Annotated in this window: 105 protein-coding genes, 2 tRNA genes and 1 pseudogene (1 of these 108 running past the window's edge); 30 read left to right on the top strand and 78 right to left on the bottom strand. The window is 73.2% G+C overall.

Going from position 1 to position 112157, the window contains the following annotated elements:
* The 5 genes from ACSMHG_RS05925 to ACSMHG_RS05905 all read right to left on the bottom strand — a co-directional run.
* Positions 1–479 carry the beginning of a FecCD family ABC transporter permease gene (locus ACSMHG_RS05925; RefSeq protein WP_435742609.1) on the bottom strand. 652 nt of this gene lie to the left of the window's left edge, so only the first 479 of its 1131 coding nucleotides appear in the window; the start codon lies at positions 477–479; the stop codon falls past the left edge of the window.
* Complete coding sequence (locus ACSMHG_RS05920) at positions 476–1546, bottom strand: FecCD family ABC transporter permease (RefSeq protein WP_435742607.1); 1071 nt, start codon at positions 1544–1546, stop codon at positions 476–478. Before ACSMHG_RS05920 ends, ACSMHG_RS05925 begins: the two co-directional genes overlap by 4 nt.
* A gap of 95 nt (positions 1547–1641) precedes the next feature.
* Entirely contained in the window at positions 1642–2727 is a 1086-nt protein-coding gene (locus tag ACSMHG_RS05915; RefSeq protein WP_435742605.1) for a branched-chain amino acid aminotransferase, read from the bottom strand.
* A 49-nt stretch (positions 2728–2776) separates the two neighbouring features.
* Positions 2777–3886, bottom strand: coding sequence for a 3-isopropylmalate dehydrogenase (locus tag ACSMHG_RS05910; RefSeq protein ID WP_435742603.1), 1110 nt, complete (start codon positions 3884–3886; stop codon positions 2777–2779).
* 9 nt (positions 3887–3895) lie between these two features.
* Entirely contained in the window at positions 3896–4021 is a 126-nt protein-coding gene (locus ACSMHG_RS05905; protein ID WP_435742602.1) for a hypothetical protein, read from the bottom strand.
* A gap of 364 nt (positions 4022–4385) precedes the next feature.
* Here ACSMHG_RS05905 and ACSMHG_RS05900 point away from each other — a divergent pair, with 364 nt between their 5' ends.
* A complete protein-coding gene (locus tag ACSMHG_RS05900; protein ID WP_435742600.1) occupies positions 4386–4955 on the top strand; it encodes an O-methyltransferase in 570 nt (189 codons plus the stop codon).
* Here the strand turns inward: ACSMHG_RS05900 and yczE are convergent.
* Positions 4920–5666 carry a membrane protein YczE gene (gene yczE, locus ACSMHG_RS05895; RefSeq protein WP_435742598.1) on the bottom strand — a complete coding sequence of 249 codons (747 nt, stop codon included), beginning with the start codon at positions 5664–5666 and terminating at the stop codon, positions 4920–4922. The genes ACSMHG_RS05900 and yczE overlap by 36 nt on opposite strands.
* 62 nt (positions 5667–5728) lie before the next feature.
* On the opposite strand from yczE, the gene yczR reads away from it, so the two are divergent.
* Together yczR and ACSMHG_RS05885 are read left to right on the top strand one after the other, a co-directional pair.
* A complete protein-coding gene (gene yczR, locus ACSMHG_RS05890; RefSeq protein ID WP_435742596.1) occupies positions 5729–7162 on the top strand; it encodes a MocR-like transcription factor YczR in 1434 nt (477 codons plus the stop codon).
* Positions 7163–7313: 151 nt separating this feature from the next.
* Complete coding sequence (locus tag ACSMHG_RS05885; RefSeq protein ID WP_435742594.1) at positions 7314–7808, top strand: ATP-binding cassette domain-containing protein; 495 nt, start codon at positions 7314–7316, stop codon at positions 7806–7808.
* Here the strand turns inward: ACSMHG_RS05885 and ACSMHG_RS05880 are convergent.
* From ACSMHG_RS05880 to ACSMHG_RS05845, 8 genes are all read right to left on the bottom strand, one after another.
* Complete coding sequence (locus tag ACSMHG_RS05880) at positions 7690–8160, bottom strand: MSMEG_6728 family protein (RefSeq protein ID WP_435742592.1); 471 nt, start codon at positions 8158–8160, stop codon at positions 7690–7692. The two genes, ACSMHG_RS05885 and ACSMHG_RS05880, sit on opposite strands and share 119 nt — an antisense overlap.
* Positions 8161–8183: 23 nt before the next feature.
* Positions 8184–8891 (bottom strand): DsbA family oxidoreductase, encoded by a 708-nt coding sequence (locus ACSMHG_RS05875; RefSeq protein ID WP_435742590.1) that lies wholly within the window; start codon positions 8889–8891, stop codon positions 8184–8186.
* A gap of 41 nt (positions 8892–8932) precedes the next feature.
* The gene (gene ilvC, locus ACSMHG_RS05870; RefSeq protein WP_435742588.1) at positions 8933–9961 is read right to left on the bottom strand and encodes a ketol-acid reductoisomerase; all 1029 of its coding nucleotides are present in this window, start codon (positions 9959–9961) and stop codon (positions 8933–8935) included.
* A 103-nt stretch (positions 9962–10064) separates the two neighbouring features.
* Positions 10065–10604 carry an acetolactate synthase small subunit gene (ilvN, locus tag ACSMHG_RS05865; RefSeq protein WP_435742585.1) on the bottom strand — a complete coding sequence of 180 codons (540 nt, stop codon included), beginning with the start codon at positions 10602–10604 and terminating at the stop codon, positions 10065–10067.
* Positions 10601–12364, bottom strand: coding sequence for an acetolactate synthase large subunit (locus tag ACSMHG_RS05860; RefSeq protein ID WP_435742583.1), 1764 nt, complete (start codon positions 12362–12364; stop codon positions 10601–10603). The genes ilvN and ACSMHG_RS05860 overlap by 4 nt, the downstream gene beginning before the upstream one ends.
* A 242-nt stretch (positions 12365–12606) precedes the next feature.
* Entirely contained in the window at positions 12607–13404 is a 798-nt protein-coding gene (locus ACSMHG_RS05855; RefSeq protein WP_435742581.1) for a 4a-hydroxytetrahydrobiopterin dehydratase, read from the bottom strand.
* A complete protein-coding gene (locus ACSMHG_RS05850; RefSeq protein WP_435742579.1) occupies positions 13397–13819 on the bottom strand; it encodes a VOC family protein in 423 nt (140 codons plus the stop codon). The genes ACSMHG_RS05855 and ACSMHG_RS05850 overlap by 8 nt, the downstream gene beginning before the upstream one ends.
* Before the next feature lie 2 nt (positions 13820–13821).
* Positions 13822–14523, bottom strand: a complete 702-nt coding sequence (locus tag ACSMHG_RS05845) for a GNAT family N-acetyltransferase (protein WP_435742577.1) — start codon at positions 14521–14523, stop codon at positions 13822–13824.
* A gap of 109 nt (positions 14524–14632) precedes the next feature.
* Between ACSMHG_RS05845 and ACSMHG_RS05840 the strand changes: the two genes are divergently transcribed.
* Genes ACSMHG_RS05840 through ACSMHG_RS05830 form a run of 3 tightly spaced genes read left to right on the top strand, consistent with a single transcriptional unit; the run spans position 14633 to position 16794 of the window.
* Positions 14633–15595 (top strand): ABC transporter ATP-binding protein, encoded by a 963-nt coding sequence (locus ACSMHG_RS05840; RefSeq protein WP_435742575.1) that lies wholly within the window; start codon positions 14633–14635, stop codon positions 15593–15595.
* Positions 15592–16356 carry a hypothetical protein gene (locus ACSMHG_RS05835; protein WP_435742573.1) on the top strand — a complete coding sequence of 255 codons (765 nt, stop codon included), beginning with the start codon at positions 15592–15594 and terminating at the stop codon, positions 16354–16356. Before ACSMHG_RS05840 ends, ACSMHG_RS05835 begins: the two co-directional genes overlap by 4 nt.
* Before the next feature lie 42 nt (positions 16357–16398).
* The gene (locus tag ACSMHG_RS05830; protein ID WP_435742571.1) at positions 16399–16794 is read left to right on the top strand and encodes a hypothetical protein; all 396 of its coding nucleotides are present in this window, start codon (positions 16399–16401) and stop codon (positions 16792–16794) included.
* Here the strand turns inward: ACSMHG_RS05830 and ilvD are convergent.
* Together ilvD and ACSMHG_RS05820 are read right to left on the bottom strand one after the other, a co-directional pair.
* Positions 16784–18490, bottom strand: a complete 1707-nt coding sequence (ilvD, locus tag ACSMHG_RS05825; RefSeq protein WP_435742569.1) for a dihydroxy-acid dehydratase — start codon at positions 18488–18490, stop codon at positions 16784–16786. The genes ACSMHG_RS05830 and ilvD overlap by 11 nt on opposite strands.
* 80 nt (positions 18491–18570) lie before the next feature.
* Positions 18571–19659: a WD40/YVTN/BNR-like repeat-containing protein gene (locus ACSMHG_RS05820; RefSeq protein ID WP_435742567.1), complete on the bottom strand. Its 1089-nt coding sequence runs from the start codon at positions 19657–19659 to the stop codon at positions 18571–18573.
* Positions 19660–19702: 43 nt separating this feature from the next.
* Here ACSMHG_RS05820 and ACSMHG_RS05815 point away from each other — a divergent pair, with 43 nt between their 5' ends.
* The 4 genes from ACSMHG_RS05815 to ACSMHG_RS05800 all read left to right on the top strand — a co-directional run bounded on the left by ACSMHG_RS05815 (position 19703) and on the right by ACSMHG_RS05800 (position 23084).
* Positions 19703–20572, top strand: a complete 870-nt coding sequence (locus ACSMHG_RS05815; RefSeq protein ID WP_435742565.1) for an EamA family transporter — start codon at positions 19703–19705, stop codon at positions 20570–20572.
* Between the two features lie 80 nt (positions 20573–20652).
* The gene (locus ACSMHG_RS05810; protein WP_435742563.1) at positions 20653–20883 is read left to right on the top strand and encodes a hypothetical protein; all 231 of its coding nucleotides are present in this window, start codon (positions 20653–20655) and stop codon (positions 20881–20883) included.
* 58 nt (positions 20884–20941) lie between these two features.
* The gene (locus tag ACSMHG_RS05805; protein ID WP_435742561.1) at positions 20942–21871 is read left to right on the top strand and encodes an alpha/beta fold hydrolase; all 930 of its coding nucleotides are present in this window, start codon (positions 20942–20944) and stop codon (positions 21869–21871) included.
* A 1-nt stretch (position 21872) separates the two neighbouring features.
* Entirely contained in the window at positions 21873–23084 is a 1212-nt protein-coding gene (locus tag ACSMHG_RS05800; RefSeq protein WP_435742559.1) for a PQQ-dependent sugar dehydrogenase, read from the top strand.
* Positions 23085–23119: 35 nt separating this feature from the next.
* Here ACSMHG_RS05800 and ACSMHG_RS05795 read toward each other — a convergent pair whose 3' ends face one another.
* From ACSMHG_RS05795 to gatC, 5 genes are all read right to left on the bottom strand, one after another.
* The gene (locus tag ACSMHG_RS05795; RefSeq protein ID WP_435742557.1) at positions 23120–24478 is read right to left on the bottom strand and encodes a phospholipase D-like domain-containing protein; all 1359 of its coding nucleotides are present in this window, start codon (positions 24476–24478) and stop codon (positions 23120–23122) included.
* Positions 24479–24589: 111 nt separating this feature from the next.
* Positions 24590–25963 carry a phospholipase D-like domain-containing protein gene (locus ACSMHG_RS05790; RefSeq protein ID WP_435742555.1) on the bottom strand — a complete coding sequence of 458 codons (1374 nt, stop codon included), beginning with the start codon at positions 25961–25963 and terminating at the stop codon, positions 24590–24592.
* 195 nt (positions 25964–26158) lie between these two features.
* Entirely contained in the window at positions 26159–27679 is a 1521-nt protein-coding gene (gatB, locus tag ACSMHG_RS05785; protein WP_435742553.1) for an Asp-tRNA(Asn)/Glu-tRNA(Gln) amidotransferase subunit GatB, read from the bottom strand.
* A complete protein-coding gene (gene gatA, locus ACSMHG_RS05780) occupies positions 27676–29244 on the bottom strand; it encodes an Asp-tRNA(Asn)/Glu-tRNA(Gln) amidotransferase subunit GatA (protein WP_435742551.1) in 1569 nt (522 codons plus the stop codon). The genes gatB and gatA overlap by 4 nt, the downstream gene beginning before the upstream one ends.
* Positions 29241–29540, bottom strand: a complete 300-nt coding sequence (gene gatC, locus ACSMHG_RS05775) for an Asp-tRNA(Asn)/Glu-tRNA(Gln) amidotransferase subunit GatC (protein WP_435742549.1) — start codon at positions 29538–29540, stop codon at positions 29241–29243. Before gatC ends, gatA begins: the two co-directional genes overlap by 4 nt.
* A gap of 130 nt (positions 29541–29670) precedes the next feature.
* Between gatC and wrbA the strand changes: the two genes are divergently transcribed.
* A complete protein-coding gene (gene wrbA, locus ACSMHG_RS05770) occupies positions 29671–30264 on the top strand; it encodes an NAD(P)H:quinone oxidoreductase (RefSeq protein WP_435742547.1) in 594 nt (197 codons plus the stop codon).
* A 64-nt stretch (positions 30265–30328) separates the two neighbouring features.
* Here the strand turns inward: wrbA and ligA are convergent, their stop codons facing one another.
* Positions 30329–32452, bottom strand: coding sequence for an NAD-dependent DNA ligase LigA (gene ligA, locus ACSMHG_RS05765; protein ID WP_435742545.1), 2124 nt, complete (start codon positions 32450–32452; stop codon positions 30329–30331).
* Between the two features lie 159 nt (positions 32453–32611).
* Between ligA and ACSMHG_RS05760 the strand changes: the two genes are divergently transcribed.
* The 4 genes from ACSMHG_RS05760 (at position 32612) to ACSMHG_RS05745 (ending at position 35836) form a co-directional block, all read left to right on the top strand.
* Positions 32612–33211: a TetR/AcrR family transcriptional regulator gene (locus ACSMHG_RS05760; protein ID WP_435742543.1), complete on the top strand. Its 600-nt coding sequence runs from the start codon at positions 32612–32614 to the stop codon at positions 33209–33211.
* Positions 33212–33228: 17 nt separating this feature from the next.
* A complete protein-coding gene (locus ACSMHG_RS05755) occupies positions 33229–34842 on the top strand; it encodes an MFS transporter (RefSeq protein WP_435742541.1) in 1614 nt (537 codons plus the stop codon).
* 68 nt (positions 34843–34910) lie between these two features.
* Positions 34911–35330 (top strand): PadR family transcriptional regulator, encoded by a 420-nt coding sequence (locus ACSMHG_RS05750; protein ID WP_435742539.1) that lies wholly within the window; start codon positions 34911–34913, stop codon positions 35328–35330.
* The gene (locus tag ACSMHG_RS05745; protein WP_435742537.1) at positions 35327–35836 is read left to right on the top strand and encodes an HAAS signaling domain-containing protein; all 510 of its coding nucleotides are present in this window, start codon (positions 35327–35329) and stop codon (positions 35834–35836) included. Before ACSMHG_RS05750 ends, ACSMHG_RS05745 begins: the two co-directional genes overlap by 4 nt.
* A 10-nt stretch (positions 35837–35846) precedes the next feature.
* Here the strand turns inward: ACSMHG_RS05745 and ACSMHG_RS05740 are convergent, their stop codons facing one another.
* The 11 genes and pseudogenes from ACSMHG_RS05740 to ACSMHG_RS05690 all read right to left on the bottom strand — a co-directional run bounded on the left by ACSMHG_RS05740 (position 35847) and on the right by ACSMHG_RS05690 (position 49557).
* Complete coding sequence (locus ACSMHG_RS05740; protein ID WP_435742535.1) at positions 35847–36863, bottom strand: uroporphyrinogen decarboxylase/cobalamine-independent methonine synthase family protein; 1017 nt, start codon at positions 36861–36863, stop codon at positions 35847–35849.
* Positions 36860–37978 (bottom strand): tRNA 2-thiouridine(34) synthase MnmA, encoded by a 1119-nt coding sequence (gene mnmA / locus ACSMHG_RS05735; protein WP_435742533.1) that lies wholly within the window; start codon positions 37976–37978, stop codon positions 36860–36862. Before mnmA ends, ACSMHG_RS05740 begins: the two co-directional genes overlap by 4 nt.
* 37 nt (positions 37979–38015) lie before the next feature.
* Complete coding sequence (locus tag ACSMHG_RS05730; RefSeq protein WP_435742531.1) at positions 38016–39188, bottom strand: cysteine desulfurase family protein; 1173 nt, start codon at positions 39186–39188, stop codon at positions 38016–38018.
* 133 nt (positions 39189–39321) lie between these two features.
* Positions 39322–40314: an endonuclease/exonuclease/phosphatase family protein gene (locus ACSMHG_RS05725; protein ID WP_435742529.1), complete on the bottom strand. Its 993-nt coding sequence runs from the start codon at positions 40312–40314 to the stop codon at positions 39322–39324.
* A 4-nt stretch (positions 40315–40318) separates the two neighbouring features.
* On the bottom strand, positions 40319–41449 hold the full coding sequence (gene proB / locus ACSMHG_RS05720) for a glutamate 5-kinase (RefSeq protein WP_435742527.1): 1131 nt from the start codon (positions 41447–41449) through the stop codon (positions 40319–40321).
* A complete protein-coding gene (gene obgE / locus ACSMHG_RS05715) occupies positions 41442–42995 on the bottom strand; it encodes a GTPase ObgE (protein ID WP_435742525.1) in 1554 nt (517 codons plus the stop codon). Before obgE ends, proB begins: the two co-directional genes overlap by 8 nt.
* Before the next feature lie 97 nt (positions 42996–43092).
* Positions 43093–43347 (bottom strand): 50S ribosomal protein L27, encoded by a 255-nt coding sequence (gene rpmA / locus ACSMHG_RS05710; protein WP_435742523.1) that lies wholly within the window; start codon positions 43345–43347, stop codon positions 43093–43095.
* A gap of 47 nt (positions 43348–43394) precedes the next feature.
* Positions 43395–43703, bottom strand: coding sequence for a 50S ribosomal protein L21 (gene rplU, locus ACSMHG_RS05705; protein ID WP_435742521.1), 309 nt, complete (start codon positions 43701–43703; stop codon positions 43395–43397).
* Between the two features lie 976 nt (positions 43704–44679).
* Positions 44680–47364 (bottom strand): annotated as a pseudogene (locus ACSMHG_RS05700) (Rne/Rng family ribonuclease); the annotation flags it as partial.
* 303 nt (positions 47365–47667) lie between these two features.
* Positions 47668–48396 (bottom strand): TIGR03936 family radical SAM-associated protein, encoded by a 729-nt coding sequence (locus ACSMHG_RS05695; RefSeq protein WP_435742519.1) that lies wholly within the window; start codon positions 48394–48396, stop codon positions 47668–47670.
* A gap of 21 nt (positions 48397–48417) precedes the next feature.
* Positions 48418–49557, bottom strand: coding sequence for a winged helix DNA-binding domain-containing protein (locus ACSMHG_RS05690; protein ID WP_435742517.1), 1140 nt, complete (start codon positions 49555–49557; stop codon positions 48418–48420).
* 18 nt (positions 49558–49575) lie between these two features.
* Between ACSMHG_RS05690 and ACSMHG_RS05685 the strand changes: the two genes are divergently transcribed.
* The 3 genes from ACSMHG_RS05685 to ACSMHG_RS05675 all read left to right on the top strand — a co-directional run bounded on the left by ACSMHG_RS05685 (position 49576) and on the right by ACSMHG_RS05675 (position 53188).
* Positions 49576–50553 (top strand): endonuclease/exonuclease/phosphatase family protein, encoded by a 978-nt coding sequence (locus ACSMHG_RS05685; protein ID WP_435742515.1) that lies wholly within the window; start codon positions 49576–49578, stop codon positions 50551–50553.
* Positions 50550–51731, top strand: a complete 1182-nt coding sequence (locus ACSMHG_RS05680; RefSeq protein WP_435742513.1) for an MFS transporter — start codon at positions 50550–50552, stop codon at positions 51729–51731. Before ACSMHG_RS05685 ends, ACSMHG_RS05680 begins: the two co-directional genes overlap by 4 nt.
* A gap of 92 nt (positions 51732–51823) precedes the next feature.
* Positions 51824–53188 (top strand): glycoside hydrolase domain-containing protein, encoded by a 1365-nt coding sequence (locus ACSMHG_RS05675; protein WP_435742511.1) that lies wholly within the window; start codon positions 51824–51826, stop codon positions 53186–53188.
* 96 nt (positions 53189–53284) lie between these two features.
* On the opposite strand, the gene ACSMHG_RS05670 is transcribed toward ACSMHG_RS05675, so the two are convergent.
* Positions 53285–55294: a TIGR03960 family B12-binding radical SAM protein gene (locus tag ACSMHG_RS05670; RefSeq protein WP_435742509.1), complete on the bottom strand. Its 2010-nt coding sequence runs from the start codon at positions 55292–55294 to the stop codon at positions 53285–53287.
* A gap of 68 nt (positions 55295–55362) precedes the next feature.
* Here ACSMHG_RS05670 and ACSMHG_RS05665 point away from each other — a divergent pair, with 68 nt between their 5' ends.
* Positions 55363–56484: a calcium:cation antiporter gene (locus ACSMHG_RS05665; protein WP_435742507.1), complete on the top strand. Its 1122-nt coding sequence runs from the start codon at positions 55363–55365 to the stop codon at positions 56482–56484.
* Between the two features lie 52 nt (positions 56485–56536).
* Here the strand turns inward: ACSMHG_RS05665 and ACSMHG_RS05660 are convergent, their stop codons facing one another.
* The 10 genes from ACSMHG_RS05660 to ACSMHG_RS05615 form a co-directional block, all read right to left on the bottom strand.
* Positions 56537–57862, bottom strand: coding sequence for an ABC transporter permease family protein (locus tag ACSMHG_RS05660; protein WP_435742505.1), 1326 nt, complete (start codon positions 57860–57862; stop codon positions 56537–56539).
* Complete coding sequence (locus ACSMHG_RS05655; protein ID WP_435742502.1) at positions 57859–58545, bottom strand: ABC transporter ATP-binding protein; 687 nt, start codon at positions 58543–58545, stop codon at positions 57859–57861. Before ACSMHG_RS05655 ends, ACSMHG_RS05660 begins: the two co-directional genes overlap by 4 nt.
* Positions 58542–59078 (bottom strand): PadR family transcriptional regulator, encoded by a 537-nt coding sequence (locus ACSMHG_RS05650; protein WP_435742500.1) that lies wholly within the window; start codon positions 59076–59078, stop codon positions 58542–58544. Before ACSMHG_RS05650 ends, ACSMHG_RS05655 begins: the two co-directional genes overlap by 4 nt.
* A 132-nt stretch (positions 59079–59210) precedes the next feature.
* Positions 59211–60389 (bottom strand): rod shape-determining protein RodA, encoded by a 1179-nt coding sequence (rodA, locus tag ACSMHG_RS05645; RefSeq protein ID WP_435742498.1) that lies wholly within the window; start codon positions 60387–60389, stop codon positions 59211–59213.
* An 11-nt stretch (positions 60390–60400) separates the two neighbouring features.
* Positions 60401–62542 carry a penicillin-binding protein 2 gene (gene mrdA, locus ACSMHG_RS05640; protein ID WP_435742495.1) on the bottom strand — a complete coding sequence of 714 codons (2142 nt, stop codon included), beginning with the start codon at positions 62540–62542 and terminating at the stop codon, positions 60401–60403.
* Positions 62543–62552: 10 nt separating this feature from the next.
* Positions 62553–63065: a rod shape-determining protein MreD gene (mreD, locus tag ACSMHG_RS05635; protein ID WP_435742493.1), complete on the bottom strand. Its 513-nt coding sequence runs from the start codon at positions 63063–63065 to the stop codon at positions 62553–62555.
* A gap of 7 nt (positions 63066–63072) precedes the next feature.
* A complete protein-coding gene (gene mreC / locus ACSMHG_RS05630; protein ID WP_435742491.1) occupies positions 63073–64005 on the bottom strand; it encodes a rod shape-determining protein MreC in 933 nt (310 codons plus the stop codon).
* A gap of 3 nt (positions 64006–64008) precedes the next feature.
* Complete coding sequence (locus tag ACSMHG_RS05625; RefSeq protein WP_435742489.1) at positions 64009–65037, bottom strand: rod shape-determining protein; 1029 nt, start codon at positions 65035–65037, stop codon at positions 64009–64011.
* Positions 65038–65299: 262 nt separating this feature from the next.
* Positions 65300–65713 (bottom strand): nucleoside-diphosphate kinase, encoded by a 414-nt coding sequence (gene ndk, locus ACSMHG_RS05620; RefSeq protein ID WP_435742487.1) that lies wholly within the window; start codon positions 65711–65713, stop codon positions 65300–65302.
* Between the two features lie 10 nt (positions 65714–65723).
* The gene (locus ACSMHG_RS05615) at positions 65724–66419 is read right to left on the bottom strand and encodes a pyridoxamine 5'-phosphate oxidase family protein (protein WP_435742485.1); all 696 of its coding nucleotides are present in this window, start codon (positions 66417–66419) and stop codon (positions 65724–65726) included.
* Between the two features lie 65 nt (positions 66420–66484).
* Between ACSMHG_RS05615 and pdxR the strand changes: the two genes are divergently transcribed.
* Positions 66485–67822: a MocR-like pyridoxine biosynthesis transcription factor PdxR gene (gene pdxR / locus ACSMHG_RS05610; protein ID WP_435742483.1), complete on the top strand. Its 1338-nt coding sequence runs from the start codon at positions 66485–66487 to the stop codon at positions 67820–67822.
* A gap of 7 nt (positions 67823–67829) precedes the next feature.
* Here the strand turns inward: pdxR and ACSMHG_RS05605 are convergent, their stop codons facing one another.
* Both ACSMHG_RS05605 and folC read right to left on the bottom strand, forming a co-directional pair.
* Positions 67830–68210, bottom strand: coding sequence for a DUF4233 domain-containing protein (locus ACSMHG_RS05605; protein WP_435742481.1), 381 nt, complete (start codon positions 68208–68210; stop codon positions 67830–67832).
* A complete protein-coding gene (gene folC / locus ACSMHG_RS05600) occupies positions 68207–69598 on the bottom strand; it encodes a bifunctional tetrahydrofolate synthase/dihydrofolate synthase (protein ID WP_435742478.1) in 1392 nt (463 codons plus the stop codon). Before folC ends, ACSMHG_RS05605 begins: the two co-directional genes overlap by 4 nt.
* 65 nt (positions 69599–69663) lie before the next feature.
* Between folC and ACSMHG_RS05595 the strand changes: the two genes are divergently transcribed.
* Complete coding sequence (locus tag ACSMHG_RS05595; RefSeq protein ID WP_435742476.1) at positions 69664–70773, top strand: NAD(P)-dependent alcohol dehydrogenase; 1110 nt, start codon at positions 69664–69666, stop codon at positions 70771–70773.
* A gap of 24 nt (positions 70774–70797) precedes the next feature.
* Here ACSMHG_RS05595 and ACSMHG_RS05590 read toward each other — a convergent pair whose 3' ends face one another.
* A complete protein-coding gene (locus ACSMHG_RS05590; RefSeq protein ID WP_435742474.1) occupies positions 70798–71703 on the bottom strand; it encodes a GNAT family N-acetyltransferase in 906 nt (301 codons plus the stop codon).
* 81 nt (positions 71704–71784) lie between these two features.
* Between ACSMHG_RS05590 and valS the strand changes: the two genes are divergently transcribed.
* Positions 71785–74442, top strand: coding sequence for a valine--tRNA ligase (gene valS / locus ACSMHG_RS05585; protein ID WP_435742472.1), 2658 nt, complete (start codon positions 71785–71787; stop codon positions 74440–74442).
* A 142-nt stretch (positions 74443–74584) separates the two neighbouring features.
* On the opposite strand, the gene ACSMHG_RS05580 is transcribed toward valS, so the two are convergent.
* The 18 genes from ACSMHG_RS05580 to metG all read right to left on the bottom strand — a co-directional run bounded on the left by ACSMHG_RS05580 (position 74585) and on the right by metG (position 88620).
* Entirely contained in the window at positions 74585–75067 is a 483-nt protein-coding gene (locus tag ACSMHG_RS05580) for a hypothetical protein (protein WP_435742470.1), read from the bottom strand.
* A 132-nt stretch (positions 75068–75199) separates the two neighbouring features.
* Positions 75200–76483: an ATP-dependent Clp protease ATP-binding subunit ClpX gene (gene clpX, locus ACSMHG_RS05575; protein ID WP_435742468.1), complete on the bottom strand. Its 1284-nt coding sequence runs from the start codon at positions 76481–76483 to the stop codon at positions 75200–75202.
* Positions 76484–76568: 85 nt separating this feature from the next.
* Positions 76569–77183, bottom strand: a complete 615-nt coding sequence (locus ACSMHG_RS05570) for an ATP-dependent Clp protease proteolytic subunit (RefSeq protein ID WP_435742466.1) — start codon at positions 77181–77183, stop codon at positions 76569–76571.
* A 4-nt stretch (positions 77184–77187) separates the two neighbouring features.
* Positions 77188–77793 carry an ATP-dependent Clp protease proteolytic subunit gene (locus ACSMHG_RS05565; RefSeq protein WP_435742665.1) on the bottom strand — a complete coding sequence of 202 codons (606 nt, stop codon included), beginning with the start codon at positions 77791–77793 and terminating at the stop codon, positions 77188–77190.
* Between the two features lie 116 nt (positions 77794–77909).
* Entirely contained in the window at positions 77910–78410 is a 501-nt protein-coding gene (locus ACSMHG_RS05560; protein WP_435742464.1) for an SRPBCC family protein, read from the bottom strand.
* The gene (locus ACSMHG_RS05555) at positions 78407–79579 is read right to left on the bottom strand and encodes an esterase/lipase family protein (RefSeq protein WP_435742462.1); all 1173 of its coding nucleotides are present in this window, start codon (positions 79577–79579) and stop codon (positions 78407–78409) included. Before ACSMHG_RS05555 ends, ACSMHG_RS05560 begins: the two co-directional genes overlap by 4 nt.
* 62 nt (positions 79580–79641) lie before the next feature.
* Positions 79642–81036: a trigger factor gene (tig, locus tag ACSMHG_RS05550; RefSeq protein WP_435742460.1), complete on the bottom strand. Its 1395-nt coding sequence runs from the start codon at positions 81034–81036 to the stop codon at positions 79642–79644.
* Positions 81037–81093: 57 nt separating this feature from the next.
* Positions 81094–81166 (bottom strand) — tRNA-Pro (locus tag ACSMHG_RS05545).
* A 36-nt stretch (positions 81167–81202) separates the two neighbouring features.
* A tRNA-Gly gene (locus tag ACSMHG_RS05540) sits at positions 81203–81273 on the bottom strand.
* 93 nt (positions 81274–81366) lie between these two features.
* A complete protein-coding gene (locus ACSMHG_RS05535) occupies positions 81367–82455 on the bottom strand; it encodes a PP2C family protein-serine/threonine phosphatase (protein ID WP_435742459.1) in 1089 nt (362 codons plus the stop codon).
* A gap of 33 nt (positions 82456–82488) precedes the next feature.
* Complete coding sequence (locus ACSMHG_RS05530) at positions 82489–83331, bottom strand: Fpg/Nei family DNA glycosylase (protein ID WP_435742458.1); 843 nt, start codon at positions 83329–83331, stop codon at positions 82489–82491.
* Positions 83324–83824 (bottom strand): ribose-5-phosphate isomerase, encoded by a 501-nt coding sequence (locus tag ACSMHG_RS05525; RefSeq protein WP_435742456.1) that lies wholly within the window; start codon positions 83822–83824, stop codon positions 83324–83326. Before ACSMHG_RS05525 ends, ACSMHG_RS05530 begins: the two co-directional genes overlap by 8 nt.
* Positions 83825–83837: 13 nt before the next feature.
* A complete protein-coding gene (locus ACSMHG_RS05520; RefSeq protein ID WP_435742454.1) occupies positions 83838–84707 on the bottom strand; it encodes an alpha/beta hydrolase in 870 nt (289 codons plus the stop codon).
* Positions 84708–84721: 14 nt separating this feature from the next.
* A complete protein-coding gene (locus ACSMHG_RS05515) occupies positions 84722–85291 on the bottom strand; it encodes an LURP-one-related family protein (protein WP_435742451.1) in 570 nt (189 codons plus the stop codon).
* A gap of 132 nt (positions 85292–85423) precedes the next feature.
* Positions 85424–86041 carry a LysE family translocator gene (locus tag ACSMHG_RS05510; protein WP_435742449.1) on the bottom strand — a complete coding sequence of 206 codons (618 nt, stop codon included), beginning with the start codon at positions 86039–86041 and terminating at the stop codon, positions 85424–85426.
* Between the two features lie 69 nt (positions 86042–86110).
* Positions 86111–86371, bottom strand: coding sequence for a hypothetical protein (locus tag ACSMHG_RS05505; protein WP_435742447.1), 261 nt, complete (start codon positions 86369–86371; stop codon positions 86111–86113).
* Positions 86372–86417: 46 nt separating this feature from the next.
* Positions 86418–86801 carry a VOC family protein gene (locus ACSMHG_RS05500; protein ID WP_435742445.1) on the bottom strand — a complete coding sequence of 128 codons (384 nt, stop codon included), beginning with the start codon at positions 86799–86801 and terminating at the stop codon, positions 86418–86420.
* Between the two features lie 25 nt (positions 86802–86826).
* On the bottom strand, positions 86827–88620 hold the full coding sequence (gene metG, locus ACSMHG_RS05495) for a methionine--tRNA ligase (protein WP_435742442.1): 1794 nt from the start codon (positions 88618–88620) through the stop codon (positions 86827–86829).
* 63 nt (positions 88621–88683) lie between these two features.
* Here metG and ACSMHG_RS05490 point away from each other — a divergent pair, with 63 nt between their 5' ends.
* Positions 88684–89361 (top strand): GOLPH3/VPS74 family protein, encoded by a 678-nt coding sequence (locus ACSMHG_RS05490; protein WP_435742440.1) that lies wholly within the window; start codon positions 88684–88686, stop codon positions 89359–89361.
* A gap of 5 nt (positions 89362–89366) precedes the next feature.
* Positions 89367–90605 (top strand): DUF2254 domain-containing protein, encoded by a 1239-nt coding sequence (locus tag ACSMHG_RS05485; RefSeq protein WP_435742438.1) that lies wholly within the window; start codon positions 89367–89369, stop codon positions 90603–90605.
* Here ACSMHG_RS05485 and ACSMHG_RS05480 read toward each other — a convergent pair.
* Together ACSMHG_RS05480 and ACSMHG_RS05475 are read right to left on the bottom strand one after the other, a co-directional pair.
* Complete coding sequence (locus ACSMHG_RS05480) at positions 90602–91204, bottom strand: mycothiol-dependent nitroreductase Rv2466c family protein (protein ID WP_435742436.1); 603 nt, start codon at positions 91202–91204, stop codon at positions 90602–90604. The genes ACSMHG_RS05485 and ACSMHG_RS05480 overlap by 4 nt on opposite strands.
* 54 nt (positions 91205–91258) lie before the next feature.
* Positions 91259–92908: a CHAP domain-containing protein gene (locus ACSMHG_RS05475; RefSeq protein ID WP_435742434.1), complete on the bottom strand. Its 1650-nt coding sequence runs from the start codon at positions 92906–92908 to the stop codon at positions 91259–91261.
* Between the two features lie 125 nt (positions 92909–93033).
* Here ACSMHG_RS05475 and pepN point away from each other — a divergent pair, with 125 nt between their 5' ends.
* Positions 93034–95586 (top strand): aminopeptidase N, encoded by a 2553-nt coding sequence (gene pepN / locus ACSMHG_RS05470; RefSeq protein ID WP_435742432.1) that lies wholly within the window; start codon positions 93034–93036, stop codon positions 95584–95586.
* Between the two features lie 111 nt (positions 95587–95697).
* On the opposite strand, the gene ACSMHG_RS05465 is transcribed toward pepN, so the two are convergent.
* On the bottom strand, positions 95698–96087 hold the full coding sequence (locus ACSMHG_RS05465; protein ID WP_435742429.1) for a DUF5130 family protein: 390 nt from the start codon (positions 96085–96087) through the stop codon (positions 95698–95700).
* A complete protein-coding gene (locus tag ACSMHG_RS05460) occupies positions 96074–96436 on the bottom strand; it encodes a hypothetical protein (protein WP_435742427.1) in 363 nt (120 codons plus the stop codon). The genes ACSMHG_RS05465 and ACSMHG_RS05460 overlap by 14 nt, the downstream gene beginning before the upstream one ends.
* A gap of 126 nt (positions 96437–96562) precedes the next feature.
* Between ACSMHG_RS05460 and ACSMHG_RS05455 the strand changes: the two genes are divergently transcribed.
* Positions 96563–97648, top strand: a complete 1086-nt coding sequence (locus ACSMHG_RS05455) for a mechanosensitive ion channel family protein (protein WP_435742425.1) — start codon at positions 96563–96565, stop codon at positions 97646–97648.
* Positions 97649–97716: 68 nt separating this feature from the next.
* Here the strand turns inward: ACSMHG_RS05455 and ACSMHG_RS05450 are convergent, their stop codons facing one another.
* A complete protein-coding gene (locus ACSMHG_RS05450; protein ID WP_435742423.1) occupies positions 97717–98145 on the bottom strand; it encodes an OsmC family peroxiredoxin in 429 nt (142 codons plus the stop codon).
* Positions 98146–98243: 98 nt separating this feature from the next.
* Between ACSMHG_RS05450 and ACSMHG_RS05445 the strand changes: the two genes are divergently transcribed.
* A complete protein-coding gene (locus ACSMHG_RS05445; RefSeq protein WP_435742421.1) occupies positions 98244–98618 on the top strand; it encodes a globin in 375 nt (124 codons plus the stop codon).
* Between the two features lie 13 nt (positions 98619–98631).
* Here the strand turns inward: ACSMHG_RS05445 and ACSMHG_RS05440 are convergent, their stop codons facing one another.
* Both ACSMHG_RS05440 and ACSMHG_RS05435 read right to left on the bottom strand, forming a co-directional pair.
* On the bottom strand, positions 98632–99339 hold the full coding sequence (locus ACSMHG_RS05440) for an acyltransferase (RefSeq protein ID WP_435742420.1): 708 nt from the start codon (positions 99337–99339) through the stop codon (positions 98632–98634).
* Positions 99340–99349: 10 nt separating this feature from the next.
* Positions 99350–100225 (bottom strand): acyl-CoA thioesterase, encoded by an 876-nt coding sequence (locus ACSMHG_RS05435; protein WP_435742419.1) that lies wholly within the window; start codon positions 100223–100225, stop codon positions 99350–99352.
* 69 nt (positions 100226–100294) lie between these two features.
* On the opposite strand from ACSMHG_RS05435, the gene ACSMHG_RS05430 reads away from it, so the two are divergent.
* Positions 100295–101509, top strand: coding sequence for an acetyl-CoA C-acetyltransferase (locus ACSMHG_RS05430; protein ID WP_435742418.1), 1215 nt, complete (start codon positions 100295–100297; stop codon positions 101507–101509).
* 1 nt (position 101510) lies between these two features.
* Here the strand turns inward: ACSMHG_RS05430 and ACSMHG_RS05425 are convergent, their stop codons facing one another.
* Positions 101511–102614, bottom strand: coding sequence for a DNA glycosylase AlkZ-like family protein (locus ACSMHG_RS05425; protein ID WP_435742417.1), 1104 nt, complete (start codon positions 102612–102614; stop codon positions 101511–101513).
* A gap of 76 nt (positions 102615–102690) precedes the next feature.
* Between ACSMHG_RS05425 and ACSMHG_RS05420 the strand changes: the two genes are divergently transcribed.
* Complete coding sequence (locus ACSMHG_RS05420; protein WP_435742416.1) at positions 102691–103182, top strand: MarR family winged helix-turn-helix transcriptional regulator; 492 nt, start codon at positions 102691–102693, stop codon at positions 103180–103182.
* Positions 103183–103274: 92 nt separating this feature from the next.
* Here the strand turns inward: ACSMHG_RS05420 and ettA are convergent, their stop codons facing one another.
* The 5 genes from ettA to ACSMHG_RS05395 form a co-directional block, all read right to left on the bottom strand.
* Complete coding sequence (gene ettA / locus ACSMHG_RS05415; protein ID WP_435742415.1) at positions 103275–104957, bottom strand: energy-dependent translational throttle protein EttA; 1683 nt, start codon at positions 104955–104957, stop codon at positions 103275–103277.
* Between the two features lie 58 nt (positions 104958–105015).
* Positions 105016–105435: a single-stranded DNA-binding protein gene (locus ACSMHG_RS05410; RefSeq protein WP_435742414.1), complete on the bottom strand. Its 420-nt coding sequence runs from the start codon at positions 105433–105435 to the stop codon at positions 105016–105018.
* A gap of 171 nt (positions 105436–105606) precedes the next feature.
* A complete protein-coding gene (locus ACSMHG_RS05405; RefSeq protein WP_435742412.1) occupies positions 105607–107256 on the bottom strand; it encodes a GTPase in 1650 nt (549 codons plus the stop codon).
* Positions 107257–107301: 45 nt separating this feature from the next.
* Positions 107302–109065, bottom strand: a complete 1764-nt coding sequence (locus ACSMHG_RS05400; protein ID WP_435742410.1) for a dynamin family protein — start codon at positions 109063–109065, stop codon at positions 107302–107304.
* Complete coding sequence (locus ACSMHG_RS05395) at positions 109062–110183, bottom strand: PrsW family intramembrane metalloprotease (protein WP_435742409.1); 1122 nt, start codon at positions 110181–110183, stop codon at positions 109062–109064. Before ACSMHG_RS05395 ends, ACSMHG_RS05400 begins: the two co-directional genes overlap by 4 nt.
* A gap of 65 nt (positions 110184–110248) precedes the next feature.
* On the opposite strand from ACSMHG_RS05395, the gene ACSMHG_RS05390 reads away from it, so the two are divergent.
* Positions 110249–111700: an aminopeptidase P family protein gene (locus ACSMHG_RS05390; RefSeq protein ID WP_435742408.1), complete on the top strand. Its 1452-nt coding sequence runs from the start codon at positions 110249–110251 to the stop codon at positions 111698–111700.
* Positions 111701–112157 lie beyond the last annotated feature (457 nt).

Here is a 112157-nt window from a genome sequence, read left to right as displayed (position 1 = left end):
TAGCGGGCGGCGCTGGTGGCCCCACCGAGCAGCAGCGCCGCCACCGCACCGGCGCTGGCGCCCTGCGAGATGCCGATGATGTCCGGGCTTGCCAGCGGGTTGCGCAGGACCGACTGGAAGAGCGCGCCGGCGACCCCGAAGGCGACGCCGACCAGGATCCCGAGGACCAGCCGGGGCAGCCGGAGCTCCATGACGATGAAGTGGCCGGCGCCGTCCTCGTCCCCGGCCAGCGCGGCGAGGACCTCCCCGACCGAGAGCCGGTAGTCGCCCATCATCAGCGCCGCGACCGAGAGGGCGACGGCGAGGGCGAGCAGCACCAGGGTGACGAGCACCTGGCGGCGGCGCCGGGCCCGGCGGCCGGCGGCGAGCCCGCGAGCGGCCACCTCGCGGGGGGTCCCGGCCTGCGCCGGGTCGCCCGCCGGCCCGGCGGGTCGCCCGGCGGCGGTCCCGGTCAGCGGCGGGGTCAGTGACGGGGTCATGCGGCCACCGCCCGGGACCGACGGACCAGCGCGATGAGCACGGGCGCACCGATGAACGCGACGACGAGACCGGCCTCGACCTCCGCCGGCCGGGCGATCAGGCGGCCGGCGATGTCGGCGACCAGCAGCATCACCGGGCCCACCAGGGCCGAGAGCCCGACGATCCAGCGGTAGTCGGTGCCCACCAGGGCCCGGGCGACGTGCGGGACCACGAGGCCGACGAAGGCGATCGGGCCGACGAGCGAGACGGCGGAGCCACAGAGGAGGACGATCCCCATCACGACCAGCAGCCGGCCGCGGGTGACGTCCTGGCCGAGGCCGCGCGCGACGTCGTCGCCGAGGGCCAGCGCGTTGAGGACCCGCCCGGCCGCCAGGGCGAGCACCAGGCCGACGCCGGCGAACGGGGCGACGGTGGCCAGCACGTCGAGCGAGCGGCCGGAGAGGGAGCCGACCTGCCAGAAGCGGTACTCCCCCAGCGTGCGGGTGTCGGTGAGCAGCACCACCGTGATCGCCGAGGTCGCGGTCGCGGTGAACGCGGCGCCCACCAGGACCAGCTTCACCGGCGTGACGCCCTCCCACCCGAAGGAGGCGGCGCCGTAGACGACCACCGCGGCGACCGCCGCGCCGGCGAAGGCGAACCACAGGTAGCCGGCGGCCGAGCTGACGCCGAGCGCGGCGATCGCCACCACGACGGCCAGCGAGGCGCCCGCGTTGACACCCAGCAGCCCGGGGTCGGCGATGGGGTTGCGGGTGACGCCCTGCATCAGCGCGCCGGCGGCGCCGAGCGCCGCCCCGCCGACCAGGCCGATGAGGGTGCGGGGCACGCGCAGGTCGCGGACCACGAGGTGGTCGTTGTTCCCGGGCACCGGCGCGACCAGCGCCGCCCAGACGTCCGACGGCGCGATGTCGCGCGCGCCCCACATCAGGCTCGCGAGCAAGACCAGCAGCAGCACGGCGACGAGGCCACCGACCACCAGCACTCCGCGACCGAGGCCACCCCGCGCCGGCTCGACCCGACCGGAGGCGCCGCCCGAGGTGGCCGGAGGCGTCGTGAGCACCACGCCCATCCGCCTCCCTCGACCTCGGCCGCGCCCCTCACGCAGAACTTAGGTAAGGATAACCTCAAGTCACGTCAGGGGCGAGCCGATCGTCCTCGTCGGGCTCATACGATGCGGTGCAGCCAGCCGAAGGAGTCCTCGGCCCGGCCGAACTGCACGTCGACCAGCGCCTGCCGGATCCGCATGGTCAGGTCGGTCGAAGCCGGCGCGGGGACCTCCCCGCCCTCCCACCTGAGGGCCCCCACGGGGGTGACCACCGCGGCGGTGCCGCACGCGAACACCTCGCGGATGGCGCCGTTCGCCACTCCCTCGCGCCACTCGTCGATGGAGAAGCGCCGCTCCTCGACGGGGTGGCCGAGCTTGCCGGCCAGCTCGATGATCGAGGCGCGGGTGATGCCCTCGAGGATGGTTCCGGTCGCGGGGGTGACGATCCGGCCGTCGTCGTGGACGAAGTAGAGGTTCATCCCGCCGAGCTCCTCGACGTACCGGCCCTCCTGCGCGTCGAGGAAGACCACCTGGTCGCAGCCCTGGGCGATCGCCTGCTGCTGGGCCACCAGCGAGCTCGCGTAGTTGCCGCCCGTCTTGGCCGCGCCCATCCCGCCGCGCCCCGCCCGGGTGTACTCCTCGCTCAGCCACAGGGTCACCGGCTTCACGCCGCCCTTGAAGTAGGCGCCCGCCGGGCTGGCGATGACCATGAACGTGACGTGCTGGGAGGGGCGCACGCCGAGGAACGTCTCGGAGGCGAACATGAAGGGCCTCAGGTAGAGGCTCTTCTCCCCCGTGCCGGGCTCGGTGGTCTCCGGCACCCACCGCTGGTCGACCCGGACGAGCTCGTCGACGGCCTGGACGAAGTCGTCCACGTCGAGCACCGGGAGGGCGAGCCGGCGGCTGGAGCGCACCATCCGCTTGGCGTTCTCCTCCGGACGGAAGGACCAGATCGACCCGTCGGGGTGGCGGTAGGCCTTCATGCCCTCGAAGGTCTCCTGCGCGTAGTGCAGGACGGCGGTCGCCGGGTCGATGCTCAACGGCCCGTAGGGCATGATCCGCGCGTCGTGCCAGCCCGCCTCGGGCGTCCACTCGACCAGGAACATGTGGTCGGTGAAGTGGTGGCCGAAGCCGGGGTCCGCGAGGATCTCGGCGAGCCGCTCGTCGGGGACGGGCTGGTCGTTGCGGGTGGTGCGGATCTGCATGGGGCTCACGGTAGTCGACCTCCGGGGCGGCGGGACGGGCTGAGGGTGCTCAGCCCGCTACTCGCGCGGCGATCGCGTCGCCCACCTCGGAGGTACGTCGGGTCGTGCCCGGCTCGCGGGCGGCGAGGTCGGCGACCACCGCGTCCTCGATCCTGGCGGCGGCCTCGGGGTGACCGAGGTGGTCGAGGAGGAGCGAGGCGGAGAGGACGGCCGCCGTGGGGTCGGCCTTCTGCTGACCGGCGATGTCCGGAGCGGAGCCGTGCACGGGCTCGAACATCGACGGCGCGGTCCGATCCGGGTTGACGTTCCCCGAGGCCGCCAGGCCGATGCCACCGGTGATGGCGGCGGCGAGGTCGGTGATGATGTCGCCGAAGAGGTTGTCGGTGACGATCACGTCGAAGCGCGCGGGGTCGGTGGTCATGTGAATCATCGCCGCGTCGATGTGCATGTAGTCGGTGCTGACCTCCGGGTGCTCGGCCGCGACCTCCTGGAAGAGCCGCCACCAGACCGAACCGGCGTTGACGAGCACGTTGGTCTTGTGGACCAGGGTCAGCTTCTTGCGCGGGCGCCGGGCGGCGCGGGCGAAGGCGTCGCGCACGACGCGCTCCACGCCGTACGCGGTGTTGACCGAGACCTCGGTGGCGACCTCGTGCGGGGTGCCGACCCGCAGCGCCCCGCCGTTGCCGGTGTAGGGGCCCTCGGTGCCCTCCCGGACGACGACGAAGTCGACCTCGCGCCCGCCGAGGACGGACTCCGAGAGCGGCGAGACGCTGCCGGGGAAGATGCGCGAAGGACGCAGGTTCACGTAGTGGTCGAGCTCGAAGCGCAGCCGCAGGAGCAGGCCGCGCTCGAGGATGCCGGGCGGCAGGTTCGGGTCGTTCGGCTTCCCACCCACGGCACCGAGCAGGATCGCGTCGTGCGCGCGGATCTCCGCGAGCACCGAGTCCGGGAGCACCTCGCCGGTCGCGAGGTAGCGCTCGGCCCCCAGGTCGTAGCGGGTCTGCTCGAACGTCACACCGGAGGGCGAGGCGACCTCGAGGACCTTGAGGGCCTCGGCGGTCACCTCCTGGCCGATGCCGTCGCCGGGGATGACGGCGAGGCGGACGGTGCCACTGCTCGGTGCGGGGGCCTGGGTGGGGGCCTGGGTGGGGTTGGTCATGGCCGGAGGCTAGTTGTCGTCGGGGCGCTGACCGCCGTTGTCCCGCAGGTCGAGCGAGCGCTGGACGGCCTCGTGGCTGTGGGGGTTCTCCGGGTTGTGCGAGGCCGGGCCCCACTCGGGATACATGTCGTACATGGCGTCTCTCCTTCTCGTCTGGTGCTGGCGGGATAACCGAGACGCCCCGCGGCGGAGCGGGGACCCGCGGATCGCGCGGGCGAGGAGGCGACAGGGATGCGGATCGCGCACGTGCTGTGGCTGATCCGCCGCGGTGGCGTCTTCGGGATGGTGCGAGAGGTGAGGCCCGGAGCAACGCCGACCACCGCGGCGAGGGGGCCTCACGGGCAGCTACTGCTGCTGGGCCTCGCCGCGGCGCTCGATGAGTACGAAGACGCTCCGCATGATGCGGCGACGTTACGCGGCCCCCTGGCCCCGCCGCTACGGGTTTCGCGGATCCGTCCGCGATCCGAGACGCCCGTCCCGGGGTGGGAGACTCGCCGCCATGAGCGCCCCGCCCGAGCTGCCCGACGTCGTGTCCCGCGCCTTCGCGGTCTCGCGCCGGTCGGGCTACGTCTCGTTCTGCCGCAACGAGACCGGACGGCTGCTGGCCGCCCTGGCGGCGACCCGCACCGGCACCATGGCGGAGTTCGGCACCGGCTGCGGCGTGGGCACCGCCTGGCTGCGCTCCGGCGTGCGTGACTCCGAGACCCGGATCGTCACCGCCGAGCTCGACGCCCGGTTGGCCGGCGCCGCCGCGGAGATCTTCGTCGACGACCCGCAGGTCGAGGTGCTCTCCGCCGACTGGTCCACGCTGCTCGACAAGGGTCCGTTCTCGCTGCTCTTCCTCGACTCCGGCGAGCCGACCGAGGTCGGGGTGGACGCCGTCGCCGACCTCGTGGAGGACGGCGGCATCGTGGTGCTCGACGACTTCACCCCGTGTGAGATGTGGCCGCCCGTGACTGGGGGCAGGGTGGACGTCCTGCGCGAGCAGTGGCTGACCGACGACCGGTTCACCGCGGTCGAGGTCATGGTCGCCTCAGACGCCGCCACGCTCCTCGCCACCAAGCGCTGACCCGCCCGCGTTCGACGCCGGGACGTTCGCCGGCACGACGCCCGCCGGGGTGACGTCGACCGTCCACCGCGGGAGCCACCGCTGGGTGAGCGGGCCGATGGCCAGCGCGTAGAGCACCGTGCCGACGCCGAGCACCCCGCCGAGCAGGAGCCCGAGCACGACGACGCTCACCTCGATGCCGGTGCGGACCGAGCGGAGCGAGCGCCCCGTCCGGCGCGCGAGACCGGTCATCAGCCCGTCGCGCGGGCCCCGGCCGAGCTGGGAGCCGATGTACATGGCGCTGGCGAAGCCGCAGAGCGCGATGCCGCCGAGCACCAGTGCCACCCGCAGCACCAGGGCGTCCGGCCGGTCGAGCAGCGCCAGCGTGCCGTCGGCGGCCAGGCCGACGACCAGCGCGTTGCTGATCGTGCCGAGGCCCGGCTGCTCACGGAGCGGGATCCACAGGAGGAGCACCACGAAGCTCATCACCACGACGGCCTGGCCGAGGGTGATCGGGAGGTAGCCGACGAGACCGGAGTGCAGCACGTCCCACGGCGCGAGCCCGAGGTCGGAGCGGACCATGAGGCCGAGCGAGACGCCGTAGAGGACCAGACCGACGTAGAGCTGGGGAAGCCGGCGGCCGAGCCGACCGGCGCGCAGCTGCGCGAGCGGGCCGAGGTCGGCCAGGACGCGTGGGGCCGGCGCGGGCGGCGCGGGGTCGAGGGTGCTCACGCCGCCCATCCTGCGGCCGATTGGCCTTCTATCCAATAGCCAATCGTGGAAGAGTGGCCTGCATGGCTCAGTCCATCAGCGCCTCTCGCGTGGCCACGCTCGTCGACGGCTTCTCGCGCAGCCCCGCCTACGCCGGGCTCGCCGAGGCGCTCACCCTCCTCATCGGCGACGGCCGCATCTCCCTCGGCACCCGGCTGCCCAGCGAGCGGGAGCTCACCGACGCGCTCGGCGTCTCGCGCACGACCGTGACGCGGGCGTACGCCGCGCTGCGGGAGAGCGGGTACGCCGCCGCGCGCCGGGGTTCCGGCACCTACACCACCGTCCCGGGCGGTCGGACTCGGTCCCACGACCGGGCGCTCCTGCCGCGGCCGGGCGACGAGTCCGCGATCGACCTCAACTGCGCCGCGGCCAGCGCCCCGGCGGGCATCGCGGCGGCCTACGCGGAGGCGGCGGCGGACCTGCCGGCGTACCTGGGTGGCCACGGTTACTTCCCCGCGGGACTCCCCCGCCTGCAGGCGGCCATCGCCCGGGCCTACGCCGCCCGCGGGCTGCCGACCGAGCCCGAGCAGGTCATGGTGACGCCAGGCGCGCTGTCGGCCACCGGGATCGTGGCCGCGGCGCTGAGCCGGCGCGGCGACCGGGTGCTGGTGGAGTCCCCGGTCTACCCCAATGCCACCCAGGCGATCCGGCTTGCCGGCGCCCGCCTCGTCGAGGCACCGGTCGACCCCGGCGGCTGGGACCTCGACGCCGTCGCCGCCGTGGTGCAGCAGGCGCGTCCGACCCTGGCGTACCTCATCCCCGACTTCCAGAACCCGACCGGGCACCTGATGACCGACGCGCAGCGCGAGGAGTACGCCGCCCACCTGGGGCGGGCCGGCACCGTCGCGGTGGTCGACGAGGCGCACCAGGCGCTGGCGCTCGAGGGCCAGCCGATGCCGCTGCCGTTCGCGGCCCACGCGCCCGGGGCGATCACCATCGGCAGCGCGAGCAAGAGCTTCTGGGGCGGGCTCCGGCTCGGCTGGATCCGGGCCCCGCACGAGCGGATGCCGGAGCTGACCGAGGCGCGGGTCGCCATGGACCTCGGCGCGCCGGTGCTCGAGCAGCTGGCGCTGGCCCACCTGCTCGAGGCAGGCCCGGTCCTCCCCGACCAACTCTCCCGGCTGCGGGCCCAGCGCGACGCCCTCGCGGCGGCGCTGCGCGAGCAGCTGCCGGAGTGGCGCTTCCGGCTGCCGACCGGCGGGCTGGCCGTGTGGTGCGAGCTGCCACGACCGGTGGGCACCGCGGTCGTCACCGAGGCCGAGCGGCACGGGGTGATCGTGGCGCCGGGACCGGTGTTCGCGGTGTCCGGTGGGCTCGACCGGTTCGTGCGGATCCCGTGGACGCGCCCCGGCCCGGAGCTCGAGGAGGCCGTGCGCCGGCTCGCCACCGCCTGGCACGTGGTCCGGGACCGCCCGCAGCCCGCGGACCGCGCGCGCAGCCGAGTCATGGTGGCCTGACCGGGAACCGGCCGGAAACCCGTGGCGGCGGCCGCATGCCCCGGCCTACCGCGGCGTCGTCCCACTCCCGGCCGGAAGGCGTCCCGTTGCTCCTCTGAGGTCCTCGTCCCGCGTCGCGCGACGCATCCTCGACACCTCGCCCGGGAGCACCATGCCCACGACGTCACCCGTCATCGCCTTCTCCTCCGTCGACCTCGCCTGGCCCGACGGCACCCCGGCCCTCCGCGGGCTCGACCTGCAGGTCCCACCGGGCCGGTCCGGCCTCGTCGGCGTCAACGGCTCTGGGAAGTCCACCTTGCTGCGGCTCGTCGCCGGCGAGCTGCCGCCCACCCGCGGCCGGGCCGGTCGACCAGCACGACTACGACGTCATCGGCGACCACTGGGACGCCGAGGAGCGCACCGTCGCCGAGCTGGCCAACAGCCTCGACGCGGCGGCCCGGGGACGACCGCGGGGCCCTGGTGGTGGTCAGCCACGACGCGCGGTTCCTCGAGGACGTCGGCGTGGAGCGGCTCCTCGGCCTCGGCGCTCAAGCGGCCGAGGAGGTGGGGTCCGGCGGCCAGACGTAGGGCAGGTCCGCGGGGACGCCCGGGAAGAGCGGGCCGTAGAAGTCAGGGTCCTTGCGCACGAGGTTCGACCGGTGGCTGAGGTGCAGGTCCTCCTCACCCAGCCAGGGCGGCAGCGCGCCGGCCTCGGCCAGCTCCGCCTGCGTCCGCACGGAGCGGACCCCGGCGGAGGCCAGGTCGGCCCCGATCGTCGCGGCACAGGTGTCGCCGTACCCGAGCTCGACCCAGGCCTCGCAGCAGGCCAGCGAGTAGCGCCCGAGCGCCTCGAGGTGGCCGCGCCACATCTTCACCGCCGGGTGGTTGCGCCAGCCGTAGGTCGGCACGGTCAGCCCACGGACCACCTGGATGCACTCGACCCGCTGCTTGCCCAGGCGCTTCTGGTCGAGCACGCGGGCGGAGCGGTCGAAGTCGGCGTACGGGAGGAAGGTCTGCACGCCCCTCCGGTGCCCCGTGCCGGTCAGATGGTGCAGCCGTCGGGCCCGCAGGCCTCGGCGTTCCCGCCCACCGTCTGCAGGCTGGGGCGCGACTCGGCCCAGGCCTGGGCGAGGGCCCGCTCGAAGACCTCGGTCGGCTGCGCGCCGGAGATGGCGTAGCGCTGGTCGACGACGAAGAACGGCACCCCGCCGGCGCCGTAGGCGTGCGCCTGGTCGATGTCGGCGGCCACCGCGTCGGCGTACTCCCGGCCGGCCAGCACCTCGTCCACCCGGCCCGCGTCCAGCCCGGCCTCGCGGGCGGCGGCGCGCAGCACGTCGTGGTCGCCGACGTCCTCGGCACGGAGGAAGTACGCCGCGAGCAGCTGCTCCTTGAGGTCGCGCTGGAGCGCCGGCCCGCCCGCGTCGAGCGCGAGGTGAAGCAGTCGGTGGGCGTCGACGGTGTTGGTGTGCACGTTGTCGAAGAGCCGCATGTCGAGGCCCTCCTCCGCGGCGGTGTCGATGAGCGACTGCATCATCGAGCGCATCTCGGCCTCGGACCGCCCGTACTTGCGGGAGAGCTGGGTCAGCGTCGGCTCGTGGCCGTGCTGCGGGGCGGACGGGTCGAGCTCGAAGGAGCGGTAGACGACCTCGACCTCGTCACGGTGCTCGAAGCCGGCGAGGGCCTTCTCCAGACGGCGCTTGCCCACGTAGCACCACGGGCAGACGACGTCGCTCCAGATCTCGATACGCATGGAGACCAGAACGCGTCGGCTGCCCGTGGTGTTCCCGGGGGTCAGCGGCTGGCGGTGCCCTCGGTGTAGTCCGAGTCGTGGCTCTTGACCCACGCCATCAGCTTGCGCAGCTCGCGGCCGGTCTGCTCGATGGGGTGCTGCTCGCCCTGCTCGCGGAACTTCTTGAACTCCGGCGAGCCGTTCTCCTGGTCGGTGATGAACCGCTCGGCGAACGCACCGTTCTTGATGTCCTCGAGGACGCCGACCATGTTCTGCTTCACGCGCTCGTCGATGACGCGCGGGCCGGAGACGTAGTCGCCGAACTCCGCGGTGTCGGAGACCGACCAGCGCTGCTTGGCGATGCCGCCCTCGTACATCAGGTCGACGATCAGCTTCAGCTCGTGCAGGCACTCGAAGTAGGCGACCTCCGGCTGGTAGCCGGCCTCGGTCAGCACCTCGAAGCCGTACTGGACCAGCTGCGAGGCGCCACCGCACAGGACCGCCTGCTCACCGAAGAGGTCGGTCTCGGTCTCCTCGGTGAAGGTGGTCTTGATGCCGCCGGCCCGCAGGCCGCCGATGCCCTTGGCGTAGGACAGCGCGAGGTCCCAGGCCTTGCCGGAGGCGTCCTTCTCGACGGCGACGAGCACGGGCACGCCGCGGCCGTCGACGTACTCGCGGCGCACCAGGTGGCCGGGGCCCTTGGGGGCGACCATGAAGACGTCGACCCCCTCCGGCGGGGTGATGTAGCCGAAGCGGATGTTGAAGCCGTGGCCGAACACGAGGGTGTCGCCCTCGGCGAGGTGCGGCTCGATCTCCTCGGCGTAGAGCTTCCGCTGGTGCTGGTCGGGGGCGAGGATGACGATGACGTCGGCCTCCTCGGCCGCCTCCGCCGGCGTGACGACCCGCAGGCCCTCGGCCTCGGCCTTCTCGCGGCTCTTGGAGCCCGGCTGCAGGCCGACGCGCACGTCGACGCCGGAGTCGCGCAGGGAGAGCGCGTGGGCGTGGCCCTGGCTGCCGTAGCCGATGACGGCCACGTTCTTGCCCTGGATCAGGGACAGGTCGGCGTCGTCGTCGTAGAACATCTCAGCCACGAGGGGCTTCTCCTTCGGTGTCGGGTGGTGCTGGTTCGTCAGTAGGTCTTGCTGGGCTTCGTGCGGGGCTTCGTGCGGGGCTTCGTGCGTGGACGCGGCGGGCTCAGACCGCCGCGGGGCGGGCCGGGACGGCCACCGGGCGGAGGCTCCGCTCCGAGATCGACCGCGAGCCGCGACCGATCGCGACCATGCCGGACTGGACGAGCTCGCGGATCCCGAACGGCTCCAGGACCCGCAGGAAGTCGGCGATCTTGCCGGCGTTCCCCGTGATCTGGATGGTGATCGCGTCGGGCGCCACGTCGATCACCTTGGCCCGGAACAGCTGGACCGTGTCGAGGACCTGGCCGCGCGTCTCGGCGGTGGCGGCGACCTTGACGAGCACCAGCTCCCGGGTGACCGAGGCCGTCGGGTCGAGCTCGACGATCTTGATCACCTCGACCAGCTTGTTGAGCTGCTTGGTCACCTGCTCCAGCGGCGACGACTCGACGTTGACCACGATGGTCATCCGCGAGACCTCGGGGTGCTCGGTCGGGCCGACCGCCAGGGAGTCGATGTTGAAGCCGCGGCGGCTGAAGAGGCCGGCGATCCGGGTGAGCACGCCCGGCTTGTTCTCCACCAGCACCGAGAGAGTGTGCTTGCTCATGCGGGCCTGACCTCCCAGTCGTCCTCGACCCGGTCGAACTCGGGGGCGAGGTCACGTGCGTACTTGATCTCGTCGTTGCTGGTGCCGGCGGCGACCATCGGCCACACCATGGCGTCGCGGTGGACCCGGAAGTCGACGACCACGGGCGTGTCGTCGATCGACATGGCCTTCTCGATGACCGAGTCGACGTCGTCGGGGCTCTCGCAGGCGAGGCCCACGCAGCCGTAGGCATCGGCCAGCTTGACGAAGTCGGGGATGCGCTTGGAGTGCAGGTCGGTGTTGGAGTAGCGCTCGTTGTAGAAGAGCGTCTGCCACTGCCGGACCATGCCGAGCGACTCGTTGTTGATGATCGCGACCTTGATGGGGATGTCGTTGATCGCGCAGGTGGCCAGCTCCTGGTTGGTCATCTGGAAGCAGCCGTCACCGTCGATGGCCCAGACCGTCGTGTCCGGGGCGCCGACCTTGGCGCCCATCGCGGCCGGGACGGAGTAGCCCATCGTCCCGAGACCGCCGGAGTTGAGCCAGGTGTTCGGCTTCTCGTAGCCGATGAACTGCGCCGCCCACATCTGGTGCTGGCCGACACCCGAGGTGAAGATCGTGTCCGGCCCGGAGACCTTGCCGAGCCGCTCGATGACGTACTGCGGGGAGAGCGTGCCGTCGGTGGGGACCTCGTAGCCCAGCGGGTACTTCTTCTTGATCCCGGCGAGGAACTGCACCCACGCCTCGAAGTCGCCGGTGTGCCCCGCGGCCTCCTCGGCGCGCAGCGCCGCGGTGAGCTCGGCGATCACCTCGCGGCAGTCCCCGACGATCGGCACGTCGGCATGGCGGTTCTTGCCGATCTCCGCCGGGTCGATGTCGGCGTGGATGACCTTGGCGTTCGGGGCGAAGGAGTCGAGGTTGCCGGTGACGCGGTCGTCGAACCGGGCGCCGAGGCTGATGATGAGGTCGGCCTTCTGCAGGCCCGCCACCGCGGAGACGGCCCCGTGCATGCCGGGCATGCCGAGGTGCTGCGGGTGGCTGTCCGGGAAGGCGCCGCGGGCCATCAGCGTCGTCACGACGGGCATGCCGGTGAGCTCGGCCAGGGCGCGCAGCTCGGCCGAGGCCCGCGCCCGGATGGTGCCGCCGCCGACGTAGAGGACCGGCCGTCGCGACTCGAGGACGAGCTTCGCGGCCTCGCGGATCTGCTTGGAGTGCGGCTTGGTCACCGGGCGGTAGCCGGGCAGGTGCAGCTCGGTGGGCCACGCGAACGTCGTCATCGACTGCAGCGCCGACTTGGCGACGTCGACCAGCACGGGACCGGGGCGGCCGGTGGAGGCGATGTAGAAGGCCTCGGCCACGGTCCGGGGGATGTCGGCCGGGTCGGTCACCAGGAAGTTGTGCTTGGTGATCGGCATGGTGATGCCGCGGATGTCGGCCTCCTGGAAGGCGTCGGTGCCGATCATCGACGCGCCCACCTGGCCGGTCACCGCGACCATCGGCACGGAGTCCATGTGCGCGTCCGCGATCGGCGTGACCAGGTTGGTGGCGCCCGGACCCGAGGTGGCCATGCAGACGCCCACCTTGCCGGTCGCCGCGGCGTACCCCTGCGCGGCATGGCCGGCGCCCTGCTCGTGGCGGACCAGGATGTGGCGGATCGAGGAGTCCATCAGCGGGTCGTACGCCGGGAGGATGGCGCCGCCGGGGATGCCGAAGAGCTCCGTGACCCCCGCCGCCTCCAGCGACGTGATCAGGCTCTGCGCGCCGGTTATCTGCTCGCTCATTCCTGCTTCCCCGTTCGGTGGTTCATCCGTGCTTGGCCAACAAAAAACCCCTCGGCCGGCAGGCGGCGAGGGGATGACGCGCGGCTGGAGCCAGGTGGCTCAGCCCACGCGTCGCGTGCGTACAAGAAGGTCCTGGCGCATGCGACCACCGTAGCGGCTCTGGCTCCGCGCCGTCATCCGGTCACGACTGCCGTCCCAGCATACGGGACGTCGGTCCCACATGCTGATAACGGGTCGGTCGGTCAGGAGCGGCCGAGCCAGGTCGTCACGCACGCCCGGTTGCCCTGCGCGTCGGCGAGCACCCAGAAGCTGGGCGCGCGGCCGTCGCTCACCAGGGTGCCGCCGGCCTCGACCGCCGCGCGCACGCGCCGCTCGGCCACCTCCGGGGGCACCCGCACGTCGAGGTGGAACCGCTGCTCCACGTCCTGCGCCGAGCGGGCGTCGGACTCCTGGAACCACAGCGTCGGTCCGCTCCCGGACGGGTCGCGGAGCTCGTCGGACGCCGCAGCCGAGACCTCGTAGCCCAGGACGGCGGCCCAGAACGCCTTGACCTCCGCGTGGTCGGGAGTGTCGAGCGCCAGCTCGAGCACCTGCAGGCGCTCGGGCTCCGCCGTCGCGCCGAGGCGCGCCGCGGCCTCGCTGACCCGCCGCGCCAGGCGGACGTCGCGCTGGGTGACGCCGCCGACGTCGTGGCTGGACAGGCGCACCACCACGGCGCCGTAGGTCAGGTCCACGTCGGGGTGGTGGTCGGCCTCGTCGGCCAGGCCGGCGATCTTCCCGACCAGGCGGGCGCCCGTGGCGAAGTCGCCGGTGGCGAACCGTGCGTGCAGCTGGTCGAACATCACCCGCCAGTCGTCGAGGAGCTCGGCCTCGACCTGGTGGCCGGAGAGCACGGTGCGGTCGTCCACGTCCGCACCGGTGGCGTTCATGGCCTCGCTCGGGATGCCCTCGGTGGGCTCGTCCTGGGAGGGGTTGTGGGGGCGGGGCCCACCCTGGATGCCGGGCTCGGCCGGCTCGACCTGCTCGCGGGGCTCACTCACGGGGCAGCACCTTCTCTCCGATGGGTCCGGGGTTGTGGGCGACCTCCCAGCGGTACCCGTCGGGGTCGGCGAAGTAACCGGTGTACCCGCCCCAGGACCGCTGCCGCGCCGGCTGGACGGGATCGGCCCCTGCCCGGCGGGCGACCTCCAGCACGTCGTCGACCTCACGCGGCGTCGCCACGTTGTGCGCGATGGTGAACGGTGCGACCCCGTCCCCGCCGGCGATGGGTCCGACCTCGGCCTCGAAGTGCTCGCGCTGCCACAGCGAGAGCACGACGTGGGGGCCGACCTCGATCATCACGACGTCCCCCGGGACCTCGAGCGCGGCGGTCCACCCGAGCCCGTCGCAGTAGAACCGGCGTGCCGCCTCGAGGTCGGCCACCGCGAGGGTGAGGAAGCTGATCCGCTGGTCCACGCCTACCTCCGGGTGAGCTCGGAGAGCGACGTGCGCTGCCGCCCGTCGGTGTCGAAGTTGGCTGGATCCAGCCAGCGCTCGTGCGCAGCCCGCACCTCGGGCCAGTCGTCGTCGGTGAGGGAGAACCAGTCGGTGTCACGGGTGCGCCCCTTGGTCACCATGTGCTTGCGGAACCGCCCCTCGTGGACGAACCCCAGCCGGGCCGCGGCCCGCCGCGACGGCTCGTTGAGGGAGTCGCACTTCCACTCGACCCGGCGGTAGCCCCAGCCGTCGAAGGCCTGCCGGATCATCAGGTGCAGCGCCTCGGTGGCGGCGCGGGTCCGTTGCAGCCGACGGGAGAGCAGGACGCTCGAGATCTCGATGACACCGTGGTCCGGCTCGACCCGCCAGTAGGTGGCCAGGCCCTCCGCGGAGCGCCCGTCGGGGACCAGGGCCAGGGTCAGCGAGCCGGTGTGCGCGGCCATCGTGGCCACCACGTCCCTGGCCATCGCGGCCACGTCGGTGGGCGGGTCGGTCGCCCGGTAGGTCCACAGGGCGGCGTCGTCCGGGCCGCAGAGCGCGTCGAAGAGCGGCTGGGCGTGGTCGGCGGACACCGGCTCCAGCGCCACGTGCCTGCCCTCGAGCCGCACCGGCGTGGGTGGCGTCCGCGGCTCCCACCCGACCACCTCGTCGCCGACCCGCTGCCCGTGCTCGTTCACCGCCACGGGCCCATCATGGGTGCCGGCCGCCGCTCCGGGAAGGTTGGGTGACCTCCACAGGACCTCCACACCTCCTGCCCCGTCCCCACGCCGTCCCGGTCCTACGGTCGCGAGCGTGATCAGCGTGCGAGGACTCTCCAAGCAGTACGGCGGGCAGTACGGCGGCGTGCGGGCCGTCGACGACCTGACCTTCGACGTGCCGACCGGCCGGGTGACCGGCTTCCTGGGACCCAACGGCGCCGGCAAGTCCACCACCATGCGGATGGTGGTGGGCCTGGACCGACCGACCTCCGGCACGGCCACGGTGAACGGCAGGCGGTACGCCGAGCTGTCCGCACCGCTGCACGAGGTCGGCGCCCTCCTGGACGCCGCCGCCATACACCCGGGCCGCACCGGACGGGCGCACCTGCGGATCGCGGCGCAGACCCACGGGATCCCGGTCGCACGCGTCGACGAGGTGCTCGACCAGGTCGGCCTCGCGGGCGCGGCCGGCCGGCGGGTCAAGGGGTACTCGCTCGGCATGCGCCAGCGGCTGGGGATCGCTGCCGCCCTGCTCGGGAACCCGCCGGTCCTGCTCTTCGACGAGCCGGTCAACGGCCTCGACCTCGACGGCGTGCGCTGGATCCGCTCCCTGGTCCGGGGCTTCGCCGACGAGGGACGGGCAGTACTCGTCTCCAGCCACCTGATGAGCGAGATGCAGCTGATCGCCGACCGGGTGGTGGTCATCGGCCGCGGCCGGCTGATCGCGGAGGCGGACGTCGACGACGTGCTGCAGCGCGCCGGCGGCCCCCTCGTGCGCGTCGAGACACCCGACCACGAACGGCTCGGCGCGGCGCTGGCGGACCGGGCGACGGTCGAGTGCCCGGCCCCCGGCCGGCTGGAGGTCGTCGGGATGGCCGCGAGCGACGTCGGCGAGGCGGCGCACGCGCTCGGCGTCCGCCTGCACCTGCTGGCGGAGGCGGAGCATTCGCTCGAGCAGGCCTACCTCTCCCTCACCGAGGACAGCGTCGTGCACCACGGGCACCTCGCCGAGCCGGCTGCTGACGACGCCGGCACCACCGCGGGCGGTGCACGATGAGCGGCGCAGCCGTGCTGGCCCGCACGAGCCGCGCCGAGTGGTCGCGGGTGTGGTCGCTGCGCTCGAGCTGGGTCCTCGCGGCCGTCACGGTCCTCGCCATGGTGGGCCTCGGCAGCCTGATCGGCGTGGACGCCGCTCGTGACCCGTCGCTGCCGGCCGACGCCACCGGCTGGGACGGGAGCCGGCCCACGGTGATGTTCGCGCTCTTCGGGATCCTGGCGCTGGCGGTGGTGGCGGGCACGGCCGACCACGGCACCGGCGGGATCGTGACGACACTCCAGTGGACACCTCGCCGGGGGCTGCTGCTGCTGGCCCGCGTGGCCGTGGTGGCAGGCACGGCGACCGTGGTCGGGGTGGCTGCGGTGGTCGCTGCGAGCGGCGTCGTGGCGCTCTGGGCGCCGGAGGTCGGCCTGCCACTGGCTGAGGGGGTCGAGACCCTCGCCGGGGTGGCCTACGTCCACGGCGCGGGGGCCCTGCTCGCCGTCGGCCTGGGCCTGGCCCTGCGGAGCACCGCGGGCGCGCTGGTGACCGTCATCGCCCTCGTGCTGGTGCTGCCCCTCCTCCTGGTGCAGCTGCCCTACGACTGGACCACCACGCTGGCGGCCGCCATGCCCGGCGAGAGCGCCCTCTTCCTGATCTTCGGCGAGAGCCCGGTGGACGGCATGACCGAGCTCTCCGCTCGGCTCACGCTGGCCGCGTGGGCCGTCGCCGCGGTCGCCGCCGGCGGCTGGCGCCTGATCCGCACCGACGCCGACCACTGATCCAGGCCACCGACACGAGTCACCCACCACCACGGAGGAACCATGCGCACCACGACTCCCTACCGGCTCGGCCTCGCTCTCGCCGCCGGCACCGGACTCCTGCTCGTCCTGCTGTCCGGGGCGGTGGGCATCGTCGGCGCGGGCGGCGAGGCCGACCGCCCCTACCTCGCGGTCCTGGCCGTGCTCGTGCTCGGCTCCGTCGTCGCGCGCCTGCGACCGGGTGGGATGGCCTGGGCACTGGCGGCCACGGCGCTGGCCCAGGGCATCGCCACGGCCGTCGCACTGGCGACGCTGCCCGCCGGCGTCGAGCCCTCGGTGCTCGACGCCATCGGCATCACGCTGGGCTTCATGGCGCTCTTCGGCGCGGCGGCCTGGCTCTTCAGCCGGGCCGACACCGCCGGCCGCACGCAGCGGCCGGGCGGCGCCGTCAGCTGGTGACCGCGCCGTGCGCGGCCGAGCGCACGGTGGCGGCGTACTTGCCCAGCACGCCGCGGGTGTACTTCGGCGGGTTCGGCACCCAGCCCTCGCGGCGGACGTCCCAGTCGTCGATCTCGACCTCGAGCGTGCGGTTCAGCACGTCCAGGGTGATCCGGTCGCCGTCGCGGACGAAGGCGATGGGGCCGCCGTCCACCGCCTCCGGAGCGACGTGGCCGACGCACAGCCCGGTCGTGCCGCCGGAGAACCGGCCGTCGGTGAGCAGGAGGACGTCCTTGCCGAGGCCAGCGCCCTTGATGGCCCCGGTGATCGCGAGCATCTCGCGCATGCCCGGACCGCCCTTGGGGCCCTCGTAGCGGATCACGACGACGTCGCCGGCGACGATCCGCCCCTCCGACAGGGCGTCCATGGCGGCGCGCTCGCCGTCGAAGACCCGCGCCGTGCCGCTGAACACGGACTCGTCGAACCCGGCCGACTTCACGACGGCACCCTCGGGAGCCAGCGAGCCCTTGAGGATCGTGAGGCCGCCCGACTTGTGGATCGGGCGGTCGAGCCTGCGGATGACGTCGTCGTCGAGGGCCGGCGGTGCGAGCCGCTCGAGGTTCTCCGCGAGCGTCCTGCCCGTGACGGTCAGGCAGTCGCCGTGCATGAGGCCCGCGTCCAGCAGTGCCTTCATGACCACCGGGATGCCGCCGATCTTGTCGACGTCGTTCATCACGTAGCGGCCGAACGGCTTGAGGTCGCCCAGGTGCGGCACCTTGTCGCCCACCCGGTTGAAGTCGTCGATGGTCAGGTCGACCTCGGCCTCGCGCGCCATCGCCAGCAGGTGCAGCACGGCGTTCGTGGAGCCGCCGAGGGCCATGACCACGGTGATGGCGTTCTCGAACGCCTCCTTGGTCATGATCTGGCGAGCGGTGATGCCCTGGCGCAGCATGTTGACGACCGCCTCGCCGGAGCGGTGGGCGAAGCCGTCGCGACGGCGGTCCACCGCCGGCGGCGCCGCCGAGCCCGGGAGCGACATGCCGATGGCCTCGGCGACCGACGCCATCGTGTTGGCGGTGTACATCCCGCCGCACGCGCCCTCGCCCGGGCAGATCGCGCGCTCGATGCGGTCGACCTCCTCGCGGCTGATCTTGCCCGCCAGGCAGGCACCGACGGCCTCGAAGGCGTCGATGATCGTGACGTCGCGACCGTCGACCTGGCCGGGCATGATCGAGCCGGCGTAGAGGAAGACGCTGGCCAGGTCGAGCCGGGCCGCAGCCATCATCATGCCGGGCAGCGACTTGTCGCAGCCGGCGAGGAGCACCGAGCCGTCGAGCCGCTCGGCGTTCATGACGACCTCGACGGAGTCCGCGATGACCTCGCGGGAGACCAGCGAGAAGTGCATGCCCTCGTGGCCCATTGAGATGCCGTCGGAGACCGAGATGGTGGCGAACTCCAGCGGATAGCCGCCGGCCGCGTGCACGCCGTTCTTGACCGCCTTGGCCAGCCGGTCGAGCGGCAGGTTGCACGGCGTGATCTCGTTCCAGCTCGAGGCGACGCCGATCTGCGGCTTGGCGAAGTCCTCGTCCCCCATGCCCACCGCGCGGAGCATGCCCCGGGCCGCGGCACGCTCGAGGCCGTCGGTGACGTCGCGCGAGCGCGGCTTGATGTCGGGCTGGGTCTGGGCCGGGTCCTGCCGGGGGTCCTGCTCGCTCATGCGCCCCAGCCTAGTTGCGCCGCCCGACCCCGACGGGCGGGTCTCAGCCGCTGTGACGAGCGGTACGACGTGGCCGCGCCTCAGATCGCCGCCGCCCGGACCACGAGGACGTCGGGGAGGCCGTCCACGAGGCACCGCCAGGTCTCGCCGGCGTCGGCGGAGCCCCAGACCGTGCCGTTGCGCGCACCGAGGTAGAGCCCGGCTGCGTCGTGGTCGTCGGCGCACATCGCGTCGCGCAGCACCGTCACGTAGAAGCCGTCCGGCAACCCGGCGCCGAGCTCCTCCCACGTGCCGCCGGCGTCGCACGAGCGCCACACCCGGGCCCTCGCCCCCGGCGGGTACCGGCCCGCGCCGCCGCTGTTGGGGAAGACGAAGACCGTGTCCGGGTCGTGCGGGTGCACGACGACCGGGAAGCCGAAGTCGGCCGGCAGCCCGGCGCCGATGTCGGTCCAGGTCGCCGCATGGTCGTCGGAGCGGTACACGCCCCCGTGGTTCTGGAGGTAGAGGCGCTCGGGCCGGGCCGGGTGCCGCGTGATCTTGTGGACGCACTGGCCGAACTCGGGGTACTGCTGCCCCTCGGGCAGGAAGTCGGCGCGGATGCCGACGTTGCGCGGCTGCCACGACGCCCCGCCGTCGCCGGTCTGGTAGACGCCGCCGGTCGAGAGGGCGACGGTCACCGAGCTGGGGTCGGTCGGGTGCGGCAGCACGGTGTGGAAGGCCTGCCCGCCGAAGCCCTCGCTCCACTCGGGGCGGTGCGGATGCTCCCAGAGCGACCGCACCAGCTCGAAGCTCTCCCCGCCGTCGGAGGAGCGGAACACGGCGCCCGGCTCCGTCCCGGCCCACACCACACCGGCCTCGGACCCCGGCACGAGCTGCCAGACCCGCTCGACGCTCGCGTCGACGTCCTCGGGGAAGCGGACGGCGCCGCCGGGAGTGTCCTGCCAGGTGACCCCCAGGTCGTCGGAGCGCCAGACCTGCGGGCCGAGCCAGCTCGACGACGCACCGGCCAGCAGCCTCGGTCGCCCACCCCGCAGGTCGACCGCGCACGAGTAGACCTCCTCCATGTCGAAGTGCGGGCCGGTGAGCTCCCACTCCGCACGCGCCTCGTCCGAGCGCGCCAGCCACAGACCTTTGCGCGTGCCCACCACCAGGATCGTGCTGCGGGCCATGCCCCGCTCCTTCCGTCGACGACGTCTCCCCTACCGTGACCCGGTGCCGACGCCGAACTCATCGCTCCGGGTCTCCCCGGTCTGGCTGGTGCTGGCGGGTATCGCGTCGGTGCAGGGTGGCGCGGCGGTGGCCAAGAGCCTCTTCGACGAGGTGGCGCCGACCACCATCGTGTGGCTGCGCCTGGTCACCAGCGCCCTGGTCCTCGTGGCGGTGGCGCGACCGGTCCTGCGCGGCAAGTCGCGGCACGACTGGCTCGTCGTGCTCGGGTACGGCGCATCGCTCGGGACCATGAACTGGGCGATCTACCAGTCCTTCCAACGGATCCCGCTCGGCATCGCGGTCACCATCGAGTTCGTGGGGCCGCTCGCGCTGGCGGTCCTCGGCTCGCGCCGCGCCCGGGACCTGGTCTGGGTCGGCCTCGCCGGATGCGGCGTGCTGCTCCTGGGCTTCGAGCGGGCCGACCTGGACCCGGCCGGGATCGCCTTCGCCGTGCTCGCCGGCGTCGCCTGGGCGGCGTACATCCTGCTCAGCGCGGAGACCGGGGGCCGCTGGCGCGGGCTCGACGGCCTGGCGGTCGCCAGCGTCGTGGCCACACTGATGCTCAGCCCGCTGGCGCTGGGCCGGTACGGCGAGCAGCTCGTCGACCCGCGCCTGATCGCCCTCGGGGCGCTCGTCGGGCTGCTCAGCTCGGTCATCCCCTACACCTGCGAGCTCGTCGCCCTCCGATCGATCCGGCCCTCGGTCTTCGGCATCCTGATGAGCCTCGAGCCGGCCGCAGCCGCGCTGGCCGGGATCCTGGTCCTCGGCGAGCTGCTGGCACCGGTGCAGTGGCTGGCGATGGCCTTCGTCGTCGCGGCGAGCGTCGGGGCCACCCGGTCGGGCCGCACGATCGCCGACCCGGTGCCCGACTGAGCCGGCCTCCGCCGGGCCCGTTCACCGAGCCGACACACGAGCGTGACCCGGTGGTCGTGCACGGCTCGTAGCGTCGGGGCATGCCACCGCGCCAGCTCCTCCACCTCGTCCTGGACCGGGCGCGCCAGTGGCCGGTGGAGTCACAGCTGCAGGCGCGTCGCAATGCGATGGTCGCCGCCACCGCCCTGACCCAGCGACGCGCCGAGCACGACGAGGTGGAGGCGTACCTCGCGGCGCTCCACGGCCAGCACCGGGAGCGGACGGCCCCGACGTCCGCGGCCGCCGAACGGGGCCACCTGCGCCACGGCTGAGCCGCTGGCCGCGCGGCGGAGCCCCCCGCCGGTCGGCGCACTCTGGCACGCTTGACCCATGCCGAGGTCCGTGTCCGTCACCGCGCCGCCACCGACGATCGCCTTCCGCGACGTGCTCTCCGACGACGGGACGCGCCTGCGCGCCTGGACGAACGACCCCGACGGCCGCATCGACGGCCCCACCGTGGTGCTGTGCAACGGCCTCGGCACCAGCGCCTTCGCCTGGCCGGCGCTGCTGGACCCCGACTGCGGGGTGCGGGTCGTGTCCTGGAACCACCGCGGCGTCGGCGGGTCGGACCGGCCCACGGACCACGACGCCGTCGGCATCGACTCCTTCGTCGAGGACGCGCTGTCGGTGATGGACCACTTCGCCGTCGACCGGGCCGTGCTGGTCGGCTGGTCGATGGGCGTCAACACGATGTTCCAGCTGGCCTACGACCACCCCGAGCGGGTGACGGCGCTCTTCGCGGTCGCCGGCGTGCCCGGCGACACCTACGCCACCATGCTCGCCCCCCTCCGCCTGCCGCGCCTCGCGGCCCGCAGCCTCACGGTCGGCCTCGCCCGCGCGCTGAAGGCAGGCGGCAGGGTCCTCACCCCGGTGACCCAGCGGCTCCCCGTCGGCGACCGGGCCGTCGCCGTGCTCAGCCACACCGGCCTGATGTTCCCCGTCGCCGACCCGCAGCTGACCGCGGCCGCGGTGAAGGAGTTCCTCACCACGCCGATCGACTGGTACTTCCACATGGCGTCGGCGACCGCGCTGCACCAGCGGGTCTCCCTGCGCGGCATCTCCGTGCCCTGCGTCTTCGTCGCCGGGAAGTGGGACCTCCTGGCCGGCGCCCGCGACATGCGCACCGCCGCCGCCCGGGTCCAGGACGGCACCTACGTCGAGCTGAACGGCTCGCACTTCATCCAGATGGAGCACCCCGCCGAGGTGCACCGGCTTCTGCTCGACCTGCTCGCCCGCGTGGCCGACGAGCGGACGGCCTGACGTGCCCGCCCCGCAGCGCCGCCGAGCCCGCGCCGTACGCCAGGGGCTCGCGTCGCTCGCCGTCGCCCCGCTCCTCCTCGCCCTCGCCGCCTGCGGCCAGGGCGGGAACGAGGTCGACCTGGAGGTGACGGGGACCGGCTCGGCCCAGCCGACGGACGGGCCGACGAGCTCGCCCTCCGACCCGACCGGGAGCGCGTCCCCCTCCGCGACCGGTGACGCGCAGACCACCCTCGAGACCTCCGCCCGGCCGAAGGTCGTCGGCACGGTCGCCACCGGCCTGGAGGTGCCGTGGGGGCTGGCCTTCCTGCCCGACGGCGACGCGATCGTCACCGAGCGGGACAGCACCCGGGTGGTGCGGGTCAGCCCCGAAGGGGACGTCACGGAGCTCGGGACGGTCGCGATCGCCGAGCCCGGCGTCGAAGCCGGCCTGCTCGGCGTCACCCCCTCCCCCGACTTCGCGTCCGACCGGCTCCTCTACCTCTACGTCTCGACGGCCGAGGACAACCGCGTCGTCCGTGCGGACCTGGAGGGCGACCGGCTCGGGCCGGTGGAGCCGGTCCTCACCGGCATCCCACGCGGCGCCATCCACGACGGCGGTCGGCTGCTCTTCGGTCCGGACGGCTACCTCTACGTCTCCACCGGAGAGGCCGGTGAGCCGCCGCGCGCCCAGGACCGCGACGACCTCGGCGGCAAGATCCTGCGGATCACGCCCGACGGCGAGCCCGCGCCGGGCAACCCGTTCGACTCACCGGTGTGGTCGTGGGGCCACCGCAACGTCCAGGGGCTCGCCTTCGACGACCGCGGACGGCTGTGGGCCTCGGAGTTCGGCGACAGCACCTGGGACGAGCTCAACCTGATCGAGGCGGGGGCCAACTACGGGTGGCCCGCGGTCGAGGGCCGGCCGGAGGGGGGCGCGGGCGGCGACTTCGTCGACCCGCAGGTGCAGTGGAGCACCGACGAGGCCTCGCCCTCGGGCCTGGCCTTCACCGGTGACCATCTCTACCTCGCCGCGCTCCGCGGCGAGCGGCTGTGGCGAGTGCCGGTCACCGGTGACGGCGCCGGGAAGGCGAGGTCGTTCTTCGTCGGCGACCACGGCCGGATGCGGACCGTGGCGGTGGCGCCCGACGGGATGCTGTGGGTGACCACGAGCAACCGCGACGGCCGCGGCGACCCCCGGCCGGACGACGACCAGATCCTGCTCGTCCGGCCCTGACGCCGCAGCCCTGCAGGACGTCGGCTGCGAGGACGTCAGCCCCGCGGGATGAGGGCGTAGGGGTCGACCCCGTCCACGCGGCTGCCGAGCGGCAGGTGCTCGGGGAGCACGACCGGCGCCGGGGCGCTGGTGCTCGTGCGGCCGGCGACCGTGCGGCTACCCGTCCGCGGCGGCGGGTTGCGGTAGAGCCAGTCGATCCAGCGGTTGTAGCGCTGCAGCACGCCCTTGCGCTTGATCCGCATCACGACCTCGTCGCTGGCCAGCGCGGCCGGCGACCAGTTGGCCGACCCGTTGATCGTCACCCACGCGCTGCGGTCGCGCCCGTAGTGGCCCTTGACCGTCATCACCTTCATGTGGAGGTACCGGTCGTAGACACCGTCCCCGTTCGGGTCCTGGGTGATCTGGCGCATCGGCACCGGCCGGGCACCCTCGCGCCGCAGGATCCGCAGCACCTCGTTGCCGGCGACGGCGTACACGATCCGGACGTCGCAACCCCGGTTCTGCTTGCGCCGGACCGCCCAGGCGATCTTCTTGCCCCGCTCCCCGTGCCACGAGGTCATCGCGATGCGGATCTTCGTGCGGCCGCCCTTGTTGTTCCGCGCCCCGGTGCAGGAGACCTTGCCGAGCTCCCGTCGGACGGGGTCGCCCTTCGTGCCCGACCCCCGCCAGGGGTAGGTCATCACCGTGGTGTCGCCGAAGCGGCGCGCCCGATAGGGCTGGTCGACGTTGCGGTCGCGGTACATCTGGGCGAAGACGGTCTTCATCTCGCGGTAGACGGCCTTCTTGCCCCGGATGGTGTACACGTCGTTCCACTGCCCGTACGCCGCCAGGTCGGTGGCGTTCGCCGAGCCGTTCATCACCACCCAGCGGGCCTTGCCCGCCTTGCTGAAGAGGAAGAACTTCGAGTGGGCGATCCCGCCGCGGCCGCGGCAGGCGCTGACGCACTTGCGCAGCCCGCTGCGCAGGCCGGCGCGGCGGTTGTCGTTGCCCTGCTTCAGCGCCCGCTGCAGCCGGTCGATGCCGTGGTTGGGGTTCTCCGGGTTGGCGTTGAGACGGTCGATGACCACCTTCACGCCCACCCGTCGCTTCTGGTGGGCGCGGATGAGTGCGTCGACGACGTCGTCGCTGCGGATGTTCCAGCTCGCGATCTTGATCTGCCCCTTGCGCGGCACGGCGTTGATCGACCGGATCAGGTGTCCGATGACCTGCCGGCGCGCCTCGCGGTCACCGAGCGGGTTGTTCGTGCGCACCCCGGCCGGCGGCGTGTAGCGCGCCGCCTCCGCGGGGACCGCCAGCGGACCGACGAGCAGCGCGAGCGTGGTCGCCAACGCCACGAGCAGGGCGCCCGGTGTCACCACCGCCCGGGCGGGACGGACAGACAGTCGATCGGTCATCGGCCAGGCACTCCGCGGGGTTCGGTCGGTCGTCGGACGTCGGCGAGGACGGTAACAACCGGTCCAGACATCCCCCGAAACGGCGCGCCGCACTCGCCGCGACGAGTCGGGTCAGTGCGCCTCGACCGCGTCCCGCGGGTGCACGCTCGAGACCGTCCGGCGCCCCGTGACCAGCCGCAGGAACGTCGGCTCCGGCGGATTGCGGTACAGCACGTCGATCCAGCGGTTGTAGTCGCGCAGCACCGGCTTGCGGCGGATCCGGAGGACGGCCTCGTCGCTGTTGAGCACCGCCGGTGACCAGTTCGCCGACCCGTTGAGGGTGACGTACGCCGAGCGCTCGCCGTGGTAGCGCCCCTGGATGGTGAGCACCTTCATGTGCAGGTACCGGTCGTAGACGCCGTCCGCGTCGAAGTCCTGGGTGATCTGCCGGATCCGCACCGGCCGACGGCCCTCGCGCCGCAGGATGCGCAGCACCTCGTTGCCCATGACGGCGTAGACGATCTTGACGTTGCAGCCGCCGTTCTGCATCTGGCGCACCCGCCAGGCCAGGTCGGTGCCCCGGTCGCCGAACCAGCTGGTCATGGCGATCCGGACCTTGGTGCGGCCGCTGGCGGTGTTGCGGGCGCCCCGGCAGCGCACGGCGCGGAGCTCGCGCAGCGCCGGATCGACCCGGCCGGCCCGCGGCCCTGCGTAGGGGTAGAACATCGCGGTGACCGGCCCGGTCCGGTGCTGGGTGAACGCCTTGCGCACGGGCCGGTCCCGCCACATCTGCGCGAACGTCCGCCGGAACGCGGCGTACACCGGCCGCTTGCCACGGACGGTGTAGAGGTCGTTCCACTGATTGCTCGAGGCGAGGTCGGTGGCATTGAAGGAGCCGTTCATGACCACCCACCGCGCCCGTCCGGTGGCGCGGAAGAGGAAGAACTTCGCGTGCGAGATGCCCGTGGTGCCGCGGCAGGAGCTGATGCAGGACTTCAGGTGGCTGCGCCGGCCCGGCGGCCGGGACCGGTTGCCGTGGCGTGCCAGCTCCCGGGCCAGCCGCTGCACTCCGGGATTGGGGTCCTCACGGGTGCCCATGTTGCCGCGGGACATGATCACCCGCACCGAGGCGCCGCGGCGGTGGGCGCCGATGAGAGCGGCGACCAGACCGTTGTTGCGGACGTTCCAGCTGGCGATCCGGATCTCGCCGCGGCGGGGCGTGTGGTCGACCGCCAGGATGATCTGACGGATGATCCGGCGGCGCTGGTCCCGGTCGCCGAGCGGGTTGTTGAACGTCACGCCCGCACGTGGCCGCCACCCCGCGCGGCTGTCCCGCCGCGCCGACGGGGCGCTCGCGGCTACGTCGGTCGCGGCGTGCGCCGCGCTGCTCGCGGTCACCCGGGCCGGCGCCGAGGTCGCCGGCGCGGCGGCCAGCAGGGGGACGAGGACGGCGAGGACCGTGCTCGTGACGAGCACGGCCGTGGCGCGGCGGACGGCGGGCAGCACGGCACTCCTGGAGGCAGCAACGATCAGAGGCGGCCGCGTCGCGGCCGTCGCGCCAAGGCTAAGCGCCGTCACTCCCGCCACACGCGTCACACGCCGAGCGCGCGCGCCGCATGTAACGCGACGTTCGCCGCACCATCCGCACGTTGCAGCGGGCAGGAACAGCGGCAAACGTCGCGTTACATGGCCGGTGGCCGGTCAGCTGAGCTTCTCGAGCACCAGCTCCCGGACGCGCGCGGCGTCGGCCTGGCCGCGCATCTCCTTCATCACCGCGCCGATGAGCGCACCGGCGGCCGCGACCTTGCCGTCCCGGATCTTGTCGGCGACGTCGGGGTTCGCGGCGATCGCGTTGTCGACGGCGGTCGAGAGCGCGCCCTCGTCGGAGACGATCGCGAGGCCACGCTTCTCCACGACCTCGTCGGGCGTCCCCTCGCCGGCCAGCAGCCCGTCGAAGACCTGGCGGGCGAGCTTGTCGTTGATCGCACCGGAGTCGACGAGCACCTGCACCCGGGCCACGTCGACGGGCGAGACGCCGAGGGCGCTGAGCTCGGTGCCGGCCTCGTTGGCGCGGCGGGCCAGCTCGGAGAGCCACCACTTGCGAGCGGCCTGCGGCGAGGCGCCCGCGGCGATGGTCTCCTCGACCAGCCCCAGCGCCCCGGCGCCGACGGTGTCGCGCATCTCCAGGTCGGAGAAGCCCCACTCGGCCTGCAGCCGCGCCCGCTTCTGCGTCGGGTTCTCCGGCAGCGTCCCGCGCAGCTCCTCGACCCACTGCCGCGACGGCGCGACGGGGACGAGGTCGGGCTCGGGGAAGTAGCGGTAGTCCTCGGCGTCGGACTTCTCCCGGCCGCTCGTGGTGACGCCGGTGTCCTCGTGCCAGTGCCGGGTCTCCTGCAGGATGGAGCCGCCTCCGGCGAGGATCGCCCCGTGGCGCTGCATCTCGTGGCGGACGGCCCGCTCGACCGAGCGCAGCGAGTTCACGTTCTTGGTCTCGGTGCGGGTGCCGAGCGTGCCGGAGCCCTTCGGTGACAGCGAGAGGTTGACGTCGGCGCGAATCGACCCCTGGTCCATCCGCGCGTCGGAGACGCCGAGGGCGATGATCAGCTCGCGCAGCTGCGCGACGTACGCCCGGGCGATCTCCGGGGCCCGCTCCCCTGCTCCGACGATCGGCTTCGTGACGATCTCGATGAGGGGGATGCCGGCCCGGTTGTAGTCGACCAGCGAGTAGTCGGCCCCGTGGATCCGGCCGGAGGTGCCGACGTGGAGCGACTTGCCGGTGTCCTCCTCCATGTGGGCCCGCTCGATCTCCACGCGGAACGTCTCGCCCTCGCCGTCCTCGGTCGGGACGGTGACGTCCATGAAGCCCTCGAAGGCGATCGGCTCGTCGTACTGCGAGGTCTGGAAGTTCTTCGGCATGTCCGGGTAGAAGTAGTTCTTCCGCGCGAACCGGCACCACTCCGCGATCTCGCAGTTGAGGGCCAGTCCGATCCGGATCGCCGCCTCGACGGCCTTGCCGTTGACCACCGGCATCGCCCCGGGGAGGCCCAGGCAGGTCGGGCAGACCTGGGTGTTCGGCTCGGCACCGAACTCCGTGGGGCACCCGCAGAACATCTTCGAGGCGGTGCTGAGCTCGACGTGGACCTCCAGGCCCAGCGCCGGGTCGTACGACGCCAGCACGTCGTCCCAGGGCATCAGCGCCTCGCGCGCGCTCGTGGTGGTCATCGGGAGTCCTCTCGCTGGTCGAGCTTGTCGAGACCGGGTGCCTGGGCTAGCCCTTCGACGGGCTCGGGAGGGACCAGCGGGCCGCCCCACTGCTCGATCAGCGCGGCCTCGAGGGCGGCGCCGACCCGGTAGAGACGGTCGTCGGCCAGGGCGGGGGCCAGGATCTGGAACCCGGCCGGCAGGCCGTCCTCGTCGGCCAGACCGCTCGGCAGCGACATGCCGGGGATGCCGGCGAGGTTGGCCGGGATGGTGGCGAGGTCGTTGAGGTACATCGCCAGCGGGTCGTCGAGCTTCTCCCCCAGGCGGAACGCCGTGGTCGGCGCCGTGGGCGAGACCAGCACGTCGGCCCGCTCGAAGGCTGCATCGAAGTCCCGGCCGATCAGCGTGCGCACCTTCTGCGCCTGGCCGTAGTAGGCGTCGTAGTAGCCGCTGGAGAGTGCGTACGTGCCGAGGATGATCCGGCGCTTGACCTCGTCGCCGAAGCCGGCGTCGCGGGTCGCCCGCATGACCTCCTCGGCGCTCGGGTTCTCCACGCCCTCGGGTCGCACCCGCAGGCCGTAGCGCATGGCGTCGAACTTGGCGAGGTTGCTGGAGGCCTCGCACGGCATGACGAGGTAGTAGGTCGCCAGCGCGTGCACGAAGCTCGGGCAGGAGACCTCGACGACCTCGGCGCCGGCCTTGACCAGCAGGTCGACCGACTCCTGGAAGCGCGCCTGGACGCCGGCCTGGTAGCCCTCGCCCTGCAGCTCCTTGATGACCCCGACGCGGACGCCGGTCAGGTCGCCGGCCGCGCCCTGCTGCGCCGCGGCGACCAGGGCCGGGAGCGGCTGGTCGATGCTCGTGGAGTCGAGCGGGTCGTGGCCGCCGATCAGCTCGTGCAGCAGCGCGGAGTCGAGCACCGTCCGGGTGACCGGGCCGACCTGGTCCAGGGAGTTGGCCATGGCGACCAGGCCGTAGCGCGAGATGCCGCCGTACGTCGGCTTCACGCCGACCGTGCCGGTGACTGCCCCCGGCTGGCGGATGGATCCGCCGGTGTCGGTGCCGAGGGCCAGCGGCGCCTCGAACGCGGCCACCGCGGCAGCCGACCCGCCGCCGGAGCCTCCGGGGATCCGGTCGAGGTCCCACGGGTTGCGGGTGGGGCCGTACGCCGAGTGCTCCGTGGAGGAGCCCATGGCGAACTCGTCCATGTTGGTCTTGCCGAGGATCGGCAGGCCGGCCTCCTTGAGGCGCCGGACCACCGTGGCGTCGTACGGCGGCACCCAGCCCTCGAGGATCTTCGACCCACAGGTCGTGGGCATGCCGGTCGTGGTCAGCACGTCCTTCACGGCGATCGGGACGCCGTCGAGCCGCGAGGCCGGCGTGCCCGCGGCGCGGCGGGCGTCGGACTCCGCGGCCTGGGCCAGGGCCGTCTCCGCGTCGACGTGAAGGAACGCGTGCACCGCGCCGTCCACCGCCGCGATGCGGTCCAGGTGCGCCTGGGTCAGCTCGACCGAGGTGGTCTCGCCGGCGGCCAGCGCGTCGGCGAGCTGGGCGGCGGTCCGGGTCTCAGGGGTAGCGGCGGTCACTGCTCGTCCCCCAGGATCCGCGGCACGGCGAAGCGCTGCTGCTCCACCTCGGGCGCCATCGCGAGCGCCTCCTCCGGCTTCAACGAGGGCGTGACCACGTCGTCGCGGAAGACGTTGGTCAGCGGCAGCGGGTGCGACGTCGGAGGGACGTCCTCGCCGGCGACGCCGCTGATCGAGGCGACCGACTCCAGGATCACCGACAGCTGCGGGGCAAGGTGGTCGAGCTCGGCGTCGTCCAGGTCGATCCGGGCGAGGTTCGCCAGGTGCGCGACCTCGTCACGCGTTATCTCAGGCATGGGCTCAATCCTAGGAGCCGCTCCCGTTTGCCGGCGCGCCGGTGGGGCACCGGATCGATTGAAACGTCAACCGACGCGTGGACCGAGTCCCAGCTCGCCCCGCACCCTTTCTCGGACGGAGACCCACCCGATGACCAACCTGGCGATCATCTACTACTCCAGCTACGGCACCACCCACCGGATGGCCCAGCGCGTCGCGGAGGCGGCGGAGAAGCAGGGCGCCGACGTGCGCCTCCGCCACGTCGCGGAGACCGCGCCGTCGGAGGTCGTCGAGGGCCAGGAGGCCTGGGCGGCCCACCGTCGCGAGGTCGAGGACCAGCCGGTGGCCACGCCCGAGGACCTCGACTGGGCCGACGCCGTCGTCTTCGGCTCCCCCACCCGCTACGGGCACGTCACCAGCCAGCTGCAGGCCTTCATCGACACCCTCGGCCCGCTCTGGGGGCAGGGCAAGCTGGCCGACAAGGTCTACACCGCCTTCACCTCCTCCCAGACCAAGCACGGTGGCCAGGAGTCGACCCTGCTCGCGATGCACACGACGTTCTGCCACTTCGGCGGCATCATCGTCCCGCCGGGCTACACCGACCAGCTGAAGTTCAACGACGGCAACCCGTACGGCGTCGGCAAGGTCACCGGCCAGTCCACCGAGCTGAACGACGACGACTACGCGGCCCTGGACCACTTGGTCGCCCGCGCGCTCACCGTCGCGGGGAAGCTCGCGTCCTGAGCGACCCCGGGCGCGCTGGACCGCTGCTGCAGGAGTCCCCGGTTCACCGGGGACTCCTACAGCTTCAGCCGCTGACCGCCTCGGGCCCACCGTCGAGCAGGGCACGGAAGCCGTTCTCGTCGAGGATCGGCAGACCCAGCTGCTCGGCCTTGTCGGCCTTGGAGCCGGCGTTCTCCCCCACCACCACGTAGTCGGTCTTCTTCGACACCGAGCCCGAGGCCTTGCCGCCGCGGGAGAGGATCGCCTCCTTGGCCTCGTCGCGGCTGTAGCCCTCCAGCGAGCCGGTCACGACGACGGTCAGTCCCTCCAGCGTCCGCGGCGTCGACTCGTCGCGCTCGTCGGCCATCGTGACGCCCGCGGCGGCCCACTTCTCGACGATCTCCACGTGCCAGTCGACCGTGAACCACTCGATGACGGCCGCAGCGATGGTCGGGCCGACACCCTCGGCCGCCGCGAGCTCGGCCTCGGTCGCGGACCGGATCCGCTCGACCGAGCCGAACTCCTGTGCCAGCGCCCGGGCGGCCGTCGGGCCGACGTGGCGGATGGAGAGCGCGACGAGGACCCGCCACAGCGGCACGTCCTTGCGCTCGGCGAGGTGGTCGAGCAGCCGCCGGCCGTTGGCGTTGAGCTCCCTGGTCCCCGGTTCTCGAGGAGGCGCGCCAGCGCCGTCTCGAAGGGCCTCCTTCTTCGGGGCGCGGGTGAACAGCGGCACCCGGACCAGCTTCTCCTCGTCGAGGTCGAAGACGTCGCCCTCGTTGGCGATGACCCCGGCGTCCAGGAGGGCGGTCGCCGCCTCGTAGCCGAGACCCTCGATGTCGAAGGCCCCCCGGCCGGCGACGTGGTAGACCCGCTCACGCGCCTGCGCCGGGCAGCGCTGGTGGTTCGGGCAGCGCAGGTCCCGGTCGCCCTCCTTCTGCTGGTACAGCGGCGTGCCGCAGGCCGGGCAGTCGGTCGGCATCTCCCACTCCGCCAGCCCCTCGGGTCGGAGGGCGAGCACCGGGCCGACGATCTCGGGGATCACGTCGCCGGCCTTGCGGAGGATCACGGTGTCCCCTGGCCGCACGTCCTTGCGGCGCACCTCGTGGGCGTTGTGCAGCGTGGCCTTCTCGACGGTGGAGCCGGCCACCCGCGTGGGCTCCATCCGGCCGAACGGCGAGACCCGGCCGGTGCGACCGACCTGCACCTCGATCGCCAGCAGCCGGGCGTTGACCTCCTCGGGCGGGTACTTGAAGGCGATCGCCCACCGGGGGGCGCGGCTGGTCGACCCGAGCCGGCGCTGGAGCGCCACGTCGTCGACCTTGAGCACCACGCCGTCGATCTCGTGGTCGACGTCGTGGCGGTGCTCGCCGTAGTGCTCGATGTACTCCTGCGCCTCGGCGAGCGACTCGACCACGCGCACCCGGTCGGAGGTCGGGAGGCCCCACGCCCGCAGCGCGTCGTACGCCTGGGACTGCGCGCGCGGCTCGAAGCCCTCCCGCTTGCCCAGCCCGTGGCAGACCATGCCCAGCGCCCGGCTCGCGGTGACGCGTGGGTCCTTCTGGCGCAGTGAGCCCGCCGCGGCGTTGCGCGGGTTGGCGAACAGCGGCTTGCCGGCCTCGCCCATCGCCTCGTTGAGCCGCTCGAAGGCCGCCACGGGGAGGAAGACCTCCCCGCGGACCTCGACCAGCCGTGGCACCGGGTGCTCGTCGGAGCCGGTGAGCCGATGGGGCACGCCGTCGATGGTGCGGACGTTCGGCGTCACGTCCTCGCCGGTGCGCCCGTCGCCGCGGGTGAGGGCCCGGACCAGCCGACCGTCCTCGTAGAGCAGGTTGATCGCCAGGCCGTCCACCTTGAGCTCGCACAGGAGGGCCGCGGTCTCGGCACCGTCGCGGGCGAGCCGGGCATACCACGCCTCCAGCTCCTCGACGGAGAAGGCGTTGTCGAGGCTCTCCATCCGCTGGAGGTGGTCGACCGCGGTGAACTCGGTCGACACCGCACCGCCGACCTTCTGGGTCGGCGAGTCCGGCGTGCGCAGCTCGGGGAACTGCTCCTCGAGCTCCTCGAGGCGGCGCATCCGCTGGTCGAAGTCGGCGTCGGAGAGCGCGGGGTCGTCGAGCACGTAGTAGCGCCAGCGCGCCTCGTCGACCTCCTCGGCCAGCCGCCGGTGCTCCTCGCGTGCGTCCTCGGTGGCCGGGGTCGGATCGGTCATGGGCACATCTTGCCCGCCGCCGCGGACGTCCCCCGGGGAGCCCTGCGAGCCGCCCGGTCCAGACCGGTGGAATACCCGGCCCGGCCGCCGGGTTGGACGGTCGATGGAACGAAACGGTTCCGTTTCATCCAGGTGAACGCCAGGTGAAGGGAAGGCCGCATGACCGAGCCCGAGCACGCCGCCCGCCCCCGCGTCGAGGGCGAGCGGGAACGGGAGGTCCTCGACGCGACCCTCGAGGTGCTCGGCGACGTCGGCTACGACCGGCTGACCATGGACGCCGTGGCGGCGCGGGCGAAGGCCTCCAAGGCCACGCTGTACCGCCGGTGGACCTCGAAGGCCGGCCTGGTCGTGGACGCCGTCCACTCCACCAAGGCTCCGACGGAGCTCCCGGACACCGGGAGCCTCCGCGAGGACCTGCGCGTCCTGTTCTGCGGCGCAGGCCACGAGGCCGGCCTGATCGAGCCGACACAGGTGGCCCTGTTCGCCAGCGTCCTGACGGCCGTGGCGCGCGACGAGGACTTCGCGGCCGCGTTCCGCGAGCGGGTGCTGGCCCCCAAGGTGGCCCTGGCGCACCAGGTCTGGGAGCGGGCCCGCGAACGCGGCGAGATCCGCCCGGACGCCGACCTCGACCTCTTCGGCGCCGCCCTGCCGGGCATCGTCCTCCACCGCGTCTTCGTCCTCGGCGAGCCCCCGACCCCGGAGCTCGTCACCCGCGTCATCGACCAGATCGTCCTGCCCGCCGCCACCAGCGGCTGCTGAGAGAAGGAAGACCACCCATGTCCGACCCCACCACCACGGTCGCCGAGACCGCGGCGCCACGCAGCCCCCACCTGGGCTGGGCGCTCGTGCTCATCTCGGTCGCCCAGCTCATGGTCGTGCTCGACGCGACCATCGCGAACATCGCGCTCCCCTACATCGGCGACGACCTCGGCATCGGCGAGGCGAACCTCACCTGGATCGTCACCGGCTACGCGCTCGCCTTCGGCGGACTGCTGCTGCTCGGCGGCCGGCTCGGCGACCTCTACGGTCGCCGCCGCATCTTCATGGTGGGGCTCGCCGTCTTCGCCGTCGCCTCGCTCCTCGGCGGCCTCGCCACCAACGAGCCGCTGCTGCTCGCCTCCCGAGGACTCCAGGGCCTCGGCGCCGCGCTCGCCTCGCCGGCGGCGCTCGCCCTGATCACGACGACCTTCCCGGCCGGCCCCCAGCGCAACCGGGCGTTCGCGGTGTACGCCGCGATGTCGGGCGCCGGCGCGGCGGTCGGGCTGATCCTCGGCGGCTGGCTCACCGGGCTGGACAGCGCGTTCGGGATCGAGATGAGCGGCTGGCGGCTGACGTTCCTCATCAACGTCCCGATCGGCCTCGTCGCCGCGGCGCTCGCCCCCCGCGTCCTCGCGGAGTCCGAGGCGCACATCGGCGAGCTCGACGTGCCCGGCGCCCTCACCGGCACCCTCGGCCTGCTCGGCCTCGTCTTCGGCTTCACCCGGGCGGGCGAGCAGGCCCACGGCTGGAGCGATCCCACGACGATCGCCTCGCTCGCCGCCGGCGTGGCGCTGCTCGCGGCGTTCGCGGTCATCGAGTCCCGCGTGGCGCACCCGCTGCTCCCGATCCGGATCTTCCGCAACCGCACCAGGGCGGTCAGCTTCCTGGTGATGATGCTGGTGCCGGCGGCGATGTTCGCGATGTTCTACTTCCTGAGCCTCTTCATCCAGCAGGTCGTCGGCTACAGCCCCCTGCGGACCGGTTTCGCGTTCCTGCCGTTCTCGCTCGGCATCGTCTTCGGCGCCGGCCTGTCGTCCAACCTCGTCAACCGGATCGACGCCCGTTTCATCGCCGGCACCGGCACCCTGATGGCCGCCGTGGCGCTCTTCGGCTTCTCCCGCCTCGACGTCGACGACTCCGCCGCCAACCTCCTCGCCAGCTTCCGCTCCGGCGGCTTCGTCGGCTCCGACCTCAACTACTGGGCCTCGATCTTCCCGTTCATCCTGCTGATGTCGGTCGGCATGGGACTGACCTTCGTGCCGATGACCCTCACCGCCGTCCACCACCTGCGGGCCGAGGACTCCGGCATCGGCTCCGGCGTCCTCAACACGATGCAGCAGGTCGGCGGCGCCCTCGGCCTGGCGGTCCTGAGCACCGTCTCGCTCCACTTCGCCAACCGGACCGCCGACGACCTCGCCCCCGAGCTGGCCCGGTCCGCGGCCGGTCGCGTGCCTCCGGAGGAGCTCGGCACACTCCTCTTCCGCGGCTCGTTCACCGAGGGCGCCTCGGCCGCGTTCCTCGCGGGCTCGGTGCTGATCCTCGTCGCCTCCCTGCTGATCTGGACGCTGCTGGACGTCAAGCACACCGAGCTGGCCACGGACGGACCCGAGGGCGGGGTCCACGTCGGCTGACCCACGGTCCGCTCACCCGTGCCCCTGACTAGGTTGTGTCACTGACTAGTCGGGGGTACGGTCTAGTCATGGCCGACCGATCCCGCGGGCACGCTGAGCACCCTCCTGGCTGGCCCAGCGAGTGGCTGCGCAGCGTGCTGCCGCTCTGCGTGCTCGCGGTCGTCGCCGGCCACGAGCACGGCACCCACGGGTACGCCGTGGGGCGCGAGCTCGCCGACGCGGGCCTGGGCCGGGTGAAGGGCGGGACCCTCTACCCGGTCCTCGGCCGGCTGGAGGCCGACGGGCTCGTCACCTCCGCCTGGGGCGCCGGCGAGGGCGGCCCCGGGCGGAAGACCTTCGTCGTCACCCAGCAGGGCCGCGAGCACCTCGCGCAGCGTGCGCTCGCGTGGGGCGAGTTCACGACCCTGGCCGGCGCCCTGCTGGGTGTCGGTCCGCCGACCGGCAGACCAGCCGACCCCCCAGCGACCCCGGAAGGAAGCGCCCGATGATGAGCACAGACCACCACGTCGACCGCTACGCCCACCAGCTGCTCCTGGCCCTGCGCGGCCGCGAGGTGCCCAGCGACCGGATCGCCGAGGTCGTCGCCGAGGTCGAGAGCCACGTCGCCGAGACCGGCGAGGACCCGTGGGAGGCCTTCGGCACCCCACAGGAGTACGCCGCAGCCGTCGCCGGCGCCCGGACCGCACCGCGGGCGTGGACCTGGCTGGCCATCCTGCTCGGCGGCGCCGCCGGCTACCTCTCCGCGATGGTGGTCTTCGCGCTCGTCGTGCAGGAGCGCGACATCCACGGCGTACCGCTCGTCGTGGCGGCGCCGCTCGCATTGCTGCTCGCCGCGACCGCGGCGGTGACGGCGCAGTGGCACCACCGGCCGGTGGTCGACCCGCGCACCGGCCGGCGCCGGCTGCCCGGAGGCGGCGGACCCACGGTCGTCGTGCTGCTGGTGAGCCTCGCCGCCGTGGCGGGGGTCGCGGCGCTCACCCGCGGGCTCGGCTGAGCCCCACGGCTCAGACCCGGAGCCGCTCCGCGGCGCCGCGCAGCGCCAGCAGGGCGTCCCGTGCGAAGGCCGGGGTGACCCCGGCGAACCCGCAGGCCGGCGCCACGACCAGGCCTGGCGCCGTCCCTGGGTCCAGGCCCAGCATCTCCAGCCAGCGCAGCACCCGCTCGGCGACCGGACCGGCGGGCGTGACGGCCGACCCGGCGCCGGGCAGCACACCGAGGGCGACCGCGTCGCCGGCCTCGAGCGCCTCCGCCAGTGCGTCGTGGTCGGCCGCGTCGACCGTGCCGAGGTCGACCGAGAGCCCGACGGCGCCGGCACCACGGACCAGCGCCCACGGCGTCCCCGCCGCGCACCCGTGCACCCACGGCTCGGCGCCCGACTCGGCCACCGCCGCGAGGACCCACTCCAGGGCCTGCGAGACCTCGGGCCGGTCGACGCTGCGGTGCCGGTGGAAGCCGGAGGCGGTCGGCACGGCCCCGGACAGCACGGCGGGCAGGACCGGCTCGTCGACCTGCACCACCAGGCGCTCGACCTCGGGCAGGCGGCGGCGGAGGTCGGCGACGTGGGCGCGCACCCCCTCGGCCAGTGCCTGGGCCAGCTCCCGGCGGGCGCCGTGGTCGGCGAGGATCCGGTCGCCACGGGGTCGCTCCACGGTCGCGGCGAGCGTCCACGGACCCGCAAGCTGCACCTTGAACGGACCGCGGTAGCCCTGCGCCTGCTCCTCGAGCGCGTCGAGGTCCTGGCCGAGCAGGCTGCGCGCCCGGCGGTGGTCCATCCCCGGGGCACCCGAGGAGCCGGTGAGCCGCCACCCGGCCGGCTGCAGGTCCGCGTCGAGCCCGTCGACCACGGCCAGCGCGCGACCGGTCATCGACGCGGTCGCGCCGCGGCCGGGGACCTCGGGCAGGTACGGCAGCCCGCTGCCCTCGCCACGCTCCCCCAGCTCGCCGAGGACCACCCGCAGCGCCTCGTCGTACGCCGCCTGGTCCTCGCCGGGGTGCGAGCCGACGCCGGTCGCCAGCGTCATGCCGGCACCCGGTCGGTCGAGGCGATGGTGGCCGAGCCGACGACGCGGGTGCCGTCGTAGACGACGACGGCCTGCCCCGGCGCGATGCCGTACGCCGGGTCGTGCAGCTCGACCTCCACGCTCCGCTCCTCGCGAGGTCCGTGGACGCTCACGCGGGCGCGGTGCTCCTCGCCGTGGGCCCGCAGCTGCACGGTGACGCCGGGGCCGTCGAGCTCGGTGGGGACCGTGCCGCACCAGCGCGGACGGATGCCCCGCAGGTGGCGCACCGCCAGCCGCTCGCGCGGGCCCACCCGCACCGTGGCGGTGACCGGCTCGATGTCGAGGACGAACCGGGGCCTGCCGTCGGCGGCCGGGCGGCCGATCCGCAGGCCCTTGCGCTGGCCGATCGTGTAGCCGTAGGTGCCCTGGTGCCGGCCCAGCACCTCGCCGGTGGCGTCGTCGACGATGTCGCCGCCGTGGTTGGGCGCGCGGTCGCCGAGTCTCTCGCGCAGCCAGCCGGCGTTGTCGCCGTCGGCGACGAAGCAGATGTCGTGGCTGTCCGGCTTGTCGGCGACCAGCAGGCCCCGGGCGGCCGCCTCGGCACGGACCTCGGTCTTCGGCGTGTCCCCCAGTGGGAAGAGCGAGTGCCGCAGCTGCTCCTGGTCGAGGACCCCGAGCACGTAGGACTGGTCCTTGCCGGCGTCGGTGGCGCGGTGCAGCTCGACCAGCCCGTCGGCGCCGGTGCGCAGCCGGGCGTAGTGGCCGGTCGCGACCGCGTCGAAGCCCAGCGCGAGCGCGCGGTCGAGGACGGCGGCGAACTTGATCTTCTCGTTGCACCGCAGGCACGGGTTCGGCGTCCGCCCTGCGGCGTACTCGTCCATGAAGTCCTCGACGACGTCCTCGTGGAACCGGTCGCTCATGTCCCAGACGTAGAACGGGATCCCGATGACGTCCGCCGCGCGGCGTGCGTCGTTGCTGTCCTCGATCGTGCAGCAGCCGCGGGCCCCGGAGCGGTACGACGCGGGGTTGCGCGACAGCGCGAGGTGGACGCCGGTGACCTCGTGGCCAGCGTCGACGGCGCGGGCGGCGGCGACCGCGGAGTCGACCCCGCCGGACATCGCGGCGACGACCCTCATCGCTGCGCCACCGTCGACGTCGCCATCATCACGGGGGTCACCGGCGCGCGGCCCGGGCTCGCTCGACGACCGGGCCGATCGCCTCGACCACCGCGTCGACGTCGGCCTCGGCGCTGGTGTGGCCGAGGGTGAAGCGCAGGGAGTGGCGGGCCGCCTCCTCGTCACAGCCCATCGCGAGCAGCACGTGGGAGGGTTGGGGCACGCCGGCCGAGCAGGCCGAGCCCGTCGAGCACTCGATGCCGCGGGCGTCGAGCAGCATCAGCAGCGAGTCGCCCTCGCAGCCAGGGAAGCCGAGGTGGGCGTTGCCGGGGAGGCGGCGGCTCGGATGTCCGTGGAGGTGGGCGTCGGGCACGGCCTCGACGACCCGGCGCACCAGGTCGTCGCGGAGCCCCGCGACCCGGGCGGCGTGGTCGGCCTGGTGCTTGACGGCCAGCTCGACGGCGGCCGCGAACCCGGCGATGGCCGGGGTGTCGAGCGTGCCGCTGCGGATGTCGCGCTCTTGCCCGCCGCCGTGGACGATCGCGGTGACGTCGAGCTCCCGGCGCACGACGAGCGCGCCGACGCCGTACGGGCCGCCGACCTTGTGCCCGGTCAGGGTGAGGGCGTCGACCCCCGAGCGGGCGAAGTCCACCGGCACCTGGCCGACCGCCTGCACCGCGTCGGTGTGGACGGGGATGGCGTGGGGCGCGACCGCGGCGACGACCTCCTCGACCGGCTGGAGCGTGCCCACCTCGTTGTTGGCCCACATCACGCTGACCAGCGCCACGCTGGACGGGTCCCGCTCGACCGAGGACCGGAGCGCGTCGAGGTCCACGACGCCGTACCGGTCGACGGGGAGCAGCTCGACCTCGGCGCCGTGGTGCTCGGCGAGCCAGTGCAGCGGGTCGAGGACGGCGTGGTGCTCGACCGCCGTGGTGAGGATCCGGGTCCGGCGCCCGTCGGCCGCGCGGCGGGCCCAGAAGACGCCCTTGAGCGCCAGGTTGTCGGCCTCGGTGCCACCGGAGGTGAAGACCACCTCGCCGGGCCGGCAGCCCACCGCCTGCGCGATCCGCTCCCGCGACTCCTCGACGACGCGCCGGGCGTACCGGCCCGAGGCGTGCAGCGAGCTCGGGTTGCCGACCGCCAGCAGCTGGCTGGTCATCGCCTCCACCGCCGCGGGGACCATCGGCGTGGTCGCGGCGTGGTCGAGGTAGACGGTGCTGCGGGTCATGACGCCTCCCAGCCTACGGCGCACCCCCGCCACCCCGACGACGTGGGAGCCCTGCACGGTCGACGTGGGAGCCCTGCACGGTCGAGGTGGGAGCCCTGCACGGTCGGCGTGGCAGGTCTGCCCGGGGTGGAGGTCACTGTGGGGCGAGCTCGGCGACGACGGCGCGGTGGTCGGTGCCCCCGAGGGCCACAGTGCGCGCGGACCGGGCGGCGAGGTCGCCGCCGAGGAGGACGTGGTCGATCGGCACGAGGGGCCGGAGGAAGCCGAGGACCGGAGCGAGGCCGTTGTCGGGCCAGGTGGGGTGGAAGCCGGCGTTGGCGGCCTCGAAGGCGTCGCGGTAGCCGTCCTCGACCAGCAGCCGCAGCGGGGCGTGGTCGAGGGTGGCATTGAGGTCGCCGACCACGAGGTCGGCCTCCGCCCGGAGCGCGGCCCGGCGGATCACCCGGTGGTCGCGTCGCCAGTCGTCGGGGAGGAGCGGGGTGGACGCGTGGACGCCGAGCAGGCGCCAGCCGCCCGGCCCGCCGACGTCGACCTGCCAGGAGCCCAGCACGGTGTCCAGGCGGCGCGGCTCCGACAGCGGCACCCGGCTGAAGACCACGGTCCCGGCGGCAGGATCGTCCGGGTCCGGCGCGCCGGCGGAGTACGGCAGCACCTCGTCCAAGCCCGCGTCCCGCATCCGCCCCAGCGCCTCGACGCTCATCTCCGTCACGACGACCAGGTCGGCACTCTCGTGGCTGGCCAGCTCGACCAGCCCGAGCGCGTCGCCCTCGCCGTGGTAGAGGTTCGCGGTCACGACCACCAGGGAGTCGGCGTCCCGGGACGCGGGTGACTGGCCCCCGAGCCAGTACGGCGCGACCCACCAGCCGTGCAGCGCCACGCCGGCCAGGCCGAGCACCACCGGCAACAGCAGCGTCCGCCGGTGCGCGCGCAGGTGCACCAGTCCCGCGACCACCAGCGCCGCGGCGTACAGCGGGAGTGCGTAGGGCGCGAACGCCGTCGCCAGCACCGCCGGGCCCCACGCCACGTCGACGAGCCGGGCGGCCGTCAGCAGCAGCGCCGGCACGAGGAGCACGGCGAGCACCACGGCCGCGAGGTGGTCGCGCAGCCACCAGCCCAGGCGACGCACGGGCTCAGAGGAGGACGAGGTCGTCGCGGTGCACGACCTCGCGCTCGTACGCCGCGCCCAGCTCGCGCTTCAGGTCGTGCGAGGAGCGTCCGAGCAGGCCCGGCAGCTCCTCGCTGTCGAAGTTCACCAGCCCCCGCGCCACGGGGGCGCCCGCGTCGTCGGCGATGTCGACGGGGTCCCCGGCGTGGAAGGTGCCGGTCACGCCGGTGATGCCGGCGGCCAGCAGGGAGGCCCGGCGCTCGGTGACCGCGCGGACCGCGCCGGCGTCGAGCAGCAGCGTGCCCTTCGGCTCCGTGGCGTGGGCGAGCCACAGCAGCCGGGTCGGCCGCCGTCGGCCGGTCGCGTGGAAGAGCGTGCCGACGCGGTCGCCGGCCAGCGCGACCGCGGCGTTCTCGGCGGAGGTCAGCACCACGGGGATGCCGGCGCCGGTGGCGATCCGGGCGGCCTCCACCTTGGTCTGCATGCCGCCGGTGCCGACCCCGGCGGCGCCGGTGCCGCCGATGCTGACCGCGGCGAGGTCGTCCTCAGAGGCCACGTCGCTCAGCAGGGAGCTGCCGGGCTGGGAGGGCGCCGCGTCGTAGAGGCCGTCGACGTCGGAGAGGAGCACCAGCAGCTCCGCGTGGACGAGGTGGGCGACCAGCGCGGCCAGCCGGTCGTTGTCGCCGAACCGGATCTCGGAGGTCGCCACCGTGTCGTTCTCGTTGACGATCGGCAGCACGCCGAGCTCGAGCAGCTTCGCGAGCGTCTGGTGCGCGTTGCGGTAGTGCGCCCGCCGGGTCACGTCGTCGACCGTGAGCAGCACCTGCCCGGCGACGACGCCGTGCCGGGCGAGCTCCTCGGTGTAGCGGTGCACGAGCAGCCCCTGGCCGACCGACGCGGCGGCCTGCTGCGCGGGGAGGCCACGCGGCCGCCTGCGCAGCCCGAGGGGAGCCAGGCCGGCGGCGATCGCGCCGGAGGAGACGAGGACGACCTCGACACCGCGCGCCCGCACGGCCGCCAGCACGTCGACCAGCCGACGGACCCGCTCGGGGTCGATCCCCCCGGCTGCCGTCGTGAGCGACGAGGAGCCGACCTTGACCACGACGCGACGGGCGCCGGTCACGGCCGCCCGGGACCGACCCACGGGCTCACTCACCCGGGTCGTCCTCGAGCCAGTCGGGGTCCTCCGCGGTGCCGATCTCGTACGACGTGGGGCCGGCGGGGCGGTCGAGGCGGCGTGCCACGTCGGCGCGGGTCTCGCCCTCGACCCGCTCGTCCATCGCCTCGTCGATCGCGCGCCGGCGGCGCGCGGCGGGGCGGGACTCGTCGAAGCGCTGGTCCTCGCCGCGGCGGCCGAGCATCTCGGCACCGGCCTCCATGCCGGGCTGGAAGTCGAAGACGACGGAGTTGTCGGGGTGGCCGATGAGGACGGTGTCGCCCTCCTCCGCGCCGAGCTTGAGCAGCCGGTCCTCGACGCCGAGCCGGTTGAGCCGGTCCGCGAGGAAGCCGACGGCCTCGTCGTTGCTGAAGTCGGTCTGGCGCACCCACCGCTCGGGCTTGGTGCCGCGGACCCGCCAGCCTCGCTGTCCTGAGCCTGTCGAAGGGTCGTGCGTCTGCGTGACGGTGAAGTCCTCGCCACCGTCGGCCGACCCCGGCCGCAGCACAATCCGGGTGGCCTCGGCCACCGGCGTGGCCGCGCGGGCGGCCTGGACGATCTCCGCCATGGCGAAGGTGAGCTCGCGCAGGCCCGCACCGGAGGCGGCCGAGACCGGGATGACCCGGAGGCCACGGGCGCGCAGGTCGTCCACCGTGATGTCGGCGAGGTCTTGGCCGTCGGGCACGTCGACCTTGTTGAGCGCCACCAGGCGCGGCCGGTCCTCGAGGCCGCCGTACCGGCTCAGCTCGTTCTCGATGACGTCGAGGTCGTCGACCGGGTTGCGGCCCGGCTCGATGGTCGCGGTGTCGATGACATGGACGATCGCCGCGCAGCGCTCGATGTGGCGCAGGAAGTCGTGGCCGAGCCCACGGCCCTCGCTGGCGCCCTCGATGAGCCCGGGCACGTCGGCGACGGTGAAGGTGGTGTCGCCGGCCGTGACCACGCCGAGGTTCGGCACCAGCGTCGTGAACGGGTAGTCGGCGATCTTGGGACGCGCACGGGACATGGCGGCGATGAGGCTGGACTTCCCGGCGCTGGGGAAGCCCACGAGGCCGATGTCGGCGACGACCTTGAGCTCGAGCACGATCTCGAGCTCGTCGCCGGGCTCGCCGAGCAGCGCAAAGCCGGGCGCCTTCCGCTTCGCGCTGGCCAGCGCGGCGTTGCCGAGGCCGCCACGGCCGCCCTCGGCCACGACCATCTCGGTGCCGGCGCCGACCATGTCGGCGAGCACGGTGCCGTCCTTGAGGCTGACCACCGTGCCGTCGGGCACGGGGAGCACGAGGTCGGAGCCGTGGCCGCCGTTGCGGTGGCCGCCCGCCCCGTGACCGCCGTGCTCGGCACGCCGCTTGGGACTGTGGTGGTACTCGACGAGGGTCGTCACCTGCGGATCGACCCGCAGGATCACCGACCCGCCGGGGCCGCCGTTCCCGCCGTCGGGACCGCCCAGCGGCTTGAACTTCTCCCGGTGCACCGAGGCGACGCCGTTCCCACCACGTCCGGCGCTGACGTGCAGCGTGACGCGGTCGACGAAGGTGGGGACGGCCATGGTTCTTCTCTCCTGGAAATCACGAAGGGCGCCCCGGGTAGCGGGGCGCCCTTCGGTTGGTCTCGACTAGCTCGACCGACGGTTGTGTCGCCTCAGGTCACTCGCCCGGGACGATGTTGACGACGCGGCGACCGCGGCGGGTGCCGAACTCGACCGCCCCGCCCACGAGGGCGAAGAGGGTGTCGTCGCCACCGCGGCCGACGCCGGTGCCGGGGTGGAAGTGGGTGCCGCGCTGGCGCACGATGATCTCGCCGGCGTTGACGTTCTGACCGCCGAAGCGCTTGACGCCCAGACGCTGCGCGTTGGAGTCGCGACCGTTCTTGGTCGACGCCGCGCCCTTCTTGTGTGCCATGTCGTGTCCTTAGTTTCGCTGCAGTCCGCTGACCTGGAGCCGGGAGCTCACAGGGAGATGTCGGTGACCTTCACCTGGGTGTACTTCTGGCGGTGGCCCTGGCGCTTCTTGTAGCCGGTCTTGTTCTTGTACTTCTGGATGACGATCTTCGGGCCCTTGGTGGCGCCGACGACCTCGGCGGTGACCGAGGCGGAGCCGAGCTTGCCGGCGTCGGAGGTCACCGTCTCGCCGTCGACCACGAGCACGACCGGCAGGGTGAGCGAGTCACCGGCGGCCGTCGCGACCTTGTCGATCTCGATGACGTCGCCCACGGCAACCTTCTGCTGCTTGGCGCCTGCGCGCACGATCGCGTACACCGCGGTCTCCTTCGTCGGTCCTGCACATTTCAGGGATTCACGTTCATGGGTCCCCGGGCGCGCACGCTCGCGCGCCGCACGGGGAAGGGCACGCAACCAGCGCACCGAGGGTCAATACTACGGACGCGGGGCGACGACCGCAAAATGGCCGGTACGCCGCCCCGCGCGGCCGCTGCTAACGCTTGCGCGGGCCCTTGTTCTTCACGGGCACGTGCTCGACCTGCGGCGTCTCCGTCGCCGGATCGGCGCCCCCGGCACCCTCGACCGCCGGCGGCGGGCCCGCCGGGCGGGTCGCGCTGCGTCCGCGGGTCCGGGTGACCACCTTGGGCGCCGGCGGCGGCTCGGTCGGCTCGGCGGCCGGGGCCGGCTCGACCGGCTCGACGGCCTGCGCGGTCGCCGGCGCGCCCGGCGAGCCCGGCTCGCTGATCGACACCGGCTCGCTGACGACCGCGGGCTCCCCCGCCGGCCGGCTGGCCGCCCGGCGGCGGGTCCGGGTCACCACTCGCGGCGGTGCCGGCTCGGCGGGCGCCTGCTGCTCGGCCTCCTGCTCGGGCTGCTGCTGGGGTCGAGCGTCCTGCTGCTGGGTCTGGGGCTCGGCCGGTGCGTCGCCCTGCGAGTCGGCCGGCGCCTGGGTGTCGCGCTGGCTCTCCGACGGGCTCTCCGACGGGCTCTCCGACGGGGTTTCCCGCTGGGTGTCCGGCTGGCTGCCCGCCCGCGAGCCCGACCGGCTCCTGCTGCGCTGCCGACCGCGGGATGACCGCTCCGGCGCCTCGGCGGAGGTCTCCTGTGCCTCGGCGGCGTCAGCGGTGTCCGGCCCCGAGTCGTCGCCGTCGCCGGCCCGCTGGGCCGACGGGTCGGTCCCGGTCGGCTGCTCCGGCCGGTCCTCGGCCCGCGCCATCGCGGCGACGTCGGCCGGCGAGGGGGCCTTGCCCCCGTTCGCCTGCCCGCCGCCCTGCTTCTGGTCCTGCTTCGGGGACTGGTCGTCGTCCTTGCCCCGGCCACCGCGCCGGCGACCGCCGCGACCGCGGCTGTCGTCGTCGCCCTTGTTCGGGTCGACCGGCGCGTCGTGGATGACCACACCCCGGCCCTGGCAGTGCTCGCAGTTCTCGCTGAACGACTCGACGAGACCGGTGCCGATCCGCTTGCGGGTCATCTGCACCAGGCCCAGCGAGGTCACCTCGGCGACCTGGTGGCGGGTGCGGTCGCGGCCCAGGCACTCCACGAGCCGGCGCAGGACCAGGTCGCGGTTGGACTCCAGGACCATGTCGATGAAGTCGACGACGATGATGCCGCCGATGTCGCGCAGCCGGAGCTGGCGCACGACCTCCTCGGCCGCCTCCAGGTTGTTCTTGGTGACGGTCTCCTCGAGGTTGCCGCCGGAGCCGGTGAACTTGCCGGTGTTGACGTCGACCACGGTCATCGCCTCGGTGCGGTCGATGACCAGCGAGCCGCCGGACGGCAGCCACACCTTGCGGTCCAGCGCCTTCGCGATCTGCTCGTCCACGCGGTAGGTGGTGAAGGCGTCCTTGCCGCCGTGCTCGGCGGGCTCGTAGCGCTCGAGCCGCTCCTGCAGGTCCGGGGCGACGTGCTCGACGTACCCGCTGACGGTGTCCCAGGCGTCCTGGCCCTCGATGACGAGCTTCGAGAAGTCCTCGGTGAACAGGTCGCGGACGACCTTGAGGGTGAGGTCCGGCTCGCCGTACAGCATCTGCGGCGCGCTGCCCTTGGCCTTCTTCTCGATGTCCTCCCAGCGGGCCTTGAGACGCTCGACGTCCCGGGTCAGCTCTTCCTCGCTGGCCCCCTCGGCCGCGGTGCGGACGATGACGCCGGCGCCGTCGGGGACGATCTCCTTCAGCAGCGTCTTGAGCCGGTTGCGTTCGGTGTCGGGGAGCTTGCGGGAGATCCCGCTGGTGGTGCCGTCGGGCACGTAGACCAGGAACCGGCCGGCCAGGCTGATCTGGCTGGTCAGCCGGGCGCCCTTGTGCCCGATCGGGTCCTTGGTGACCTGCACCAGGACCGACTGGCCCGAGGAGAGCACCGACTCGATCTTGCGCGGCTGGCCGTCACGGTGGCCGAGCGCCGACCAGTTGACCTCGCCGGCGTAGAGCACGGCGTTGCGGCCCTTGCCGATGTCGATGAACGCCGCCTCCATGGAGGGCAGGACGTTCTGCACCCGGCCGAGGTAGACGTTCCCGATGAGCGAGGTCTGCGACTCGCGGGCGACGTAGTGCTCGACGAGCACCTTGTCCTCGAGCACGCCGATCTGCGTGAGGTCCTCGCGCTGGCGGATCACCATGACCCGGTCGACCGCTTCGCGGCGGGCCAGGAACTCCGCCTCGCTCACGATCGGCGCGCGGCGCCGGCCGGCCTCGCGGCCCTCGCGGCGACGCTGCTTCTTCGCCTCGAGCCGGGTGGAACCGGACACTGCGGTGATCTGGTCGTCGCCCGTCCGGCTCTGACGGGCCCTGCCGGAGGACCTCTCCGAGCCCCGGTCGGCGCCCTTGTCCGTGCTCTTGTCGGCGTCACCGTCGTTGCCCTCGCCGGAGTCGCCCGAGCGGCGGCGGCGCCGCCGGCGCCTGGAGGAGCTGCTGCCCTCACTCTCGGCGTCGTCGCCCTGGTCGCCACCCTGGCCCTTGGCCTCGCCCGACTCCTCGGCACCGGCCGAGGCGTCGGCGGACCGCTCGGAGCCGTCCTGGGCGTCGCGGTCCTGCTGGCCGGCCTCGCCGTCGCCGCCACCGCCGGACTTGCGCCGCCGCCGGCCGCCGCGACGGCGGCGTCGGCGACCGGAGCCGCCGCCCTCGCCGTTCTCGTCGCCGTCCTCGTTGTCCTCGTTGTCCTCGTTGTCGTCGTTGTCGTCGTTGTCGTCGTCTTCGCTGTCGTCCTCGTCGCTCTCGTCGGCGACCGCCGCCGGCGGCTCGACGGTCGGCTCGCCGGGGGCCACCTCGGCATCTTCGGCGGCCGCTGCAGCGTCGGCGGGCTCGACGGCGGTCACGTCCTCGACGGCCTCGGCGTCGCTGGGCGCCTCCGCCGGCGCGGGGGCCGTCCTCTTGCGGCTCCGACGGGCCGGCGCCTTGACCGGCTCCGGCGCCTGGAACAGCGGAACGGCGGCCGGGCGGCCCTCGTCGGCTGGGGTCGCCGCCTCCTCGCCGGCCTCGGCCGTCGGCGTCGCCACGTCCGCCTCCGCGGCGGCGGCCTTCTTGGCCGGGGCCTTCTTCGCCGTCTTCTTCGCCGCCGTCTTCTTGGCGGTCGCCTTCTTCGCCGCCGCCTTCTTGGCCGGCGGCGCGGCGTCCGCGCCCTCGGGCGTCCCGGCCGCGTCCTCCGCCGACGCCTGCTCCGACGCCTGCTCCGGGGCCTGCTCGAGGGGCAGCTCCGGCTCCGGGGCGGCGGCCTTCTTGGTCGTGCGCCGGGTGGCCTTCTTGGCGGGCGGCGCCTCGGCAGGTGCCGGCGCGGCCGGCGCCTGCTCGGCGGTGGCGTCCCCGGAGGCGCCGTCCGGGGCAGCGGCCTTCTTGGCGGCCGCCTTCTTCGCCGTCGCCTTCTTGGCGGGCGCCTTCTTCGCGGGCGCCTTGCGCGCCGTCTTCTTCGCCGGCGGCCCGTCGGGCTCGGCGGCGGCCGCGCCCTCGGTGGTCTCGGTAGGGGCGACCTGCAGGTCGTCGTCAGCCATGTGCTGCTCCTCGGCCCGGCGCCCTGCGGGCGTCCGAGCGGTCCGACGCCGCGGACCCGCGTGCTCAAGGTCGACGGCGCAAAGCCTTCATGTGGCGGCGACACGCTCCGCGGTGTGCGTCACCGGGCGCCGGGAGCCACCTGCCGCGGTCGCCGGGCCCTGTCACGGCCGCGTCGCGGTCTGGCGACGACCAACGCCCCGCGTGCTGGTCCACAGGGTGCGGACCGGCGAGGCATCGTCGGGTCGACCAGGTCGACCGTGGCGAGTATCGCACACCGCAGCCACGACCACAGCGACCCCGGCTCAGGCGCGGGAGCGCAGCGGGTCCCCGACCCGTCCGGTGGCCTCGTCGAGCGGGCCCTGGGCCACCCGGGTGAGCAGTGGTGCCGGGCCGGAGTCGAGGCCTGCGGTGGCGCGCAGCCCCGTGAGGACGTCGTCGGGTCGCACCGCCGGCACGGCGTGTCGCAGCACCAGGTCGAGGCGGGCGCCCGCCGCCGAGCCCTCCGGTGCGGGGCCGGCCGCCAGGGAGACGACGGCGGCGCGGCAGTCGAACTCCCGGAGCCCCTTCTTCGTCATCCGCTCGACCGGGACCTCGTCGGCGGCCAGGAACACGGCGACGGCGGTCTCTGCCTCGATCGGCGCGGCCGAGACGTCGGCGTACCAGTGGCTCGCCTGGAGCAGGTCGGCCAGGGAGCCTCCGGGCGACTCGACGACCTCGAGGATGTCGAGCCCCTCCGGCAGTGCCTCCTCGAGGCTGCGGTGGATGTCGGCGGGGTCGACGACCGCCGCCAGCGCGATCTCGAGGAACTCCGCCTCGCTGGCCGAGCCGGTCGGTGCTGCCCCCGCGTAGGAGATCCGCGGGTGCGGGTTGAAGCCGGAGGAGTACGCCATCGGCACCCGCGCCCGGAAGACCGCCCGCTCGAAGGCCCGGCTGAAGTCACGGTGGCTGGTGAACCGGAGCCGGCCGCGCTTGGCGTACCGGATCCGCAGCCGCTGGACGGGTGGGGCCTGCTGCTCGGGCTGCTCACGCACCCGCGGAATCCTACGGCGCGCTCACCGCTCCGGCCTCATGGCGGGCGAGGGGTAGACGGTGCCGACCCGCTCGCCGGCCAGCCAGGCGCCCAGCCGCGCCGCCTCCGCCTCGAGCGCCCGCCGTGCCACCGGCGGCACGTCGACGACCGTCCGGACCTCGACCGCACCCGCGGGGTCCTGCACCCAGCAGCCCACGACCCGCCCGTCCCACCAGGCGGTGGTCCCGGCGTTGCCGTTGCGGTCGAAGAGGACCTGCGCGTGCGGGCCGAGGTACCAGTCGCGGCCCTTCCAGCCCATCGTCGTCGCGTCCAGCACCGGCAGCAGCGCCGCCCACGGCTCCGGGGCCGCGACCTCGGCCAGGTCCTCGGGGTGCAGCCAGCCGGTGCCGCCGCCGTCCAGCGTCACTCCCACGGCGCCGACGGCGGCCAGGGCGGCCCGGACGGCGGTCCTCGTGGCGCCCAGCCACCAGACCAGGTCGTCCTCCGTGCCGGGGCCGAAGGACCACAGCCAGCGCTGCACCAGCTCGGCGTACCCCTCCTCGGGCGGGAGCGGTGCCGGTGGCTCCCCCAACCAGTGCTCCATGGTGGTCCACCGGGGCCGGAAGACGCGCCAGTGCTGGGTGTTGCGACCGCGGACGACCCGGGCCCGGGCGCCGAGGACCGTCAGCAGGCGGCCGGTGAGCTGGCTGCTCGTCAGCCCGGGCACGCTGGCCCGGACCTCGGCGGCGGTCAGGCCCTCGGGGTGGTCGGCCAGCAGGTCCAGCACGTCGGCGCACCGCTCCTCCACCCACGCCTCCCCGTCGGACGCGAGACCCGCCGCGACCGCGTCCTTGGCGACCTTGGCGCGCTCGGCGGGGGCCACCCGGGCGGCGGCGCTCCCCCAGACGGCGGGGAGCAGGTCGCGGGGGACGGCGAACATCGTGCGCCGCATCCCCAGCTGCTTGACCAGGCTGCGGTCCTCGACCAGCGCGTCGTCGAGGTCGGCGATCGTCACCGCGTCGACACGCGCCCGGACCGAGAGGTACGGCGTCGCCGGCTCGGTGGCGTGCAGCGCCGTGAGCGCGCGCGTGGCGGTCACCGCGTCGGCGGCACGGTGGGCCGGCGCCAGCGCGTGCCGCACCGCGAGCCGTGCCCGCCGCTCGTTGTCCGTCACGTGGCGCACGGCGCCTATCCTGCACCAGTGCTTCGCTGGGTCCACGGGCTCTTCGCGCTCGTCGCCCTCGCGACGATCGTCGCCCTCGTCGTCCTCTGGCCGCGACCCGACCCGGTGCCCGGTCCGGGCACCGGCGCGCCGACGCCGAGCGGCCTGCCACTCCCCTCCCCGCCGGAGCCGTCGGCCACCACGCCGAGCGCGCCGGGCACCGGCGGGCCGAGCGACCCCGCCTCGACGCCGGACCCGACCTGCACCGCCGTCGGCACCGACCGGCTCGTCGTGCTGACCTTCAACATCCACGGGGGCCTCGGCGGCGGTGGCCTGAACCTCGAGCGGGTGGCGCAGGAGATCGAGGCGTGGGACGCCGACGTCGTGCTGCTGCAGGAGGTCGACCGGTTCCGCGCGCGGTCCGGCTTCGTCGACCAGCCGACCTGGCTCGGCACCCGGCTCGACATGAACGTCGTCTTCGGACGCAACGTCGTCCGGGCACCGGAGCGGCAGGGCGCCCCGCGGTCGGAGTACGGCACCGCCGTGCTCACCACCTTGCCGGTGCGCCGCTGGGACAACCGGCTGCTCCCCCGCCGGCCCGGCCAGGAGCAGCGCGGCCTGCTGCGGGCGGTCGTCGAGCTCGACGGCCGGCCGCTCGACGTCTACAACACCCACCTCCAGCACACCCGCGGCGGCATCCGGATCGCCCAGCTCCGGGCCATCCGCCGGATGGTCCGCGCCTCGCCGCACCCGTTCCTGCTGGGCGGCGACCTCAACGCCACCCCCGACTCCCCGGCGATGGGTGTCGCCTACACCTTCGCCGAGGACCCGTGGCCGGTCGTCGGAGAGGGACCGGGGCTGACGGTGCCGCCCCGGGTACCGAGGCGGAGGATCGACTACGTGCTGCACTCCGATCCGCTGGTGCCGACCAGCGCCCAGGTCTTCCAGTCCGCGATCAGCGACCACCGGGCCGTGCGCGTCGCCTTCGACGTGCCGCGTGCCGGGTGCGGCCGGTGACGACCCGCCGCGCCGGGCTCCTGCTGCTCGCCGGCATCGTCCTGCTGTCGCTGAACCTCCGCCCGGCCGCGGTCAGCGTGGGCCCGGTGCTCGACGAGGTCCGCGACGCGTTCGACATGTCCGGTGCGACCGCCGGGCTGCTCACCTCGCTGCCGGTGCTCGCCTTCGCCGTCTTCGGCGCGCTGGCGCCGGCAGCGGCCCGGGCCGTCGGCCTGCACCGGGTCACCCTGCTGGCACTGCTCTGCGTCGCCGGCGGGCTGCTCGGCCGGGCCGTCGCCGGGGACGAGGCGGTCTTCCTGCTCCTCTCGCTGCTCGCCCTGGTCGGGATGGCGATGGCGAACGTCCTGCTCCCCTCACTGGTCAAGCTGCACTTCCCCGACCGGGTCGGTCCCTTGACGGCCGTCTACACGACGGCGCTCGCCGTCGGGCTGACCGCCGCCCTGGCGCTGACCGTGCCGCTCGCACAGGCCACCGGTGGCTGGCGCACCGGGCTGGGCCTGTGGGCGGTGCCCGCGCTGCTCGCCGCCGTCCCCTGGCTCGGCCTGCTCGCCCACGACCGCAAGCCCGAGGGCCCGACCCGGGCCATCGGGTACGCCGAGGTGGCGCGCACGCCGCTGGGCCTGGCAATGGCGCTCTTCTTCGGCCTCCAGTCGATCCAGGCGTACGCCGTCTTCGGCTGGTTCGCGCAGCTGTGGCGCGACAGCGGGTGGTCACCGACCGCCGCCGGCCTGCTCGTGGCGCTGGTCGCCGGCGTCAGCATCCCCCTGTCGTGGTTGCTGCCGCGGGTGCTGGCCGCCCGCGAGGACCCGCTGCCGGTGCTGCTCGCGGTGATCGCCTGCTACCCCGTCGGCTACGTCGGCCTGCTCGTGGCGCCGTACACCCTGGCGCCGCTCTGGGCGCTGCTCGTCGGCGCCGGGTGCTGCACCTTCCCGCTCATCCTCACCCTCGTCGGCCTGCGGGCGCGGACCTCGGAGGGCACGGCCGCGCTGTCGGCGTTCACCCAGTCCGCCGGCTACCTCCTCGCGGTCGCCGGCCCCTTCGCCGTCGGCGTGGTCCACGACGCGACCGGCGGGTGGACCTGGCCGGTGGTGCTGCTGCTCGCGCTGAGCCTGCCGCTGGCGGCGGTCGCCGTCTACGTGGCGCGACCGCTGGCCGTCGAGGACCAGCTGGCGCGCTGATCCTTGACCGAGTCCTGGTGCGCGCCCGCCGCGCGACGTACCCTCGGAGGGGCTGTCGGGAGCCGCGCGACGCCACCTCACCTGGAGTCCCCATGCCGAAGCCGCACCGCTCGCCCGCCCGCGCGTTCGCGCGCGTCGCCGCCGCCGTGACCGCGCTGGTCGCGGGGGTCGCCGGGGTGGCCCTCGCCTCCCCCGCCGTGGCCGCCCCGACGCCGGCCCCGACCCCGGGCAACTTCAGCGGCTACGCCTTCGACGCCCGCTGCGCGCCCACGCAGGAGGAGATGGACGCGTGGCTCGCGCACTCGCCGTTCTGGGGCGCGGGCATCTACCTCGGCGGGTCGATGATGTCGTGCGGCTCGGGCACCGGCGACCCGGGGCAGCAGCACCTCGACGCGACGTGGGTGCGGCGCCAGAGCGCCGCCGGCTGGCGGCTGCTGCCGATCTGGGTGGGGCCGCAGGCCTCGTGCAGCACCCGCGACTTCGCCGACGACATCGACCCCGAGCCCGGGAGCACGGGGGCGTACCCGGCCGCCGAGGCGCAGGGGCGCGCCGAGGCCGCGTCCGCCGTGAGCCGGGCGCGGGCGCTCGGGATCGCCGGAGGCAGCACGCTCTGGTACGACCTCGAGGACTTCGACGTCGCCGAGACCGACTGCCGCCGCTCGGCACTGCGCTTCCTCTCCGGCTGGACCCTCGGGCTCCGCTCCGCCGGCTACCGGTCCGGGGTGTACTCCAACATCGACGCCGGCATCCACGCCCTCGACTACGCCGACCAGGTCTCGCGCGGCTCCTACGAGATGCCCGACCAGGTTTGGTACGCGTGGGAGAACGGCGCGGCCGACACCCGCGTCAAGCCCGACAAGGTGCGGTCCTCCAGCTGGGCCGGCGAGCGGGTGCACCAGTACGAGCTCGACGAGACCGCGACGTACGGCGGCGTCACGCTCAGCATCGACCGCAACTACCTCGAGGTCGGTGGCGGCTCCGTCGCCCCGCCCGCGCGGCGCGTGTGCGGCGGCGTACGGCTCGACCGTGGGCACTACCCGGCGCTGAAGCGGGGCCGGTCCGGAGCCGCTGTCCGCGTGCTGCAGTGCCTGCTGAAGGAGCACACCCGGTACCGCGAGCGCCTCGACGGCCGCTTCGACCGCGGCGTGGTCCGGGGCGTGCGCTCCTTCCAGCGCAAGGTCGGCCACCGCACCAACGGGCGGGTCACCGCCCGCACCTGGACCGCGCTGCTCGCCCGCGGCGAGACACCGCTGCTGAAGGAGGGGTCCGCCGGCCACGCCGTGCGCCATCTGCAGCGGGCGCTCACCGCCGCCACGCCCGGCCGGGTCACCGCCTCCGGCGTGCTCGACCGCTCGACGAGCGTCCGGCTGGTCCGCTACCAGCGCCAGGTCGGCGTGCCCGCGACCGGCGTCGTCGGTCCGGACACGTGGGCGGCCCTGCGGGCCGGACGGCGCTGACGCGCGGAGCTCGCCCGCCCGTCCACCTCGTGGGGGCCACCCGAACCGCGCGATCGAACGGTTGCGGCGGCGACCGACCGACCGACGAACGAGCGCTCAGACGACGCTGAGCGGCAGCAGCTGCCGCCCCGTCGGCCCGATCTGGATCTCGGTGCCCATCTCGGGGCAGACGCCGCAGTCGTAGCACGGCGTCCAGCGGCAGTCCTCGACCTCGACGTCGGCCGAGCCGTCGGCCACCGCGAGGGCGTCCTCCCAGTCCGACCACAGCCAGTCCTTGTCGAGGCCGGAGTCGAGGTGGTCCCAGGGCAGCACCTCGTCGTACCCGCGCTCGCGGGTGGTGTACCAGGCCAGGTCGACGCCGCCGCCGTCCGAGGCGGGGAGGGCGGAGAGCGCACGCTCGGAGGCGGCCACCCACCGGTCGTAGGAGAAGTGCTCGCTCCAGCCGTCGAACCGGCCGCCGTCGCGCCAGACCTCCTCGATGATCCGGCCGACCCGCCGGTCGCCCCTCGAGAGCAGTCCCTCGATGATGCCGGGCTTGCCGTCGTGGTACCGGAAGCCGATCGCGCGGCCGTACTTCTTGTCGTCGCGCACCGCGTCGCGCAGCTTGCGCAGCCGCTCGTCGGTGGTCTCGTGGTCCAGCTGCGCCGCCCACTGGAACGGCGTGTGCGGCTTGGGCACGAACCCGCCGATCGACACGGTGCACCGGATGTCGTTGCGTCCGGAGACCTCGCGGCCCTTGGCGATGACCCGCTTGGCGAGGTCGGCGATCTGCAGGACGTCCTCGTCGGTCTCGGTCGGGAGACCACACATGAAGTAGAGCTTCACCTGACGCCAGCCGGAGGAGTACGCCGCGGCGACGGTGCGGATGAGGTCCTCCTCGGTGACCATCTTGTTGATCACCTTCCGCATCCGCTCCGAGCCGCCCTCGGGGGCGAAGGTGAGCCCGGAGCGGCGACCGTTGCGGGAGAACTCGTTGGCCAGGTTGATGTTGAAGGCGTCGACGCGCGTCGAGGGCAGCGAGAGCGAGACGTTCTGGCCCTCGTACCGGTCGGCCAGGCCCTTGGCCACGTCGGCGATCTCGGTGTGGTCGGCGCTGGAGAGCGAGAGCAGGCCGACCTCCTCGAAGCCGGACTTCCGGATGCCGTTCTCGACCATGGCGCCGATGGTCTCGATCGAGCGCTCGCGCACCGGGCGGGTGATCATGCCGGCCTGGCAGAAGCGGCAGCCACGGGTGCAGCCGCGGAAGATCTCGACGCTGAACCGCTCGTGGACGGTCTCGGCCAGGGGCACCAACGGCTTCGCCGGGTACGGCCACGCGTCGAGGTCCATGAGGGTGTGCTTGGTGACCCGGAACGGGATCCCGGGACGGTTCGGGACGACCGAGACGATCGCGCCGTCCGGGGCGTAGGAGACGTCGTAGAACTTCGGCACGTAGACGCCGCCGCTCACGGCCAGCCGGCGCAGCAGCTCGTCGCGCGCGCTCTCCATGTCGCCGGAGGGCCGCCCCTGCGCCTTCCACTCCCGGACCACCTCGGAGATGGCGAGCACGACCTCCTCGCCGTCACCGAGCACGGCGGCGTCGACGAAGTCCGCGATCGGCTCCGGGTTGAACGCCGCGTGGCCGCCGGCGAGGACGACAGGGTCCTCGTCCGTGCGGTCGACCGCGTGCAGCGGGATGCCGGCGAGGTCGAGGGCGTTGAGCATGTTCGTGTAGCCGAGCTCGGTGGAGAAGCTCAGCCCGAGCAGGTCGAAGGCGCGCACCGGGCGGTGGGCGTCGACGGTGAACTGCGGGATCGGGCCGTGCTCGTCCCCGGCGCGCATGACCTCCTCGAGGTCCGGCCAGACGGCGTAGGTCCGCTCCGCGACGATCCAGTCCCGCTCGTTGAGCACCTCGTAGAGGATCTGCACGCCCTGGTTGGGCAGGCCGACCTCGTAGGCGTCGGGGTACATCAGCGCCCACCGGACGGTCTCGCCGGCCTCGGTGGCGGCGCCGCAGTCCCAGTCCTTGACGGTCGAGTTGAGCTCGCCGCCGACGTACTGGATCGGCTTCGACACCGACGGGAGCCGGGGCTCGAGTCGCGGGAAGACGGACGCGGGGGCGGGCATGGGGGACCTCTCCGGAGCAGTGCGGGGACCGGTCAAGCCTACGGTCCCTGCCCCGATAGGTTCGAACCGTGAGCAGCCCCGGCGTCCGAGGTCCCTTCCAGTGGTCGCTGGGCGTGCCGGTCCTGGCCGCCCTCGTCCTGCTCGCCACGTGGACCCGGCACGAGCACTGGTCCGTGCTCGTCCTGGTCGCCGTCGCCCTGGTGGGAGCCGTGGTCGCCGCGGTCCACCACGCCGAGGTGGTGGCGCACCGGGTCGGCGAGCCGTACGGCTCCCTCGTCCTCGCCGTCGCCGTGACGGTGATCGAGGTGGGCCTGATCGTCATGCTGATGACCTCCGGCGGCGAGGGGACGAGCACCTACGCGCGGGACACGGTGTTCGCCGCCGTGATGATCACGCTGAACGGCATCGTCGGCGTCTCCCTGCTGGTCGGTGCGCTCAAGCACCACCTGGTGAGCTTCAACGCCTCCGGCACCGGGTCGGCCCTCACCACGGTCATCACCCTGGCCAGCCTGACGATGGTGCTGCCGTCGTTCACGACCTCCGGCCAGGGTCGGGAGTTCGCGCCGTCCCAGCTGGCCTTCGCCGCGGTCGCCTCGATCGTCCTCTACGCCGGATTCGTCTTCACCCAGACCGTGCGGCACCGCGACTTCTTCGTGCCGGTGACCAGTGACGAGTACGGCCAGGTCACGGGCCTGCTGGACGAGGACGGCGACGACCACGCCGACCCGCCCTCGGACCAGGAGACGCTGCTCAGCCTCGGGCTCCTGGTCGCCGCGCTGGTCTCCGTCGTCGGGCTGGCCAAGCTGCTCTCGCCCAGCATCGAGGACGGCGTCGCGGGCCTCGGCTTCCCCTACGGCGTCGTCGGCGTGGTCATCGCGCTCCTCGTGCTCGCGCCGGAGTCGATCGCCGCGGTCCGCAACGCCCGCCGGGACCGGGTCCAGACCAGCCTCAACCTCGGGTACGGCTCGGCGATGGCCTCCATCGGCCTGACCGTGCCCACGATCGCGGTCGCCTCGATCTGGCTCGAGGGCCCCCTCGTGCTGGGTCTGGAGACCACCCAGCTGGTGTTGCTGTGCATCACCGTCGTCGTCTCCGTGCTCACCGTCGTGCAGGGCCGGGCCAAGGCCCAGCAGGGCCTGGTCCACCTGGCGCTCTTCGGCGCGTTCCTCTTCCTCACCGTGGTGCCCTGACCCGTCGAGGTGGCGCGCCCGCACGGTCGAGGTGGCGCGCCCACAGGTCGGATCAGGCGGTCCGCAGGTGCTCCGGAGCGACGGCGTCGCTCACCCACGGCGCCATGGCCGCCGTGACCGCCCAGCAGGCGCCCGCGGCGGCCAGCCCGGTGAGGACCACGGCCGCCAGCGCCCAGGGCGCGATCACCACCCACCTCTCCACCACGGACGCGTAGCCGAACCCGCCGATGGCAGCGCCGAGGACCGCCAGCGGGACGGTGGCGACCAAGCACTCCAGCAATTGCGAACGACTGACGGCGCCGGCCGGCACCCCGGTCGCCACCAGGGTCGCCAGCTCGCGGCGGCGCTCGAGCACCGTCTCGGTGGAGTGCACGGCCAGCGCCACTGCGATCACTCCCAGCGCCGCGAGCGCACAGACGCCAGCGATGACCGCGGGCACGACGTAGTAGGCGACGTCGTAGCGGTGGTGGACGAGGATATCGGCGACGAAGGCCGCTGCCGCGCCGAGGCTGAGGCCGACCGCCCCGACGGCAGCGGCCGCGCGTCCGGCAGGGCGCGGGTCGGCTGCCAGCCGGCGCGCCGCCAGCAGGAGCGCAGCCGAGCCGGCCCGCCGGGCCCCCGTGCGGGCCGCGACCCAGGCCAGCCATGGCCCCAGCGATGCCAGTGCCACGGCGAGGAGCACGACCACGAGGATCGGCGCGAGGTCGTGCACGGCCACTCGCTCGCTGAAGAAGCCGGCGACGGCCGCGGCGAGGAGGAGCAGGCCCCACGGTCGCGGTGGCCGCGGGTCGCGGGAGCGCTCGACGCCCGCAGCCGTCCGCGCGCCGAGCCGCCAGCCCACGAGAGCGCCGTACGCCGCGACCAGGGCGACCACCAGCCAGGTCCAGCCACCCGGTCCGACCGTCGTCGGCACCAGCGCCGCCTCGCGGGACCGGAGACCCACCCCGAGCACCTGGCGCAGCAGCAGCCACAGCGGTACGCCGAGGAGCGCACCGGCCAGCGCGGGCGCGCCGACCTCGACGGCACCCCAGCGGCGCAGGTCGCGGGAGTCTGCGCCGGCCACCGACAGCGCGGCGTACCTCGTGCGCCGACTGGAGGACCCCAACCGCACCGCCTGGTCGAGCAGCAGCACGAGCGGCAGCACGAGCAGGAGCGTCCCCACCACGGCGCCGGCGCGGGTGCCGGAATCGGCGATCGGGCCGAGCAGCCCGCCGTACGGGTGGCCGGTCGCCCACGCGTCCGAGGGGTCGACCGTCCACAGCCGCGCCATCGAGACGGCGACCAGCACGAGCGCGCAGGCGAGCGCCGTCGTCGCCATCACCAGGGCGATCCGGCCGCGGCCGGAGGCGAGCACGAGGGTGACCCCGAGCGGCCTCACCGCAGCGCCTCGACCGGTTCGGTCAGCCCGTCGCGCATCTCGACCTCGCGGTCGGCCACGGCGGCGACCCGGTGGTCGTGGGTCACCACCACCAGCGCGGCGCCGGCGCCCCGGGTGGCGGCGACGAGAGCCGCGAGCGCCTGCTCGCCGGCGACGGTGTCCAGCGCCCCCGTCGGCTCGTCGGCGTATACCACCGACGGCGAGGTGACCAGCGCCCGGGCGATGGCGACGCGTTGTGCCTCACCACCGGACATCTCCCCCGGCCGGGCGTCGGCGACGTCGGCGACCCCGAGCCGCTCCAGCTCCTCGAGCGCCGCCGCCTGCGCCTCCGACCGGCTCCGCTTCTCCAGCAGGAGCGGCAGTGCGACGTTCTCGACCGCGGTCAGCTCCGGCACCAGCTGGCCGAACTGCAGCACCAGCCCGACCTCCAGCCGGCGCAGCCGGGTCCGAGCGTCGGCGGAGAGCGAGTCGAGCCGGCGGTCGCGGTAGGTGACGCTCCCCGAGTCCGGTGCGATGACGCCCGCCAGGCAGTGCAGCAGCGTGGACTTCCCACTGCCGGACGGCCCGGTCACCGCGACGATCTCCCCGGGTGCCACCTCCAGGGACGCTCCGCGCAGCGCAGCCGTGCGGCCGAAGGTCTTGTGCAGGTCCACCCCGCGGACCATGGGCGTGGTGTCGGTCATCGGCTGTTCCTCGTCTCGATGGGTCGGGTCTGCTCGACACGCGCCCGCGCGTCGTCGAGCCAGCGGAGGTCGGCGTCGAGGTGCGCGACGGTGTGGTCGAGGGCGATCCGGGCACCCACCTCCTCGGCGGCGTCCCGCTGGCGCACCACCGCCCGCAGCGCCTCCATGTGGGCCGACCGCTGCCGGCGCAGGAAGTCGACGGTGTCGGCGCCGGCGTGCAGCGCGGTGACGGTCTTGCGCACGAGCTCGTCCGCGGCGTACGGCCCGGGGTGCTCGGTCTCCTCCAGCCAGGTGCGGAGAGCCTCAGCGCCCGCCTCGGTGAGCTCGTAGGTCGTCCGCTCCGGGCCTGCGCCCTTCTCCGTGGCGACCGTGCGCACCAGCTGGTCGCGCTCGAGGCGGCTCAGCGTCGCGTAGACCTGGCCGAAGGCGAGCGGCCGCGACCCGGGGAAGCGCTCGTCGTGCGCCCGCTTGAGGTCGTAGCCGTGCGCCGGGCCGTCGGCCAGGACGCCGAGGAGGACGGTCGCGAGGGACATGCCGACCACTATGCACTACGTGTATACGCCCTGTGAATAGCGTGCCGGAACAGAACGTGCGAGGGCGCCACTTCGACCGTGCGGGAGCGCCACCTCGACCGTGCGAGAGCGCCACCTCGACCGGGGGGTGGGTCAGCGGGTGGTGAGGCCGGCGAAGCGGGAGGCCGCGGGCGCGGTGGCGCGGAGGTGGATGTTCTGCAGGAGCCCGACGGCGAGCATGCCCGCGAACATCGAGGAGCCGCCGTAGGACACGAACGGCAGGGGGACGCCGGTGACGGGCATGATCCCCAGGCACATGCCGATGTTCTGGAACGCCTGGAAGCCGAACCAGCACGCGATCCCGGCCGCTGCGATGCGGCCGAAGACGTCGTCGGTGCGGCTGGCGATCACCAGCGCCCGCCACAGCACCACGACCAGCAGCCCGATGAGGGCGCCCGCGCCGAGGAGTCCCAGCTCCTCGCCGGCGACGGTGAAGATGAAGTCGGTGTGCTGCTCGGGAACGAAGCCCGAACGGGTCTGGGAGCCGTCGAAGAGGCCCTGCCCGACGAGGCCGCCGTTGCCGACCGCGATCCGCGCCTGCTCGACGTTGTAGCCGGCCCCGCGCGGGTCGAGGTCGGGGTTGGTGAAGGCCAGGAACCGGTCGACCTGGTACTGCTTCAGCGCGCCCGCCGCCACGGCCGCGAGCGCGACCGTCACGCCGCCACCGACGAGGAGCACCAGCCAGCGGCGCGGAGCACCGGAGACCGCGAGCACGCCGAAGACGGTGGCCGAGAGCACCAGCATCGTGCCCAGGTCGGGCTGGAGCATGATCAGCGCGGCCGGCACGGCGGCGATGGCGAGCATGCCGAGCACCTCGCCCGCGCCGACCCGGGCGCGCCACCGGCCCTCGGAGCGCTCGGCGACGACGAGCGCCATCCCGATCACCACGGCCAGCTTCGCGAACTCCGAGGGCTGCACCGACATCCCGCCCAGGTCGATCCAGGAGCGCGAGCCGTTGACCGTGCTGCCGACCGGCGAGAGCACCAGTCCGAGGCCGACGACGGAGCCGAGGTAGACCAGCGGCGCGAGGATCCGCACCCACCGGTGGTCGGTCGCCATCACCATCACCATCAGCACCGTGCCGATGGCGACGTTGGTGACCTGCTTGGACAGGTACGCCGTGGGGTCGCCGCCGGTGAGCGTGTCGCGGGCCGAGGTGGCCGACCACACCAGCAGCGTGCCGACGGTCACCAGAGCGAGCACCGCGCCCATCAACCACCAGTCGAGCCCCGGGGCGCGGACGGTCGTGCGGACCGTCGTACGAGGGGTCATCCGCGTGACGGTCACGAGCCCTCACCCTGCCCGGACCGACGCCCCGGCGGCAGGATCGACCCGTCGGGCATGAAGGTCGGGAGGCCGACCGGCGGCTGGACCCCGGGGATGTAGGCCTTGCGCGGGTCGACCGTCTCGCCGTCGACGCCGTACAGCGCCTCGTAGATGCGCCGGATGGAGTCGCCGTTGCGGCCCGAGCCGGTGCCACCCTGGCTGACCATCATCACCACGACGTAGTCGTCGGTGTAGGAGGCCACCCACGAGGTGGACTGCTTGCCGTACACCTCTGCGGAGCCGGTCTTGGCGCGGATCTGCACCTGGTCGAGCGGGAAGCCGGGGAGCTTCCACGCCATGGTGCCGCGGCTGCTCACGCCCTTCAGGGCGGTGTCGATGTAGGACAGGACCGACCGCGGCAGGTCGAGCGTGGCGGCCTTGCGCGGCTTGATCTCCTTCACGACCGTGCCGTTCGGGTCGACGACCGCCTTGCCGACGCGCGGCTCCCACAGCGTGCCGCCGTTCGCCAGCGCGCCGTAGGCCACCGCGAGCTGCAGCGGGGTGACGATCGTGTCGCCCTGGCCGATGGCGAAGTTCACCGCGTCGCCGGCCCGGTAGGCGTAGCCCTCGATGCAGAACTCCCGGGCGAACTTGTAGACGAAGTCACTGGTGTCGGCGTCCTGCGGCTTGTCGGCGATGCCGCAGTAGTAGTCCTTCATCGAGTCGTAGTAGCCGCGCTTCCACGCGCGGTCCGCGATCCGGCCCGGGGCCTCGCCCGGCAGGTCGATGCCGGTCTCCTCGCCGAAGCCGAAGACTTGGGCGATGTCGACGAGCGGGTCCTTGGCGTCGACGTCGTCGACGTCGGAGCCGAACCGCTGCCAGTAGTCGTAGCCGATCCGGTAAAAGAAGGTGTTGCAGGAGACCTCGAGCGCCTTGTCGAAGCCGATCGAGCCGTAGGCGCCGGACTCGTAGTTCTTGAAGACCCGGTTGCCGACCTGGAAGCCCGAGGAGCACGCCAGCCGGGTGTCGGGGCCGTAGCCGTGCGTCATCGCGCCGGCGGTCATGAACGGCTTCCACGTCGAGCCCGGGGCGAACTGGCCCTGGGTCGCGCGGCCGAGCAGCGGCGTGCCGGCCGCCTCGGAGTAGAGCCGCGCCAGCTGCTTCTTGGAGATGCCCCCGACCCAGACCCCGGGGTCGTACGTCGGCTGGCTGGCCATCGCGACGACCCGGCCGGTGTCGGCCTCGAGGACGACGACAGCGCCGGAGTCTGCGGCGTACTTCCGGCCCGTCACGGGGTCGGTCTCGGTCCGTGCCTTCGCGATGGCGCCGGCCAGCTCCTTCTCGACCAGGCCCTGGACGCGCGCGTCGATGGAGGTGACGAGGGTCGAGCCGGGGGTCGCCTCCACCTCGCCGTCGTCGCCGAGGACCCGGCCCATCGAGTCGACGGCGACGCTGCGGTAGCCGGGCATGCCGCGCAGCCAGCGGTCGTACTGCTTCTCGACGCCGGCCCGGCCGACCCGGGAGGCGCCGTTGACCGACTCGTCGCCCTGCTCCTCGGCGAGGTCGACCTCCTCCTCGGTGATCGGGCTGAGGTAGCCGAGCACGTGGGCGAGGTTCACGCCGTACGGCTCGGGGTAGGCGCGGACCGTCTGCTGCTCGGCGAGGACGGCCGGGAAGTCCTCGGGCTGCTCGAGGATCCGCAGGGCGACCGGCTGGTCGACGTCGGTGGCGACGGGCACGGGTTGGTACGGCGAGCCGTTCCAGCACAGTCCGACCTGGCTGCCCTCGTCGCCGCAGGTGACCAGCCGCTTCTTGATCGTGCCGACGCCGACGCCGGTGACCTGGGCGAGCCGCTCGACCAGCTTCTTGCGCTGGCCCTCGCTCATCCGGCCGAGCATGGTGCGGTCGACCGAGACGACCCACGAGGTCCGGTTGGTCACCAGCGGGCGGCCCATGTCGTCGACGATCAGGCCGCGCTGGGGCTGCACCACGATGTCGCGGACGGACTGGTTGGCGGCCTGCGCGGTGTACTGCTCCCCACTGACGACCTGGAGGTAGTAGAGCCGGACGAAGAGGGTCGCGAAGAGCGAGAAGACCAGCGCCTGGACGACGACCAGGCGCAGCCTGCTGCGGCGGCTCGCTGCCTCGGCGCCGCTCATGCCCCGGCCCTCATGCCGTCGCCCGGGCAGGCTCGAGCCTGCGGAAGGCGGCCATCACCAGGGGCAGCACGAACGGCGTGAGCAGGACGTCCCACACCACGCTGATCGCGATCACCTGCAGCAGCTCGCCGGTGCCCAGCGCTGGGTCGCGCAGCACCAGGCCGGTCAGCGCGAAGATCGAGGTCCCGACGAACGAGCACGCCGCGACCGTGGCGACGACCGAGCCCGCCGTCGGGCGGACGTCCTGGCGGACCCGGCCGGCGACGTAGCCGACGGCCACGAGCGCCAGCGCCCAGCGTCCGGCGACGTGGTCGGCGGGCGGGGCGAGGTCCAGCAGGACGCCGGCGGCGAAGCCGAGCAGCATCGCCGGCTGGGCTCCGCGCACGAGGCCGGTGCCGACGACGACCAGCAGGACGAGGTTCGGCACGACGCCGGCCCAGGCGACGTGGGAGAAGACCGAGACCTGGAGGACGAGCGCGAGGGAGACCGCCCCCACGGCGGCCAGGGCGCGCAGCGACGTCATCGGCGGCTCACCTCAGGCTCCCGTCGGCCCCGATGACGGCACGGTCGCTGCCGGTTCCGGAGGGCACCACGACACCGACGACGTCGAGGGAGGCGAAGTCGACGTACGGCTCGAGGACCGCACGCTGCGCGCTCTCGCGCAGGCTGGAGTAGACGGTCGTGACCCGGCCGATCGGCACGCTCGCGACGTACGGCGCGCCGTTCTCGCTGCCCCACGTGACGACGCTGTCGCCCTTGCGGGGCACGAAGGCCTGGTCGATGAGCTCGAGGTCGAGCCGGCCGGTCGAGCCGAGCTGGCCCCGGCCGCGCACGGAGCCGATCTCCATCGACGCGCCGATCCGGCCGCCGACGACCGAGTCGGCGTCGACGATGAGCAGCACGGTCGCGGTCGTCCGCGTCACGCGCAGCACGCGGCCGACCAGGCCGTCGTTGTTGACGACCGTCATGTCGGGCTGCACGCCCGACTGCGAGCCGGCGTCGATGGTGACGGTGCTGGAGAACGACTGCGACGGGCCGAGCCCCACGACGCGGGCCGGGACCAGCTCGTGACCGAGGTCCTCGGCCGCGGCGGTGAGCCCGTCGTACTCGGCGAGGCGGTTGCGGTCGAAGTCGGCGGTGCGGGTCTCGGCGCGCAGCCGGGCGTTCTCGGCCTCGAGGTCGGCGAGGTCGTCACGCAGGGAGCCGTGGGTGCGCAGCCAGTCGGGGACGGAGGTGAACGGGCGGACGACCGTGGCGGCACCCACCTCCACCGGCCCGAAGACCTCGCCCATCGCCCGGCGGGCGGGCTCCAGCGGCGAGTCGCCGCCGGTCTGGTGGTCGAGGGTGATCAGCGTCAGGCACGCCAGGAGCAGCGCGACGACCAGCGACCGCGGCGGTCGGCCGCGGTCCTCGAACCGCTCGGTGACGCGCCAGCGGCGCTCGCGCCTCTCGTTGCCGGCCACGGCTCAGAACCGCCGGGGCTCGGTGACGAGCACCTGCTGGAGCGCCTCGAACTCCTCGACGCACTTGCCCGCGCCCAGCGCGACCGAGGACAGCGGGTCCTCCGCGACGTGGACCGGCATGCCGGTCTCGTGGCGCAGCCGCTCGTCGAGGCCGCGGAGCAGGGCGCCGCCACCGGTGAGCACGATGCCGCGGTCCATGATGTCGCCGGCGAGCTCCGGCGGGGTCTGGTCGAGGGTCGCGCGGACCGCGTCGACGATGGCGTGCAGCGGCTCCTCGAGGGCCTGCCGGATCTCCGAGCTGGACACCACGACGGTCCGCGGCAGGCCGCTGACCATGTCGCGGCCGCGGATCTCGGCCTCGGGCTCCTCCGCCATCGGGAACGCCGAGCCGAGGGTCATCTTGACCTCCTCGGCGGTGCGCTCCCCCAGCATGAGGGAGTACTCCTTCTTCATCCACGCCACGATCGCGGAGTCCAGGTCGTCACCGGCGGTGCGGACGCTGAGGCTGGTCACGATGCCGCCCAGCGAGATGACGGCGACCTCCGTCGTACCGCCACCGACGTCGACGACCATGTTGCCGGTGGCCTGGTGCACCGGCAGGCCGGCGCCGATGGCGGCTGCCATCGGCTCCTCGACGATGTAGACCCGGCGGGCGCCGGCCTGGTAGCCGGCCTCCTTGACCGCGCGCTGCTCGACGGCGGTGATGCCGCTGGGCACGCAGACGACCATGCGGGGCTTGGCGAAGTAGCGGCGCTTGTGGACCTGCTGGATGAAGAACCGCAGCATCTGCTCGGTCGCCTCGAAGTCGGCGATGACGCCGTCCTTGAGGGGGCGGATCGCGGTGATGCCGTCGGGGGTGCGGCCGATCATCCGCTTCGCCTCGTGGCCGACCGCGAGGACCTCGCCGGTGTGCACGTTCATGGCGACGACGCTCGGCTCGTCGAGCAGCACGCCCTTGCCGCGGACGTAGACCAGCGTGTTGGCGGTGCCGAGGTCCACGGCCATGTCGCGGCCGATGAAGCTGTTCGCCATGCCTGGTGCCTCGCAGGTCCGTCGCATCCGGGGAAGTCACGGGCGCACGGAGGAGGCCGGCGCCCACGCAGGAGCGTAGGGACGGTCGGGCGTCGTACGACGGAGGCACGCCGCTGGCCGGTGTGTCGCGTGGGACCGCTGTGGTCGGTGTGGCTTCTGGGGCGGGTCCGCCGGGCACTCCACGGCCTTCCCTGACGCTTTGCGGCTGTTGCAACAGCCGCGAAGCGTCAGGATCCCAAGTGAACTTGGGATCCTGACACCGCTACAGCGCCAGCTGCGGGAACCAGATCCCGATCTCGCGGGCCGCCGACTCCTCGGAGTCCGAGCCGTGGACGAGGTTCTCGCGGTTGGAGAGCGAGAGGTCGCCGCGGATGGTGCCGGGGGCGGCCTTGCGGCCGTCGGTGGCGCCGTTGATCGCCCGGACCACCTCGATCGCGGAGTCACCCTCGAGCACGAGCGCGACGAGGGGGCCGCTGGTGACGAAGTCGCGCAGCGGCGGGTAGAAGTCGCGCTCGACGTGCTCGGCGTAGTGCTCGTCGGCCTTGCCGGCGTCGATGTGACGCAGCTCCATCGCGACGATCGAAAGCCCCTTGGCCTCGAACCGGGACAGGACCTCGCCGACCAGGCCGCGGCGGACGGTGTCGGGCTTCAGGAGGACCAGGGTGCGCTGCGTCATGGCCCGGACCTTACCGAGCGCCCAGGTCCGCCGCGCGCGCGGCCACGTCGGCCGGCACGGGGCCGGTCGCCTCGGGAGCCGGCACCACCGGGTCGGCCACCCGGCGCAGCGGGACGTGCCCGCCCCAGGTTCCGGCGGCCAGGTCCTCCGGCTCGTCGCTCGGCCCGCCGGCCCGCGCCTTCATCGACGCCTCGGAGAGCGGTACGGCGAGCACGGCGGTCGCCGCGAGCTCCTTGCGCGTGCTGGGGCGCAGGGTGGCCGCCCGACCGGGCACCATCTGGTCGACGACCAGGTCGAGGGCGCGCGCCCGTTCGGCATCGTCCTCGACGAGCCGGGCGCGACCGATCACCACCGCGGACCGGTAGTTCATCGAGTGGCTGAACGCCGAGCGGGCCGTGACCAGGCCGTCGAGCTCGGTGACGGTGACGCAGACCGTCGAGCCGATCGCCCGCCGCAGCCAGACCGACGCGACCGAGCCGTGGACGTAGAGCGAGCCACCGTCGTCGGGGCCGGCGAGGTCGACGCCGTACGCGCACGGCAGCACGACCGGGTGGTCGCCGACGACCACGCCGACGTGGGCGACGAGCCCGTCGGCGAGGAAGCGGTGCAGCTCGGCCCGGTCGTCGACGGCTCGGTGCTTCCCGCGCTGGACGGTGGTGCGGTCGGTCGGGGACAGCGGGGGAAGCGGGGCGGCGTTCGTCGTCACCAGGCCAGCATGGCCGTGAAGTGGCCTAGGCTCAGCAGCCACTTCCGCACGAGAAGGGCAGGCCATTGGCACGAACGCTCGCCGTCGTCCTCGACCGCGCCGACCACCGCCCCCTGGGCGTGCAGCTCGCCGACCAGGTACGGCGCCAGGTCGGCGACGGCCGGCTGCCGGTCGGCGCCCGCCTGCCCAGTTCGCGGGCGCTCGCCGCGGAGCTCGGCGTGGCCCGCGCGGTCACCGAGCGGGCGTACGCCCAGCTGGTCGCCGAGGGCTGGCTCGAGGGGCGCCACGGCGCCGGGACGTTCGTCGCGGGTGGGACCGGCCTGGAGCCCGCTCCCCGCCGCCGGCCGGCACCGGCGCCCGCCGGGCCGGCACTCGTCCGGCTGGGCACGGGGACCCCGTGGATCGACCCGCGCTACCACGACGCCTGGCGCCGCGCCTGGCGTGATGTGGCCGCGGCGCGGCCGCCGGACGGCTACGACGACCCGCGCGGGCTCCCCGCGCTGCGGGTCGAGCTCGCCGCCCGGCTGGCCCGCACCCGCGGCCTCGACGTCGACCCCGACGACGTGCGCCTCACCAGCGGTACCGGCGACGGGTGGCGCCACGTGCTCACGGCGCTGCCACCGGGGCCCGTCGGCGTCGAGGATCCCGGCTACCGCTCCGCGGCCGCCGGCGCCGAGCTGGCCGGCCGCACCGTCGTCGACCTCCCGGCCGCCGGCGTCGCCGACTGGGACCTCGCGGGGCTCGCCGCGGCGTACGTGACCCCGGCGCACCAGCACCCGTTGGGGCACACCATGCCGGGTCAGACCCGGGTGGCACTGCTGGCGGCGGCCGGGGCCACCGGCGCGCTCGTCGTCGAGGACGACTACGACTCGGAGTTCCGCTACGACGTCGCGCCCGTCCCCGCCCTGGCGAGCCTCGACCGGGAGCGCGTGGCGTACCTGGGGACGGCCAGCAAGACCGTCTCCCCGAGCATGCGGCTGGGCTGGCTGGTCGCACCGGCAGAGGTGCTCGACCGGGTCGACCGGACCCGCGAGGTGACGCACGACGCCGCCGCCTGGCCGGTGCAGCGCGCCTTCCTCTCCCTGCTGCGCGAGGGGTACGTCGATCGGGTGGTGCGCTCCGCCCGGCGCCGCTACGCCCGGCGTGCCGAGCTGGTTGCGGCCGCGCTCGGGCCGCACGGCGACCTCGGCGGTCCGGTCGCCGGCATGTACGCCACCCTCCGGCTCGCCGAGGCCGACGCCCGGCGCGCCCACGACGCGGCGCGGTCGGCTGGGTTCGACGTACCGATGCTGGCCGACCACTGCCGCGGCGCCGATCTCCACGGGCTCGTCGTCGGCTTCGGCGGCTGCACCGACGAGCAGCTCGCGGCGGCCCTGCGCGTCCTCACGGACGCCTTGGCCTGAGGGCCGGTCAGCCCTCAGGCTGCGCCGCGGCCATCGCGGCGTACGCCGCCGCGCGCTCCCGCTCGATCTTGCGGCCGAGGAAGTCGGCGGTCCCCCACAGCAGCGCGAAGATGGCGCCGAGCACGAACATCAGGGGTACGACGAAGCCCAGCGCGATCGCCGCGACCTGGACCAGCCACCCGGCGGTGTAGGCCCACGGCCGGCGCAGCATCCCGGCGAGCAGCAGGCACACCACGGCCAGGCCCAGCCCGACGGCGAGCGCCCGACCGGCCTCGACGCCGACCACGGCGATCATCACCGGCGTGGTCAGCCCGAGCACCACCGCCTCGAGGCAGAGGATCGCCGCGCACATGCCCCGGCGCGGGGAGCGGGCCTCGGGGTTGCTCATCGCGGTCCTCCCAGCAGGGTGCGGGCCTCGCCCACGGTGACGACGGAGCCGGTCACGAGCACGGCACCGGAGCCGAGCGGGCTGCCGAAGGCCTCGCCCGCCTCGGCGAGCGCGGCGGCGGCGTCGATCGCGTCGGAGAGCCGCGGCGTCACCGAGACCCGGTCCTCGCCGTAGATCTCCCGGGCGACCTCGGCCAGCTCCTCGGCCGGCATCGCCCGGCCGGTGCTGTTCTGGGTGCACACGACGTGGGCCAGGGCCGGCTCGAAGGCCGCGAGCAGCCCCTCGGCGTCCTTGTCCCCCATCACGCCGACGACGCCGATCAGCGGCGAGAACGTGAAGGAGTCCTCCAGCGCGGCCACGGTCGCCTCCGCCCCGGCCGGGTTGTGGGCGGCGTCGAGCACGATCGAGGGCGAGCGCCGCACGACCTCGAGGCGGCCGGGCGAGGTGACGTCGGCGAACGCCTCGCGCACGACCTCCTCGTCGAGCGGCTGCCCCTGCTCGCCGCCGGCCAGGAAGGCCTCGACCGCGGCGAGCGCGACCGCGGCGTTCTGCGCCTGGTGGGCGCCGTGGAGCGGGAGGAAGACGTCGTCGTACCGGGCGCGGAGCCCCTGCAGCGACAGCATCTGCCCCCCGATGCCCGGGACCCGCGAGACGACGCCGAACTCCAGGCCCTCCCGGGCCACGGTCGCGCCGGCCTCCGCCGCCCGCTCGAGCAGCACCGCGGCGGCGTCGGGCTCCTGCTGCGCGAGCACCAGCTGGGCCCCGGGCTTGATGATGCCGGCCTTCTCCTCCGCGATCGCGCCGATGGTCTCGCCGAGGTAGCGGGCGTGGTCGACGGCGATCGGCAGGACCACGGCCACGGCGCCGTCGGCGACGTTGGTCGCGTCCCAGGTCCCGCCCATCCCGACCTCGACCACCGCGACGTCCACGGGCGCGTCGGCGAAGGCGGCGTACGCCATGCCGACGACCGTCTCGAAGAAGGACAGCGGGTGCGGCTGGTCCTCGTCGACCAGGTGCGTGTACGGCGCGACGTCGTTGAACGCGCGCACGAACTCCTCGTCGCTGAGCGGATCGCCGTCGACGCTGATCCGCTCGGTCATCCGCTCGACGTGCGGGCTGGTGAACCTGCCGGTGCGCAGCTCGACGGCCCGCAGCAGGGCGTCGATCATCCGGGAGGTCGAGGTCTTGCCGTTGGTCCCCGTCAGGTGGATCACCGGGTACGCCGCCTGCGGGTCGCCGAGCAGCTCGGTGAAGGCGCGGATGCGGTCGAGCGAGGGCTCGAGCTTCGTCTCGGGCCACCGCGAGAGCAGGGCGTCCTCGACCTCGGCGTACGTCTCGGCGAGGCGGGGGGCTGCGGGGTCGGCCGGCTGTGCGGCTGGATCGGTCATCGGGTCGAGTCTAGGGAGCCCGGATCGCATGACAGGAACCGAGAACACGTTCTAGGTTGACGGCCATGCAGACCACGGTTGCCGTCGTCAACGGGCCAGGACAGGACTTCACCCTCGAGCAGGTCGAGGTCGACGGGCCGCGGGCCGACGAGGTGCTGGTGCGGGTGGTCGCCACCGGTCTGTGCCACACCGACGTCACGATGGCCTCGATGCTGCCGGCCGAGATGTACCCCCACGTCTTCGGCCACGAGGGCGCCGGTGTCGTCGAGGCGGTCGGCGACCGGGTCGCCGGCATCGAGGTGGGCGACCACGTGGTCATGAGCTTCCGCTCCTGCCGCGAGTGCGTCCGGTGCCGCGAGGGACTGGTCGGCTACTGCGACAGCTCCCTGCTGCTCAACTACATGGGCATGCGCGCCGACGGCTCGACCGCCTACTCCCGCGAGTCCGGCCCGGTCTTCTCGAACTTCTTCGGGCAGTCCTCGTTCTCCCGCCACGCCATCGCGTACGCCGACAACTGCGTCGTCGTCGACCGGTCGCTCGACCTGACCCGGGTCGCGCCGTACGGCTGCGGCTTCCAGACCGGCGCCGGCACCGTGCTCAACGTCCTGCAGCCCCGGCCGGAGGACAGCCTGGTGGTCTACGGCGTGGGCGCGGTCGGCCTGGCCGCCCTCGCCGCCGCCTCCTCCCTCGGCGTCACCACCGTCGTGGCCGTCGACCTCATGGACAGCCGGCTGGAGCGGGCGGCCGCGCTCGGCGCCACGGTGGTGAACCCGGCGACCCTGGCCGCGCAGGGCGACGGCCCGACCGTCGTCGACCGGGTCAAGGAGCTCACCGGCGGCGGGGCCACCTACGCCATCGACACGACCGCGGTGCCCGCGGTGGTCAAGCAGGCCCAGCAGTCCCTCGGCGTCCGCGGGGAGCTGGTGGTGCTCGGGCTCGGCGCGGAGGAGTACCAGCTCGACGCCATCGACATGCTGCAGAACGGCAAGGTCGTCAAGGGCTCCGTCGAGGGCGACTCCGACCCGCAGGAGATGGTGCCGCGGCTGATCGCGATGCACGCCGCCGGCCAGCTCCCGGTCGACGAGTGGATCCGGACCTACCCCTTCGAGGAGATCGGCACCGCGGTCGCCGACCTCCACGACGGCACGGTCGTGAAGGCTGTGCTGACGTGGTGAGCCGGGACACGCCGGGGAGGCCGATCAGCGCACGACCATGCTGACCGTGTCCCCGACCGGGCGGTAGCCGACGGCGGCGTAGATCTTGTTCGACGTCGGGTTCGCCTGGTCGGTGAAGAGGCAGGCACGCTCGCCCGCGGCCAGGAGCCGCGCCGTCACCTGGGCGACGGCCGCGCTGGCGTACCCGCGACCGCGGTGCTCGCGCGGCGTGTACACCGGGCCGACGCGGACCACGCCGTACGCCGGGCGGCTGTGGGCGGTCAGGTGCACGACCTCCCCGGCCGGGGACTCCCACAGCCACACCAGCCCGCGCTCCACCCGGGCCCCCATCGAGGCCTCGGTCTCGACCGGCGTCCCGTGCGCCTGCTCGCGACCACCCTGCTCGGCCGCCTCGAGGCCGAAGACGTTGGCGTACCGCACGCACACCGGCACGTCCGCGGCCACGGCCCGCCGCAGACGGCCCGGCGCGTCGTGCGGGACCACCGTCGTCGCCTCCCACAGCCGGAGGTGCTCCTCGACCCGGGCCGAGCCGCCCGACAGCGCCGCGGCCTCCTCGGCCACGACGCGGGCGGCCGGCAACGCGCCGTTGACCCCGCCCACCTGCTCGCCACGGTCGTGCAGGAGCCGGGCGAGCCGACGCGCGGCCTCGTCCGGCATGGGCAGGACGTAGAGCGGCTGGGGCGGGAACGGGGCGGTCCGCATCGCGGCGCCGACCAGGCCGCCGGAGGCGTCGCGGACCGTCGCCCACCACCGGTGGTGGTCGGGCAGCGGCAGGCCGTGCGTGTCGTCCTCGACCGCCTGCTGCGTCACCGTCGCGACGACCGAGGTGACGACCGGGTCGGCCGCCAGCAGCTCGGCGACCTCGGCCAGGAACCCCGCCGGGTCGGTGGTGAGGCGGACGTCGTACGGCGGGGAGGCGGTGGCCGACATGACGACGGATGCTAGGCCGCCTGCGTCCCGGAACCACAACCGCTTTCCGCAGGTCGGAGCGGCACAACTAGGCTTCCGCCCATGACCGAGAACCCGCAGCCGCAGGCCCCCGACACGACGAGCGCCCCCCGCGCGCTCGCCGTACCGGAGAAGCCGGCGCTCGAGGGGCTCGAGCAGAAGTGGGCCGAGCGCTGGAAGGCCGAGGCGACCTACGCCTTCGACCGCACCCAGCCGCGGGAGAACGTCTTCTCCATCGACACCCCGCCCCCGACCGTGAGCGGCAGCCTCCACGTCGGCCACGTCTTCTCCTACACCCACACCGACCTGGTGGCCCGCTACCAGCGCATGCGGGGCAAGTCGGTCTTCTACCCGATGGGTTGGGACGACAACGGCCTGCCGACCGAGCGGCGGGTCCAGAACTACTTCGGCGTGCGGTGCGACCCCTCGCTCCCCTACGACGAGTCGTTCGAGCCGCCGGAGAAGCCGGACCCGAAGAAGCAGGTGCCGATCAGCCGGCCCAACTTCATCGAGCTGTGCGAGCAGCTCGTCGAGGAGGACGAGAAGGCCTTCGAGGCGCTCTGGCGCCAGCTCGGCCTCTCGGTGGACTGGAGCCAGACCTACACGACGGTCGGCCGCGACGCCCAGGTCGCCTCGCAGCGGGCCTTCCTGCGCAACTTCGCCCGGGGCGAGGCCTACCTGCAGGAGGCGCCGACCCTCTGGGACGTCACGTTCCAGACCGCGGTCGCCCAGGCCGAGCTGGAGGCGCGGGAGTACGCCGGTGCCTACCACCGTGTCGCCTTCCACCGGGTCTCGACCGACTCGACCGCCGACACGGAGCCGGTCTACATCGAGACCACGCGGCCCGAGCTGATCCCGTCCGTCGTCGCGCTCGTCGCCCACCCCGACGACGAGCGCTACCAGCCGCTCTTCGGCACCACCGTCACCTCGCCGGTCTTCGGCGTGGAGGTGCCGGTCCTCCCGCACCCGGGCGCCGAGATGGACAAGGGTGCCGGCATCGCCATGTGCTGCACCTTCGGCGACCTCACCGACGTGACGTGGTGGCGCGAGCTCCAGCTGCCGGTGCGCACGGTCGTCGGCCGCGACGGCCGACTCCTGCGGGAGACGCCCGAGTGGCTCGCCGCGGCCGCCGCCGACGCGGCGTACCAGCGCCTCGCCGGCAAGACCACCTTCTCCGCCCGGGAGGAGATGGTCGCCATGCTGCGCGAGGCCGGCGACCTCGACGGCGACCCCAAGCCCACCCAGCGGATGGCGAACTTCTTCGAGAAGGGCGACAAGCCGCTCGAGATCGTCGCGACCCGTCAGTGGTACCTCCGCAACGGCGGCCGCGACGCCGACCTGCGCACCGAGCTGCTCGAGCGCGGCTCCGAGCTGGAGTGGGTGCCGACCCACATGAAGCACCGCTACGACAACTGGGTCGGCGGCCTCAACGGCGACTGGCTCATCTCCCGCCAGCGGTTCTTCGGGATCCCGTTCCCGGTCTGGTACCCCCTCGACGAGCAGGGCGAGCCCGACTACGCCCACCCGCTGATGCCGAGCGAGGCGGAGCTGCCGGTCGACCCGTCGACCCAGTGCCCGCGCGGGTACGACGAGGCGCAGCGCGGCGTGCCGGGTGGCTTCGTCGGTGACCCGGACGTGATGGACACCTGGGCCACCTCCTCGCTGACCCCGCAGATCGTCTGCGGGTGGGAGCGGGACCCGGACCTGTTCGCGCGGACCTTCCCGATGGACATGCGCCCCCAGGCGCACGAGATCATCCGCACCTGGCTCTTCGCGACCATCGTCCGCGCGCACCACGAGAACGGCGTCGTCCCGTGGTCGCACGCCGCGATCTCCGGCTTCGTCGTGGACCCGGACCGCAAGAAGATGTCGAAGTCGAAGGGGAACGTCGTCGTCCCCGACGAGATCCTCGCCAGGTACGGCTCCGACGCCGTCCGCTGGCGCGCCGCCATGTCGCGGCCCGGCCTCGACTCGCCCTTCGACGAGAAGCAGATGAAGGTCGGTCGCCGGCTGGCGATGAAGGTGCTCAACGCCTCGAAGTTCGTCCTGGGTGGCGTCGGCGCGACCGAGCTCAACGCCTTCGAGGTCGCTGCGCCGGTCGACTGCGCCCTGCTCGGCCGTCTCGCCGTGGTCGTCACGCGGGCCACCGAGGCGTTCGAGGCCTACGACTACACGAGCGCGCTCGAGGCCGTCGAGAAGTTCTTCTGGGAGTTCTGCGACGACTACCTCGAGCTGGTCAAGGAGCGCGCCTACGACGAGAACGGCGGCGCCGAGACCGCGTCGGCCCGCGCGACGCTCGCCATCGCGCTCGAGGTGCAGCTGCGCCTGCTCGCGCCGTTCCTGCCGTACGTGACCGAGGAGGTCTGGTCGTGGTGGCGCCCGCGAGGTGACGACCACGGCTCGATCCACCGCGCCCCCTGGCCGACGGAGCTCGACCTGGGCTCGGCCGCCGCTGCCGATCCCGGCGCCATCGACGCGGTGGCCGCCGCCCTCGCCGGCATCCGTGGTGCCAAGTCGCAGGCGAAGGTCTCGATGCGCGCGGAGCTCTCCCGGGTGGAGGTCCGCGGCCCCGAGCAGCTCGTCCGGGCCGCGGAGGTCGCCGCCGACGACCTGCGGCGCAGCGGCAAGGTCACCGGCGACCTGGTCTTCACCGTCGACGACCAGGCCGCCGAGATCACCGTGGACGCCGAGCTCGCACCGGTCCCCGACCACGACGCCTAGTCGTTGAATCGTGACCTCTGACCGTTGAGTCGGGGCCTCTGGCCGTTGAGTCGGGGCCTGTGACCGTTGAATCGGGCGAATCGACGGTCAGAGGTACCGACTCGACGGCCACAAGTCACGACTCGACCTGAACGGCGGCACGTCAGCGGCGCTTGCTGTGGCCCTTGGCCTTGCCGTGGTGACCTGGTGCGGACCCCTTGCTGCGGTCCGCGGCCTTGCTGCGGTGGTTCGGCGACTGGGCCTTGCGGTGGCCCTTGGCCTGGCCGGGGTGACCGGTGCTCCGGCCGGGGCCGCCGGCGGAGTGCCCGGGCGCCTTGCCGTGCGGGGGGCGTCCCGGCCGGTCCACCGGTGGGCTGACCTGCTCCGCCGTGCCCCCATGCGAGGTGCCAGCCGGACGTCGTCGAGCGACAGTGGCATCGCTGTGCGGCGCGGCCTCGACCACGGCTTCCGTCGGCTCGTCAGCGACGAGCCGGACGCCGCTGACGACGCCCTGGGCCACCGCCTGCGACACCCCGGCGCGTACGGCGGAGCGCGCGTCGCTGCGCATGCCCGTGGCCGTGATCCCCGCCGCCATGATCAGCACGAGGACGAACACGGCGACCTGCCGCTTCTGCTGCGTCTGCACCTTGCCTGCCTGTCTCGCTCCGCCGCGGTGGCGGCCACTCCCTCAAGGAAACGAGCGCGCACCCCGGCGCGACATGGCCCGTTCGGGTCATCTCGCACCACCCGACCGGGCCATGGGCGCCGTGGCGCCCGGTCAGGCGGACTTCTTCTTCTTCGCCTCCGACTCGCGCGGGACGAGGGTCGGGGTGGCCTCGCCGCGGACGACCTCACCGGTCACCACGACCTTGGCGATGTCACCGCGGGAGGGGACGTCGTACATCACGTGGAGCAGGACCTCTTCGATGATCGCGCGCAGGCCGCGGGCACCGGTCCCCCGCTCCATCGCCTTGTCGGCGATGGCGGCGATGGCGTCGTCGGTGAAGTCGAGATCCACACCGTCGAGGTCGAAGAGCTTCTGGTACTGCTTGACCAGCGCGTTGCGGGGCTCGGTCAGGATCTGCACCAGCGCCTCCTGGTCGAGCTTGTTGACGCTCGCGATGAGGGGCAGCCGGCCGATGAACTCGGGGATCAGGCCGAACTTGGTGAGGTCCTCGGGACGCACCTGCTGGAGCAGGTCCTCGGCGTCGCGCTCGGCCTGGCCGCGCACCTCGGCGGTGAAGCCGAGCGACTTCTTGCCGACCCGCTGCTCGACGATGTGCTCGAGCCCGGCGAAGGCACCACCCACGACGAAGAGGATGTTGGTGGTGTCGATCTGGATGAACTCCTGGTGCGGGTGCTTGCGGCCGCCCTGCGGCGGCACCGAGGCGGTGGTGCCCTCGATGATCTTGAGCAGCGCCTGCTGGACGCCCTCGCCGGAGACGTCGCGGGTGATCGACGGGTTCTCGGCCTTGCGGGCCACCTTGTCGATCTCGTCGATGTAGATGATGCCCGTCTCGGCCTTCTTGACGTCGTAGTCAGCGGCCTGGATGAGCTTGAGCAGGATGTTCTCGACGTCCTCGCCGACGTAGCCGGCCTCGGTGAGCGCCGTGGCGTCCGCGATGGCGAAGGGCACGTTGAGCATGCGGGCGAGGGTCTGGGCGAGGTAGGTCTTGCCGCAGCCGGTGGGACCGATGACGAGGATGTTCGACTTCGCGACCTCGACGGCCTCTTCCTTGCTGTGCTTGCCCGCGACGGGCTGGAGGCCCGCCTGGACCCGCTTGTAGTGGTTGTACACCGCGACCGCGAGGGACTTCTTCGCCTGCTCCTGCCCGATGACGTAGGAGTTCAGGAACTCGAAGATCTCCTTGGGCTTGGGCAGCTCGTCGAGGCTGACCTCGGCGCCCTCGCTCAGCTCCTCCTCGATGATCTCGTTGCAGAGGTCGATGCACTCGTCGCAGATGTAGACCCCGGGGCCCGCGATGAGCTTCTTGACCTGCTTCTGGGACTTCCCGCAGAAGGAACACTTCAGCAGGTCGCCACCGTCACCGATTCGTGCCACGGCAGGTCATCCTCCTCAACAGTGCTGAACTCAGGAGACGGTACCCCGTGCCGGCCCCATCTCGGGGCCGACACGGGGTGACACGTCAGGACGTCGTGAGCGCCGGCGTCGCCTTGCGCGACTCGACCACCTGGTCGATGAGGCCGTAGTCGACGGCCTGCTCGGCGGTCAGGATCTTGTCGCGCTCGATGTCGCGGCTGACCTGCTCCAGGTCGCGGCCGGAGTGCGTGCTGATCATCCGCTCCAGCAGCTCGCGCATCCGCAGGATCTCGTTGGCCTGGATCTCGATGTCCGAGGTCTGGCCGAACGTGCCCTCGGTGTAAGGCTGGTGGATGAGGATCCTGCTGTTCGGCAGGGCCAGCCGCTTGCCGGGGGCACCCGCGGCCAGCAGGATCGCCGCCGCGGAGGCCGCCTGGCCGATGCAGACCGTCTGCACGTCGCACTTGATGAAGTTCATCGTGTCGTAGATCGCCGTCAGCGCGGTGAAGGAGCCACCGGGGCTGTTGATGTAGATCTGGATGTCCTGGTCGGGGTTCATCGACTCCAGGCACATCAGCTGCGCGATCACGGCGTTGGCGACGTCGTCGGAGATCGGCGTGCCGAGGTAGATGATGCGGTCCTCGAAGAGCTTCGCGTAGGGGTCGATCCGACGGAAGCCGTAGGAGGTGCGCTCTTCCCACTGCGGGATGTAGTAGTTCACGGGGTCAGTCCTTCTGGTGGGCCGGGCGGCCGTCGTCGGCGGCGTCGCGGGCGGACTTGATGACGTGGTCCACGAGGCCGTACTCCTGGGCCTGGTCGGCGGTGAACCAGCGGTCGCGGTCGGCGTCGGCCTCGACCTGCTCGCGCGACTGGCCGGTGTGCTCGGCGATCAGGTCGAGGAGGACCTGCTTGATGTGGAGCGACTGCTGCGCCTGGATCTTGATGTCCGAGGCGGAGCCACCCATGCCGGAGGACGGCTGGTGCATCATGATCCGCGCGTGCGGCAGGGCGTAGCGCTTGCCCTTGGTCCCGGCGCAGAGCAGGAACTGGCCCATCGAGGCCGCCAGGCCCATGCCGACGGTGGCGACGTCGTTGGGGATGTAGTTCATGGTGTCGTAGATCGCCATGCCGGCGTCGACCGAGCCACCCGGGCTGTTGATGTGCAGGAAGATGTCGGTCTCGGGGTCCTCTGCCGAGAGCAGCAGCAGCTGTGCGCAGATCGCGTTGGCGTTCTGGTCGCGGACCTCCGAGCCGAGGAAGACGATCCGCTCGCGCAGCAACCGCTGGTAGATGTGGTCATCGAGGACGTTCAGACCTGCGCCACCGTTCATCTCTGGGGCGCCGGAGGGGCTGGGGTTCTGGGTCACGTCGTCGACCCTAGCCCGCAGGTCCGACACTTCCACGGCCAATCCCCCGCTGTTCGCCGACAGCGGATTCTTCCCCCCGCTCAGCGCCCGGCGGGAGGACCGCCGCGTTCCTCGGCCGCGGCCGCGAGCCGCTCGACGGTGAGGGCCATCCCCGCCTCGAGCTCGTCGGCGTGCGACGCCGAGCCGCCCAGCGCGAGGGGCGCGAAGGCCCTGCTGAGCACGGTGAGCCGATGGGGAACCGGTCGACGGTGGACCACACGGGTGCGCTGCCCGTCTGGGCCGTCAGGCGCCAGCTCCCAGATCCAGCGGGCGCCGCTGGAGGTGGTGAGCCACGCCAGGGTGCGGCCGGGCACCACGGTGTCGACGACGCTGCGCGTCGGCCACACCACGGGGCCTCGCCGGTTCACGCCGAGGTACCACTGGCCGACCCGGAGCCCACCGCGCTTGAGGGGGACCATCCGCACCAGCTCGGGGCTCCAGCGCGGCAGCTGTCCGACGTCGGCCAGCAGGGCCCACACCCTGGCGGGCGGGGCGTCGACGAGCGACTCCACCCGGAGCTCGCGGTCGGCGGGACCGGTCATGCGAGCCATCGTCGCATGGCGCGGTGCACCTCGGGATGGTTGAGCAGCCCGAAGTGGTCGGTGCCCCCGACGTGCAGCACCTCCGCCCCGGGGAAGAGCGTGCGGCCGCTCCGGTCCCGCCCGTAGGCCGAGCGCGGCCGGACCAGCAGGTCGCCGACCAGGTGGCCGACGGGGTGGCGCTCCCGGTGGGTGAGCGTGGCGGCGACCAGGCGGTAGCGCGCGTGCGGCAGCGGCGGGACGTCCTCCGCGAGCCCTGCCACCAGGTCGTGGACGCCGACCGAGCGCCAGTCGAGGACCCGGCCGAAGGCCGCCGTCTCCGGCAGCACGCCGAGCCCGCGGCTGCCGTGGCCGATGCCCCACGCGATCGGAGCGCCCAGGTGCGGGGTGCCGAGGGTGACCACGTCGGAGACCAGGTCGGCCCAGGGGCGCTCCGCCGCGGACGCGACCGCGCCGGCCGCCCGGGCGACGAGGCCGCCCATCGAGTGGCCCACCAGCGCGAGCCGGTCGACCTCGACCGGCCAGCCCTCGACCAGGCGCTGGAGCAGCGCCGCCATCGCCACGCCGTTCTCGCGCAGGCCGAGGCCGGTGTTGGCCCGCAGGAAGACCGGGGTCCACCCCCGGACGGCCAGCGCCTCGCCGTACGTCGTCCCGAGCCGCTCGCGGCCGCGGTCCCAGTAGGCCTCGGTCTCGCAGAGCCCGTGCAGGAAGACCACGACGCGGGACGAGGCGTCAGGGAACGCCGTCGCCAGGTCCTCCAGCGGCACGTCGCGCCCGCCGCTGCGCACCGCCATCGGGATCGCCATCTGCGGGCGCTCCCGCTGCAGCCGGTCCCCGATGAGGCCGTTGATCGCGGAGCTCACGAAACGGCCGCGGGGGCCGTCCTCCAGGCGCGGCCCGGCCCCGGTCGCCGCGGCGCGGTCCACGCCGGCGACCACACCGGCCAGGCCCGCCGAGATCCCGCCGTACACCGCTCCGGCGATCGCCCGGTGCGCCACCTCGGGAACCGTGGAGGCGCCACCGGTGGCCCGCCGGAGGAGGCCGTGGACCCGGTCGCTCCACGCGAGGTGGGTGTCCCGCACGCTGCCGACGACGAGCTGGTCGGCGACCTCTCCGAGCAGCGAGAGGGCGTCGAGGTACGTCGGGCCGGCTGCGGCGGTCGTCCGGGGCACGGAACGACGATACCCGCCTGAGTGCACACGTGTGCACCCAAGCGGGTATCGACTGCTCGAGGTCAGTCCTCCGGCGAGGACTCCTCCTCGACGGCCTCGGCGGCCGCCTCGGCCTGAGCCTCGGGGTCGGCGATCGTGCCGTCGGGCTGGAGGTTCTTCAGCTCGACGACGTTGCCCGAGGCGTCCTTGACGACCGCGGACTCCACGATCGTCGCCAGCGCCTTGCCGCGCAGGATCTCCTGCACCAGCTCGGGGATGTGGTTGTGCTCGAACATGTGGTTCGCGAACTCCTGCGGGTTCTGACCCGACTGCTGGGCGCGACGCACGAGGTGCTGGGAGAGCTCGTTCTGGTCGATCCCCAGCTCCTCCTTCTTGGCGATCTCGTCGAGGAGGAACTGGGCGGCGACGGCGTCGCGGACCCGGCGCTCGAGCTCGGCCTCGAACTCCTCCTGGGTCTGCCCCTCGTCCTCGAGGTACTTCTCCATCGTGATGCCGGCCTGAGCCAGCTGCTGCTCGATGTTCTGGCGGCGGGCGTTGAGCTCGTCGGTGACGATGCCCTCGGGCAGCGGCACCTCGACCTTCTCCAGCAGCGTCTCGAGGACGGCGTCGCGGGCCTCGGCGGCCTGCTCGAGGCGCTTGCCACGACCGAGCCGCTCGCGCACGTCGGCGGTCAGCTCCTCGATGGTGTCGAACTCCGAGGCCAGCTGGGCGAACTCGTCGTCGGTCTCCGGCAGCTCCTGCTGCTGCACCTGCGAGACCTTGACCTGCACGTCGACCTCCTGGCCGATCAGGTCGCCGCCGACGAGCTGGGTGGTGAACGTCTTCTCCTCGCCGGCGCTCATGCCGGTCAGGGCCTCGTCGAGGCCCTCGATCATGCCGCCGCGACCGACCTGGTAGCTCATGCCGCTCACCTCGGCGCCCTCGACGACCTCGCCGTCCTGGGTGGCCTTGAGGTCGAGCACGACGAAGTCGTCCTCGGCGGCCGGGCGCTCGACGTCGACCAGCGTGGCGAACCGCTCGCGCAGCGCCTTCAGCTGCTCCTCGACGTCCTCGTCGGTGACCTCGACGTCCTCGACGCTCGCCTCGAGGCCCTCGTAGGAGGGCAGCTCGATCTGCGGGCGGATGTCGACCTCGGCGGTGAACTCGAGGGTCTCGTTGTCCTCGAACTTCGTGACCTCGATCTCCGGCTGGGCCAGCGGGCTCAGCGAGTTCTCCTCGAGCGCGGCGACGTACTTCTGGGGGAGCACGTCGTTGATCGCCTCGTCGAGGACGACGCCGCGGCCGACCTGACGGTCGATGACCATCGGCGGCACCTTGCCCCGGCGGAATCCCGGGACGTTGATCTGCTGGGCGATCTTCTTGTACGCCGCGTCGAGGCTCGGCTTGAGCTCCTCGAAGGGCACCTCGACGGTCAGCTTGGCCCGGGTCGGGCTCAAGGTCTCGACGGCGCTCTTCACAGGCTGTCTCCTGTCAATCGTTGTCTCGTTCACCGGTCGGTGAGGGTGGGTGGTGCGTCGGGGCGACAGGACTCGAACCTGCGGTCTCCTGCTCCCAAAGCAGGCGCGCTAGCCACTACGCTACGCCCCGCCAAGAGGCCCGCCGGAGGACCGGCCGGCTCCTGAGAGCGGATGACGGGAATCGAACCCGCGTAGCCAGTTTGGAAGACTGGGGCTCTACCATTGAGCTACATCCGCGCGCCTGCTCCGGGCGTGCGCGCACGTCCGGCTCCTGCGCCCCTCATCGTGCCACACCGCCGCTGGACTCCCCCAAACGGCCCGTACGGCGCCTCAGCGGCGGTTGACCACCACCATGGCCCGGTCGTCGTTGCGCGAGCCGAGCGCCGCCACCAGCCGGTCCGCGGCGCCGGCGAAGTCGCCGCGCAGCAGACCCTCCGCCTCGCCGAGCATCCGGTCGATGCCGAGCTCGATGTCGCGGTGCGGCTGCTCGACCATCCCGTCGGTGTAGAGCAGCACGGCGTCACCCCGGTGCAGCTGGCCCCGCGCCGGGACGTAGGTCGCCTCGTCGATGAGGCCGAGGATCGGCCCGTGGCTGTCGAGGACCAGCCACCGGCCACTCCCGGCGGCGCGGACCGCGGCCGGCGGGTGGCCCGCGGTACGGATCTCGTAGCTGCCGGTGCGCAGGTCGAGGGTGAGGTGGATGGCCGTGGCGAAGCCCTCGTCCCAGCCCTGCTGGAGCAGGTAGTCGTTGGCCGCGGGCAGGAACCGGTCCGGTGGGAGCGCCCCCAGCAGGCCGCCGAAGGCGCCGGAGAGGAGGAGCGCCCGGGTGCCCGCCTGCTCGCCCTTCCCCGAGACGTCGACGACGACGACCTCGAGCCGGTCGCTGCCGTGAGGACGCGTCGCGACGACGAAGTCGCCGGCGAACGGAGTGCCTCCGGCCGAGCGGAGCGCGGACTCGACCTGCCACTCCGCCGGCAGCGACGGGATGCCGCCCTGGTTGAGGATCCGGTCGCGCAGGTCGACCAGCATCGACTCCCCCAGCACGTTCGCGACCCCGAGGCGGGACCGGCGGAAGGAGGTGAGCAGGACGATGAAACCCATCACGAACTGGGTGGTGACGGACCCGACGATGCGCGAGTCGATCGTCTCCTGCACGGCCAGCGAGATGGTCAGGAGGAGCATCACGACGATGACGAACCACGGGAGGGTCCGCGGCCCCAGCCCGATGCTGCCGAGCAGCAGGAGCACCATCAACGTGTTGAGCGGCATCTGTTGGGGGAACAGGGCGACCAGCACGGTCAGCACGACGCCGACGAGCGCCAGGCCTACCGCCCAGCGGGTCTCGCGGGGCACGTGGCGACGGACCACCGACGAGTAGCCACGGCGGCTCACTCGTCCGGCGTCGTACGCAGCGGTCATGGTCGCCTCATCGCGGGTTCGGTCCGGGGGCGCTCATCGTACGGCGCGCGAGCGGAACGGCGGCTGGCAGCGCGGGCACCAGAACAGGTTGCGGCCCTGGAGGACCTCGGTCCGCACCGTGGCGCCGCAGACGTGGCAGGCCTGTCCGTGGCGACGGTAGACGTAGACCTCGCCGCCGTGGTCGTCCACGCGCGGGGCGCGGCCCATCGCGTCAGGGGTGTGCTCGGGGCGCACGGTGTCGATGCGGCCGGTCCGGACGCCGTCGGCCATCAGCTCCACGAGGTCGTCCCACATCGCCTGCCACTGCCCGCGACGCAGGGTGCTCCCGGGCCGCAGCGGGTGGATCCGGTGGCGGAAGAGCAGCTCGGCGCGGTAGACGTTGCCCACGCCGGCCAGGACGCCCTGGTCCATGAGCAGGCCGCCGATCGGGGCCCGGCTGCGGCGGACCCGGTCCCACGCGCGCTCCGGGTCGGCGTCCGGACGGATCGGGTCGGGGCCGGACCGGGCGACGACCGCGTCGCGCTCCTCGACCGTCATCAGCTCGCAGGCCGTGGGGCCACGCAGGTCGGCGTACGCCGTGCCGTCGATCCGCACCAGGCGCAGCCGGACCTGGCCCACGGGGTCGGGGACGTCCACCACCTGGGCGTGGACGTCGAAGGTGCCGTAGAGGCCGAGGTGGACGTGGACGAACCGGTCGCCCGGGAACTCCACGAACAGGTGCTTGCCCCAGGCCTCGGCCCCTTCGAGGACCTGGCCGTCGAGGAGGGCGGCGGCGTGGGCGAAGCGGCCCTGCGGGCTGCCGACCCGGACGGCGCTCCCGGCGAAGGCGTCGGTGAGGTGGCCGGCCAGCCGGTGGAGGGTGTGTCCCTCAGGCATGGCCCTGTGCGGACTCCGGCAGCGGTGGCAGCTCGCGGGTGGTCTCGTACGACGCGAGCTGGCCGATCCGGCGGACGTGCCGCTCGTCGCCGCTGAAGGGGGTGGTGAGGAAGACCTCGATGAAGCGCGTCATGTCCTCCACCGGGTGCATCCGGCCGCCGACCGACACGACGTTGGCGTCGTTGTGCTCGCGAGCCAGCGCGGCGGTCTCCTCCGACCACACCAGGGCCGAGCGGACGCCGGCGACCTTGTTGGCCGCCATCTGCTCGCCGTTGCCGGACCCGCCGATGACCACGCCGAGGCTGTCGTGGCCCTCGGCGCGCTCGGCCGCGACCGCCTCGGCCGCGCGGAGGCAGAAGACCGGGTAGTCGTCGAGCGCGTCGTAGACGAACGGGCCGTGGTCGACCGGCTCGTAGCCGTGGTCGCGCAGCCAGGCGACGAGGTGGTCCTTGAGCTCGAGGCCGGCATGGTCGGAGCCGAGGTGCACGCGCATGGCGCGCATCTTCTCAGCCCAGGTGCTTGCGCAGGAAGCCGGCCACCTGCCACTGCACCGGCTCGGAGGCGGGGAAGGCCGCCGGGTGGCGCCAGAACCCGTGGAGCTGGCCCAGCGAGCGGCTGGCGACCACCTCGACGCCCTCCTCCACCAGCCGGTGCGCGAGGTGCTCGCCCTCGTCCCGCAGCGGGTCGTGCTCCGCGGTCAGCACCAGGGTCGGGGGCAGCGTCGCCAGCCGCTCGGACCGCAGCGGCGCCAGGTCGGGGTGCTCGAGGTCGGCCGGCGTCGCGGCGTACTGCTGCCAGTACCAGGCGCCCTCCCGCGGGTCGAAGCCGTCGGCATGGGTGCGGTAGGACTCGAACGACGCGGTCGGGTCGAGGAAGGGGTAGACCAGGGCGACGGCCCGGAAGACACCGGGGTGCCGGAGCGCCGCGACCAGGGCGAGGTTGCCACCGGCGGAGTCGCCGTGGACGGCGTACGGCCCGGGCTGGTGGCGCCGCAGCCAGCCGACGACCGCGGACACGTCGTCGGGGGCCGCCGGGAACCGGTGCTCGGGCGGGCGTCGGTAGTCGACGCTGAGCACCGCCGTCCCGGTCCGGTTGGCCAGCCGGCGGGCGGCCGGGTCGTGCACGTCGACGTCGTGGAAGACGAAGCCGCCGCCGTGCAGGTGGACGACGACCCCGGGCCGCGCACCAGCGGGGCGGTAGAGCCGGCAGGGCACCCCGTCGGCGTCGAGGTCCCGGATCTCGGCGACGTCCTCGCGGGGCTCGGCCAGCGCCTCGGCACGCGCTCGCGCCCGCTCGGCGGCCAGGTCGTGCTCCGCCGACCACGCCGGCGGTCCGCTGGGCTGCTCGAGCGCGCGCCGCGACTCCGGGAAGAGCACTGTGGCAGCCCGCCTCAGCGCTGCATCAGCGCGTCGAGGCCCACCGCGATCGCAGCCGCGACGCGGAAGTCGACCCGCTGGTCGGGGACCTGCACGACGTACCGGTCACGGACGCTGACCTGGCGCTCCACCGACAGCAGCGGCTGCCCGTCCGAGCCCGTGAAGTCGAAGTGGATCGGCAGGAACGGGATCTCGGTGAACCGGCGGATCAGCGCGACCGCCATGCTCCGCTCCTGACCCGTGCCGGCGTAACCCGGCCCTTCGACGTGGAACGTCGAGCGCAGCAGGCTGGCGCCGAACTCCTTGCGGAAGAACCCCAGGGCCTGGCCGGACTCGTCGGTGATGTCGTAGCCGGCGTTGAAGTCCAGCCGCTGGCGCGCCTTGAACCCGAAGACCGGTCGGCTCTTCGAGGCGTCGCTGTAGAAGGTGACCTGCTCCTTGAAGGCGAGCCGCTTCTGCTCGGCGAGCCCGTACATCTGCCCGAACGACCCGTCCGGGTTCGCGGCGTAGAGCTCGTAGCGGTTGGTCGTGAGGGCGATCTTCTGCTTGACGTAGAAGGTCGGCAGGTACATCTGCGCGGTCATGCCGAGGAGCCTAGGGGCTCGGGCGGGGTCGGCGGCAGCGGGTTCGGGCGTGCAGCGGCACGGTCCCCACAGTGTCCAAGCGGGCCCGGGCAGGCCGAGGCCGGAGCAGGCCCGGGCATGCCTCAGCGGGCCTCAGCGGGCCTCCGCGGGGCTCTCGACCGCCAGCCGGGCGCCCAGCAGCGCGAACGACGCCGCGAACCCCCGACGCAGCCGGGCCACCAGCCGCGGCCGGGCCAGCACCCGGTCCCGCACGGCGGCGGCCGCGACGCCGTACGCCGCGAAGACGACGAACGTCATCGCCATGAAGACGGCGCTGAGCCCGAGCATCGCGGGCACCGAGCCGGTGCCCGCGGGCACGAACTGGGGCAGGAACGCGAAGAAAAACAGGGTCAGCTTCGGGTTGAGCAGGTTGAGCGTGACCCCGGAGACGATGACCGCCCGCGCCCCACGAGGCCCGTCGTCGTCGACGGTGAGTGCCCCCGTGTCGCGCCAGGTCGACCACGCCATCCACAGCAGGTAGGCGACGCCGGCGTACTTGAGGACCTGGAAGGCCGCGCCGCTCGCGTGCAGCACGGCTGCCAGGCCGGTGATCGCGGCGAGCAGGTGCGGCACCGTGCCGAGAGTGCAGGCGAAGGCCGCCAGCACGGCGGCGCGCGGCCCGCGGGCGAGGCCCGCGGCGAGGGCGAAGAGTGCTCCGGTCCCGGGGGTCGCCACGATGACGAGCGACGTGAGCAGGAAGGCGAGGGTCACGGGCCGACGCTAGCGTCGCGGGCTGTCCCCCGTCACCACCCGGCGCCACCGCCGGCAGCCGACGACCGCTCAGCCCCCGCCGTTGTCGCCGCCGAGCGACCCGGGCTCGGTCGGCTCCGTGAAGTCGACGTGGTGACCCGAGCGCACCGCTCGGGCGACCTCGCGCACCCAGGCGTCGTCGTCGAGGGCCAGGCCGGCGCGGGCCATCTCGCGGCGCAGGTGGTCCTCGACGTCGATCTCGGCGTCACGGGTGTAGGCGGTGGCGGTCGCGTCGACCGCCTGCTGGGTCGCCGCCCGGAACTGGCGCTCGTCGATCGGCTCGCTCGTCATGGCCGTCCCGTACCCCCGCTCGCCGGCCTCGACACGACAGGGGTGATCACCAGCGGCGGCGCGAGAGGACCAACCGGTAGCCGTCGGGGTCCTCGATGGTGACGCCCCACCGGTCCCAGTACGGGTTCCGCGCGGCCACCACCCGTCCGCCGTGCGCGCACAGGCGGGCGACGAACTCGTCGTCCGCGTGCTCCCCGAGGTAGAGCACCAGCAGGTCCTCCTCCGTCGGCCGAGGCGTGATCGCGGCGTCCTCGACCAGCTCGAGGTGCCACGCAGCATCCGGCCACCCGAGCATCACCAGCTGGTGACCGTCGACGACCCGGGTCAGCACGTCGAGCCCCAACCCGTCCGCCCAGAAGGCCTCGGCACGCCGTAGGTCGGTGGTGGGCCGAGCGATCCGGAGGTGTGAGTGCGCGTCAGGTCGTGCCACGCAGCGACCGTACGGCCACCGACGATCATCCACCCAGCCGGGCCAGCTCCTCCTCGACGACCGACGAGTCGAGCTTGGTGAAGACCGGCGTGGGCTTCGCGACGGGCGTGCCGACGACGATCGGGCGCCGCTCCCAGCGCGGGACCGAGGAGTACTCGCCGGTGATGATCGGGTACGGCGCGCCGCCGTCGAGGTCGTCGGCCTCCTCCAGCCGAGGCATCGGCGCGACGTCGCCGGCGCCGCCGAAGGCCCGGTCGACCTCGTTCGCCGCGAAGGGCAGGAACGGCGCGAGCACCAGGTTGAGGTCCGCGACGCACTGCGCCACGACGTGCAGCACGGTCCCGAGGCGCTCGCGCTGCTCCTCGCCCTTCAGCTTCCAGGGCTCGGAGTCCGAGACGTACTTGTTGACCTCGCCGACCGCGCGCATCGCCTCGCCGATCGCCTGCTTCTGCCGGTGCCGGCCGATGAGGTCGCCGACGGTGGCGAACGCGCCCTCGGCGACCGCCAGCACCGCCTCGTCCTCGGCGGTCAGCGGACCGGCCGGCGGGATCTCGCCGAAGTTCTTGGCGATCAGGTTCGCGGTGCGGTTCACCAGGTTCCCCCACCCGGCGACCAGCTCGTCGTTGGTGCGGCGCACGAACTCCGCCCAGGTGAAGTCGGAGTCCTGGTTCTCCGGCCCGGCGGCGGCCACGAAGTACCGGAACGCGTCGGGCTGGTAGCGGCTGAGCAGGTCGCGGACGTAGATGACGACCTTCTTGGAGGAGGAGAACTTCCGGCCCTCCATGGTGAGGAACTCCGAGGAGACCACCTCGGTCGGGAGGTTGAGCCGGCCGTACTCCCGTGGCTCGCCGCCCTTGCTCCCCCGCCCGGCGTAGGCCAGCAGCTCGGCCGGCCAGATCTGGGAGTGGAAGGTGATGTTGTCCTTGCCCATGAAGTAGTAGGACAGGGCCTCGGGCTCGTTCCACCACTCACGCCAGCGCTCGCCGTCACCCAGCCGTCGCGCCCACTCGATCGAGGCGGAGAGGTAGCCGATGACGGCGTCGAACCACACGTAGAGCTTCTTGGTCGGGTTGTCCTCCCAGCCCTCGAGCGGCACCGCGATGCCCCAGTCGATGTCGCGCGTCATCGCGCGGGGCCGGATCTCCTTGAGGATGTTCTGGCTGAAGCGGATCACGTTGGGGCGCCACAGCCCGGTCGCCTCCCGCTCGTCGAGCCACTCCCCCAACGCGTCCGCGAGCGCCGGCAGGTCGAGGAAGAAGTGCTGGGTCTCGACGAACTCCGGGGTCTCGCCGTTGATGCGCGACGTCGGGTTCTTCAGGTCGGCCGGGTCGAGCTGGTTGCCGCAGTTGTCGCACTGGTCGCCGCGCGCGCCGTCGTACCCGCAGATCGGGCACGTGCCCTCGATGTAGCGGTCCGGCAGGGTGCGACCGGTGGACGGCGAGATCGCGCCGTAGGTCGTCTTCTCGACGAAGTAGCCGTTCTGGTGCACGCCGCGGAAGAGCTCCTGGACCACGGCGTGGTGGTTGCGCGTCGTCGTGCGGGTGTAGAGGTCGTAGGAGATCCCGAGGGCGACGAGGTCCTCGGCGATGAGCCGGTGGTTCTGGTCGGCGAGCTCCTGCGGGCTCAGCCCGGCCTCGTCGGCGGCGATGAGGATGGGCGTGCCGTGCTCGTCGGTGCCGGACACCATGAGCACGTCGTGCCCCGCCATCCGCATGTAGCGGCTGAAGACGTCGGAGGGCACGCCGAACCCGGCGACGTGGCCGATGTGGCGCGGGCCGTTGGCGTATGGCCAGGCGACGGCGGACAGGACTCGGCTCATGGGCCCGATCCTAGGGTTCGACACCCGGTCGGCCGTCCCCGCGTCGGCGCTAGCGTGACCCGCATGACCCTGATCGGCGAGGACCTGCTGCTCCTGCTGCTCGACGACGAGTCCGGATCCCTCCAGGCGACGACCCACCTGCAGGTCGCTCTCGGCGGTGCGCTCCTCGTCGAGCTCGCGCTGCGCGGCGCCGTGGAGGTCGAGGAGAAGCGGGGCTTCTGGCACACGGCGAAGGTGCGCGCAGTCGCGCCGGCGTCCGCTGTGGCGGACGAACCCGAGCTCGCGGACGCGCTGAGCACCGTCGCGGAGAGGGACCGGTCGGCCCAGGACCTGGTGACCCGGCTCGGCAAGGGCGCGCGCGACCGTCTCCTCGGCAGCCTGGTCGAGCGCGGGCTCGTCCGGCTGGAGCACGACAAGCTGCTCGGGCTCTTCCCGCGCCGTCGCTGGCCCGCGGTCGACTCCGCCCACGAGGAGCAGGTACGCCGCGCCCTGCGCGCCGCGCTCGTGGAAGGCGCCGAGCCGGACGACCGGACCCGGGCGCTCGTCGCGCTGCTGCACGCCCTCGGGCGCGCCCACCGCACCATCGATCACGAGGGCCTGTCGGGCTCGCAGGTCCGCCGGCGGGCCAAGGAGCTCGCGGAGGGCGAGTGGGCCGCGGCCGCGGTCCGCGACGCGATCACCGCCTCGACCGCCGCGGTGACCACCGCGGTGACCGTCGGCGTCGCGACCGGGTCGAGCTGAGCGCCGTGGCAGGCACGGGCGTGCGCGACGTCGGCCTCGCGCGGCGCGTCGTCCGGACGGTCTTCGGGCCGTTCTGGGTGATCCCGACGCTGTGGTGTGCCGGGGCGGTCGTCGCCGCGCTGCTGCTCCCGGCGGTGGAGAACGGCACCGCGTCATGGATGCCGCTGCTGTTCGGCGGTGGCGCCGAAGGCGCCCGCGCGGTGCTCTCCGCCATCGCCGGGGCGATGATCTCGGTCACCGGCCTGGTCTTCTCGATCACGATCGTGGTCCTACAGCTGGCGAGCAGCCAGTTCTCGCCGCGCGTGCTGGGCACCTTCCTCGACGACCGGATCACCCAGCACACGCTCGGGGTCTTCGCCGCGTCGTTCCTCTACTCGCTCACCGTCCTGCGCTCGATCGTCGACGAGGTCGGTCGCGAGGTACCGCAGCTGGCGGTGACCGGCGCCTACCTGCTCGTCCTGGCGGCCGTCGGCATGTTCCTCGCCTTCATCCACCACATCACCGAGTCGATCCGCGTCGGCACCATCGTGCGACGCACCAGCCACGACACCCGCCGGTTGCTCGAGAAGACGCTCGCCCAGCGGCCGGCGACGCCGGGCGAGCCGGAGCTCACCGAGCTCGCCGGCCAGCACGTCGTCACGGCGGCCCGCTCCGGATACCTCGACGCGGTCCAGGTGGCGCCGCTGGTCTCAGCAGCGCGGGACCGTGGCGTCCGGGTGGAGCTGCTGCACCGGCTCGGGACCTTCCTGCCCGAGGGCTCGCCGCTCGCCGTCGTGCACGGCGCACGCACGGGGGGCGGGGCCGACGGAGGCGACCTGGTGCACCGGCACGTGCAGCTGACGGCGGAGCGCAGCCTCCAGCAGGACGTGTCGTACGGCGTGCGGCGGCTCGTCGACATCGCCGAGCGTGCGCTCTCCCCCGGGGTCAACGACCCGACCACCGCGGCACAGGTGATCGACCAGCTCCACGACCTGCTGCGCCGGCTGGCCGTGCACCGCGACCCGACCGGGGTGGAGGCCGACGCCGACGGTGTCGCGCGGGTGGTGCTGCGCCCCCACTCCTTCGCCGACCTCCTCGACCACGCGGTCGACGAGGTCGCCCACTGGGGCGCCGACAGCCTGCAGGTGCCGAGGCGGCTGCAGGCGATGCTCGCCGACCTCGGCGCCGCCGCCCGCCCCGAGCACCGGCCCGCCCTGGAGGCGAAGCGGGCCGACGTCGACCGGGTGAGCGGCCGCGGAGGCTAGCTGAAGTCCAGCTCGGCGTCGCGGGAGCGCTTCAGCTCGTAGAAGTGCGGGTAGCCGGCGAGCAGCACCGCGCCGTCCCAGACCCGGCCGGCCTCCTCGCCGCGGGGGATCGAACCCAGGACCGGGCCGAAGAAGGCGGTGCCCTCGATGGCGATCGTCGGCGTACCGACCTCGTCGCCGACCTGGTCCATGCCGAGGTGGTGGGACTTCTTGATGGCCTCGTCGTAGGAGGAGTCGTCCATCGCGTCGGCGAGCGAGGTGGGCAGCCCGGCCTCCTCGAGCGCCGAGACGATCGTCTCCCGGGTGAAGTCCTGCCCCTCCTGGTGCCGGCGGGTGCCGAGCGCGGTGTAGAGCGGGAGCAGCACCTCCTTGCCGTGCGCCTGCTCGGCGGCCATGACGACGCGCACCGGCTGCCAGGCGTCCTTGAGCAGCTCGCGGTAGGAGTCGGGGATGTCCTTGTCCTGGTTGAGGTACGCCAGGCTCATCAGGTGCCACGTGACCGAGATGTCACGGACCTGCTCCACCTCGAGGATCCACCGGGAGGTGATCCAGGCGAACGGACAGGCAGGGTCGAACCAGAAGTCGGCGTTGGTCGTCATGTCCTTCCCCAACCCAGATCGAGCCGGAAGATTCCCGTCGGCGCCCGCCGGGACCTAGCGCGGCGCCACCTCCACCGTGGTCGCGCCGCGGCTGCCCCGGACCAGCTCGTCGCCCGCGTAGACCACCCGCACGCGCTTCTCGCCCGCACGCAGGCCCGGGACGAGGACCCGGGCCCGGCCCCGGGCCAGCGGTGCCTCCACCGTCCGGCCCCCGATGCGCACGACCACCGAGCCGGCCGGCTGGGGCACGCCAGGAGCCTTGACCCGCACGACGACGACCGCGCGGCCGGGGCGACCCTTGGCCCGCAGCACGAGCTGCGACTTGGTGACGACGCGCTCCTCGGAGCGGACGGTCCGCGTCACGCTGCGGTAGTGCGGCGCGCGCAGGGCGACCTGCAGGCCGATGCGGCGCCCGACGTCGCCGGGGCGCAGCACGTACGTCGGCCCGTCGGCGCCCGGGATGGGCTCGCCGTCCCGGAGCCAGGTGTGGGTGACCTGCGCGTCGGCGGGCGTGTACTCGCCGGCGACGGCGGTCAGGGTGCGACCCACCCGGCGCTTGCCGCGGATCTCGAACGGCGTGCGGACCTCGATCGTCCCGGCCACGACCCGCGCGGTCGGGGCGGACTCGAGCGTCACCTCGCGGTAGCCGACGGCCCCGGAAGTGACCCGCGCCGCGACCGCGGTGCCGATCTGCTCCTGACCGAGCACCAGCGTCCAGCCGGTGGCGCCGGCGATCGGCTTCCCGTCGGCGAGCCACTGGACGCTCTGGGTACCGGCGGCCGGGGCGAACTCCGGCCGGGAGACCGTGAGCGGCTGGTCCACCTCGGCGGTCCCGGTGATCACCGGGGAGGAGAGCTGCTGCAGGTCACCCGGGGACACGGTGGGCCCGGCAGCCGACCGGGCCGACGTGGCGACGTACCCGTTGCGCTTGGCGGTGATCTTCACCCGCAGCCTCTTGTTCAGGTGCGAGGCCGTCGGCGTGAACGACGCCGTGGTGGCGCCGGCGACCGCCTTGCCTGCGACCAGCCACTGGTACTTGTAGGTCGCCGACGGCTGCCACGAGCCGACGTCGGCCGTGACCGCCCGACCGACCGCCGGGGTGCCGACCACGGCCGGCGGCTGGTCGTTGACGACGGTGGCGTCGTTGAAGTGGATGAAGCCGCTGGGCCAGCCGGTGCCGTCCTTGGTGATCCGGCGCCAGGAGAAGTCGCCACCCCAGCTGTCCTCGGAGACGATGATCTCGCGGTTGGAGACGACCTGCTCGACGTACGCGACGTGGCCGGACGAGCCCGCCCCGGGGACGTTCGCCTTCCACCACGCCACCGCGCCGACCATCGGCGTCTGGTCGGTGATCGAGGCCATCTGGCGGCCCCAGTGCTCGGCGTTGCCCCCTCCGTCCCACGGGCGGGTGTTCGGCATCCCGCTGCGGACCATCCGGTAGGCCACGTAGTTGGTGCAGTTGTGCCCGGCGTACATCCGCCAGAACATCTGCTTGCTCGCGGCCTGGTAGCCCGCGTTGCTGTAGCCCGCGTCGCGGCAGCCGGCGTACCCCTTGCACAGGTACGTCGAGCCGGCCGAGGCCGGCGCTGCGGGGGAGATCGTCACCCCGGTCAGCACCGAGCCCAGGAGCAGCACGACTGCGGCGAGGACGCGACGCCGGGCCGGCGGCTGGTGCGGACGGGACGGCTGTGACGGGTGAGGCACCCGCGCACTGTAGTGAAGAAAGTCAAGCACCGACACGCGGATCTCAAAAGTTTTCTCCGATGACCCCTGAGGTCCACCCGCGGCCGGCTCGGGGCCCCCGCACCGCCGGTGGCAGGATGCGGCGCATGCCTGGAACCAACCTGACGCGGGACGAGGCCGCGACCCGAGCCGCACTCCTCGACGTCACGTCGTACACCATCGACCTCGACCTCACGACCGGCGAGAAGACCTTCGGCTCGACCACCACCATCGAGTTCACCTGCCGCGAGCCCGGCGCCGAGACCTTCGCCGACCTCGTGGACGCGACCGTCCGCGAGATCACCCTGAACGGCGAGCCGCTCGACCCGGCCACGGCGTACGCGGACAGCCGCATCGCCCTGCCCGGCCTGCAGGCCGAGAACGTGCTCGTCGTGCGCGCCGACTGCACCTACTCCCACACCGGCGAGGGCCTGCACCGCTTCGTCGACCCGGTCGACGACCGGGTGTACCTCTACTCGCAGTTCGAGGTGCCGGACGCGCGCCGCGTCTACACGACCTTCGAGCAGCCCGACCTCAAGGCGCCGTTCACCTTCACCGTGACCGCCCCGGCCCACTGGGTCGTCGTCTCCAACTCCCCCACGCCCGAGCCGCGACCGCTCGAGGGCGCCGACAGCGACAAGGCGGTCTGGGAGTTCGAGCCGACCAAGCCGATGTCGACCTACATCACCGCCATCGTCGCCGGCGAGTACCACGCCGAGCACGACGTCTACCGGGGCAAGCACGGCGACATCCCGCTTGGCCACTACTGCCGCCAGTCGCTGGTCGAGCACATGGACACCGCGGCGCTGGTCGAGACGACCAAGCAGAGCTTCGAGTTCTTCGAGGAGAAGTTCGACTTCCCCTACCCCTTCGGCAAGTACGACCAGCTCTACGTGCCGGAGTACAACATGGGCGCGATGGAGAACGCCGGGTGCGTGACCCTGCGCGACGAGTACCTGCCGCGCAGCCGCCAGCCTCGCTCGTTCTACGAGTTCCGCACCTCCGTCATCACCCACGAGATGGCGCACATGTGGTTCGGCGACCTCGTGACCATGAAGTGGTGGGACGACCTCTGGCTCAACGAGTCGTTCGCGGAGTGGGCCTGCTACTGGTGCGAGGCCGAGGCCACGGAGTTCACCGACGCCTGGACCGGCTTCGCCAACGCCCGGAAGCAGACCGGCTACCGCGCCGACCAGCTGCCCTCGACGCACCCGATCGCGGCCGACAACGTCGACCTGCACGCGGTCGAGGTCAACTTCGACATGATCACCTACGCCAAGGGCGCCTCGGTGCTCAAGCAGCTGGTCGCCTGGGTGGGCCTCGACCCGTTCGTCGCCGGCCTGCGGCAGTACTTCAAGGACCACGCGTTCGGCAACGCGACGTTCGACGACCTGCTCGCCGCGCTCGAGCGCTCGTCGGGCCGCGAGCTCGGCGGCTGGGCCCAGGAGTGGCTGCAGACCGCCGGCGTCAACACGCTCCGCCCGGCGTTCGCGCTCGACGAGGAGGGCCGCTACACGTCGTTCTCGGTCGAGCAGTCCGCGCACCCGGACTGGCCGACCCTGCGCCGGCACCGGCTCGGCATCGGCCTCTACGACCGTCGTGACGGCGCGCTCGTGCGCCGCGACTACCTCGAGATCGACGTCGAGGGCGCCACGACCGCCGTCGAGCAGCTCGTGGGCGTCGACCAGCCGGACCTGCTGCTGCTCAACGACGAGGACCACGCGTACGCGAAGATCCGGCTCGACGAGCGGTCGCTCGCCACCGTGGTCGGCGGGCTCTCCGAGCTCGAGGACTCGCTGCCCCGGGCGATCGTGTGGGGAGCCGCGTGGGACATGACCCGCGACGGCGAGATGCCCGCGACCGACTGGGTCCGGCTGGTCCTGGCCAACATCGGCCAGGAGACCGACGCGTGGGGCGTCACCCGGATCCCCGCCTCGACGGCGCTCGCGGTCGAGTTCTACTCCGACCCCGCCGGCCGGCCGGCGCTCAAGGCCGAGTGGGAGACCGGCCTCCGCGAGCTCCTCCTCGGCGCCGCGGAGGGCAGCGACCACCAGCTGACGTTCGCCCGCGCGTACGCCGCGGCCGCCCACTCCGACCAGGCGGTGGCGGACCTGCGGTCGCTGCTCGACGGGTCGTGGGAGGTCGCCGGCCTCAGCGTCGACCAGGACCTGCGCTGGGAGCTGGTGCGGAACCTGGCCCGGCTCGGCGTCTTCGGCGACGCCGAGATCGACGCGGAGCTCGAGCGGGACCGCACCAGCTCGGGCAAGGAGAAGGCTGCCGCGGCCCGCGTCGCGCAGCCGACCGCGGAGGCCAAGGCGGCCGGCTGGGCCGCGATCATGGACCCGGCCACGCCGAACGAGACCTCGCGCGAGATGGTGCTGTCGATCTTCCGCTTCGGGCAGGCCGACGTCATCGAGCCCTACCTCGAGAAGTACCTCGAGGCGGCCGGCACCGCGATCGACCGGCTCGGCTTCCACAAGGCCTCGGTCCTCCTGGAGCACGGGTTCCCCAAGCCGCTCGCGACACAGGCGACGGTCGACCGGCTCGACGCCTGGCTGGCCGACAACGACGCGCCCAAGGCCGCGCAGCGGTACGCCGGCGAGGCCCGAGCCGAGATCGTCCGGGCGCTCGCGGCCCAGGAGCGCGACGCGCGCGGCTGAGCCCCGCCGTACGACGACGGCCGGCCTCCCACCCGGGAGGCCGGCCGTTGCGCGTCACCCCCACGACCGTCGAGGTGGCAGCCCTGCACGGTCGGCGGGGACGGGGGTCGCTCAGTCCTCGGCGGCGTGGAGGGTCTGCGGCGACCGGGCGTGGTCGGCCAGCAGGTGGATGCCGCGGACCAGGCCGTCGACCAGGTCGCCCTCGGCGAAGGCGTGCTGCATCTGGAGGGCCGCGAGCTCGACCTCCTTGTCGGAGAGGGAGCGCCGCACCCAACCCCCGGTCACGATCTCGAGCGCCCGCGCCGCGGGGTCCACCATGATCAGCACGCTGCGGGACGGCGCCACGAGGGAGTTGTGCAGCTGCGTGGCGAACGCACGCGGGTCACCCTCGGCCACGCCGACGAAGACGGAGAACTCCACCCGCGAGTACCGCTCCGCGCTGCGGATCGCCTCGTCGAGCCGGACCCGCTCACGCGGGCTGAACGGTTCACCAGCGGGCACTTGCGCCACCGGCCTCCGAGTCGTCGCGGTCCGGGGCGGCGAGCTCGGCGGTCGACTTGCGCGGCCCGCCGATCCACTGGTTCTCGATGGTCGCCTGGCCGGGCGCGACGCGCTCACCACGCGCCAGCGCCGGGACGTAGACGGCGAGCATGATCACCACGACCAGCAGCAGCGGGAGCCCGCCGAGCAGGAGCAGCGCCTCGAGGCCGTCGACCGGCGGCGGCTCGGACCAACCCTCGGGCACGTCGGCGCTCGCCGGCGCGGACAGCGCGAGGCCGGCCAGCAGGACGGCCGCCAGGGCGGTCAGGACGGTGGCGGCCCGGCGGAGGACGGGGATCGTGGCGGTCACGCGGCCAACGATATCGGCACCGTGCCGGCCACCCCCGGGGGCGTCCGAGACGAGTGGCGCACACCGCACCGCGTCCCACCGCCGACGGCGCCGTACGGCGATGCGGACCTGTTACACATGGGTGCCATGTTCGCGCTTGCCGACTCCACCAGCCCCTGCGCCGACGGCGAGCAGGTCTGCGACCTCGTCTGGCGATGGTTCGGGCGCAACGACGACCTCGCCGAGGTCGCCGACGTGATCATCGGGAAGCCGCTCGCCATCGCCGGGCTGCTGGTGCTCGGCCTGGTGGTCCGCTGGGTGCTGCACAAGCTCGTCGACCGCCTGGTGGTGAGCGCCGAGGACGGGGTGCTCCCCGACAAGGTGACCCGGCTCCCCCGACGGCGCAGCAACGAGGCGGTCCAGTCCGTCGCCGTCAAGGACGTGGCCAACCACAACCGGCGGGTCCAGCGCGCCAAGACCATGGGCGACCTGCTCAAGAGCGTCATCACCGGCCTGCTGCTCGCCGTCATCGGGACGATGATCCTCAGCGAGGTCGGCGTCGACATCGCGCCGATCATCGCCAGCGCCGGCATCGTCGGCGTGGCGCTCGGCTTCGGCGCTCAGTCGCTGGTCAAGGACTTCCTGTCGGGGATCTTCATGATCTTCGAGGACCAGTACGGCGTGGGCGACGTCATCGACCTCGGCGAGGCCGTCGGCACCGTCGAGGCGGTGAGCCTGCGGGTCACGCGGCTGCGCGCCCTCGACGGGACGGTCTGGTACGTCCCGAACGGCGAGATCATGCGCGTCGGCAACCTCAGCCAGAACTGGTCGCGGGCCCTGATCGACGTGGGCGTCGCCTACGACACCGACCTGGTCAAGGCCAAGCAGGTGCTCCAGGACGTCGGGCGCAGCATGTGGGAGGACGAGGACTTCCGGGGGCTGCTCATCGAGGAGCCGGAGGTCACCGGTGTCGAGATGCTCGCGGCCGACTCGATCAACCTGCGGATCATGGTGAAGACCGCTCCCCTCGAGAACTGGGCGGTCGCCCGCGAGCTGCGGCAGCGGATCAAGAGCCGCTTCGACCACGAGGGCATCGAGATCCCGTTCGCCCAGCGCGTCATCTGGCACCGCGACGAGAGGAACGCTGCCGCGCAGGAGCGCGGCCGCAGTGGCGAGTCGGCCGGCACGGACGCCGACGAGAAGGCGGGACACGAGGCCGGCGACAGGGCCTGAACGCGACGACGGCCCGCCCGGTGACCGGGCGGGCCGTCGCCCCGTGTCGTACGTGTCGTACCGCGGGATCAGGCCTTGAGCGAGGCGTCCAGCGTGATCGTGGTGCCCGCCAGCGCCTTGCTCACCGGGCAGTTCTCCTTGGCGCCGTTCGCCGCCTCGACGAACTGCTCCTCGGAGATGCCCTCGACGGTGCCGACGACCGTCAGCTTGATGCCGGTGATGCCGGTGCCGGGGGTCAGCTCGACCTCCGCGGTGCTCTCGAGGGTGGTCGGCGGCGTGCCGGCCTTCGACAGGGCGGCGGAGAGGGCCATCGAGAAGCACGAGGAGTGCGCCGCCGCGATCAGCTCCTCGGGGCTCGTCTTGCCGTTGGCCGACTCGGCGCGAGAGGGCCAGGAGACGTCGAAGGTACCCACGCCGGAGGTCTGGAGCTCCACGGAGCCGGAGCCCTCCTGGAGGGAGCCCTGCCAGGTGGTCTGCGCGGTGCGCGTCGTTGCCATGCGTCGATCAACTCCTGATGTCACTGGGGGACGTGCTGGTCGTCGCGAGTCTTCCACGCGGATTCAACGCAGCGGCCGGCCGGCGGCAGAATGGACGGGTGAGCACGTTCTACGAGGAGATCGGCGGCTTCGAGACGTTCCGGAGAATCGTCTCGACGTTCTACGAGGGCGTGGCCGAGGACGAGGTGCTCCGACCGATGTACCCCGAGGAGGACCTCGGGCCCGCGGAGGAGCGGTTCCTGCACTTCCTCGTGCAGTACTGGGGCGGCCCCACGACGTACTCCGAGACTCGTGGTCACCCCCGCCTGCGGATGCGGCACGCGCCGTTCGAGGTGACCCCCGCCGCCCGGGACGCCTGGCTCAAGCACTTCCGTGCCGGTCTCGACGCCGTCGACCTCACCCCCGAGCAGGACGCGCAGTTCTGGGAGTACGTCACCCACGCGGCGCAGTTCATGGTCAACACGCTGGAGTAGCCGGCGAGCGCCCTCAGGGCAGCCCCACCATGGCGTCCTCGAGGTCGTCGTCGAGCACCGGGCGTACGTCGCCCCGCGAGCCGACCCAGCCGACACCCGGCTCCAGCCGCCGCACCACCCGGGCCGGGTTGCCGGCCACGACCGCGTGGTCCGCGACCTCGCCGCGCACGACCGAGCCCGCCGCCACCACCACGTTGCGGCCCAGCCTGGTGCCGGGCAGGAGCACCGCGTGGTGGCCGATCCAGCTGCCCGCGCCGACGACCACCGGGTGGCTGCGGCCGAACTGGGCGCCGATCGGCCGGTCCGGCACCTGGTAGCCGTGGCTCGCGTCGGTGATGAAGACGCCCTGGCCGCAGAAGACGTCGTCGCCGAGCTCGATGGAGCGGTGCGCGGTGATGCTGGTGCGGGCGCCCAGCACGCATCGGTCGCCGATCACCAACCCGCGCGGCGGCAGCTCCTGCTCGCCGACCCCCCAACCGACCGAGAGGGTGACCTGGCGGCCGACGAGGGTCCCGGACCCGAGGTGGATGGAGCCGCGGCCGACGATGCTGGCCGGCGGGAAGTCGACGCAGGTACCGGCGCCGAAGCTGCCGAACGCCGCGGCCCCGGGCGTGCCGGGCACGATCTCGCCCACCTCGTCGACCCAGCGCCACGCCGCGTGCACGGCGCGGTGCGCCAGCCGACGCGGGAGCCGGGTCAGCGGACGCGGGACGAGGGGCACCGACGGGACCTTAGGGCACCGGCGGCCCGGCCGCTGCCGACAGCAGCGCTTCCCGGAACACCGGCAGGGGCCGGGTCGCCCGCTGCGTCTCCGGGTCGAAGACCACGATCGTCGTCGTCGCCCGTGCCAGGACGGTCTCGCCGTCGCAGAGGTCGGACTGCACGTCGAACGACGTGGTGCCGACCCGGGAGATCCACGACCACGCCTCGTAGGGCTCGGTGCGGTGGACCAGCGGCACCTTGTACTCCACCTGCTTGTGCGCGACCACGAGCGTCGGCCGCGGGATCTCGAGCGGCGCGTCGCGCCACAGCCGCGCGAAATAGAGGATGCGCGCCTCCTGGAAGTACTCGAAGTACTTGACGTTGTTGACGTGGCGGAAGACGTCGACGTCGGAGAAGCGCACCTGCACCTCGTAGCGACCGACGCGCTCGCGACGCGGCGCCACGACCGGCGCGGACACCGGCTCGGCCGGCTCGAGGTAGTCCTCGAGCGTCCGCTTCTCCTCGGCCGTCAGCCGCCGCGGGCGCTCGTGCTCGAAGACGTACGGCGTGAGCAGAGTCGTGGCGCGGGCGTAGACCGTGCGCCGGCCCTCGGCGTCCTCCTGGAACAGCTCGTAGGCGATCGTGAACGAGGCGGCCCGGATCTCCGTCACCCAGCACTCCACCTGGACGGGGCGGAACCGGAACTCCAGCGGCGCCCGGTAGGTGATCTCGGTCCGGACGACGACCACCCCCTCCGCCAGGTCGCCCGTCGCCGTGGACCGACCGTGGGTGCGCAGCATGTCGACGCGCGCCTCCTGCAGGTAGTCGACGTACACGACGTTGTTGACGTGACCGAGGAGGTCCATGTCTCCCCAACGGAGGGGGCACTCGTAGACGTGTCGCACGCCACGATCCTCCCAGCACCGGCTGATCTAGGCTGACCGGGCACATTCCTTCGAGATCGGAGCTCCTGCATGCCCGAAGCCGTCATCGTCTCAGCCACGCGCTCGCCCATCGGTCGGGCGAACAAGGGCTCGCTGAAGGACCTGCGACCCGACGACCTCGCCGCCCAGATCGTCAAGGCGGCACTGGACAAGATCCCCGAGCTCGACCCGACCACCGTCGACGACCTCTACCTCGGCTGCGGCCTCCCGGGCGGGGAGTCGGGCAACAACATGGCGAAGATCGTCAACGTCCTCAACGACATGGACGCCGTGCCGGGCGCCACCGTCACCCGCTACTGCGCCTCGTCGATCCAGACCTCGCGGATGGCCTTCCACGCGATCAAGGCCGGCGAGGGCGACGTCTTCATCTCCGCCGGCGTCGAGACCGTGTCCCGGTTCGCCAAGGGCACCTCCGACCACTGGCCCGACACCAAGAACCCCAAGTTCGCCGAGGCCGAGGAGCGCACCCAGAAGATGGCCGAGGGCGGCGTCGACTGGCACGACCCGCGCGAGGACGGCCTGCTCCCGGACGCCTACATCGCGATGGGCCAGACCGCGGAGAACGTCGCTCGCCTGCGCGGGGTCACCCGGGAGGAGGCCGACCAGTACGCCGCGCGCTCGCAGCAGCGGGCGGAGAAGGCCATCAAGGACGGCTTCTGGGCCCGGGAGATCACCCCCGTCACCACGCCCGACGGCACGGTCGTCTCCGCGGACGACGGCCCGCGGGCCGGCGTGACGGTCGAGGCGCTGGCGGAGCTGAAGCCGGTCTTCCGCCCCGACGGCATCGTCACCGCGGGCAACTGCTGCCCGCTCAACGACGGCGCTGCCGCCGTCGTGATGATGTCGGACACCAAGGCGGCCGAGCTGGGGATCACCCCGCTCGCGCGGGTCGTCGCCACCGGTGTCTCCGGCCTCTCCCCCGAGATCATGGGCTTGGGCCCGGTCGAGGCCACCAAGCGGGCCCTCAAGCTCGCCGGCATGAGCATCAACGACATCGACCTCGTGGAGATCAACGAGGCCTTCGCCGCTCAGGTCATCCCCTCCTACCAGGAGCTCGGGATCGACCTGGACCGCCTCAGCGTCAACGGCGGCGCGATCGCCGTGGGACACCCGTTCGGCATGACCGGCGCCCGGCTGCAGAACACGATGCTGAACTCGCTGGACTGGCACGACAAGACCACCGGCCTGATCACCCTCTGCGTGGGCGGCGGCCAGGGCATGGCGATGATCCTCGAGCGGATCTGACCTAGTCGCTGAACCCTGCGAACGCCTGGCCGCGGAACGTGGCCAGGCGTTCTGCTTCCTCGACCAGGCCCACGGGGTGGTCGCCACCGTCCCAGCGGACGACCTCGAGACGCAGCCGTCGGCCGCTGCTGCGCGGACGCCAGGTGCCGACCAGCTGGTGGTCGACCAGGACCGCGCCCGGCCGGCCCAGGGTGCGCCACAGGTCCTTGCGCGCCTCCTCCTCCGGCACGACGGTCTCCCGGTCGCGTCCCTGCAGGAACAGGTCGAACGGCCCGAGGAGCCGCACCCCGCTCGCAGGCGGCGCGTCGCGGAGGGCGTCGAGGTCCTCGGCCAGCACGGCCCGGCGCTCCCCCTCGACCTCCACGGGCACGACGTCCTCCGGCCAGCGCGCCCTGACGTCCTTCACCGGTGCGTCGACGAAGCCCGCCACCTGCTGCGGCGTCGCGGGACCGAGCAGCCGGAGCACGCCGCGGACCACGTCGTGGCTCGGCGGGACCGACGCCGCCGGACCGTCCCAACCCGGGATCCGGCGGAGGACCGGAGGCGAGGTCCCCGGCTCGAGCTCGAGCCCGGCGCGGAGCGCGGCCAACCGGAAGGTCTGCTCGTAGCTGTGCACGGCCCCGCACGGCCGGCACTCGCGCAGGTACGGCGGCGGCAGGCGCTCGGTGAGGGCGCGCGAGAGCTCACCCTTGGCCGTCGGCCGATCGACGACCTCGCGCATCACCCGGGCGACGTGGTCCAACGCGTCGAGGACCGGGATCCCGGCGGCGCGCAGGGGCCGGGACGCGTCGAAGACCCGCTTCGCCGCGTCCGGCTCCGACCACGGAGCAGTGGCGGCAGCGACGACCGCTGCGTCCTCCCGGCGGTACAGGTGCGGCGCGCCGCGCAGGGTCCAGACCAGCAGCCGACCGTCGTAGGTCGGCTCCGCGCCGCGCACGGCCAGGGCCCACCGCGCCCCGTCGGGACCGGTCTCCTGGACGCCGAGGTCGAGCACCGCTGGATCGGCGCGACCACCGGCCGCGGCGGCGTCGAGTCCCTGCGCGCGGACCCGGAAACGCAGCAGGGCCTCTCTCGGAACTCGCGCCGCGACCGCCGTGGTGCTCATGCCACCATCGTGCCGCACCCCGCCGACGCCCCGCGGCCTCACGCCCCGGTCGAGCCGGTTCGCCTAGAGTGGCGGCGTGGCAGACCCGACCGACGTGCAGTGGCTCGACGCCCGGCAGCAGTGGGCGTGGCGCTCGTTGGTGATGGGCACGACCCTGCTCTTCGACCGGCTCGACGAGGACCTGCGCCGCTCCTTCGACCTCTCGCTCACCGAGTACGAGATCCTCGTGCGGCTCAGTGAGCGCGACGGCCAGATGCGGATGGCCCAGCTCGCCGACGCGCTGGCGCACAGCCGGAGCCGGGTCACGCACACCGTGGCGCGGATGGAGCGCGCCGGCCTGCTGAGCCGCTCGGCGTCCCCCGAGGACGGTCGCGGCATCGTCGCGGCGCTGACCGACGAGGGCATGGACCTGCTGCGCCGCGCTGCGCCGCTGCACGTGCAGAGCGTGCGCGACCACCTCGTCGACCTCGTGTCCGCCGAGGACCTCGCGGCGATGGGCCGCGTCCTCGACGCGGTGTGCGACAACCTCGTGGCCGAGCACCCCGAGATGGAGCTGCGCCAGCGCTGACCTCCTCGGTCAGCGCCGGCGCAGGCTCGTGGGCTGCTGGTCGGCCAGTCAGTCGCGGGTCAGTCGCGGGTCAGTCGCGGGTCAGCCGCGGGTCAGTCGCGGGTCAGGCGGCGGTGGGTCACGCGGTGCGGCCGCGCGGCCTCGACGCCCAGGCGCTCGACCTTGTTCTCCTCGTAGGCCGCGAAGTTGCCCTCGAACCAGAACCACTTGGCCGGGTCCTCGTCGTCGCCCTCCCAGGCGAGGATGTGGGTGGCCACCCGGTCGAGGAACCACCGGTCGTGGGAGGTGACCACGGCACACCCCGGGAAGTCGAGGAGTGCGTCCTCGAGCGAGGACAGGGTCTCCACGTCCAGGTCGTTGGTCGGCTCGTCGAGCAGCAGCAGGTTGCCGCCCATCTTGAGGGTGAGCGCCAGGTTGAGCCGGTTCCGCTCGCCGCCCGAGAGCACGCCGGCCTTCTTCTGCTGGTCGGGCCCCTTGAAGCCGAACGACGCGACGTAGGCGCGGGAGTTCATCTCGAAGTTCGCGACCTTGATGAAGTCCAGGCCGTCGGAGACGACCTCCCAGACGTTCTTGTTCGGGTCGATGCCGCCGCGGCTCTGGTCGACGTAGGAGATCTTCACCGTCTGGCCGACCGTGAGCTCACCGGCGTCCGGGGCGTCGTTGCCGGTGATCATCCGGAACAGGGTGGTCTTGCCGACGCCGTTCGGTCCGATGACGCCGACGATGCCCGCCCGCGGCAGCGAGAACGACAGGTCGTGCATGAGGGTGCGCCCCTCGAAGCCCTTGGTGAGCGCCTTCGCCTCGAGCACCACGTCGCCGAGGCGCGGACCCGCCGGGATGTTGATCTCCGAGGTGTCGATCTTCCGCATCCGGTCGGCTTCGGCCGCCATCTCCTCGTAGCGCGCGAGGCGGGACTTGCTCTTGGCCTGCCGCGCCTTGGGGTTGGAGCGGACCCACTCCAGCTCCTTCTCGAGCATCTTGGCGCGCTTGGCGTCCTTCTGCCCCTCGATCTTGAGCCGGTCCTTCTTGGTCTCCAGGTACGTCGAGTAGTTGCCCTCGTAGCCGTGGATGGCGCCCCGGTCGACCTCGGCGATCCACTCGGCGACGTTGTCCAGGAAGTACCGGTCGTGGGTGACCGCGAGGACCGCGCCGGGGTAGCTCTTGAGGTGGCCCTCGAGCCACTGCACCGACTCGGCGTCGAGGTGGTTGGTGGGCTCGTCGAGCAGCAGCAGGTCGGGCTGCTGCAGCAGCAGCTTGCACAGCGCGACACGACGGCGCTCACCACCGGAGAGGTGGTCGACCACGACGTCGGCCGGCGGGCAGCGCAGTGCGTCCATCGCCTGCTCCAGGCGGCTGTCGAGGTCCCAGACGTTGGCCGCGTCCAGCTCGCTCTGCAGGTCACCGGCCTCCGCGTTGACCTTGTCGAGGTCGGCGTCCGGGTCGCCCATCATCATGTAGAGCTCGTCGAGCCGGGCCATCTTGGCCTTGGTCTCGGCGACCGCCTCCTCGACGTTCTCCAGCACCGTCTTGCCCTCGGTCAGCGGCGGCTCCTGCTGCAGCATCCCGACGGTCGCCTCGGGGTCGAGCAGCGCGTCACCGTTGTTCGGGTGGTCGAGCCCGGCCATGATCTTGAGCAGCGAGGACTTGCCGGCGCCGTTCGGCCCCACGACGCCGATCTTGGCGCCGTGGAGGAACGAGAGGGTCACGTTGTCGAGGACGACCTTGTCGCCGTGGGCCTTGCGCACGTTGCGCAGGGTGAAGACATATTCCGCCATGGGGCCCGAGCGTAGTTGGCTCGCGCCCGGAACACCCGTCGGGGGCGAGGAGCCCTGGTCAGGCGGCGGCGGTGGTCGACGACTCCGGCTCCCCCTCGGCCCGCGGTGGGGCCGTGCGGGGCGTCTTGGTGAAGACGCTGGTGCCCCGGGCCAGGTCATGGCCGACGAAGGTGGCGTCGACCTCCAGGCTGATCACCTCGACGCCGGTGTTGCTCACCCAGGTGCTGGCGTTCATCCGCCCGTGCACGACGACCGGGTCTCCCCGGTGCACCGAGGCCGCGACGTTCTCGGCGAGGCCCCGCCAGGCGTTGACGGTGAACCACTGCGTCTCACCGTCGACCCACTCCCCCGACCGGCGGGAGAACCGGCGCGGCGTCGACCCGAGCCGGAAGCTCGCGACCTGCGCCTCGCCCGCCTGCCGCAGGCTGACGTCACCGCCGACCCATCCCTGCAACGTCACGACCGTCTCGTTGAGCACGATGACCCTCCTCGTCCAGGACCGCGCCCGGCCGCCGTCGGACGGGCTGCTCGGTCAGGACGAGCCTGCGGGCGGGCACCGACGCCCCGCGTACGGTCACCGGTCGCCTGTGCACGGTGCCGCGGTGGACGGCTCCTGTGGACGCGACGCGGCCCCGGGCCGGCGCGAGGATCAGCGGAGGGCGGTCGCCAGCCCCGTCCGCACGGCGGTGTACGCCTCGAGCTCGGCCGCCACCGGCCGGACCACGAGCTCCTGGGACACCTCGTGGACGGCGCTGCGCAGCCGCCGGTCGGCCACCGCCGCCCGCCGCCGGGCGGTGGCCGCGACGAGGAAGCGGCACACCAGCGCGAGGAGGATCCCGAGGAGCACCCCTCCGATGAGCAGCACCAGCGGGAGCGCGACGCCGGCGACCTTCGGAGTCGCCTCGTCACCGAGCGTCCCGGAGACGACGAGCAGGACGGTCCACACCAGGCCCGCGGCCGCGGCCAGGACGAGCAGCCACTGCAGGACGCGGACCAGCCCCGCCCACACGGGGAGCCGCTCGACACCGAGGTCGGTCTGCGACAGCGCCAGGTCGAGCCGGTCGTGCAGGTCGTCCAGGCGGGAGGTCGAGGCGCGTCGCACCGCCTCGGCCCACGGCCGGGCGAGCCCCTGTGAGACGTCGTCGGCCAGGGACCGCACCTCGGTGTCGACGCGCGCCCGCTGGACGGGCGTGGCGCTGGGCATGGACGAGCGGGCCCGCCCGGTGAGCTCACGGCCCGCGTCGCCGAGGTCGAGGTGGAGCCGCTTGAGCGGGTCGGGCTTGAGCCCCGAGAGCCAGGACACGACCGGCCAGCCGGTGGCCCGTCCGGCCCGGAGCCGGGTGGAGCGCTGCACGGCGTCGACCACGGTGGGCACGCCGGCGGCGTCGGCCAGCGAGTCGTCGAGCGCCCGGACGCGGTCCTCGGACAGGGTGCGGGTGCGCGCGTCGCCGCTCGCGGCGTCCAGCCGCTCGGCCGCGCCGCGCAGGTCGGCCTCCAGCCGGGTCCGGGTGGCCTTCTTGGCGCGCACGCGCTCGCTGACCTCGCGGCGCAGGTCGTCGAGGCCGATGCCGGCGCGGGCGCTGATCGCGATGACCGGGACCCGGGAGAGGCCGTCGGCGTCGAGCAGCCGACGTACGTCGTCGACCATCGCCTGCCGGCGGTCCTCGGGGACGGTGTCGATGTGGTTGAGGACCACCACCATCACGTCCTCGTGGCTCTGCAAGGGGGCGAGGTACCGGTCGTGGATCGCCGCGTCGGCGTACTTCTGCGGGTCGAGGACCCACACGAGCATGTCGACGAGCTGCACCAGCCGGTCGACCTCGAGGTGGTGCGACACCTCGGTCGAGTCGTGGTCGGGCAGGTCGAGGAGGACGACCCCCTCCATCGCGGTGTCCTCACGACGGCTGTCGAGCATGGAGTCGCGGGTGGTCTGGTGCCGCGGCGGGATGCCCAGCCAGTCCAGCAGCTCGTCGGCCCCGTGGCTGCCCCACACGCAGGCGGTCGCCCAGGAGGTCGTCGGCCGGCGCACGCCCACGGCCGAGAGCTCGAGCCCGGTGAGGGCGTTGAAGGTGGAGGACTTCCCCGACCCCGTGGCCCCTGCGATCCCGACGACCGTGTGCTCCGCGGAGAGCCGCAGCCGGCCGGCTGCCCGGTCGGCGACCGTCTCGACCTCGTCGAGCAGCGTGTCGTCCAGACGCCCACGTGCTGCCCGGGTCGCCGACTCGAGTGCCTCGATCCGGGCCCCGATGTCGGTACCGCGGGTGACCAGCTTCTTGGCCCCCTCGAGCAAGGACGTCATCTTCTCCCTCAGTGCAGCGTCGTCGGTGTGGCGGTGGGGGCCACCCTAGGCGGGCGGCCCTCCTGGCACGGTGGCGCCGTCGCCACGACCGGCGGAGAACCGCACGTCGTCGACCCGGCGTGAGGCCTGCCGCAGCTGTTCCGGCGCCGTGGACGAGAGGGCCAGCCCGTCCAGGACGCGGACGTAGCGAGCCCTCTCGGCCTCGATCAGCTCGGTGATGCGTACGTCGAGGGACCGGCGGGCGCGCTCGGCCAGCGACCGGACGGCCTGGTCACCGAAGACCGCCTCGAGCAGCTTCTGCCCCAGGACGGCGCTGCCGCCGGCGATGCCGGCCTCCGCCCCGATGAGGACGCCCCCGGTGTGCGCGAAGACCACCACCATGAGGGCGACCGACAGTCCGTTGACGCCGTAGGCGAGGAAGCGTGCGGTGGTCCGCTTGTCGGCGCCCTCGGTGCGGACCATCTCCAGCACCTCCTGCTGCCACTCGCGCACGGCACGCTCGGTGGCGCGGCGCAGGTCGCGCGACGCTCGCCCGAGGTCCTCGTCGGCGGCCGCCAGGAGCCCCTGCCCCGCAGCGTGCTGCTGCCACGCGGCCTCGGCGCGCTCGGCCGCCGCCTCGGCGTGCTCGAGGACGAGGGTCTCCAGACCGGACTCGACGGCCACCGTCACGCGCTCGGCCTGCTGCGGCTTGCCCTTCACGGCGTTGACGACCCGGTCGCGCAGCCATCCGACGCGGTTCTCCAAGGACTTCAGCAGCTCGCCGGTGCCCACGAACTCCTGCCACCGGGCCAGCACCTCGCCCCGCAGGAGGGTCCCGTCGGCACAGGCGCGCCGGATCTCCTCCACGGCGCCGTCGTACGCGCGGTCGGCGTCCTCACGGAGCCGACGGGTCAGCTCCACCTGCTCGTCTGCGGCGCCGGCGACCCGGTGCGCGCGGTGCGTCAACGTGCGGATCGCCCCCTCCAGGGTCTGCTTGACCACGGCGGCGCGCGCATCGGCGTCGGCCGCGAGCGACTGCAGCCAGCCGCGCACGTCGGCGACGTGGCCGCTCGGCAGCAGCCCGTCGGCGTCGACGGGCCCCTCGGCGACGGTGAACAGCGGCGAGTCCTTCAGCCCGCGGCTCGCCAGCATGCGGGCGAGGTGGGTCGCGACCGTCTGCATCGCGTCGTCGGGCGTCCGGTCGAGCACGATCGCCACCGCGGTCGACCGCTCGGCGGCCTGCTTGAGGAAGCCCCACGGCACCTGGTCGGCGTACCGCGCCGCCGACGTCACGAAGAGCCACAGGTCGGCGGCCGCCAGGAGCTGCGCCGCGAGGAGGCGGTTGCGCTCCTCGACCGAGTCGACGTCGGGTGCGTCGAGGATCGCCAGGCCCTGGGGCACGCCGTCGGAGGCGACCAGCTGGAGGGCGTCGGGGTCGTCGGTCGAGTGCCGCACCCGCTCGAGGTCCGGCAGCAGACGGTCCTGCCCGAACCACTGCGCGTCCTCGGGGTGGTGGACCAGGACCGGCGACCGGGTGGTCGGGCGCAGCACGCCCGGAGTGGTCACCCGGGTGCCGACCAGGGAGTTGACCAGGGTCGACTTGCCGGCGCCGGTGGAACCGCCCACCACGGTCAGCAGGGGGGCGTCGATCGTCATCAGCCGCGGGATGACGTAGTCCTCGAGCTGGTCGACCATCTCCTGGCGGGCCGAGCGCTGCTCGTCGACGCCGGGCAGCTCCAGCGGCAGGGCGACCGCCTGCAGGGCGCTGCGCAGCTGCACCAGCGCGGTCAGCATCCTGCCGTCGTGGTCGGTCGGGCCGGGTGAGGTCATCGGGTGGGTACCACCTGTCCGGGGAAGGCGATGAACGGGCGCACGGCGCCGATCCTCGCGACGTACTCCTGGCCGCGCGCGGCGAAGTCCGGCGGCGGCGTACCGCGCAGGTACCGGTGATGGAGGAACCCGAGCTCGATGGCTGCCTGCTGGTAGTCGCGCATGGCCCGCTCCGCGGCGGCGCCACCCTGGTCACGGGCGTGGGCCCGGGCGCGGCGGCGGGCGCCCAGGTCGGTCACCCAGCCGATGTCCGTGGCCGGGACCAGTCCGAGAGCGGCGGCGTCACCGAGCGCGACGGTGAGCATCCGGCGCTCGGCCCGGCGCGCCCACGCCGCGAGACAGGCCAGTCCGACCAGGGCGGGTGCCATCAGCACGAGGTAGACGAGCGCGAAGCTGCCGAACCCGTAGATGGTGGAACCGTTCCACAGCGCATGCGCGACCACAGCCAGGCAGTAGCCCACCACGGGTGCCAGGAAACGTACGACGCCGGCACGGGAGGTCACCGCGAGCCCGACACCGATGCCGATGAAGGTGGTGAAGAAGGGGTGCGCGAAGGGGCTGAACAGGCACCTGACCACGAAGGTGGTGGTCAGCGCCTGGGTGCCGCCGGGCCCCAGGGAGTCCGTGCCGTCGTACGCCGCGGCCAGGTAGAGGATGTTCTCGGTGAACGCGAAGCCGATGCCGACCATGCCGGCGTAGACGATGCCGTCGAGCAGCCCGTCAAGCTCGGCGCGGCGCCACCACAGGAGCAGCAGCAGGAAGACCCCCTTGCTCGCCTCCTCCGTCACCGGAGCCAGCACCGCGAGGCTCGCCTCCTCCGTCACGCCGACCGCGAGCCCACCGATCCCCTGGACCACGATGGCCGCTGCGGTCGCGACGAAGGCTCCCCACAGCAGGCCGCTCGCCAGCAGCCGCTTGGGCTCCGGCTCGTACCGGTCGAGCCACAGGTAGCAGGCGACGAGCGGGCCGACGGGCAGCGCGGCGAGGGCCGTGGCGACGAGCAGCGTGCTCGGCGCACCCGAGAGCGCGATGACCAGCAGCATCAGCAGCGCGCACAACGAGACCAGCACCGTCACCACCACGGTGAAGGCGACGCTCTCCCTGCGTGGTGCGGACATGCGCCGCACCCTATCGCTGCGCCGCACGGTCGCCGGGTGTCCCCGTCGCCGCCTACAGTGAAGACGTGAGCGAGCAGACAACGCCGGAGGTCCCCGCCCAGCCGAAGAACGAGCCTGCCACGGAGTCCCACGACCCGGCCGTGCCGCCGGCGTACTCCGCCTTCATGCGCACCGGCTGGGGCGACCGCGAGCTCGACCTGCCACCGCACCCGGTGGCGCCCTGGGCGGAGCGGCGGCGGGAGCGGCTGGCCGCCTCCTTCCCGGATGAGCGGCTCGTGCTGCCGGCAGGGAGCTACAAGGTCCGGTCGAACGACACCGACTACCGGTTCCGGCCCGACACCGCGCACACCTACTTCTCCGGCAACCAGACCAGCGACGCGGTGCTGGTCGTGGAGCCCGACGGGTCCTCGGTGCTCTACGCGCGGCCGCGCTCCTCCCGCGAGACCGACGAGTTCTTCCGCGACCGGCAGTACGGCGAGCTGTGGGCCGGTCGCCGGCCGTCCCTGCACGAGATGTCCTCGTCGCTGGGGATCGAGGTCCGGCACGTCGACCGCCTCGAGCAGGACCTCGCGGGGACGGCGCCGGCGAAGACCCGGGTGCACCGCGGGGTCTCCCCCGTGCTCGACCGGCTCCTCCCCGGCGACGCCGGGCTCGACGGCGACCTGGCGCGCGTGGTCTCGGAGATGCGCCTGGTCAAGGACGAGTGGGAGGTCGGCGAGCTCCAGGAGGCCTGCGACATCACCACGCTCGGTTTCGAGGACTCCGTCCGCGAGTGGGACGACGTGCTGCGGTACGGCGAGCGCTGGCTCGAGGGCACGTTCTTCCGCCGCGCGCGGGCGATGGGCAACGACATCGGCTACGACTCCATCGTCGCCGGCGGCAAGCACGCCACCACGCTGCACTGGATCGAGAACTCGGGGCCGATCACCCCGGGCGAGCTGGTCCTGCTCGACATGGGCGTCGAGGGGCGCAACCTCTACACGGCCGACGTGACGCGCACCCTCCCGGTCGACGGCACCTGGACCGCCCGGCAGCGCGAGCTCTACGAGCTGGTGCTGACCGCCCAGCAGGCCGGCATCGACGCCGTCCGGCCGGGTGTGCCCTTCACGGCCGCGCACGACGCCGCCATGTCCGTGCTCGCGCACGCACTCGATGACATGGGGCTGCTCCCGGTCAGCGCCGAGGAGGCGCTGGACCCGACGAGCAAGGTCTACGCGCGCTGGACGCTCCACGGCACCAGCCACATGCTCGGCATGGACGTCCACGACTGCGGGGCCGCCGCGCCCGAGGCCTACGCGAAGGGCACCCTGACCGAAGGCATGGTGCTGACCGTGGAACCCGGCCTGTACTTCCAGGAGGACGACCTGCTCGTCCCCGAGGAGCTGCGCGGGATCGGCATCCGCATCGAGGACGACGTGCTGGTCACCGCCGACGGCTGCCGCAACCTCTCTGCGGCGCTTCCGCGGGCGGCCGACGCGATCGAGGAATGGATGGCCGAGCGGGCCCCACGCCGCTGAGGCGTCAGTCGAGGACCGAGGGAGCGGCGTCGCCGTCCTCGAGCCAGTCCCACCCGTCGTCGTAGTGGTCACCGTCGCCCGGACGCCTGCGCTCCCGTCCGCGCCCCGTGGACCGTGCGGCACCACCGGCCGCGGCAGCTCCACGGCCGCCGGCCGCACCGGCGCCGCCGCTCCGACCACCTGCTCGGTCCGCAGCAGCCGCCTGCCCCGGCACCGCCGCCGCACGACCTCCGGTCGTGCGCGTCGCGCTCGCCGAGCTCCGTGAGGGAACGGCGCCACCGGCGGACGCGCCACGGCCGAGGGCCCCCGCACCAGCCGTCCGAGCGGAGCTGCCGATGGCGCGGACCTGACCGCCCGCTGCGAGAGCGCCACCCGGCACGCCCCGGCCACCCGGGACCACGCCGGAGCCTCGGCCACCGGCCGCCAAGCCGCCGGCAACGGCGCCGCCGGCAACGGC

It is taken from the genome of Nocardioides ureilyticus (genome assembly GCF_051280745.1).
Classification (GTDB): Bacteria; Actinomycetota; Actinomycetes; order Propionibacteriales; family Nocardioidaceae; genus Nocardioides.
The sequence above is the reverse complement of the archived record's forward strand: the minus strand, read 5'-3'. Positions and strand labels throughout refer to the sequence as shown.

Coding starts and splice junctions, on each gene's coding strand:
- ACSMHG_RS05835 (WP_435742573.1), top strand. CDS start 15,592: ATGAGCGGCGCAGCCGTGCTGGCCCGCACGAGCCGCGCCGAGTGGTCG.
- folC (WP_435742478.1), bottom strand. CDS start 69,598: ATGACCGATCCAGCCGCACAGCCGGCCGACCCCGCAGCCCCCCGCCTC.
- ACSMHG_RS05730 (WP_435742531.1), bottom strand. CDS start 39,188: ATGACCCGCAGCACCGTCTACCTCGACCACGCCGCGACCACGCCGATG.
- ACSMHG_RS05740 (WP_435742535.1), bottom strand. CDS start 36,863: ATGACGCTGGCGACCGGCGTCGGCTCGCACCCCGGCGAGGACCAGGCG.
- yczR (WP_435742596.1), top strand. CDS start 5,729: ATGGCTCAGTCCATCAGCGCCTCTCGCGTGGCCACGCTCGTCGACGGC.
- ACSMHG_RS05450 (WP_435742423.1), bottom strand. CDS start 98,145: ATGGCAACGACGCGCACCGCGCAGACCACCTGGCAGGGCTCCCTCCAG.
- ACSMHG_RS05875 (WP_435742590.1), bottom strand. CDS start 8,891: ATGCGTATCGAGATCTGGAGCGACGTCGTCTGCCCGTGGTGCTACGTG.
- ACSMHG_RS05915 (WP_435742605.1), bottom strand. CDS start 2,727: ATGCAGATCCGCACCACCCGCAACGACCAGCCCGTCCCCGACGAGCGG.
- ACSMHG_RS05425 (WP_435742417.1), bottom strand. CDS start 102,614: ATGAGCACCACGGCGGTCGCGGCGCGAGTTCCGAGAGAGGCCCTGCTG.
- mnmA (WP_435742533.1), bottom strand. CDS start 37,978: ATGAGGGTCGTCGCCGCGATGTCCGGCGGGGTCGACTCCGCGGTCGCC.
- ACSMHG_RS05885 (WP_435742594.1), top strand. CDS start 7,314: ATGCCCACGACGTCACCCGTCATCGCCTTCTCCTCCGTCGACCTCGCC.
- ACSMHG_RS05455 (WP_435742425.1), top strand. CDS start 96,563: ATGTTCGCGCTTGCCGACTCCACCAGCCCCTGCGCCGACGGCGAGCAG.
- ACSMHG_RS05670 (WP_435742509.1), bottom strand. CDS start 55,294: ATGCCCGCCCCCGCGTCCGTCTTCCCGCGACTCGAGCCCCGGCTCCCG.
- ligA (WP_435742545.1), bottom strand. CDS start 32,452: ATGACCGATCCGACCCCGGCCACCGAGGACGCACGCGAGGAGCACCGG.
- ACSMHG_RS05860 (WP_435742583.1), bottom strand. CDS start 12,364: ATGAGCGAGCAGATAACCGGCGCGCAGAGCCTGATCACGTCGCTGGAG.
- ACSMHG_RS05820 (WP_435742567.1), bottom strand. CDS start 19,659: ATGGCCCGCAGCACGATCCTGGTGGTGGGCACGCGCAAAGGTCTGTGG.
- ACSMHG_RS05595 (WP_435742476.1), top strand. CDS start 69,664: ATGCAGACCACGGTTGCCGTCGTCAACGGGCCAGGACAGGACTTCACC.
- ACSMHG_RS05560 (WP_435742464.1), bottom strand. CDS start 78,410: ATGACCGGTCCCGCCGACCGCGAGCTCCGGGTGGAGTCGCTCGTCGAC.
- ACSMHG_RS05530 (WP_435742458.1), bottom strand. CDS start 83,331: ATGCCTGAGGGACACACCCTCCACCGGCTGGCCGGCCACCTCACCGAC.
- metG (WP_435742442.1), bottom strand. CDS start 88,620: ATGAGCCGAGTCCTGTCCGCCGTCGCCTGGCCATACGCCAACGGCCCG.
- ilvN (WP_435742585.1), bottom strand. CDS start 10,604: ATGAGCAAGCACACTCTCTCGGTGCTGGTGGAGAACAAGCCGGGCGTG.
- ACSMHG_RS05590 (WP_435742474.1), bottom strand. CDS start 71,703: ATGTCGGCCACCGCCTCCCCGCCGTACGACGTCCGCCTCACCACCGAC.
- ACSMHG_RS05625 (WP_435742489.1), bottom strand. CDS start 65,037: ATGGCGAACAGCTTCATCGGCCGCGACATGGCCGTGGACCTCGGCACC.
- ACSMHG_RS05400 (WP_435742410.1), bottom strand. CDS start 109,065: ATGACCTCACCCGGCCCGACCGACCACGACGGCAGGATGCTGACCGCG.
- gatB (WP_435742553.1), bottom strand. CDS start 27,679: ATGACCACCACGAGCGCGCGCGAGGCGCTGATGCCCTGGGACGACGTG.
- ACSMHG_RS05755 (WP_435742541.1), top strand. CDS start 33,229: ATGTCCGACCCCACCACCACGGTCGCCGAGACCGCGGCGCCACGCAGC.
- ACSMHG_RS05480 (WP_435742436.1), bottom strand. CDS start 91,204: ATGACGACCAACGCCGACTTCTGGTTCGACCCTGCCTGTCCGTTCGCC.
- ACSMHG_RS05750 (WP_435742539.1), top strand. CDS start 34,911: ATGGCCGACCGATCCCGCGGGCACGCTGAGCACCCTCCTGGCTGGCCC.
- mrdA (WP_435742495.1), bottom strand. CDS start 62,542: ATGAGCGGCGCCGAGGCAGCGAGCCGCCGCAGCAGGCTGCGCCTGGTC.
- ACSMHG_RS05920 (WP_435742607.1), bottom strand. CDS start 1,546: ATGGGCGTGGTGCTCACGACGCCTCCGGCCACCTCGGGCGGCGCCTCC.
- ACSMHG_RS05905 (WP_435742602.1), bottom strand. CDS start 4,021: ATGTACGACATGTATCCCGAGTGGGGCCCGGCCTCGCACAACCCGGAG.
- ACSMHG_RS05900 (WP_435742600.1), top strand. CDS start 4,386: ATGAGCGCCCCGCCCGAGCTGCCCGACGTCGTGTCCCGCGCCTTCGCG.
- ACSMHG_RS05650 (WP_435742500.1), bottom strand. CDS start 59,078: ATGTCCCTCGCGACCGTCCTCCTCGGCGTCCTGGCCGACGGCCCGGCG.
- ACSMHG_RS05535 (WP_435742459.1), bottom strand. CDS start 82,455: ATGACCGCTGCGTACGACGCCGGACGAGTGAGCCGCCGTGGCTACTCG.
- ACSMHG_RS05745 (WP_435742537.1), top strand. CDS start 35,327: ATGATGAGCACAGACCACCACGTCGACCGCTACGCCCACCAGCTGCTC.
- wrbA (WP_435742547.1), top strand. CDS start 29,671: ATGACCAACCTGGCGATCATCTACTACTCCAGCTACGGCACCACCCAC.
- pepN (WP_435742432.1), top strand. CDS start 93,034: ATGCCTGGAACCAACCTGACGCGGGACGAGGCCGCGACCCGAGCCGCA.
- ACSMHG_RS05395 (WP_435742409.1), bottom strand. CDS start 110,183: ATGTCCGCACCACGCAGGGAGAGCGTCGCCTTCACCGTGGTGGTGACG.
- ACSMHG_RS05405 (WP_435742412.1), bottom strand. CDS start 107,256: ATGACGTCCTTGCTCGAGGGGGCCAAGAAGCTGGTCACCCGCGGTACC.
- ACSMHG_RS05515 (WP_435742451.1), bottom strand. CDS start 85,291: ATGACCGCGCAGATGTACCTGCCGACCTTCTACGTCAAGCAGAAGATC.
- mreD (WP_435742493.1), bottom strand. CDS start 63,065: ATGACGTCGCTGCGCGCCCTGGCCGCCGTGGGGGCGGTCTCCCTCGCG.
- ACSMHG_RS05490 (WP_435742440.1), top strand. CDS start 88,684: ATGACCCTGATCGGCGAGGACCTGCTGCTCCTGCTGCTCGACGACGAG.
- rpmA (WP_435742523.1), bottom strand. CDS start 43,347: ATGGCACACAAGAAGGGCGCGGCGTCGACCAAGAACGGTCGCGACTCC.
- ACSMHG_RS05795 (WP_435742557.1), bottom strand. CDS start 24,478: ATGACCGATCGACTGTCTGTCCGTCCCGCCCGGGCGGTGGTGACACCG.
- ettA (WP_435742415.1), bottom strand. CDS start 104,957: ATGGCGGAATATGTCTTCACCCTGCGCAACGTGCGCAAGGCCCACGGC.
- ACSMHG_RS05810 (WP_435742563.1), top strand. CDS start 20,653: ATGCCACCGCGCCAGCTCCTCCACCTCGTCCTGGACCGGGCGCGCCAG.
- obgE (WP_435742525.1), bottom strand. CDS start 42,995: ATGGCCGTCCCCACCTTCGTCGACCGCGTCACGCTGCACGTCAGCGCC.
- ACSMHG_RS05805 (WP_435742561.1), top strand. CDS start 20,942: ATGCCGAGGTCCGTGTCCGTCACCGCGCCGCCACCGACGATCGCCTTC.
- ACSMHG_RS05675 (WP_435742511.1), top strand. CDS start 51,824: ATGCCGAAGCCGCACCGCTCGCCCGCCCGCGCGTTCGCGCGCGTCGCC.
- ACSMHG_RS05655 (WP_435742502.1), bottom strand. CDS start 58,545: ATGACCGACACCACGCCCATGGTCCGCGGGGTGGACCTGCACAAGACC.
- ACSMHG_RS05505 (WP_435742447.1), bottom strand. CDS start 86,371: ATGACGAGCGAGCCGATCGACGAGCGCCAGTTCCGGGCGGCGACCCAG.
- rodA (WP_435742498.1), bottom strand. CDS start 60,389: ATGACCCCTCGTACGACGGTCCGCACGACCGTCCGCGCCCCGGGGCTC.
- ACSMHG_RS05760 (WP_435742543.1), top strand. CDS start 32,612: ATGACCGAGCCCGAGCACGCCGCCCGCCCCCGCGTCGAGGGCGAGCGG.
- ACSMHG_RS05525 (WP_435742456.1), bottom strand. CDS start 83,824: ATGCGCGTGCACCTCGGCTCCGACCATGCCGGCCTCGAGCTCAAGGAC.
- ilvD (WP_435742569.1), bottom strand. CDS start 18,490: ATGAGCGAGCAGGACCCCCGGCAGGACCCGGCCCAGACCCAGCCCGAC.
- ACSMHG_RS05565 (WP_435742665.1), bottom strand. CDS start 77,793: ATGAACGGTGGCGCAGGTCTGAACGTCCTCGATGACCACATCTACCAG.
- ACSMHG_RS05830 (WP_435742571.1), top strand. CDS start 16,399: ATGCGCACCACGACTCCCTACCGGCTCGGCCTCGCTCTCGCCGCCGGC.
- valS (WP_435742472.1), top strand. CDS start 71,785: ATGACCGAGAACCCGCAGCCGCAGGCCCCCGACACGACGAGCGCCCCC.
- gatC (WP_435742549.1), bottom strand. CDS start 29,540: ATGCCTGAGATAACGCGTGACGAGGTCGCGCACCTGGCGAACCTCGCC.
- ACSMHG_RS05605 (WP_435742481.1), bottom strand. CDS start 68,210: ATGAGCAACCCCGAGGCCCGCTCCCCGCGCCGGGGCATGTGCGCGGCG.
- ndk (WP_435742487.1), bottom strand. CDS start 65,713: ATGACGCAGCGCACCCTGGTCCTCCTGAAGCCCGACACCGTCCGCCGC.
- ACSMHG_RS05430 (WP_435742418.1), top strand. CDS start 100,295: ATGCCCGAAGCCGTCATCGTCTCAGCCACGCGCTCGCCCATCGGTCGG.
- ACSMHG_RS05910 (WP_435742603.1), bottom strand. CDS start 3,886: ATGACCAACCCCACCCAGGCCCCCACCCAGGCCCCCGCACCGAGCAGT.